This is a genomic window from Pseudomonas fontis (assembly GCF_028656955.1).
Taxonomy (GTDB): Bacteria; Pseudomonadota; Gammaproteobacteria; order Pseudomonadales; family Pseudomonadaceae; genus Aquipseudomonas; species Aquipseudomonas fontis.
On the sequence record NZ_JAMDGY010000024.1, the window covers coordinates 224,425 to 338,195 of the forward strand.

The window sequence follows — 113,771 nt, forward strand, 5'->3', positions numbered from 1 at the left end:
GGCTGTCCACGCCGCCGCAGATCAGCGCGTCGCACACGCCCATGTCCAGTAGCCGGCGAGCGCTCATCAGGGCGCGGGCACTGGAGGTGCAGGCGGTGGAAATCACATAGCTCGGGCCACTCAACGCCAGCCATTGGCTGAGGAAGTTGGCCGGTGCGCTGAGTTCCTGTTCGGCGTAGCGGTAATCGGCAGGGAGCTGCTGCTCGCGCAGGTAATGGGCAATGCCCGCGCTGCCCTCGGCGATGCCCGAGGTACTGGTGCCAAGCACCACGCCCACGCGGTGCCTGCCAAAGCGGGCGATGGCGGCGCGCAGCTGCGGCTCGATCTGCATGGCTGCGGCATACAGCAGCTGGTTGTTGCGGCTCTGGCAGTGCTGCACGGCGGCCGGCAGCGGCGCCAGTGCGCTGCGCACGGCGCCGACCGGCAGCACGCGCTCCGGCACCCAGCCGCTTTCGCCACGCATGCCGCTGTCGTCGCCGGCAAACAGGCGCCGGGCGACGTCGGCCTGGCCTTCGCCCAGGGCGCAGACCAGCCCCAGTGCATTCAGGTAGGCCGTCATGGCGTGCTCTCGATGGGAAGTGGGCTGACTAAATAACGCAGGCCGTGGTCCAGCTTCAAGGTGAACTGGTCGGGTTGCTGGTAGATCACCGTCCAGCGTTGGCCCAGCTTACGCTGATTGGCCTGTTGCTCGGCACCCGGATAGGCAGCCGGCAGGGCTTGCTCGTCGGTCAGGGCGAACAGCAGTGCCGCGAACAATTCGCGCGCAGCCGGGTTGGGCGGCAGCAGGCCTTCGGCCTGCCAGCGCCCGTCATCCAGCAGCTGGCGCGCCAGGGGGATGCCCAGCAGGTCGAGCAGGGTCCAGCGCAGTGCGTGCGGCTCCTGCTGGATCACCAGCAGCCAGTCCTGGTGCTGGCCGGCCTGCTCGCGCTGCACGTGCAGCTGCATCGGCAAGGCCAGTTGCGGCAGCTGCGCCGGCAACGGCGCACGCGCGGCGCAGGCGCTCAGCAGCACGGCGGCGAGCAGCAGGCACAGGCGCTTCATGGCTGCACGAGGTCCGCGCGCAGCGGCTTGCGCGCCACCACATTGACCAGGGTTTCCTCACGCTGGCCCACCGGCGGCGGCTTGCGCAGGCCGAAACGCTCCAGCAGGCCGAAGTCGCTGGAGCGGCTCCACCACAGGTACGGGTACGAGACCTGCTGCGGGCCGAATTCGAAGCCCTGGGCACGCAGCATCTGCAAATAGCCGTCGGCGCTTTTTTGCACCTGCATCGGATGGCGGAACAGCCAGCGGATGACCCAGGTGTCGATATAGGCTTCAGTCGACTCGGCGAACAGCAGGTAGCCGCCCGGTTTGAGTACCCGCCAGAATTCGGCGAGGGCCTGTTCCTGCTCGACCAGGTGATGGAAGGTCTGGTGGCAGAACAGGATGTCGACGCTTTCATCGGCGAATTGCAGCTGCGCGCAGTCGCTGCCGCGCAACTCCACCGACAGCCCCAGGCGCGTTGCCTCGGCCTGGCTCAGGCGCAGGCTGTGCGGGTCGGCATCGGTGCCGAGCAGCTGGCTCGGGGCAAATACTTTGTGCAGGTACTGGAACGATTTGCCCTGGCCGCAGCCGGCATCGAGCACCACCGGCGCCTCGGGCAGCGGGCCGTCGAACAGCTGGCGCAGGTCGTTGATCGCCACGCGCAGCACATGGTGCTGCCAGGTGTGGCTACGCAGGAACCAGAAGCCGAAGCGGGTTTCCTCGACGTAGGTCTTGCTCAGGTAGGCCTGATCATTCATGCCGCTGTCCTTGCGCAGATTTCAGCGAGCATGCGCAGGCGACGCTGCGGCTCACTGACAAACGGGTTGCCGGTGTCCCAGGCGTAACCGGCCAGTATCGAGCTGATCATCGCGCGTATCTGCGGCGAGCTGCCGGGGTGGTAGATGACGTCCTGGAAGCTGCCGTCGTACCAGCCTTCGACATAGGCGCGGAAGGTGTCGACGCCACGCTTGAGCGGGACGGCGAAGTCTTCCTGCCAGTCCACCGCCTCGCCTTGCAGCTGGCGGTGCAGCAGGCCGGCGGCCATGCTCGCCGAGCGCATGGCGATGGTCACGCCGGAGGAGAACACCGGGTCGAGGAACTCGGCCGCATTGCCCAGCAGGGCAAAGCCTGGGCCATGCAGGGTCTTGACGTTGGCCGAGTAGCCGCCGATGGTCCGCGCCGGGGTGTCCCAGACCGCGTTGGCCAGCACCTTGTGCAGGCTTGGCGTTTGCCCGACGAAGTCTTTCAGGCAGGCGTCCAGGTTCGGGCTGGCGGCGGCGAAATGCTCGGCTGCAGCGACCACGCCCAGCGAGCATCGCCCGTTGCTGAACGGGATGGTCCAGAACCAGATGTCGCGGTGCTCGGGGTGGGTGGTGATGAGGATCTTGTCGCGGTCGAAGCCAGGGTGTTCGATGCGGTCTTCGATATGGGTGAACACCGCTTGGCGCACCGGGAAATTGGACGGTGCCTCAAGGTCCAGCAGGCGCGGCAGCACCCGGCCATAGCCGCTGGCATCGAGGACGAAGCCGGCGTCGATGCGGTATTCGCTGCCGTCCAGGCGACGGGCCAGCAACTGCGGGCCCGGGCCGCTGAAATCGGCGCTGATGATTTCTTCTTCGTAGCGGATCTGCACGCCTTGCAGCGCGGCCTGGTCGGCCAGCAACTGGTCGAAGGTGGCGCGTTGCACCTGGAAGGTACTCGGTTTGCCGTTGCTGAAGGTCTCGCCGAAGTCGAACGCGCTGTACTCCTCGCCCCAGGCGAAGGCTGCGCCGTTCTTGTGCTGGAACCCGGCTGCCTGCACGGCGTCGAGCATGCCGGCTTCCTCGATGAAGTCGATGCAGTGCGACAGCAGGCTTTCGCCGATGGAGAAACGCGGGAAGCGCTGGCGCTCGACGATCAGTACCTCATGGCCCTGGCGTTTGAGCAGGGTGGCGGCAATTGCCCCGGACGGGCCGGCGCCGATGACCAGGATCGGGTGGCGTTGGGTTTCAATGTTCGGCATATGGCCTCCTTGCCGGTTGAACGGTATTCGATGGAATGCGGTGCAGGCCGGCCACGGCGGGGAGCAGGGTGGCGACCAGGCTCATCAGCATCAGCGCGAAGTACAGCGCCGGGCTGATCAGCTGTTGTTGTAGCAGCAGGTTGAGAAAGACGATCTCGCTCAAGCCGCGAATGTTCAGCAGCAGGCTTTCCCGCCATTTGCTCGCGCCGGCAAACGACGGCGTCGCCCAGCTCAGGCCGAGCCAGTTGCCCAGCAGCTTGCTGGCAATCGGCAACAGCAGCAGGGCGCCCAGCTGTACGGCATCGAAACCGGCCAGCACATGCTGCAGGTCGATCTGGACGATGCCGAAGGTCAGGATCAGCGGGATGGCCACGCCGTTTTGCAGGCGCTGCAACCAGACTGACGATAACGGCATGCGCAGCGGCAACTTGAGCCAGGCCATGCACGCCAGGTAGCCGATGCCGCAGAGCAGGGCGTTGAGCTGGTAGTGTTCGGCGATGAACAGCACCGCGAGGAACACCAGGCTGTAGACGCCGGGTTTGCGAACCCGCAGCCAGTAGAACAATGCCGGCAGCCCGGCAATCAGCAGCGGCAGCAGCAGGCTCAGCGGGTTCAGGCTGCCCTGGCCGAGGCCGAACAGCAGCCAGCAGGTCACGTCGATGAGGATCGCCGACTGCATCAGCCGGCGCGTAGCGTCGGGCGGGTAGTCGATATGGCGCAGGTACAGGTACAGCACCGGAATCGCGGTAATGGCGAACACCAGCCCCAGGGCCAGGGTGCTCAGCCACGGCTGATCGGCCAGCAGCCACAGCCCGCAGCCGAGGCCGGCGAAGAACGGCACGAGGAAGCTCGGCACGGCGATCTTCAGGCTTTCACGGTCCAGGCGCAGCGCGACCACATCGCCGAGGATATGCCCGAGCAGCAGGGCGAAGCTGGCGCCGTACAGGGTCTGGAGCCAGCCCGGTGCAATCAGCGCGGCGCCGTCCAGATGCCAGTGCGGCTCAACCCAGAACAGCATCAGCAGTGGCAGGCCAAGGCTGGCCAGCAACAGCTGGCTGACGATGGGGATCAGCCCGCAGCGCCGACCCAGTTCGCCAGCCATCAGGAACAGCAACAAGGCCAGCAGCCAGAACAGCAGCACGCTCATGGGCATTCCTTGGCGGGGCGGCTGGCAGCCCAGGGCGCCAGCAGGAAACTGAAGAACAGGCCGAGGCTGACCGCCAGGCCGAAATTGCTCACCGCCGGGGTGCTCGACACCGCCAGCAGGCCGAACGACAGCCAGGTGGTGGTCGCCGCCAGCAAGGTGCCCAGCAGGCTCACGGCGGCGCCGCCGATCTGCTCGTGCATGAGGATCGCGTAGTCAACGCTGATGGCCGTGACCAGCAGCAGGCCGAACAGGCTGAACAGGGTCAGGGGCTGGCCGAGCCAGGCCAGGCTGGCCAGGCTGCACAGCGCCGCGAGCAGCGGCAGGGCGACGATGCGCAGGGCGCCGCCAAGGCCGAAAGGCAGAATCAACAGCAGCACGATCAACACGCAGGACAGCAGCTTGAGTTCGGCGGCGCTGAGCTGGGTGGCGCTGAACACCTGGTTCAGGTCGCCCAGGCGGTCGATCAGTTGCACACCCTCAAGGCCATCGGCCTGGGCGCGCAACAGGCTGGCATCGCTCAAGCCTTGCAGGCTGACGATAGCGGCCACGCCATGCTGATCGGCGCCGAGCCAGAGCGCGCGCCACGGCTCGCTCAGCGGCCCGCTCAAGGCCTGATCGATATCCAGCGGCGGCAGGGCCTGCAACTGGGCGAGTTCGCCAGCCAGTGCCTGGGGCGTCACCCCCAAGGCCAGCAAAGGCTGCCAATGTGCCGGGAGTTGCTTGAGCGATTCGCGCAGGCGCTGTTGCTCGGCCTGGCTGGCTACCAGGCGATCCAGGGCCATGTAGCCCTTGAGCGTGCCTTGGGCGATCAGCGCATCGAGTCGGGTATCCAGCGCCTGCATGCGTTCAAGCAGTTGCGTCTGATCAGCGCCGCGCACCAGGTAGAACTGGCTGGTGGGTTGATAGCCGGTGATCCGCGCCACGGCCTGGGCTTCTTCTTGCAGCTGCGGCGGGCTGGCGACCCATTGGCGGATGTCGTTGCGGCTGTCCAGGCGCCACAGGCCGGCGACACAGAACACCACCAGCAATGCCAGCAGCAGCGGGCTGCCGACCTTGCGCAGCAACCCTTCGCGTCGATCGACCAGCCACTGCGCCACCGCCAGCGGCCACTGCGCCGGTTGCAGGTCGATGCCCTTGAGCAGCGCCGGCAGCAGGCAGGTGGCGCTGAGGTAGGCACCCAGCAGGCCGGCGGCGGAGAAGATCGCGATCTGGGTCAGCGCCGGGAACGGGGTGAACGCCAGCGCCAGGTAGCCGATGCAGCTGGTCGCCAGGCTCAGGCTCAACCCCGGCAAGGTCAGCTTGAGTGCCGGCCAGCTGTGCCAGGGGCGCAGGCTCCAGCTTTTTGACAGGTAGTGCAGCGGGTAGTCGACTGCCACGCCGATCAGGCTGGAGCCCAGTACCAGGGTCATCACGTGCATCTGGCCGAACAACGCCACGCAGGCGGTGGCCCCGAACAGCATGCCGACCAGCACCGGCATGAAGGCCAGCAAGACCCGCAGGCGGCGGAACGCCAGCAGCAACAGCAGCAGGATGCCGACGGTGGCACCGCCGCCGACCCAGGTGATTTCCTGGCTGGCCTGGCGCTGGCCGTTGGCGGCGTAGAGCAGGCCACTGGCGGCCAGCAAGCGCGCACCGCTTTGGTCCGCTTGAAGACGGGCCTGGCTGAGCAGGTCGGCCACCTGCAACGGCAGGTGCATGTCGAAGGCATTGCTGTGGGTGCGGGCCCGCAGCAGCACCCATTGCTGGCCATCAGCTTCGGCGATCAGCGCGCCGCTGGCGGTGTCCAGTTGCACGGCAGCGGGGCGCGGCTGGCTGTTCTGGATCAGCCCGGTCAGGCCCAGCCAATCCTCCTGGCTGGGTACCAGGCTGACCCCGGCGAAGGAGTCGTACAGGCGTTGCACGCGTTGTTCGATGAAGGTGTGCGGCTGCGCAATCAGGGTGTTGCGGTCCGCTTGCGAGAGCATCGCCAGGCGGCCTTGCAGCAGTTGCTGGCGCACGGCATCCAGGTCGGCCTGCACGCTCCACTGGACCTTTTCGAACAGGCCGCTGGCGCTCCAGCTGTCGGCCAGTTGGCGGGCCAGGGCGATGGCCCGGTCCCGCTCGGGGTGGCCGACCAGTACCAGCATCTCGCGGTTCAGCGGTTCCTGCATGCGTTGTTCGGCGCGCTGCACCAACGCGTCTTGGGTTGCGCCGGGTACCAGCGTCATCAGGTCCGCCGACAGCGGCGCAGCACCGCGCCACTGCCAGCCGGCGAGGGCCAGCACGGCCAGCAGCAGGGTCAGGAACAGCCAGGGCAGGCGGCGCTCAGTCGGCAAAGTCGCGTTGCTCCGTCTCGGTCAGGCTGTCGGCCCGGGTGCTCTCGGGCATACGCAGCAAGGTGCTGTCGCCTTGGGTTTCGCGCAGTTCGATGCGCTCGACAAAGCGCCCACCGTCGATGTTGATCTGCGTGAAGATCTGCTTGAGCAGCAGTGAGCGTGGGGTCAGGCGCAACTGCCAGTGCTCGGCGCTGCCTTGCAGGTTCAGCTCGAAATCACGTTGCAGGCCGCTGCTGTCGCCTTGCAGCACGGCAAAGAACAATTTGTTCTGCTGGGTGCCGGCGGCGCTGCCGGGGAGCATTTGCCAGCGGCCGGCGTCACGTCGGGCAATACCGTTGGCGTTCAGGCGCACGTCCTGTTGCACCGGCGTTTGCAGCAGCCAGAGCAAACCATGCTCGCGGGTCAGGACGAAGTGGCCCTTGCTGACCAATGGCTGAGGCAGGGCGCGCAGGTGTTTCTCCTGGATGAACGCGCCCTTGACCACCGGCGCCTCGCCCAGCTGACGGCTGAGATCGGCTAGGCCAAAGGCCTGGGCCAGGCCGCAGGCACTCATCAGGCCCACCAGCAGCAGGCTGCGCCACAGGGTGCTCATGGCAAGGCCTTGCGCACAGCGTCGAGCATCACCTGGGGCGAGGCCAGCAGCATCTCGCGGCTGGCGATGTCCACGGCCACCTGCACGGTGCTGGCGCGGGTCAGGCGCTCGCCGCTGGCGGCGTCGCTGATCAGGTAGTTGATCTTCAGGCGGTTCTCCCACTCCACCAGGCTGGCGCGCACGCTCAGGCGTTGGCCGAAGGTGGCGCCACGCACATAGCGCAGCTGCAGGTCGATCACCGGCCAGGCGTAGCCCGAGGCCTGCATGTCCAGGTAGTTGTGCTGCAAACGGTCGAGCAGTGCGCAACGCGCCACTTCGAGGTATTTGACGTAGTGCCCGTGCCAGACCACCAGCATGCTGTCGACGTCAAAGAAGGGCACGAGGATCTCGGTATCGACATGCAGAATGCCCTGACTACGCATGCAGCCTCCAGTGTTGTGCGCCGATGCGTTGCAGGCACAGGCGCAGTTCGCCTTCCAGGGCGCGGTCTTCGATCACCGGGGCAAAGTCTTCGCCAAGCTCTGCGTGCATGGCCGCCAGGGCTGGCGGCAAGCTGCGCGCGTCAGGCTGACGGCTACGCAGCCAGACCCCTTGGTTGGCGGCGAGCAAGGTGGCGGCGGCAACCTGTTCGGTCAGTTCCAGCACGCGCAGGGCATCGCGGGCGGCGATGGTGCCCATGCTCACCTTGTCCTGGTTGTGGCATTCGGTGGAGCGCGAGAACACGCTGGCCGGCATGGTGTTCTTCAGGGCTTCGGCGGTCCAGGCGCTGGCGCCGATCTGCACGGCCTTGAAACCGTGGTTGAGCATTGCGCGCTCGGCCGGGGCGCCGGACAGGTTGCTCGGCAGGCCATGGTTGTAGCGCTCGTCGACCAGCAAGGCGAGCTGGCGATCGAGCAGGTCGGCGACGTTGGCCACGAGGTTTTTCAGGCTGTCCATGGCGAAGGCGATATGCCCGCCATAGAAGTGCCCGCCGTGCAGCACGCGCTCGGCTTCACCGTCGATGATCGGGTTATCGTTGGCGCTGTTGAGTTCGATCTCGATAAAGCTGCGCAGCCAGCCCAGGCTGTCGGCCAGCACCCCGAGCACGTGCGGCGCGCAACGCAGCGAATAGCGGTCTTGCAGGCGGTGCAGCGGCGCGGTCGGTGCGTCGATGGCCAGGTCCTGGCGCAGCCAGGCAGCCACCTGCATCTGCCCCGGGTGCGGCTTGGCGGCAAACAGGCGCTCGTCAAAGTGCTCGGGGTTGCCTTGCAGGGCCACCACGTTCAGCGCGGTGATGCGCGTGGCGAGCTTGAGCAGGTAGTCGGCGCGGGCAAAGGCCAGGCAGGCCAGGCCGGTCATCACCGCCGTGCCGTTCATCAGTGCCAGGGCTTCCTTGGGGCGCAGCACCAGCGGCTGCCAGCCCAGTTCGCGGTGCACCTCCAGCGCGCTGCGATGCTCACCCTGGTACAGCACCTCGCGCTCGCCCGAGAGCGTGGCGGCGACATACGACAGCGGGGTCAGGTCGCCGCTGGCGCCCACCGAACCTTCCTGCGGGATCAGCGGCAGGATGTCGTGGTGCAGAAACGCCTGCAGGCGTTCCAGCAGTTCCACGCGCACCCCGGACACGCCATGGCTCAGCGACTGCAAGCGCGCCGCCAGCACCGCGCGGGTGGCCGGGGCATCGAGCAACTGGCCCAGGCCGCAACCATGGAAGGTGTACAGGTGACGCGGCAGCGCCTCGACGTGCTCCAGCGGCACGGCCACCACGCAGGAGTCGCCGTAGCCGGTAGTCACGCCGTAGATCACGCCTTCCTTGTCCAGCAGCGACTCGAGGAACTGCGCGCCACGGGCGATGCGTGCGCGATACGCGGCATCGTCCTGCAGGCGGGTGGCCGCCTGGCGGTTGGCTACCGCCAGGACGTCTTCGATCGCCAGTGGCGACTCGCCGAAGGTGATCGGCTCAAGCAGAGGCATCGTCATCGGTCTTCCAGAAAGGGTAGAAATTGAACCATTGGTAGGGCGCTTGCAGGCAGTAGTGGCCCAGGCGCGCGGCATAGCGAGCGGCATGCTCGGCGATGACCTGCTCACGCTGGCTGCGGCGCCATTCGATGGCCTCGGCAAACGGTTCCAGGGTGACCTGGTAACGGCCTTCGCGCTTGAGGCAGAACATCAGGTTGATCGGGCATTTGAGCAGCCCGGCCAGCAACCATGGGCCCTGCGGGAAGGCGGCCGGCTGGCCGAGGAAATCGGCCTGCACGCTGCGCCCGCCATGCAGTGGCACGCGGTCGCCGGCAATCGCCAGCCACTCGCCGCGCTCCAGGCGCTGGCTCAGTTGCAGCATGATCGCCGGGTCCAGCTCGCTGACCTGGATCAGCCGCAGGTGGCTGGCCCCGGACTCGCCCAGCAGGCGGTTGAACTGCTCGGCATGGCGGGTGTGCACCAGCACGTTCATGGTGACTTTTTCGCCCAGCTCCGCCAGTGCCCGGCAGACTTCCAGGTTGCCCAGGTGGGCACCGACCAGCATCTGCCCGCGCTCGCCGCGCAGTTGTGCACGCAGGTTGGCCGGGTCGACGATCTCGATCTGCTCCAGCGGCAGCTTGCCGTTCCACACATCGAGCTTGTCCAGCAGTGCATCGGCAAAGGCCATGAACTGGGCGAACACCCGCCGCTGGTTCGGGCGCAGCTCGGGGCGGCCGCTCCAACTGGCCAGGTGTTGCTGATAGGCCCGGATGCTGTGGCGCGCGCGGCGGCCGAAGAGAAAGAAATACAGCACGATGGCATACAGCAGCGGCGCCAACAGGCGGCGACCGAGCAGGCGCACGGCCAGGGCGGTGAATTTCATCAGCCAGAAGCTGCCGCGTTCCTGGTGATCGGCCCAGTGCTGCTCGCGGGTGCTCATGCCAGCCACCGTCGCCAGAGGATCAGCGGCGCGCGCAGGAGCATGCCGACGAACAGCTTGGCGTGCATCTTGGAGATCAGCGCGTTGTCGTGGAACAGGCGAAAATGCGACAGGCCATCCTGCGGGTAATGCACGCGGGTCGGCAGCCAGTGCATGGGCTGGTTGCGCCAGGCCAGGCGCACGAGGATCTCCGGGTCGAAGTCCATGCGCTTGCCGAGCGCCACCGAGTTGATCAGCGGCAAGGTGCGGGCCAGCGGGTACACGCGAAAGCCGCACATCGAATCGGGAATGCCCAGCGACAGGCTGTTGATCCACACCCAGACGTGGGTGAGGTAGCGGGCATACAGGCGGCCCTTGGGCACGCTCTCGTCGTATTGCGGGTAGCCGCAGACCAGCGCGTCGGGCTGCTGGCGCGAGGCGTCGAGGAAGCGCTCGACATCGCCCAGGTCATGCTGGCCGTCGGCGTCTACCTGCAAGGCGTGGCTGAAACCCAACCGCGCCGCTTCGCGCAGGCCGGCCATGACCGCGCCGCCTTTGCCCTGGTTGACGGGCAGCTGTACCAGAAAGATTTGCGGTTGCCCGGCCAGGTCTTGCAGCACCCGGGCACAGGCCGGGCTGCTGGCGTCGTCGACCAGCACGCAGGGCAGGCCGGCGGCGAGCAGGTCGGCGACCACTGCCGGCACGGCCAGCTCGTGGTTGTACACCGGGATCACTGCACAGGGCTTATGCACCGGCCACCTCCAGCACTATGCGCCCGCTGGAGCATGCAGCGTCGGCATTGAGGTAGGTGAAGTAGAGCTTGCCGCGCTCGGCGTCGAAACGCAGGGTCAACGCCAGGGTGTCGCCGGGGCGGGCCAGTTGCTGGAACTTCAGCACTTCCATGCCGGCAAAGCGTCGCGGCTGGTCGAGCAGCGGCTGGGCGAGGGCGATGGCCCAGTCGATCTGCACTACGCCGGGCAGTACCGGGGTTTGCGGGAAATGCCCGTTGAAGTAGGCCAGGTCCGGGGAAACCAGCAGTTGCAGCTGTAGCTGGTTGTCGACCTGGGTCTGGCTCAGCACCTCGGGCCCTTGCGGGCGCGGTGCGAGCAGCAACGCTTCGACCTCGCTCTGCGGCAGCTTGCCTTGCGCGTTGTAGGGCAGCTGGCGCAGCAGGCGCCAGCGCCGTGGCAGTGCCAGTGCTTCGCAATGCTCGCTCAAGTGGCTGCGCAGGGCCTCGGTCACGGCGCGCCGGCCCTGGTTGCGCAGGGCGTGCAGGCCGGCCGGGCTGAGCACCAGCAGGGCGCCCAGTGAGGCGCGGTTTTCCTGGACCACGCCGAGGCGGGCGTCCTCGACCCAGGCATGTTCGAGCAGCGCTCGCTCCAGCATCGGTAGGGAGATGCGTTTTTCTTCCAGCTTGACGATGCGGTCCAGGCGCCCAAGCAGGCGGAATCGCGTGCCGACGAATTCGACTGCGTCCATGCTCTGCTCGATGTGCCCGGCCGGCAGATACGGCGAGGCGATGCGCAGCGCGCCGTAGGCGTCCTGGCTCAGCTGTACCTCGGCGAACGGCTGCCACAGGCTGCTGCCCTGGCGCCAGGCGATACCGCCGGTTTCCGAGCTGCCGAGGATCTCCACCGGCCATTGCTGCAAGCGCTGTTGCAGGGCGTTGGCCGCGTCTGCCGGCAGCTCGCCGCCGGAGGAGAACACTTTGCGTACCTGGCTCAGCGCCGGCCAGTCGAGGTTGTCGCCCATGCGCTTGAGCAGTGCAGGGCTGGCGACCCAGGCGAAGGCCGGCTGTTCACGGCTGGCGCGTTGCAGGTCCTCGGGGAACGGCAGTTGCTTGCGCACAAAGGTGCGTCCGGCGCACAGCGGCCACAGCACGCGGAACAACAGGCCATAAATGTGTTGGGTGGCAATGCTGCCGATAATGCACGCCGCGCCCAGGTCCTGGCCCCACAGGGCCTCCAGGGCCAGTACTTCATTGGCCAGCTGGCGCAGGGTCTTGTCGATGCGCTTGGGCTCGCCGCTGGAGCCGGAGGTGCACAGGCTCAGGCAGGGCGTGTCCAGCTCAAGGGCGGCAGGCGGCAGTGCGGCTTGGCACAACTCTTCGAGAGTGCAGTCCTGCGCCTGATCGCTCAGCCACAGGTCCACCTCGCCTTGCCAGCGCTGGCGGGTTTGCGCCTGCAGGTCGGCCGGCAGCAGTACATGGGCACCGGCACGCCAGGCGCCGAGCAGGGCCACGGCCAGTTGCCCGGCGTCTTCAAGGTGCACGGCCAGGCGACGGACCTTGCGTTGTTGCAGGCCAGCCGCCAGTTGCAAAGCCTGCGCACACAGCCCGGCATGATCCAGCGCCGGGGCTGCGGTCAGCGCACGCGGCGCGATTGTCGGCAGCAGCAGGTGCTCAAGGTTGATCCATTTCATGAGCGTCCTCTTACGCGTTGTCGTACCAGCCATTCAATGGCAAACAGCAGCCCCATCAGGGCATAGGCGATCAGCCCGTTGTACAGCGTCCACCAGCTCAGCGGTGCCCACAGCGTCAGGGTCGCGGCGATCAGGCCGTTGCCCAGGAAGAACAGGCACCACACCTGGGTCACTTTGCGCGTGTAGGGGATCGCCACGGCGGGCAACTGCGGCTCGCGCAGGCGTGCCAGGCGCTCGACCATCGGCGGGCCGAACTTCAGGCTGCTGGCGAACAGGCCGAGCATGAAGCCGCTGATCAGCACCGGGTACCAGCGCAGCAGCGCCGGGCTGTCGAACACTGCCAGCAGGGCGCAGAAGGTCAGCGCCACCACGGCCATCCAGTGCCCGCCGGGGCGCCGTTCGGTAAGCGCGCGGGCCAGCCACAGGCCGCCGAGCAACAGGCCGAACTGCCAGGGGGCAAAGTGCGCCATGCCGAAATGCACGGCAAAGGGGTACAGCAGACCGGCCAGCAGCAGGCCCAGGCCGATCAGGCGACTCATGCGGCGGGGGCGACCAGGCGATACACCGCCTCGACCACGTCGTTGACAGTACGCACGGCCTTGAAGTCCTCGGCGGCGATCTTTTTGCCGGTCTTGCGCTTGATGTGGTCGATCAGGTCGACGGCATCGATGCTGTCGATTTCCAGGTCCTGGTACAGGTTGGAATCCAGGCTGATGCTGGCCGGGTCCAGTTCGAACAGTTCGACGAGGGCGTCACGCAGGGTGTTGAAGATGTCTTCGCGGTTTTGCATGGTGCGCTCTCAGGCTGCCTGTTTTGCCGTGACGAAAGCCGCAAGGCTGGCCACGCTGGTGAAATGGTTGCGGGTGTCCTTGGCGTCGGCGTCGATCTTGATGCCGAAACGCTTCTGGATCGCCAGGCCCAGTTCCAGGGCGTCTACCGAATCCAGGCCCAGGCCTTCGCCGAACAGGGTCTGCTCGTCGTCGATGTCCTGGGCGCTGATGTCTTCCAGGCCCAGGGCCTCGATGATCAGCTGTTTGATGTCGTGGTTAAGGCTGTGCTGTGGATCGCTCATCTGTGGCGAGCTCCTTGATGAAATGCTGGTGCAGGTGGTCATTGAGCAGGCGCGAGGCACGCGGCGCCAGGCCCTGGCTGGCAAAGGCCTGGGGGTCGATGTCATCGCCCACCTGAAGGCTGAAATGCATGCGCCGCGCCGGGATGCTGTACCACGGCTCGGCCTTGGTCAGGGTGGTGGGGTTCAGGCGCAGGGTGACCGGGGTGATGATCTTCGCACCGCGCAAGGCAATGGCGGCGGCGCCGCGATGAAAGGCGGGCGCCTGGCCGGGCACGGTGCGCGTGCCTTCGGGGAAGATGATCAGGCACTGGCCACCTTGCAGCGCAGCGGCGGCGGCATCGAGCATGTCCATGCTGCCATCGTTGCTGATGTACTGGGTTTCACGCACCGGGCCACGGGTGAAGGGGTTGCGGAACAGGCTCTGCTTGACCACGCAGTTGGCGTCGCGGATCAGCCCGATCAGGAACACCACGTCGATCAGCGACGGGTGGTTGGCAATCACCATCTGCCCCGGGCGGCCGAGTTTTTCGGCGCCGCTGATGCTGTAGGTGAGTACCCCGGTGCGCTGCATGAACTGCACGAACAGCCAGAACAGCCGGCTCACTACCCGGCGCGCACGGCGTCGGTGGGCCAGCGCATCACCGGGCAGGCAGGCGAGCAACGGGAACACCAGCAAACGCAGGCACAGGCCACCCAACCCGAACAGGGCAAAGCTGGTGGCGGTAGCCAGCAGGCGCCGGTAATAGGCGTCGCGTGGCTTGCTCAGTGACGCTGCCAGTTCCATGTGCGTTGGTTCCAGGTGTGGTGGAAAGAGGTGTGCCCCAGCAGCAGGTGACGCAGCCAGTTCAGTGCGTGGGGGTGTGCTGCCGGCTCGGCGGCGGCGTGGCTTTCGCCCAGCGCCAGTTGCCAGTTGTTGCCCGGTTCGAGCAGCAAACCCAGGGCGTAAGGGAAGGGCACGTCGTCGATGGTCGGGCGATAGGCGGCGGGCGGCTGTTCTTCGCTGATGATCAGCAATACCGCAGGCGCGCCTTCATGGAGCAGGGTCGCTGCTTCCAGCAGGCCTTGTTCAAAACCGTCGCCGGCAGCGGCCAGGGCGGTCATCTCGCTGGTTTCGCCGCGCATGATAGACCACATGCCGATCACGGCGTTATGCACCGAGAGGCTGAATTGCGTTGGCGACAACGGTTGTTCAGCTGCCAGGTCGCTGAGGATGTCGAAGGTGCGCGGGGTTTCGCCATGGCGTGAGACGAACACCAGCGGCAGGTCGCCCAGGCCCTCGGCCAATGGCCAGCCGACGCTGAAGGCCATGCGCGCCAGGCGGCTCAGGCGGCGGCGTTGCAGGGCGGGCAGGAACGACACATCCGGGGCCAGATCGCCCTGCGCTGGCAGGCGAGCGTCGGTGCTCCAGCCTTGCCAGTCGGCAGCCGATTCGAGGCCAGGCGCCCATGCGCGCCATTGGCGGATGTTGAATGTGATCACGGTTTATTCTTCCCGCCCTGCTGGACGTCCTTGCCTGGGGAATGACTCGATGCGCCAACCGCGGCGGGTTCGCGCATTGGCCGAGTGGCGCGCATTATCCCGCTCACGTCAGCCTGTAGCAAATGTTGGTTACGACTAAGACCAGAGATTGCGTGCGATGTTGGCACCGTTCGTCAGAGCTTTGGCTTACAGCCCGTAGGAGAGTGCCGACAGTGCGCTGCCCAATGGCGCCACCAATGGTCTGACGGGTGCTGGCTAATCTGGCGCGGCGTCGACATACTCGGTCATTCCCTGACACACGGAGGTCTTTCCATGCGGCGCGTGGTGTTCAATCAGAAAGGTGGCGTGGGCAAGTCGAGCATTGCCTGCAACCTGGCAGCGGTGAGTGCCAATGAAGGCTATCGGACCCTGCTGATCGACCTGGATGCCCAGGCCAATTCGACCCAGTACCTCACCGGCCTGACCGGCGAGGACATTCCCATGGGCATTGCCGATTTCTTCAAGCAAACCCTGTCTTCCGGGCCGTTTGCCAAGAAGAACAAGGTCGATATCTACGAAACCCCGTTCGACAACCTGCATGTGGTCACGGCCACGGCAGAGCTGGCCGACTTGCAGCCCAAGCTTGAGGCCAAGCACAAGATCAACAAGCTGCGCAAGTTGCTCGACGAACTGGCCGAGGACTACGACCGGATCTACCTGGATACCCCGCCTGCACTGAACTTCTATGCGGTTTCTGCGTTGATTGCCGCAGACCGTGTGTTGATCCCCTTCGATTGCGACAGCTTCTCGCGTCAGGCGCTCTATGGGCTGATGCAGGAGATCGAAGACCTCAAGGAGGACCACAACGAAGGCCTTACGGTGGAAGGCATTGTGGTCAACCAGTTCCAGGCGCGCGCCAGCCTGCCGCAGCAGATGCTCGATGAACTGGTGGCCGAGGGCTTGCCGGTGCTGCCGGTGTACCTGGGCAGCTCGGTGAAGATGCGCGAGTCGCACGAGGCCAACCTGCCGTTGATCCACCTGGACCCGCGCCACAAGCTGACCCAGCAATTCGTTGAACTGCACTCGCTGCTGGAAAGCGCCTGAGGTTGTGCTTTAGACGCCCTGGCTGCGCAACCACTCGAGTAACTGCTGGAGTGGGAATGCGCCGCTCTGGCGCGCGACTTCGCGACCATTCTTGAACAGGATCAGGCTGGGGATCGAACGGATGCCCAGTTGCCCGGCGAGCTGCTGGTTCGATTCGCTGTCGAGCTTGGCCAGGCGGCAGCGGCCGGCCAGTTGCAGGGCGGCTTGTTCGAAGACCGGGGCGAAGGATTTGCACGGCCCGCACCAGTCGGCCCAAACGTCTACCAGCAGCGGCAGGTCGCCCTTGATCTGGCTGGGGTAGTCGGCTTGTTTCAGTTCGAAGGGTTTATCCAGCAGCACCGCAGACTTGCAGCGCCCACATTTCGGCGCATCACCCAGGCGTTCGCCGGGGATGCGGTTGAGGCCGTTGCAGTGGGGGCAGGGGATGAGCAGGGGGTCGGTCATTTGGGCTCCGATGTGTTGGTTGATAGGGTCGGGGCTACGGTGTAGCCCATCGCCGGCAAGGCCGGCTCCCACAGGAAAGGCAGGCGCCACATAACCTGTGGGAGCCGGCCTTGCCGGCGATGGGGGCAGCGGGATCTCAAGACGAACAACTGATCTCCAGATGCTTGCCCCACTCCGGTGGCCGCTCGGCATAGGCTTGCATCCCCGGTTGTTCCTCGAACGGTCGGGTCAGCACCTGGTGCAGGCGCCGCACTTCTTCATACTCCCCGCGCTCCGCCGCCTCGATCGCCCGCTGCGCCAGGTAGTTGCGCAGGATGTACAGCGGGTTCACCGCATGCATGCGCTCACGCCGGCCCTCGGCATTGCCTGGCTCGCTCGCCAGCCGCGCCAGGTAATCCACGCCCCAGCGGTCAAACCCGGCCAGGTCGACAAAGTCGTCACGCACCACTTGCAAGGCCTGCTCAGCCGGCTGCTCACCCAGCTTGCGGAAGAACAGCGTGTAATCCACCGCCCCCGGCTGCATCAGTTGCAGCAAGCGCTCGATCAACGCCTTGTCCTGCTCGTCGGCACGGGTCAGGCCCAGGCGGCGACGCATCAGGTCCAGGTAATGCGCCTCGTACAGCGGCAGGAACAACCCCAGCGCCTCCTGCAACGCCTCGACACTGATGAACGGCGTCAATGCCTGGGCCAGCGCGCTGAGGTTCCAGTGGGCAATCGGCACCTGGTTGCTGTAGCTGTAGCGGCCCTGGTCATCGGAATGGTTGCAGATGAAATTCGTATCGAAATCATCCATGAACGCAAACGGCCCGAAATCGAAGGTAATGCCCAGGATCGACATGTTGTCGGTGTTCATCACCCCATGGCAGAACCCATAGGCCTGCCAGCGCGCGGTCAGCTCGGCATTGCGCTCGACGATGCTGCGGAACATCGCCAGGTACGGCTCCGGCGCCTCGCGGCATTCGGCAAAGTGCAGGTTCAGCACATGCTCGGCGAGGATCCGCTGCTGCTCCGGCTGGCGGGTGTAGTAGAAGTATTCGAAGTGCCCGTAGCGGATATGGCTGGGCGACATGCGCAGCAGCATTGCCGCGGTTTCCTGCTTCTCGCGCCACACCGGGGTGCTTGAGCCGATCACGCACAAGGCGCGGCTGCTGGGGATGCCCAGTGCATGCAGGGCCTCGGAGCCAAGGAATTCGCGAATCGACGAGCGCAGCACCGCACGGCCATCGCCCATGCGCGAATACGGCGTCTGGCCGGCGCCCTTGAGGTGCAGGTCCCAATGCTCGCCGGCGTCGTTGTAGACCTCGCCCAGCAGCAAGCCCCGGCCATCGCCCAGGCGCGGCGAGTAGCCGCCGAACTGATGCCCGGAATACACCATCGCCCGTGGCTCGGCCTCGGCCCACAGCTTGTGGCCGCTGAACAGTTCGGCAAATACCGGGGAGTGGGCTTCAGTCGGCTCCAGGTCGAGCAGGGCCATGGCCGCTTCGCTGGCCACGACCAGGCGCGGCTCGGCAATCGGCTCGGGCAGCACCGCAGTGGAGAACGCATCGCCCAGGCGGGCGAAGCGGTTGTCGAAAGTCAGTTCGTCGAGGGCTTTCAACGGCCGTCTCCTGGAGAATGTCCGAGCATTCTGCAAGGGTACGGCCGTTGGCGTCCAGTTACACCGGCTTGGCGGCGTCCGGCGCGTCGTCGTCCTTGGTTGGTGCGGGCAACAGGGTCTTGTCGGTGTTTTCCGCTGGCACCAGCTTGTACTCCTGACCCTGGGTGTTCTTCAGGTAGATCTCCATCTGCCGGAAGGAGATGTTGATGTGCTGTTTCTTGAACTCGCGGTTGATGAACCGGTTGATCTCGTCGAGCGCCGGGTTGCGGTCGCCGAGGTCACGTACGTGCATGCGCAGTTCGTGGTCCAGGGTGCTCTCGCCGAAGTTCAGGAAGTACACGATTGGCGCCGGCTCCTTGAGTACCCGTGGGTTCTCGTTGGCTGCCTGCAACAGCAGGGTGCGCACCAGGTCGAGGTCCGAGCCGTAGTCGACGCCGAGCTTCAGGGTGACCCGGGTAATGGTGTCGGTCAGCGACCAGTTGATCAGTTGCCCGGTGATGAACGTCTTGTTCGGGACAATGATGTCCTTGCGGTCGAAGTCGGTGATGGTGGTCGCGCGGATGCGGATCTTGCTCACCGTGCCCGACAGGTTGCCGATGGTGATGGTGTCGCCAATGCGTACCGGGCGCTCGAACAGGATCATGATGCCGGAGATGAAGTTGGCGAAGATCTCCTGCATGCCGAAGCCCAGGCCCACCGACAGCGCCGCGACCAGCCACTGCAACTTGTCCCAGCTCACGCCCAGGGTCGACAGGGTGGTGACGAAACCGACCCCGGCAATCACGTAGGACAGCAGCGTGGTGGTCGCGTAGGCACTGCCCTGGGCCAGGTTCAGCCGCGATAGCACCAGCACTTCCAGCAAGCCGGGCAGGTTGCCGGCCAGCGCGAAGGTGATACCGACGATCACCAGGGCACCAAGGAAGTCGCCAAGGCTGATCGGCACCATGCTCATGGCCGCGCCGGTGCCGCTGGTGTACTCGTACAGGGTGATGTTGTCGAGGTAGGCGAACACGCTGATCAGGTCAGCCCAGACCCAGTACAGGGCGGCGATGAAGCCGCCGAGCAGGGCCAGGCGGATCAGGCGCAGCGACTGCTGGTTGACCTGTTCGATGTCCAGGGTCGGCTCTTCGACCACGGTTTCGCCATCCGGCCCTTCCTTGGCGGCCTGGCGTTTGCTCAGCGCCCGCGCGTAGGCCAGGCGCCGTGCGGCCACGGCCAGGCCGCGCACGAAGGCGGCCTCGATCACCAGCCAGAACATCAGCAGGTACAGGGTGTTGATCAGCCGGTCGGTGAGCTTCAGGGCGGTGTAGTAGTAGCCGAAGCACACCGCGACGAACAGCGCGATCGGCAGGGCGGTGAAGGCCACCCCCATGGCTTTGCGGAACAGCGAGGTGTTGTGGTGGGTCGGGCTGTTGAGCAGCAGGCGGCTGAGCAGCAAGGCCATCAAGGCATAGCAGGTCAGCACCACGCCGATGCCGAGCACGTCGTCGGCCAGTGCCGACGGCTGATGCTCGGCCACCGCGACCACACCCACCAGGGCCAGGACTACCGCGCCGAGGCGGCGGATCCAGCCACGCAGGAATTCGACCTGGGCTTTCTCCCAGCGAAAATGCAGCTGCGCCACGCCGCCAGGGGCCAGGACCCTATAGGCGGTGTAGAACACCAGCCAGGCCTGGGCGATCTGCCACAGCGCCTCGCCCAGGTTGGCGTTCTGCCCACGGGCGTCAATTTGCAGGGCATAGCCGCACAGCGCCAGGCCCAGGCTGACCGGCAGGGCCAGGAGGATATTGATCAGGATCGCCTGCGGCGTGTGCCACTGGCTGTCGCGGCGGAAGTGCCCGACATCCTGGTGCACCGTGCTCAGGCGCGCATACAGATCCTTGCGCCACCACAGCAGGGCCGCGATCAGCAGCAACAGCGGCAGGAACAGCAACGGGCGCTGCGCCAGGCCGTCGGCCATGGCTTTCACCCCGGCGACCCAGGGCAGGCTGACCACCTGGGCCTGCAGGCGCTCAGGCACGGTGCGCAGCCATTCGAAGTCCAGCGGCTTGTTGCTGGGGATCCAGAACATCTGCTCGTCGAGGGTGTTGCGCAGGCTCTGGGCGGTGCTCACCAGCTGCTTCTGGTTCAGTTGCAGGGTGATCGATTCGTTGAGCAGGGCGCTCAGTTCGCGGTTCAGGCGCTCGAGCAGGTCGCTGCGGGTGTAGGCAACGTCCAGCAATGCCTTGCGCAGGTTCGGCGTGACAGTTTCCTCCGGCTGGCTCTCGAGCAGTTTTTCGACATAACCGCTCGGGTTGCTGATCGCCTCGCGCTGTTGGTTGACCTCGAACTGGTACAGGCGGATATCGGCAATCTGGTCGGCCAGGTCGCGGTCGAGCTTCAGGTGCGGCAGTGCCTGCTTCTGCTTGTAGAGGATCTTCGACAGCAGCAGGCTGCCCTTGAGCACGTTGATCTGCTCATCCAGGGCCTGGTCGCTCTGGGTCACGCTGTCGAGCTGCTGCTTGGTCTTGAGGTTCTGCTGGGTCAGCTCGTTGAGCCGGTCGGTGCTGCGCAGCAGGTAGTCGGACAGCTTCAGGTTGGCCGCGCTTTCATTGGCCAGGATCGAGCTGCCGCCGGCCTTCTGCGCCTCGATGGACTGCTCGGTGACGGTCTGCTGCGACTGCGCCAGGCGCTTCTGGTTGATCAGGGTCTGCAGGTCCTGGATTTCCTGCTCCAGGCGCGCGGCGCGCTCGATCAGCAGGTCATGCTGGGCGCTGCCGAGGTCTTGCAGCAGGCTGTTGCCGGCCAGTTCCTGGCGGCGCAGCAGGGTCATGGCGTTGAGCGAGGCCAGCTCGGCATTGAGCCGGTTGCGCTGCTCGGCCGACAGCGGCTTGCCGGCGTCTTTGCCGGCCTTGAGGGTGCTGTTGATCTGCTGGGCGCGGGTCTGGTTGGCGCTGATTTCGGCCTGCGCGCGTTCCGGACGGGTCTGCGAGTTGATGATCAGGCTGTTGGCGTCGGACAAGGCCTTTTGCAGTTCACCCTGCTGGGTGGTGCGCTCGGACAGCAATTGCTCCAGTTGCGGCACCCCCAGCGCGGCATAGCGTTGGGCCACCGGGACGATCTTGCTTGCCTCCAGCTTGGTCAGCTCGCGCTGGCTGTCGCTGGTCTGGCGGGGGGCGTCGGCCAGCTGCTGCTTGAGCGCGGCGAGGCGTTTTTCCGCATCGTCCTTGCTGGCGAGGAAGCCCAGGGTCTGCTCCAGCACTTGCTGCAAGGCCTTTTGATCGGCCTCCGGCAGCTTGCGCTCGGCGATCTTGTCGAGGCTGTGCTGCACCGATGCGGTGGTGGGGGGCTCCGCGGCGTAGGCGAAGGTGATCGACAGGCACAGCCCCATCAGGGCCGCACAGATTAGCGTGCGCAGAGACATAGGCAGAAGTTCTTACAGACCAGGCAGAAATCGGAGTTTAAAGGAACAGCCCCGGACCGGGTCGAGAACCTTCGGGGAATTTGACGCCCACTTTGAGGATCTTGTTCCCTTCCATCACGGCAACCGTCCACAAGGTGTTGTTCCATTCGATCTGGTCGCCGACGATCGGCGCGCCGCCAACCTTGTGCGCAATGAACTGGGCGAGCGGCATGTGCGCGTCCTGGCCATCGAGCTTGAGGCCGTACAGCGCGGCTACAGCCCCCAGTTCTGCGTCACCTTCGAGCACGAAGTCACCAAAGAAGCGCAAGTCGAGGCCGCGTTGTGGCGCCTGGCTGAACAGCTTGCCGAGGGCCGGCAGATTGTGTTCGTGGCCGATCACGCAGAGCAGATCGCCCACTTCCAGGGTGGTACTTCCCGACGGATGGAGCAGTTGCTGGCCGCGAAACAGGGCCGCGATACGGGTGCCTTCGGGCATTTTCAGCTCGCGCAGCGCGGCGCCGATGCACCATTTTTCCGCACCGAGGCGGTAAACGAACAGTTCCCACTCGCTGGTGATGTGTACTTCCAGGGCCGAACGGGAGATCGGCGCCGGGTCTGGCGGTACGGTCACCTTGAGCAAGCGCGCCACCCACGGCAGGCTGGTGCCTTGCACCAGTAGCGACACCAGCACGATGAAGAAGGCCAGGTTGAAGTACAGCTGGGCATTCGGCAGCCCGGCCATCAGCGGGAACACCGCGAGGATGATCGGCACCGCGCCACGCAGGCCAACCCAGGAAATAAAGGCTTTCTCGCGGCCATGGAAGGCCTTGAACGGCAGCAGGCCGACCATCACCGACAGCGGCCGGGCAATCAGGATCATCCACAGGGCCAGGGCCAGGGCCGGCACGGCGATGGGCAGCAGGTCGTGCGGAGTGACCAGCAGGCCGAGCACCAGGAACATGCCGATCTGGGCCAGCCAGGCCATGCCGTCGAGCATGTGCAGGATGCCGTGGCGACTGCGGATCGGCCGGTTGCCGAGCACCAGGCCGCACAGGTATACGGCGAGGAAGCCGCTGCCATGCAGGGCGTTGGTCAGGGCGAAGATCACCAGGCCGCCGGCCACCACCAGGATCGGGTACAGGCCGCCGGCCAGGTTGATCCGGTTGACCAGTTGCAGCATCAGCCAGCCGCCGCCCAGGCCGATCAGCCCGCCAATGCCGAATTCGCGCAGCAGGTGGGTGAGCAGGCTCCAGTGCAGCCCGGTTTCGCCGCTGGCGAGCATGCCGATCAGGGTGACGGTGAGGAACACCGCCATCGGGTCGTTGCTGCCGGATTCGATTTCAAGGCTGGCCGAGACCCGTTCGTTGAGGCCCTTGCCGCCCAGCAGCGAGAACACTGCGGCGGCGTCGGTGGAGCCGACGATGGCGCCGATCAGCAGGCCCTGGATCAGGTTCAGGTTGAACAGCCAGGCGGCCATCATGCCGGTCAGGCCGGTGGTGATCAGTACCCCGACCGTGGCCAGCGAAAGAGCCGGCCAGAGCGCTACGCGAAAGCTCGCTACCCGGGTGCGCAAGCCGCCGTCGAGGAGGATCACGGCCAGGGCGAGGTTGCCGACCAGGTAGGCGGTGGGGTAGTTGTCGAAGATGATGCCGCCGCCATCGACCCCGGCGATCATGCCGACCGCGAGGATGATCACCAGGATCGGGATGCCCAGGCGTGACGACAGTGAACTGACCAGAATACTTGCCCCTACCAGCAATGCGCCGATCAAGAAAACGCTATTGATGGTGGACGCATCCAAAGGCAGTACTCCGGGGAAAACAAAAGGGGAACAAACCGCTAACAGGCAATTTACTAGCAGGTCGCATGCCAGGGGATTCTAACCTGAGCGCTTGGCGGGCTGTAAAGCGTTGATCACGCAGAGGGCTGTGCGGGTGGGGTGTTGCGGGGGCGGGAGGGATTTTGCGGGGAAGGTGGGGGCCCCATCGCCGGCAAGGCCGGCTCCCACAGTAGGTCTTGTGCAGCTCGAGACCCTGTAAACCCTGTGGGAGCCGGCCTTGCCGGCGATGGAGTCAGCAGGGTTTAAGCCTGCTTGACCTCACGCATGGCCTTGCCTTTTACCGGCGCGCCATTGGCGACGTAGTACTTGGCAGTGCTGCGTGCCAGCGGCTGGCGGCCACGGATCTTGTCGGCGATTTTCTCGGCGATCATGATCGTCGGGGCGTTCAGGTTGCCCGTGGTGATGATCGGCATGATCGAGGCATCGACCACACGCAGGCCCTGCATGCCATGCACGCGACCCTGGCCATCAACCACAGCCATCTCGTCGGTGCCCATCTTGCACGAGCAGGACGGGTGGAACGCGGTCTCGGCGTGTTCACGGATGAACGTGTCCAGCTCTTCGTCGGTCTGCACCGCAGCGCCCGGGCTGATCTCGCGACCACGGTAGGCGTCCAGTGCAGGCTGGGCCATGATTTCACGGGTCAGGCGGATGCCGTCGCGGAATTCCTGCCAGTCCTGCTCGGTGGCCATGTAGTTGAACAGGATGCTCGGGTGCTGGCGCGGGTCTTTCGACTTGGCCTGGATACGGCCACGGCTAGGCGAACGCATCGAACCCATGTGTGCCTGGAAGCCGTGTTCCTGAACACCGTTGCTGCCGTTGTAATTGATCGCGACCGGCAGGAAGTGGTACTGGATGTTCGGCCATTCGAACTCAGCACGGGTACGGATGAAACCACCCGCTTCGAACTGGTTGCTGGCGCCGATGCCGGTGCCGTTGAACAGCCACTCGGCACCAATTGCCGGCTGGTTGTACCAAAGCAGCGACGGGTACAGCGAAACCGGCTGGGTGCACGCGTATTGCAGGTACAGCTCAAGGTGGTCCTGCAGGTTCTCGCCCACGCCTGGCAGGTCGTGAACCACTGGGATATCCAGGCTTTTCAGCAGTTCGGCCGGGCCGACGCCGGAGCGCTGCAGCAGTTGCGGCGAGGCGATGGCGCCGCTGCACACGATGACTTCCTTGCGGGCACGGGCTTCAACGCGCTCTTCGCTGGCGCCGACCAGGTAGGTCACGCCAATGGCACGCTTGCCTTCGAACACGACGCGGTCGGTCAGGGCATGGGTGACGATGGTCAGGGTCGAACGCTTCTTGGCGGTGTCCAGGTAGCCGCGTGCGGTACTGGCACGACGGCCTTTAGGCGTCACGGTACGGTCCATCGGGCCGAAACCTTCCTGCTGGAAGCCGTTCAGGTCTTCGGTGCGCGGGTAACCTGCCTGCACGCCGGCCTCGACCATGGCGTGGAACAGCGGGTTGTTGCCGGCTTTGGGCGTGGTCACGCTGACCGGGCCATCGCCACCGTGCCAGTCGTTCGGGCCGATGTCGCGGGTTTCCGCCTTGCGGAAGTACGGCAGGCAGTCCAGGTAGCTCCAGTCTTCCAGGCCTGGCAGGTTCGCCCAGCCGTCGTAGTCCATGGCGTTGCCGCGGATGTAGCACATGCCGTTGATCAGCGAGGAACCACCCAGACCCTTGCCGCGACCGCATTCCATGCGACGGCCGTCCATGTGCGGCTCGGCATCGGTCTCGTAGGCCCAGTTGTAGCGGCGGCCTTGCAGAGGGAAGGCCAGCGCGGCTGGCATCTGGGTGCGGAAGTCGGCGCGGTAGTCCGGGCCGCCAGCTTCCAGCAGCAGGACGGTAACGCCTTGGTCTTCGGTCAGGCGGGTCGCCAGGGTGTTACCGGCAGAACCGGCACCGACGATGATGTAATCGAATTCATGGGACATGCTAAGTACCCTCAGTGGCAGTGAGCAGGGGAACGGGAAGCGCCTGCCCTTGTGGGGCAGGCGCGGCTACAGGGGTGCTTAGAACACCGAGTTGTAGCTGCCCAGCTCGACTTGTACCGACTTGATGCGGGTGTACTGGGCCAGCGAGCTCACGCCGTTTTCACGGCCGACACCCGATTGCTTGTAGCCGCCAACCGGCATTTCGGCTGGCGATTCGCCCCAGGCGTTGATCCAGCAGATACCGGCTTCCAGCTGGTGGATGATGCGGTGGGCGCGGCTGATGTCGTTGGTGCACACGCCAGCGGCCAGGCCGAAGTCGGTGTCGTTGGCACGACGGATGACTTCTTCTTCGGTCTCGTAGGCCAGGATGCTCATCACTGGGCCGAAGATCTCTTCCTTGACGATGGTCATGTCGTCGCGGCAGTCGGTGAACACGGTCGGTGCAACGTAGGCGCCCTTGGCGAAGTCGCCAGCGCTCAGGCGCTCGCCGCCACACAGTACGCGGGCACCTTCTTCTTTACCCTTGGCGATGTAGCCCAGGACGTTTTCCAGGTGAGCGAAGCTGACCAGTGGGCCGAAGTTGGTGTTCTCGTCTTGCGGGTCGCCAACGCGGATGCGCGCAACGCGCTCGGCGATCTTGGCTTCGAAGGCGGCTTTCATCGAGGACGGGATGAACACGCGGGTGCCGTTGGTGCAGACCTGGCCCGAGCTGTAGAAGTTGGCCATCATGGCGATGTCGGCGGCGCGATCGAGGTCGGCGTCTTCGCAGATGATCAGCGGGGACTTGCCGCCCAGCTCCATGGTGACTTCCTTGAGCGAGGAGCTCGAAGCGCTGGCCATGACTTTCTTGCCGGTGTCGGTGCCGCCGGTGAAGGAGACTTTCTCGATGCGCGGGTGCTCGGTCAGCCAGGTGCCGACTTCACGGCCGCTGCCGGTCAGAACGTTGAACACGCCGTCCGGCAGGCCGGCTTCGGTGTAGATCTCGGCCAGTTTCAGGGTGGTCAGCGAGGTGACTTCACTTGGCTTGAAGATCATCGCGTTGCCAGCTGCCAGGGCAGGGGCGGATTTCCACAGGGCGATCTGGATCGGGTAGTTCCAGGCGCCGATACCGACGGTCACGCCCAGCGGCTCGCGGCGGGTGTAGACGAACGAGCTGTCACGCAGCGGGATCTGCTCGCCTTCGATGGCTGGCACCAGGCCTGCGTAGTATTCCAGCACGTCTGCACCGGTAACGATGTCGACGTAGCGGGTTTCGGAGTAGGACTTGCCGGTGTCCAGGGTTTCCAGGGCGGCCAGCTCATCGTTGCGCTCGCGCAGGATGTCGACGGCGCGGCGCAGGATGCGCGAACGCTGCATGGCGGTCATTGCGGCCCAGATTTTCTGGCCACGTTCGGCGCTTTCTACGGCGCGCTCGACGTCGGCTTGGGTAGCGCGTTGCACCTGGGCGAGGACTTCGCCGTTGGCCGGGTTGATGGCGTCAAAGGTAGCGTCGCTGGAAGCGTCGACATAACCACCATCAATGTAGAGTTTTTGCAGTTCGAAACGGGCCATAGTGTCCTCGCAAGTGCATTTGTGTGTTGGCTATCCGCGCGTCGCTCCTGCCTGTTTGGCAATCGCCGGGCGCGGTGGTTCAGAGGCCTGGTGTTGTTTGTCCGGGCTCGTCTGTTTAGCCAGTTGTAGATCCATGTATTCGAAAGCGATTTGCTGCGCCTGGTCGGTGTCGAACGCGTCTCCGGACAACGCACCGCGCAGCCACAGACCGTCGATCAACGCTGCCAGTCCACGGGCCGCACTGCGTGCCTCGGGCAACGGCAGTACACGGCGGAACTGACAGCACAGGTTGGAATACAAGCGGTGATCGTTGATCCGCTGCAACCTGTGCAAAGACGGCTGGTGCATGCTGGTGGCCCAGAATGCCAACCAGGTTTTCATCGCCGGGCCGTTGACCTGGCTGGCGTCGAAGTTGCCTTCGATGATCACCTTCAGGTGGGCTCGCGGGCTGTCGTCGTTGAGCGCCTGTCGGCGGGCGACGACGTTGTCGATCAGCGCATTCATCAGGTACCGCATGGTCGCTGCGATCAGGCCGTTCTTGTCCTGAAAGTAGTGACTGATGATGCCGTTCGACACGCCGGCCAAACGGGCGATCAGCGCAATGCTGGCGTCACCCATCCCGACCTGGTCGATGGCCACCAGTGTGGCTTCGATCAACTGCTGGCGGCGAATGGGTTGCATACCGACCTTGGGCATCTTGCAAATCTCCTCAGGCCTGCGGGCAGTCGACAAGCGGCTGCCTCGGCGAAGGCCAGTCTATTTTGTTTTGATTGAACGTTCAATCAACAAAGAATAAGCTCTGCGACAATCTGTGCCATTGACAGCTTTTTGAGCCGTTCAGTACGCACGAATTGGCACCCCAGAAAAGCCCGCAGCCCCCGTAATACAGGCGTTGACGGTTTTTATCGAAGCGTTGAACAGATCTGCCGAACGGTGTCGTACCGTGCGGTGAACCCTCGGGAAGGGGATTCGGCCTGTTTTTTTTCAACGCAATCGATTCGGGAACACGGTTTTTTCAAGGTGCTTTTATAACACCTGACGCAGTGGGGCTATTGCACCAATTGCGCAGGTTCAGGTCGTTTTCAGTTTTTCTCCGCACTGCCTGGAGCATCTGTGCAATGAGTTCTGCCTCCCTGATAAAGACCCCTGCCGAGAGGGTCCGGGTCAACAGCGTCGTGTTCTACACCTCCGCGCTGCTGATCCTGTTGTTGACTGCCTTGCTGATCGCGGTCCCGGAAACCGCAGGTCGGGTGCTCGGCGAGGCGCAAGCCTGGCTGTCGCGCAGCTTTGGCTGGTATTACATGCTGGTGATTGGCAGCTACCTGCTGTTCGTCATCGTTCTGGCGTTTTCGAACTTCGGCAAGCTCAAGCTGGGCGGCAAGGACGACACGCCGGACTTCAGCTACGGCGCCTGGGCCGGCATGTTGTTCTCCTCCGGTATCGGTATCTCGCTGCTGTATTTCGGCGCGTCCGAGCCGCTGGACCACTACTTCAACCCGCCAGAAGGCGCACCTGCCACCCTGCAATCGGCGCGTGAAGGCCTGCAACTGACCTTCCTGCACTGGGGCCTGCATGGCTGGGCGATCTATGCGCTGGTCGGTCTGGCCGTGGCGTACTTCGCCTACCGTCACAACCAGCCGCTGGCCTTGCGTTCGGCGCTGTACCCGCTGGTGGGCGAGCGTTGGGTAAAAGGCGCTGCCGGTCACACCGTCGATATCTTCGGCATGTTCGTGACCCTGCTGGGCCTGGTGACCAACCTGGGTATCGGTGCAATGCAAGTGTCGTCGGGGCTTGAGTACCTGTTCGGCATGGAGCACAGCAACACCAACCTGTTGATCGTGATCCTGGTGATGAGCACCGTGGCGACCATTGCTGCGGTGTCGGGTGTGGAGAATGGCATCCGCCGCCTGTCCAACCTGAACATCATCCTGTTCAGCGGCCTGCTGCTGTTCGTGCTGCTCAATGGCCCGACTCTGCACCTGCTCAACAGCTTCGTGCAGAACATCGGTGACTACCTGAACGGTGCGATCCTCAAGACCTTCGACCTGTACGTCTATGAAGGCGACGCCGAGAAGTCGGAGCGCTGGTTGGGCCTGTGGACCGTGTTCTACTGGGCCTGGTGGATTTCCTGGGCCCCATTCGTCGGCATGTTCATTGCCCGTATCTCGCGCGGTCGTACCGTGCGCGAGCTGGTTGCCGGCGTACTGCTGATCCCGTTGGGCTTCACCCTGGCGTGGCTGTCGATCTTCGGCAACACCGCCTTGGACCTGGTGATGAACCATGGTGCGGTGGAGCTGGGACGAACAGCGCTGGAACAACCGTCGATGTCGATCTACCAGCTGCTGGAGCATTACCCAGCGTCGAAGATCGTGGTGGGCGTGGCAATCTTCGTCGGCTTCGTGCTGTTCCTGACCCCGGCGGACTCCGGTGCCGTGATGATGGCCAACCTTTCCTGCAAAGGCGGCGACGTTGACGAGGACGCGCCCAACTGGCTGCGTATCCTCTGGTCGGCAATCATCACCCTGGTGACCATCGGCCTGCTGTTTGCCGGCAACTTCGCGGCGATGCAGACCATGGTGGTGCTGGCGGGCCTGCCGTTCTCGGTGGTGCTGGTGCTGTTCATGTTCGGCCTGTACAAGGCCATGAAGCAGGACAGCCAGGTCGAGCAGGAGCAAGCCGAACTGGCTGCCCGTGGTCGTCGTGGCTTCAGAGAGCGTCTGTCGCAGCTGGACCTGCAGCCTACCCAGGCGATGGTTCAGCGGTTCATGGACAAGCAGGTCAGCCCGGCGTTGAAAGACGCGGCGGCGCAGCTGCAGAACATGGGCTTGCAGGTGCAGACCCGGGTGGGTCAGTCGCGTTCGGCGATGGGCCTGCGCATCGAGATGGAAGAGGGCAATCCTTTCGTCTACGAAGTCAGCCTGGACGGTTACATGGCCGCACCGAGCGAAGCGCCGGTGGAAGGTGAAAGCGATGTGCGTCAGCGCTTCTACCGTGCCGAGGTGTACCTGCACAACGGTAGCCAGGAGTATGACCTGATGGGCTTCAGCGTCGATCAGATCACCCGTGATGTGCTCGACCAGTTCGAAAGCCATCGCCAGCTGCTGGGCCGTGTGTACAGCTGATCGTTGATCGGTGAATAGGAGAGGGCTCTGCCGGTGACGGTGGGGCCTTTTTCGTTTCCGGGGTAACTGTCTTGCACTGATTGTTGAGGGAGCAACTGTCTTGCACTGATCTTGGTGGGAGCTGGCCTTGCCAGCGATCGACCGCAGCGCGGTCGCCGACTGTTCAGGCCTCATCGCCGGCAAGGCCGGCTCCCACGGGGCGTGGGGTGATTCACCAAGGGGGAGAGGAAAACAGGCGGGAATGATACAACCCGCAATCGCGGTCCATCGCGATTGCACAAGGCTAGCGAACCTAACCGAGGTTCTTGCCCAACAACGCGTGATACAGCTCGCTGTCACCGAGAATGCCCACCACCTGGTTGCCTTCCTGCAACACCAGCTTGTTGCCGGTCTGGTAGCGGATCTGCAGGGCATCGCGCATGCCGATGCTCGCACTGACCAACGTCGGCTTGCGCCCCAGGCCTTCCACTGCGTCACCCGGCGCCCAGTTCTGCAAGTCCATGCCGTTGGCGCCCTGGCGTGCACCCTTGATGGTATTGCCCTCCGCCAGGTCCAGCCACGAATCGCCACCCGGGTCGAGACACACCGAGCCGTTGATCCGTTTGCACTTGTCCAGCGTGCGCATCAGGCTGCGCCCGCACAGCACGTTCAACGGGTTGGTATGGGCGACGAAGGTGCGCACATAGTCGTCCGCCGGGTTCAGCACGATCTCCTCGGGCCGGCTGTACTGGATGATCTTGCCGTCCTTCATGATCGCGATCCGGCTGCCCAGCTTCAGCGCTTCATCGAGGTCATGGCTGACGAACACGATGGTCTTGTTGAGCTTGCGTTGCAGCTCCAGCAGCTCGTCCTGCAAGCCCTGGCGAATCAGCGGGTCGAGCGCGGAGAACGGCTCGTCCATCAGCAGGATGTCGGCATCCATCGCCAGCGCCCGGGCCAGGCCGACCCGCTGCTGCATGCCGCCCGACAGCTCGTCGGGCTTCTTGTTGCGCCACTGGGTCAGGCCCACCAGCTCAAGCTTTTCATCCACCAGCTTGCGCCGTTCCTTTTCCGGGCGGCCCTGCATCTCCAGGCCAAAGCTGATGTTCTCGCGCACGGTCAGCCAGGGCATCAGGGCGAACTTCTGGAACACCATGGCGATGCGCTTGGTGCGCATCATCTTCAATTCGACCGGGGTGCAGTGGGCGATGTCGATGTTCGAGCCTTCGTGCTCGACGAACAACTTGCCACGGCTGACGGTATTGAGGCCGTTGATGCAGCGCAGCAGGCTCGACTTGCCCGAGCCGGACAGGCCCATGAGCACGCAGATCTCGCCTTTGTTGATATCCAGGTTGGCCTTTTCGACGCCGACCACCAACCCGGTTTGCTTGAGGATCTGCTCCCGCGAAAGGCCCTGGTCGAGCAGGCTTAAGGCCTCACGCGGTCGCGTGGAGAAGATTACGTCGACATCTTCGAAGCGAATAATGCTCATGCTTCACCTCTTACCGGTAATTCAGGTTGTTTGCAGATGCGGTCGAGCATGATTGCCAGCAACACAATTGCCAGGCCGGCTTCAAAGCCCAGGGCGATATCGGCGGTGTTCAGTGCGTTGACCACCGGCTTGCCGAGGCCGTCGGCCCCCACCAGCGCGGCAATCACCACCATCGACAACGACAGCATGATGCATTGGGTCACGCCGGCGGCAATGCTCGGCATGGCATGGGGTAGTTCAATGCGCGACAACAGCTGACGCTTCGAGCAGCCAAAGGCCTTGCCGGCGTCGAGCAGTTCCTGGGGCACGTCGCAAATGCCCAGGTAGGTCAGGCGGATCGGTGCGGCGATGGCGAACACCACCGTCGAGATCAGCCCCGGGACCACGCCCAGGCCGAACAGGGTCAGGGTCGGGATCAGGTAGACGAAAGTGGGTACGGTCTGCATCAGGTCGAGCACCGGGCGCATCACCGTGTAGAACATCGGCTTGTGCGCCGCGAGGATGCCCAGTGGCACGCCGATGGCCACGCACACCAGGGTGGCGAACAGCACCTGGGCCAGGGTTTCCATGGTTTCCTGCCAGTACCCCAGGTTGAGGATCAGCAGGAACGACAAGACGCAAAACAGCGTCAGGGCCCATTTGCGCTGGATCAAGTGAGCGATCACCGCAATCAGGCCAATCAGGACGAAGGGGTTGAACCAGGTCAGTGCCCCGGTCACGCCGTGGATCATGAATTCCAGCGCTTCGGCGAACGCATCGAAGTAGTTGGCGCCATGTTGGGTCAACCATTCGACAAAGCCCGCGATGTACTGGCCCAAGGGTATTTTGTTATCGATCAGCATGATAGCGAGCATCCACCGGCAAAGGGTTTAAGACAGCCAGCGGCGGGCGAACCCGCCGCCGCGTGTTGCTTACTTCAGCAGGTTGGCTTTGGCCGCCTCCAGGCCAGGTTTGCCGTCTACGGTCGTCACGCCCGCCAGCCAGGTCTCGAGCACCTGCGGGTTCTGCTTGAGCCAGGCCTTGGCGGCGGCATCGGGTTTGACCTTGTCGTCGAGCACCTTGCCCATCAGCGTGCTCTCCATGTCCAGGGTGAAGGACAGGTTCTTCAGCAACTGGCCCACGTTGGCGCATTCCTGGGTGTAGCCCTTGCGGGTGTTGGTGAGCACCGTGGCCTTGCCGTAATCGGGGCCGAAGAAGTCGTCGCCGCCTTCCAGGTACTTCATCTTGAAGCGAGTGTTCATCGGGTGCGGTTCCCAGCCCAGGAACACCACGTCGGTGCCACGGCGGGCAGCGCGATCAACCTGCGAGAGCATCCCCGCTTCACTGGATTCGACCACCTTGAAGCCGGCGTCTTTAAGGCCGAAGGCGTTCTTGTCGATCATGCTCTGGATGGTGCGGTTGCCGTCGTTGCCCGGTTCGATGCCGTAGATCTTGCCGTCCAGCTCCTTCTTGAACTTGGCGATGTCGGCGAAGCTTTTCAGGCCCTTGTCATACAGGGCCTGGGGCACGGCGAGGGTGTACTTGGCGTTCTCCAGGTTGGCCCGCACGGTTTCCACGGTGCCAGCATCGCGGTACTGCTTGATGTCGTTCTCCATGGTCGGCATCCAGTTGCCGAGGAACACGTCCATGTTCTTGCCGTCGGCCAGCGACTTGTAGGTCACGGGTACCGAGATCATGGTGGTGCGGGTCTTGTAACCGAGGGATTCGAGCACCGCACTGGTCACCGCAGTGGTGACGGTGATGTCGGTCCAGCCGACGTCGGAGAAGTTGACGGTGCGACACTGCTCGGGCTCGGCGGCCTGGGCGAGCACCGGCAGACTCATCAGCGCGGCCAGCAACAGCGAGGGTGAAGCTTTCATGGATGGACTCCTTGGTGTTTTTTCGGATGTCCCACGGGACCGCCGTGCTTTATGGAATGCAATCGGTCGGGCCAGGCTGCCGGGCGACAGCGGGACGGGTGCCGTGCAATCGAGTCGATACCGATCATCTAACAGCACCCTGCAAACGCCTACAGGTCGCGTCGTATCCAGTACAGACAGGGTCGCATCCAGTGCCGATGAGGTCGTTTACAGAGTTATCGCCCTCGAATCTGGCTGTTTTGCGGGGTCTGCACCGCTGAAAAACGGCGCAAAAACCCCGTCGGCATGGGGCGGCGTTGCTGGACAAGAGCGCGTCGGTTGCAGACGTAGTGCGTGCTGCCAAAAGCCTGATGATGCGAGAAATCGGCGGATTGCCGCCCATTGAGCGTAGCAGTTCCACCGCCGCCGAAACGGCGCTGGAGCTCAGTCCCCCCAGGAGGTGCATGGCATGGCCATCAGTGTGTTCGACCTGTTCAAGATCGGTGTCGGGCCCTCCAGCTCCCATACCGTCGGGCCCATGCGCGCCGCTGCTTTGTTTGTGCAGGGCCTGCGCGAACGCGAGGAAATGGCGCAGGTGCGGCGGGTCGAGGTGCGCCTGTATGGCTCGCTGTCGGCGACCGGTATCGGCCATGGCAGCGACAACGCGGTGATCATGGGCTTGATGGGCGAATGGCCGGACGCAATCGATCCCGCACACATCGGCCCGCGCATCAGTGCGCTGCGCGACAGCGACACGCTGCTGCTCGACGGTCGCCTGGCGGTGGAGTTCATCTGGCAGCGCGACATGCTGCTGCTTGAGGAGAACCTGCCCTATCACCCCAACGCCATGACCCTGATTGCCGAAGGCGAGCAGGGTGAGCTGCACCGCGACACCTATTACTCGGTGGGCGGCGGCTTTGTGGTGGATGCCGCGCAGGCCGCCAGCGGGGTGCTGGATGCCGACAACACGGTATTGCCGTACGACTTCAACAGCGCCGCAGAACTACTGGAGCTGTGCAAGCAAAACGACCTGCGCGTGTCGCAACTGATGCTGGCAAACGAGAAGGTCTGGCGCAGCGAGGCCGAGATCCGCGCGGGGCTGTTGAAGCTCTGGCAGGCCATGCAGGCGTGCGTGGAAAGCGGCCTCAAGCATGAAGGCATCCTGCCTGGCGGGCTTAATGTGCGGCGCCGCGCGGCCAGGCTGCACCGCAGCTTGCAGGAGCTGGGCAAGCCCAACGTGATCGGCTCGACCTTGAGCGCGATGGAGTGGGTCAACCTGTATGCCCTGGCGGTCAACGAAGAGAACGCGGCGGGTGGGCGGATGGTCACTGCACCCACCAATGGCGCGGCCGGAATCATCCCGGCGGTGTTGCACTACTACATGCGTTTCAGCGACGAAGTCAGTGAGGCGAATGTCGTCGACTTCTTCCTGGGCGCGGCAGCAGTGGGCATCCTGTGCAAGAAAAACGCCTCGATCTCGGGCGCCGAGGTCGGCTGCCAGGGCGAGGTCGGCTCGGCCTGCGCGATGGCCGCGGCGGGGTTGGCGGAAGTGCTCGGGGCAACCCCGGGGCAGTTGGAAAACGCCGCCGAGATCGGCTTGGAGCACAACCTCGGGTTGACCTGCGACCCGGTCGGCGGCCTGGTCCAGGTGCCGTGTATCGAGCGCAACGCGATTGCTGCGGTGAAGGCGATCAACGCCGCGCAAATGGCCCTGCGCGGTGATGGCGAACACTTCATTTCCCTCGACCGGGTAATCCGCACCATGCGCGATACCGGCGCCGACATGCACGACAAATACAAGGAAACCTCGCGCGGCGGCCTGGCCGTCAGCGCCATCGAATGTTGAACCCGTTGCGCCGTTTTCGCCCAGCCTGCCCACCGCGCGCCACCTTTTGGCGCGCACTGTAAACAACCTGCGTTTACCCGGTATTCGGCGGTGGTCACCCTGGCGGTGACACATCGCCGATGTCGTTTCTGAGCATCCTTCCCACAAGTGCTACCGAATTGCTCACTGTTCCTACAGACGCGCTTTGGGCCGGTGCTTTGCGTTTATTACCGGCACATTCCGTAGGGGCTATTTAGACCGCTCGCGAGGTCGCTTTCAGGTTTTGTTGAATGCTCATTCAATTTCAGGCATGGCATTTGCGTTGTGATAGGCAAAGCCCCTGCATTCGAATCGGGGCCATGACAAGAAAAGCCCGTGCCTGAGGCGCAACCTGCATTGTGTGAGGAGAGACCGCGATGACGCCGTACAACTCCGGGACCCAACCCCAAGCCCGCACACCCCAATCCATCGGCTTCCTGCTGCTGGACAGCTTCACCCTGATCTCCCTGGCCTCGGCCGTCGAGCCGCTGCGCATGGCCAACCAGTTGTCCGGCCGTGAGCTGTACCGCTGGCACACCTTGAGCGTGGACGGTGGCCAGGTGTGGGCCAGTGATGGTTTGCAGATCACCCCCGATGCGGCAATGCACCAGGCGCCGGTGATGGACACGGTGATTGTCTGCGGCGGCATTGGCATTCAGCGCACCGTGACCCGCGAGCATGTGACCTGGTTGCAGAGCCAGGCACGCCAGTCGCGGCGCTTGGGCGCGGTGTGTACCGGCAGTTGGGCGCTGGCGTGTGCCGGTTTGCTCGACGGCTTTGATTGCAGCGTGCACTGGGAGTGCCTGGCGTCGATGCAGGAGGCGTTCCCGCGGGTGAGCATGAGCACGCGGCTGTTTACCCTGGACCGCAACCGCTTCACCAGTTCCGGCGGCACGGCGCCGCTGGACATGATGCTGCACCTGATCAGCCGCGATCATGGCCGTGAATTGTCGGCAGCGATTTCCGAGATGTTCGTCTACGAGCGCATTCGCAACGAGCAGGACCACCAGCGCGTACCGCTCAAGCACATGCTTGGTACCAACCAGCCGAAGCTGCAGGAAATCGTCGCGTTGATGGAGGCCAATCTGGAAGAACCGATCGATTTGGATGAGTTGGCGGTGTATGTGGCGGTGTCGCGTCGGCAGCTGGAGCGCTTGTTCCAGAAGTACCTGCATTGTTCGCCGTCGCGGTATTACCTGAAGCTGCGGCTGATCCGTGCGCGGCAGTTGCTCAAGCAGACGCCGATGTCGATCATCGAGGTGGCATCGGTGTGCGGGTTTGTTTCCACGCCGCACTTCTCCAAGTGCTACCGCGAGTACTTCGGCATTCCGCCGCGTGATGAGCGGGTGGGCTCGAACACCGCGCAGCAGATGGCGATGATGCCGATCCCGCAGGCGCTGGTGTTGTCGCCGTTGGCTGGGCCGATGTCGGCGTTGAGCCAGGCGCGCAATGAGTCGACGTTTGCCAGTGTGCGGTTGTAGCTGAAGGCCCGTTGGGCCTTTTTCGCCGGCAAGGCCGGCTCCCACAGGGTCCGGGTTACTGCCGAACCCTGTGGGAGCCGGCCTTGCCGGCGATTGCGGTCACCCGCGCACTGAATTGAACTGCGCCAACGCCGGCAGCAACTGCCGATCAATCGCCTGGCGCACCGCCGGCAGGATGGTCGCGGAGCCGCTGTACATCTGCTCCACCATGCCCCGCAACGCTCTAGCCCGTGGCTCGCTCAAGCCGCGCACTGCGCATTCACAGGCCTGCTCGGCACTGGCACCGGCGGGCATCTCGAACCCCAGGGCGCGCAGTTGGCCCAGCAGGTCGTCCTGATCAATCAAATCCGCATGCATCATGGCTGTTGTCCTTTTGGCAGGAGAGCGCGTGGGTCGATTCTGGAAGGGGCTGGCGGGGAGGGCAAGGGCGGATTGTCGCAATGGCAGGGTTGGCTAAGTGTGGGTCGTTTTTGGAGTGGTCCGGGCTGAGATATGGGTGGTGGACTCATCGCGGGCTAGTCCCGCGATGAGGCACTCATTTTGGCAACCCGATCACCCGGCCAACAAATTCAGCCGCTGGCAAATCCTGCTGCTGCGACACAATCCCCAGCAAGCGCTGCACCACCGCATCCGCAAACGGCGCCGATTTCGGCCCCGCCAGGTCCACATGCAGCAGCATCTGCTCACTCGCCGCCAACACCTCGGCAAACCCTTCGCGGTGCAGGCTGTGATACAGGTGCAGGCGCTTGCGGTCATGGCCGATCACCTGGGTTTGCACCCACACCGGCGTGCCCAGCTTCACCTCATGCAGGTAGTTCAGATGGCACTCCAGGGTAAACAGCGAGTTGCCGCTGGCGCTGCGGTTGTCGCTGTCCAGACCGATGCGGTCCATGAACGCATCGGTGGCATAGCTGAAAATCAGCAGGTAGAAGGCATCGCGCAGATGCCCGTTGTAATCGACCCAGTCGGCCAGCACCGGGGTCTGGTAAGTGATCAACGCAGGCATCGCACACTCCATTCAGTCGCTGAAAGCCATGCCGTGCTTGGCCTTGGTCGCTTTCACCGCGTCCAGCACCGCCAGCAGGCAATCATCACGATAGCGCTCCAGCGCCGCAATGCTGTGGTTGCCCAGTTGTTCAGTGGTGCCATCCACCACCGCATCGACCAGGCCCTCGGTGAGCGCGGGCGCTGGCAGGTAGGTCCAGGGCAGCTGCAAGGCCGGCCCGAACTGGTTCATGAAATGCCGCATGCCGGCATCCCCCCCAGCCAGGGTATAGGTCAGGAAGGTGCCCATGAACGACCAGCGCAAGCCGGCGCCAAAGCGGATCGCATCATCGATCTCGCCAGTGGTTGCCACGCCATCGTTGACCAGGTGCAGCGCCTCACGCCACAACGCTTCGAGCAGGCGGTCGGCAATGAAACCGGGCACCTCCTTGCGCACATGCAGCGGGCGCATGCCCAGTGATTCATACACCTTGATCGCCGCTTGCACCGCCTGTGGCGAGGTCTGCCTGCCACCCACCACTTCCACCAGCGGCAGCAGGTACACCGGGTTGAACGGATGCCCGACCACGCAACGCTCCGGGTGGCTGGCCGACTCGTAGAACTCGCTGGGCAGCAGCCCCGAGGTGCTCGAACCAATCAAGGCATCGGGCTTGGCTGCCGCACTGATCTTGCGGTGCAGTTCAAGTTTCAGGTCGAGCCGTTCCGGCGCGCTTTCCTGGATGAAATCGGCGTCGCGCACGCATTCCTCAATGGTCGCAACGAAGCGCAGGCGGTCTTGCGCCGCGCCGGCTGCCAGGCCTTTTTGCTGCAGCGCCGGCCAGGCATTGGCGACGCGCTGGCGCAGCGCTGCCTCGGCGCCGGGCGCCGGGTCCCAGGCCACCACGTCCAGGCCATGGGCCAGGGCGCGGGCTACCCAGCCGCTGCCGATCACGCCGCTGCCCAGGGCAGCAAAGGTCTTGATCTCGGTGATAAAACTCATCGTATTCTCCAATGCTCAGCGGCGGCTCAGGTTCATTTTCGCGCGACCTTCGGCAGGGCTCAGCACCCGTGCGCCCAGGCGGCTGAGGATCTCGCAGGCACGCTCGACCAGTTGGCCGTTGCTTGCCAGCACGCCCTTGTCCAGCCACAGGTTGTCTTCCAGGCCCACCCGCACATTGCCGCCGAGCAGCACCGCCTGGGCGGCCATCGGCATCTGCATGCGGCCAATGCCGAAGCCGGCCCAGGTCACGTCGGCTGGCAGGTTGTCGACCATGGCTTTCATGGTCGCGGTGTCGGCCGGTGCGCCCCACGGGATGCCCAGGCACAGCTGGAACAGCGGGTCGTCGAGCAGGCCTTCCTTGATCATCTGCTTGGCGAACCACAGGTGGCCGGTGTCGAAGATCTCCAGCTCGGCCTTCACCCCCAGTTCGGTTATGCGCTTGGCCCCGGCGCGCAGTTGGCTCGGGGTGGATACGTAGATGCTGTTGCCATCGCCAAAGTTGAGCGTGCCGCAGTCCAGGGTGCAGATTTCCGGCAGCAGCGCTTCAACGTGGGCCAGACGCTCCAACGGGCCGATCAGGTCGGTGCCGGCGCCGAACTCCATGGGCATTTCGCCGGGGCCGATTTCCAGGTCGCCGCCCATCCCGGCGGTGAGGTTGACGATGATGTCGACGTCCGCCTCGCGGATACGCTCCATCACCTCGCGGTACAGCGCGACATCGCGGCTGAAGCGGCCGGTTTGCGGGTCGCGGACATGGCAGTGGACCACGGTGGCGCCGGCCTTGGCCGCCTCCACCGCCGCCGCCGCGATCTGTTTCGGGGTAACCGGCACCAGGTGGCTCTTGCTGGCGGTGTCGCCCGCGCCCGTCAGGGCACAGGTGATGATGACGTCGTGGTTCATGGGTGGTTTCCTTCAGGCGTCGTCATGCACTTCGCGGCCACGGCAAGCCACGAAGTGCGGGGGCATTGAGGTCAGTTGGCGGTCAGTTGCAGGTTGTCGGCGGCCGGCTTGCCATCGAAGGTGGTCACGCCCTCCAGCCAGCGCTTCTGGTCTTCGGGGTGATCCTTGAGCCATTGCCGTGCCGATTGCAGTGCGTCCTTGTGATCGAGCAGCGGCTGCATCATGCGGCTCTCGTCCTCGGCGGTGAATTTCAGGTTGGTCAGCAGCTTGTTCACGTTCGGGCAGCGTTCGGCGTAGTCCGGCGCGGTCACGGTCCACACCGTGGCGCGGCCTTCATCCGGGCCCAGGGCGTTTTCACTGCCACTGAGGTAGGCCATGTCGACGTTGACGTTCATCGGGTGCGGCGCCCAGCCGAAGAACACCACGGCTTCCTTGCGCCGCACGGCGCGGTCGACGGCGGCGAGCATGCCGGCCTCGCTGGACTCCACCAGCTGGAACTTGCCCAGGCCGAACTGGTTCTTGGCGATCATCGCCTTGATCTGCGTATTGGCACCCGAGCCTGGCTCGATGCCGTAGATCTTGCCGCCCAGTTCCTTCTCGAATTTGGCGATGTCGGCGAAGGTTTTCAGGCCCTTGTCCGCCAGGTATTTCGGCACTGCCAGGGTCGCCCGGGCATCTTCCAGGCTGGGCTGGTCGAGTACCTTGACCTGCTTGCCGTCGACGAACGGGGTGATGGTCTGGGTCATGATCGGGTTCCAGTAGCCGAGGAACATGTCCAGGCGCTGGTCGCGGATGCCGGCGAAGATGATCTGTTGCGAGGCACTGGTCTGCTTGGTCTTGTAGCCCAGGCCGTCGAGCAGCACCTGGGTCATGGCGCTGGTGGCCATCACGTCGGTCCAGTTGACCACGCCCAGGCGCACGTTCTGGCAGGCGGCGGGCTCCGCGGCCATGACCACGTTGGTGCTGAGGATTGCGGTAGCGACGAGCGTCAGCAGGCTACGGCTGATCAATCTGTTCATGGTGGCTCCTCCAACGGCAGTTCTAGTTGTTATGGGGGGCGGCCTCTGCGGACCGTGCTGCTCAAGTTACGCGGGCGGCGCGCGGAACAATCGCACCCTGGCGACCGCCACTTGCACTGCGGCGACACGCGCGGTATTAACCCTAGACCCTGGCCCACGAGTCGCCGCCATGCCCCAGGAATTCGCCTTTTTGCTGCTCCCCGGTTTCTCCGCCATCGGCTTTATTTCGGCCGTCGAGCCGCTGCGGGTGGCCAACCGTTTTCGCGGCGAGCTGTACCGCTGGAAGGTGCTGAGCCTGGACGGCGGGGCGGTGCAGGCGAGCAACGGCATGTCGGTGAATGCTGACGGCGGGCTGGAAGGGCTGGGCAAGGGGGCGACCCTGCTGGTGGTGGCCGGCTTCGAGCCGCTGCGCAGTGTCAGCGCGGCCTTGCAGCAGTGGTTGCGCAAGCTTGATCACGACGGCGTGGTGCTCGGCGGCATCGATACCGGCAGCGTGGTGTTGGCCGAAGCGGGCTTGCTGGAAGGGCACCGGGTAACGCTGCACTGGGAAGCACTGGAGGCGTTCAAGGAGCGCTATCCACGGCTGGACGCCACCCAGGAGTTGTTCGAGGTGGATCGGCGACGCATCACCTCGGCCGGTGGCACGGCGTCCATCGACCTGATGCTCGACCTGATCGGCCAGGCCCATGGTGCGGAGCTGGCGATCCAGGTGTCGGAGCAGTTCGTGCTCGGGCGCATCCGCCCGCGCCAGGACCACCAGCGCATGCAGATCGCCTCGCGCTACGGCATCAGCAACAAGAAACTGGTGCAGGTGATCGGGGCCATGGAGCGCAATACCGAGGCGCCGCTCAACACCCTGGTGCTGGCCGACTCGGTGCAGGTCAGCCGGCGTCAGTTGGAGCGCCTGTTCCGCCTGTACCTGAACGACACGCCGAGCAACTTCTACCTGCGCTTGCGCCTGGACAAGGCCCACCAGCTGCTGCGCCAGACCGACCTCAGTGTGCTGGAGGTCAGCCTGGCCTGCGGCTTCGACTCACCGTCGTATTTCACCCGCAGCTACCGCGCCCGTTTCCAGCGCTGCCCACGGGAAGACCGGCAGGCGCCGGCCAATCAGCTCAGCGGCGCTTGAGCGTTTAGTGCCTGCCGAGCAATGTCAGACCCTTTGGGTTTCCTGGCGTATTGCTTGAGAGCACACGTTGATAGCTCGGCCATAGGTTCTCGGGGTGAGTATGTGTCTGAATAAGTACGTATATATTTCCAATACGTATAGCGCGATGGGACATAACTAGTATTTCTATCAGGTATGTAAGTCATCTGTTAAGGCTACAGTCAAGTTCCCATGAAGTGGCTGGTCGCTTCACTTCAATTTGATCGTGTTGGGGGTATTCATGAAAGTACCGTCACGCCTACCTGCCAAGGGGGAGTACAGTGAAGTCGCCCGGCAGGCGCGATTGGAATTCTTGCGCAGCGAAACTGGCGTAGCACTTGATTGCGTCGGCACGATAAGTTTCGACAGTGAGCGGGTAATTCATAACACCGAGGCATTGATCGGCTCTGTCGAAGTGCCCGTCGGTATTGCCGGGCCACTGAAAATCAATGGGCTTTTCGCCCTTGGCGAATTTTATGCACCGCTGGCGACGACAGAGGGGGCACTGGTCGCCTCGGTATCAAGAGGCGCAGCGGCATTGACGTTGGCGGGTGGGGTCAATGCAGCATTTCTGGGGCAGCGCATGATGCGCGTGCCCTATTTCGAGCTGCAAACCCTGTGTGAGGCCTTGCGCTTTCGTGCCTTCGTCATTGATCAGTTGCCGTCACTGCAAGCTCAAGTCAAACCACTCACCCAACATGGCACCTTAATAGCGGTTGAGCCGCAACTGATCGGCCGCATTGTGCATGTTCACTTTATGTTTGAAACAGGTGATGCGGCGGGCCAGAACATGGTGACCACGATTACCTGGGTTCTTTCGCAATGGCTGCGCGTGCAGTTTCACCTGCACACCGGCCATGTGATCAAGCATTTCATGATCGAGTCCAATCTCTCGAGTGACAAGAAAGCCTCGTTTCAGTCATTCATACAAGGTCGAGGGTGCCGGGTGGTGGCGGATTGTGTTTTATCGGAGGCTGTTGTGCGTCAGGTACTTCGCACTACCCCGCAGGGCATCGTGCGCTGTTATCAGCGTGGCGTCAGTGGTGCCATAGCGGCCGGCATGTTGGGGATCAATTTCAATATAGCCAATGCAATAGCTGCGCTTTTCACGGCCACCGGCCAGGATATTGCCAGTGTCCATGAGTCCGCTATTGGGCATCTCCATCTGGAACTCGATGCTGACGGCAGCCTCTATGCAGCGTTGGTGCTGCCAAGCCTGATTATTGGCACTGTCGGAGGGGGTACCGGCTTGCCGCAGCAACGTGAATGCCTTGATTTGCTGGGCTGCGCCGGAATGGGAGGGAAGTCCAAGCTTGCCGAAATAATCGCCGGCTTCTGCCTGGGCCTTGAGATATCGCTGGGTGCGGCGTTAGCGGCCGACGAATTCGCCAGTGCTCATGAAAAGTTGGGCCGCAACCGCCCTTCATGAAGCAGGCGGTCAATGGCGGCAGATTCTCTCAGCGGCGCTTGAGCAGCAGCGCGCAAGCGCTCTTGTAGGCTTCGTGCTGGTACTTGTTCAGCGACGCGGGCAGCTCAAGATTGTGCTTCTTGGCTTGTGCGGTAGCGGTCTGCGGCGAAACCAGCTCCACCGTGCAGTTGTCCAGCAGTTGCAGGATGCCTTCGATCTTGAAGGTGGTCGGGCCACCGGCGAAGTCACCCTTCTTGCTGCGCTTCTTGATCGCCAGGGTGTCGATGCCGTGCTCACCGACAAAGGCGCGGGCGGCGGCCGCAAAGGCTTTGACCTGGGCGGCATCCTCGTCGTCGTCCAGGGCCAGTTTCTTGGTGCTCAGCGCCAGGTGGGCCGGGGTGCCGGCGTCCAGGGTGACGACGGCGAGCAAGGCTTCGCTGCCTTTGATTTCAATACCGCAGATTTTCATGACGTTCTCATTCTTGTTCAGGTATCTGGTCTTGCGGGCCGAGGTCCTGCAAGTAGGCAGAACGATCGTCGCTGCGTTGTGCCAGGCAGTTGTTCAAGGCGGTTTCGAGCGGCTTGCCCGGCTTTACGTCGAAGGTCTCGACCTTGCAGTCGGCCTCGCGCGACAGCTCCCATTTGGCTTGGGCGTCATTGAGCAATGCGGTGGCCTTGGCAACCTTGGCGCTGTCTCTGCCGAACTGCTCCTTTACTCCGTCCAGGCGCTCGCGGAAGGAGGCCTTTAGCTCGCGCTCGGCGGTGGTGCGGTTGAACAGCGCGCAGTCGTAGTTCTGCTGGTCGGTTTCGACATTGTCACAGGGCGTGGAGTCTTCTTCGGCGGCGTGTGCGCCAAACGCCAGGGTCGCCAATACCAGCCATACCATCGGTTTCATTCAGTCATCCTCCCAGGGGAACATGGGCGCCGATTCTCCCTCAGCGCCACGGCAATGAACAGCATCAGGGCTTGTTAAAAACCGTGTACGGGCGCCGCACACTTATTCACAGACGCTGCCCAACTGTAGACATACACTCGGCGTTCAGCCGTTTTCTATACAGCCACCCCCCTGCCTGCTGGAATTGCCACCTATGGACAGCCCCGGATTGATCAAGGTTCTGCTGGTTGAGGACGACCTCAAGCTCGCCAGTTTAATCGCGCAGTTTCTCAGCCAGCATGGCTTCGAGGTGCACTGCGTGCACCGTGGCGACGAGGCGCTGGCGGCATTCGAACAGGTGCGCCCGACGCTGGTGCTGCTCGACCTGATGCTCCCAGGCCTCAGCGGCCTGCAGATCTGCCGGTCGATTCGCAGCCAGTCGGCCACGCCCATCGTCATTCTCACGGAGCGTGAAGATGACCTGGACCATATCCTGGGCCTGGAGTCGGGCGCCGATGACTACGTGATCAAGCCGATCCAGCCGCCGGTGCTGCTGGCCCGCCTGCGCGCCCTGCAACGCCGCCAGGCCGGTGAGGGGAGCGAGCGTGAAGGCCTGGAGTTCGGGCGCCTGAGCATCGACAAGGCCAGCCGCGTAGTGCGCCTGGGTGATGAAGTGATCGAACTGAGCACCATGGAGTTCGAGATGTTGTGGATGCTGGCCAGTGCGGCGGGGCAGATCCTCTCGCGCGACGACATTCTCAACCGCCTGCGCGGCATCGCCTTTGACGGGCTCAATCGCAGCGTGGACGTGTATGTCAGCAAGTTGCGCAGCAAGCTGCACGACAACCCGCGTGAGCCACTGTGCATCAAGACCATCTGGGGCAAGGGCTACCTGTTCAATCCGTTCGGCTGGGAGGTTTAAATGCTACGGCTGTTCCTGGGGCTCTACCTCACCCTGGCACTGGGGTTTGCGGTGTCGATCACTACCGTCGAGCACGCGTTCACCTGGTGGTTCGGCTGGGCTGGCGAGGAGTATTATCGCGACGCCGTACGCGGCCCGGCCTACAGCCTGGTGGAGCAGGTGCGGCCCTTGTCTACCGAGGCGCGAGTGCAGCGCTTGCACGAGCTTCAACCCCACTATGGCCTGGCCCTGAGCCTGGTGGAAAAAGCGCAACTGGACTTGCAGCCGCACGAAAAGGCGCTGTTGGCGGGTGACAAGTTGGTGGTACGCGAAGAGTTGACTCGGTTCATCGCCCCCATCGACAACGGCTCGCAAGTGCTCCAGATCGATTTGCCCAACGAGCCGAACATCGCCCTGCTCTACAGTGCCGGGGCCTATGCGATGCTCAGTTGCTTGCTGGGGATTGTCCTGTTTTTCTGGGTCCGTCCGCACTGGCGTGACCTGGAGCGGCTGCGCGAGGCGGCGCAACGCTTCGGCGAAAACGACTTCAGTGCGCGCCTGTACCTGTCCCGGCGCTCGAACATTCGCGAACTGGCCGAGCATTTCAACCAGATGGCCGCGCGCATCGAGGGCTTGATCGCCAACCAGCGCGAGCTGACCAATGGTGTCTCCCACGAACTGCGCACGCCCATCGCACGGCTGACCTTCGAGCTCGACCAATTGCGCCGGCTGGCCACCACCCATGAATGTGGCGCGCTGATCGACGACATGCACGCGGACCTGGGCGACCTTGAAGAAATGGTCTCCGAACTGCTCACCTACGCCAGCCTCGAGCGCGGCGCCAGCGAGATCCAGCGCCAGACCATCGAGGCTGCCAGCTGGATCGACAGCGTGCTGGGCAGTGTGGCGCTGGAGGCCGAGGCGGCCGGGGTGCAGCTGTACCTGGACGCCTGCACCGTGCAGGACACCCGGATCGAGCCGCGCTATATGGCGCGGGCGGTGATCAACCTGCTGCGCAATGCCATCCGCTATGCCGACACGCAGGTGCGCGTGCGCCTGGAGTGGGATGACGCGGGCTATGTGCTGCAAGTTGAGGATGACGGCCCGGGTGTACCGTTCGCTGCGCGGGAAAAGATCTTCGAGCCGTTCTCGCGGCTGGATGCCAGCCGTGACCGGCGTACCGGTGGCTTCGGCCTGGGGTTGGCGCTGGTGCGGCGGGTGTCGCAATGGCACGGTGGTCAGGCCGGGGTGTTCGATGCCGTCGGTGGCGGGGCGCGCTTTGTGCTGCGCTGGCCGCACATCGACAACTGAGTCAGAACTGCAGCGTGGCGAGCTCATCGGGCTGGCGTACGAAGCGATAGCCGAGCACCCGCAGGCCATCGTCGCGCCGGCTCAGGGTCGCCCCCAGGCCCTGGCCGTTGCCGGCCAGCACCGCGTGCTCGGCGTCCAGCGGCAGCAGGATGAACTCGCCCTGGTTGTTGCCGCCCAGGCGACTGCGGGCAATCAGCAGGCCTTCTTCCAGGCGGATACTCAGGCTGTCCAGGACCGGGTTGGTCTCGTTGTGGCTGGCCAGCCGGTAGCGCCCGACGCTGCGCAGCCAGTCGTCAGTTAAAGGCTTTGGCGTGACGCGCTCGCCCAGTGGCAGTACCTGGCCGTGGCGCCGGGCGGCGAGCACCTGGCGGTTGGCGACGTCCACCACGTCCAGTTGCAACGGCACCAGATCACCCAGGTCCAGGTCCAGCCAACCCAGCAGTTTCTTCTGTGGGCGCAACCAGCCATCGTCGTCGCGCAGCAGTTCCACGCGTAGCCCGGAGAGTTCGGCGAACAGCCGTTGGCGTTCATCCTTGAGGCGTACCACGCCCAGTGGCGTGGCATACACACCGCTCAAACGCTCGCGGTCGACGCTGCTGGGTACCTGCGCGGCGGCCAGCGGTGGCAGGTTCGGTTCGCAGTCTTCCACGCAGGCCAGTGCGTTGCCACGGGCACGCAGCATCAGGCGCAAGGCCTGGGTGGCGAGGTCGCCGACCAGTACTTCGGCGGTGTCGGCGTTGGCCATGACGATGACCGCCAGTTGCGGCTCGGGCAGCACGCTGACCTGGGCGGCGAAATCACCGATGGTCCCGCCGTGTTGCCACACCCGCAGGTGCGGGGCGACCCGCACATCGCCGCAGGGGCCGAGGAATACGCCCAGGCCGACTGGGCAATCGAAGTCCAGCGGATTGTTGCGGTTCTGTTGCTGGAACATCTCGCTGATCGATTCGCGGCTGAGCAGTTGTTGTTCGTCATAGCGGCCCTGGGCGAACAGCATCTGCACGAAGCGCCCGAGGTCGCTGGGCGTGCTCCACAGGCCGTTGGCCGACAGGTCGCGGATCTCGTGGTCGAGGCTGCGTTTGCCTTGTTGATAGCCGCGAGCGCGGTAGGGTTCGAGGTCGCTGTTGCCGGTGAAACCGGAGTGCTCCATGGCCAGGGGTTGCAGCAGGTGGGTTTGCAGACGGCTTTCCAGCGGTTCACCGGCACTGCGCTCGATGGCGGCGCCGAGCAAGGCGTAGCCGAGGTTCGAGTAGGCGGTCTGGCTGCCGGGCGGGTTGCTCAACCAGAGGCCGGAGGCGTCTTTGGGCAGGTACTTGAGCGGGTCGCTGCTGTACAGGCGCGGCAGGTGTTCGCTGGGTAGGCCGGCCTGGTGGCTGAGCAGGCGGCGCAGGGTCACGGCCTGGTTGGCGCTGCGGGCGTCGGCGTGGAAGCGTGAGCGTACGCGAAACTCTGGCAGGGCCTTGGAGAGTGGTGCGTCCAGGGCCAAGCGGCGTTGTTCGACCAGTTGCAGGGCGGCGCCGGCGATCAGCAGGGTTGAGACGGGGCCGGCACGAAAGGCGGTGTTGGCGGTGACGCGCATGTCCAGCTCGCGGTCGGCCATGCCGAAGCCTTCGGCCCAGATGATCTCCTGGCCGTCGACCAGCGCCACGGACAGGCCGGGCACGTGGTTCTTGCGCATTTGTTCGGGGATCTGCTGGCGCAGATGGTCGATGACGGTTTGATAGTCACCGGGGCGAATCTGCGGCGGCGCGGGCGCGCGCTCGCCGCATCCGGTATTGGCGATCAGGAGGCTGAACAGCAACACGGGGCGTAGCGAGGTAAACATGGTGCACCAGAGGGTAGGGGGGGAGATTGCATGCTGGGGCAGGGGGGTGGGGCAGGTCTTTGAGTGGATTGTCGGGGAATTGTTAAAGACTGTTCGGGCGCACTGTGCACCAGGGTATGTTAGTTTTTTGTTTCCACCACCCGTGTGGCTTCTGTTTCATGGGTGAAGCAAAAACGTGTAGGAACATGCAGGCAAAGGCTAGCCATCCTATAAATGGGTACTTTTTTGTGCGGTCCTGGATAGCAGCCATAGAACAAAAGATACTCTCGTTCAATGATGCCTAAATAGATAACGCCAAGGAACACATTGAACACGCAGCATTGAATATAGCTTTATATGCCCGAGGTTCTCTCCTGAGCAATACCACTTTAGCCAGCAGGCAGAGAAAATGTTGGTGCTTGTCAGTGTTATAAAAATAGTAATGATTATTTCTTGGGTGGCTGCTTTTGGGGGGTTGAATCACAAGATTGGTAATGCGTTCAAGGCTTTTTAGAAAACCATTTTTTTGGTTTCCAACTCATAGGGCTTGCACAGCAGTGTGCTATTACGCATGCAAAAGCAAACCATCCTAAAAGGGGGTGCTGATCAAGGAGGTCTGAAACATTCCCGACAAATAAAAGATAGTCTCTTTTGATGAGTCGTAAGTGATAGGTTGCAAAGAAAAAATTCAAGATCATGCAGGCATAGAACTTCAAATAAGTTAGTTTTTCGCCAGAGAATTTCGCCTTGAGGTAGAAAGACGTCACCATGGCGAGGAGTGAAAATAAAATGTAAGTGAGTACTATCACTTTTTTAGCTCTGCATGGATTTGTTCACCGGTTATCGCGCCCGTCACCGCGTCAAATAATATGGCCGTGGCGCTCATTGTCTTGTAAGCGCGTACATAATCAGATGCGACATATCTAAATAGCCGCCACACGCCTGGCTTCATTACCATTCGTACCATGCCATGTATCGAAAGACCAATATCTGTCACGGCATAAGCAATGTTTCCGTCTCGCGATGGCCTGCCTAGTGCTTTGGCTGCAGCCTGGTAGCCCTTTCTCAGTGGCCCTTCGGTACCGCTGCGGCCCTCCCATAAGTCCCGGCCATTCTCATAAACATTGTTTGTCCCGTGTGCTATCAACGGCACGCCAGGGAAAGCACAAAGAAAACCCCCAGAGGCATAACAAATGGTTGCGCCCGATGTTATCTGGAACACCCCTGCAACAACGCCTGCACCTTGCTTTGTGATCTTCAGGCCTTGGTCAAGCAAGCTCCAATGCTCTCGCTTCATCGCCAACAACGCCTCATCCGGCGTTTTCTTCCCCGTTGCCACTGCATCCACCAGGCTCTTCGCGTAGTAGGCCAGCTCCCGGTTGAACTGCATGCGCAGCATGCCGTCCTGGATATGCCGGCCACTCAGGGTGCAGGCCTGCTTGGTCAGGTCGCTGGCCGCCTGGCAGACCACCCAATAGTCATGGTTGTCGAGCTTGTACGGGGAAGGGCGCTTCATTCGTGCTCACCCCACAGGCTATAGCCGCTGGTGCCCGCCAGGTGGTGAGTCCAGGTGATGCTCTGGTAGCGCATCACGATCTGCTCGGTCGCTTCGGTTTCGTTCTGCAGCACCGCATGCGGCACATCAAACATCAGGTCAGCCAATTGGCCGCCCTTCAGCTTGAGGGTGTAGTACTTCTGCACCCCGCCCTGGGCCGAGGTGCGATAGAGATCAATCACGCACTCGATCTCTTCGCGGTTGGCCAGCGCCTGGCCGAGCAATGGCGAAGCCTTGTCGACGTTCTTGGTGATCAGTACGGGGTAATGGGTGGCATGCATGACATTGCCGCTGTTCATCAGCCGATGGCTGAGCGACAACACCATGATCTCGTCGGTGTGCCCGGCCTGGCACTTGTTGCCGATGGAGTCCTGGGTGGAACAGCCCGCGCTGATCAGGCCTTGCTGCTTGCCGGTGATGGTCATGTAACCGTAAATGGCCATAGGCACTACTCCCTGTAGTCGAGGTGGCCAGCCTAGTGCTGCGGTCCGGGAAGGTATGTAGGACGCTTCCGAAATTTGTTACAGGCCTGCAAAGCTTTATCGCTGTACGGCATGCCCTGTGGGGGCAACGCTCTTGCACCATTTCTGTAGCCGCTGCCGACAGGCTGCGCTGGAGCCCGAGAGGGCTCCCAAAGGCGGCGCGCAGCCTGACGGCAGCGGCTACATGGAGCTGGCCTGGCCAGCGATGCAGATTTCGGCAAAACGCTGATGCCATCGCCGGCAAGGCCGGCTCCCACAAAAAACAGCTGGCCCAAGACCGTTACCCCACAGAACGGCGCCCTTTCTCGCCCTTTGACGCTTTCGGCAATTCCCCTGTCGTTTTTGCATCGGAGCGACATTTCCCCTAGGCATATGCTGGCCCCAAAGCGCCGGCAAACGATTCGGCGCAGCAACGCCAAAAAGGGGACAGCCTGATGAGCCCAGCCGAATTACACGCAGACAGCATCGTTATCGACGGGCTGATCATCGCCAAATGGAACCGCGAGCTGTTCGAGGACATGCGCAAAGGCGGCCTCACCGCCGCCAACTGCACGGTGTCGGTCTGGGAAGGCTTCCAGGCCACGGTCAACAACATCGCCGCCAGCCAGAAGCTGATCCGCGACAACAGCGACCTGGTCATGCCGGTGCGCACCACCTCGGACATCCGCAAAGCCAAGGAGCAGGGCAAGACCGGCATCCTCTTCGGCTTCCAGAACGCCCACGCCTTCGAAGACCAGATCGGCTATGTCGAGGTCTTCAAGCAGCTCGGCGTAGGCATCGTGCAGATGTGCTACAACACCCAGAACCTGGTCGGGACCGGCTGCTACGAGCGCGATGGCGGGGTGTCGGGCTTCGGCCGCGAGATCGTCGCCGAGATGAACCGCGTCGGCGTCATGTGCGACCTCTCGCATGTCGGCTCCAAGACCAGCGAGGAGGTCATCCTCGAATCGAAAAAACCGGTCTGCTACTCGCACTGCCTGCCGTCCGGCCTCAAGGAACACCCGCGCAACAAGTCCGATGAAGAACTGAAGTTCATCGCCGATCACGGCGGCTTCGTCGGCGTGACCATGTTTGCGCCGTTCCTCGCCAAAGGCATCGACTCGACCATCGACGACTACGCCGAAGCGATCGAATACACCATGAACATCGTTGGCGAAGACGCCATCGGTATCGGCACCGACTTCACCCAGGGCCACGGCCAGGACTTCTTCGAGTACCTGACCCACGACAAGGGCTATGCCCGTCGGCTCACCAGCTTCGGCAAGATCATCAACCCGCTGGGCATCCGCACGGTTGGCGAATTCCCCAACCTCACTGAAACGCTGCTCAAGCGCGGCCACCCCGAGCGGGTGGTGCGCAAGATCATGGGTGAGAACTGGGTCAACGTGCTACGCGACGTCTGGGGCGAATAACCCGCCCGCACCCCGCCTTCCAAACCCCTGCAGGACGCAGGGGTCGCCAACCACACTTTTCTGGAGTTCAGTTTCCATGGCCAAGATCGCCCCGCAATTGCCTATCGAAGTCGACAGCGAAACCGGTGTCTGGACCAGCGACGCCCTGCCGATGCTCTACGTGCCGCGGCATTTCTTCGTCAACAACCACATCGGCATCGAGGAAGTGCTGGGCGCCGAGGCCTATGCCGAGATCCTCTACAAGGCTGGCTACAAGTCGGCTTGGCACTGGTGCGAGAAAGAAGCCGAATGCCACGGCCTGGAAGGCGTCGCGGTGTTCGAACATTACATGAAGCGCCTGTCCCAACGCGGCTGGGGGCTGTTCAAGATCGAGGCCATCGACCTCGAGGCCGGCACCGCCAGCGTCAAGCTTGAGCACTCGGCCTTCGTCTACGTCTACGGCAAGGTCGGGCGCAAGGTCGACTACATGTTCACCGGTTGGTTCGCCGGGGCCATGGACCAGATCCTCGCCGCCCGCGGCAGCAGCACCCGCACGGTCGCCGAGCAGGTCTACGGCGGTTCTGAAGAAGGCCACGACGACGGCCTGTTCATCGTCAAGCCGTTGTAAGCCGAGGACCCCGCCATGGCATTCGAAGCTATGTTCCAGCCGATCCAGATCGGCAAACTGACCATTCGCAACCGTGTGCTCAGCACCGCGCACGCCGAGGTCTACGCCACCGATGGCGGCATGACCACCGAGCGCTACGTGCAGTACTACGAAGAGAAAGCCAAGGGCGGGATCGGCCTGGCGATCTGCGGCGGTTCCTCGGTGGTGGCCATCGACAGCCCGCAGGGCTGGTGGAAATCGGTGAACCTGGCCACCGACCGGATCATCCCGCACTTCCAGAACCTCGCCGACGCCATGCACAAGCACGGCGCCAAGATCATGATCCAGATTACCCACATGGGCCGCCGCTCACGTTGGGACGGCGAACACTGGCCAACCCTGATGTCGCCATCGGGCATCCGCGAGCCGGTGCACCGCGCGACCTGCAAGACCATCGAGCCGGAAGAGATCTGGCGAGTCATCGGCAACTACGCCCAAGCCGCGCGCCGGGCGAAGCAAGGCGGCCTGGACGGCGTCGAACTGTCGGCGGTGCACCAGCACATGATCGACCAGTTCTGGAGCCCACGGGTCAACAAACGCACCGACGAGTGGGGTGGCAGCTTCGAGAACCGCATGCGCTTCGGCCTGGAAGTGCTCAAGGCGGTGCGCGCCGAAGTGGGCGACGATTTCTGCGTGGGCATGCGCATCTGCGGCGATGAGTTCCACCCCGACGGCCTCAGCCACGAGGACATGAAGGAGATCGCCAAATACTACGACGCCACCGGCATGCTCGACTTCTTCGGGGTGATCGGCTCGGGCTGTGACACCCACAACACCCTGGCCAACGTCATCCCCAACATGAGCTATCCGCCGGAGCCGTTCCTGCACCTGGCTGCCGGCATCAAGGAAGTGGTCAAGGTCCCGGTGATGCACGCGCAGAACATCAAGGACCCGAACCAGGCCACGCGCATCCTTGAAGGCGGCTATGTCGACATGGTCGGCATGACCCGGGCGCATATCGCCGACCCGCACCTGATCGCCAAGATCAAGATGGGCCAGATCGACCAGATCAAGCAGTGCGTGGGTGCCAACTACTGCATCGACCGCCAGTACCAGGGGCTGGATGTGCTGTGCATCCAGAACGCCGCGACCTCCCGTGAGTACATGGGCGTGCCGCACATCATCGAGAAATCCACCGGGCCCAAGCGCAAGGTGGTGGTGGTTGGTGCCGGGCCTGCCGGCATGGAGGCGGCGCGGGTGGCTGCCGAGCGTGGCCATGAGGTGACCCTGTTCGAGAAGAAGGAGGCCATCGGCGGGCAGATCACCACGGCGTCCAAGGCGCCGCAGCGTGACCAGATCGCCGGCATCACGCGCTGGTTCCAGCTGGAGCTGGCGCGCCTGAAAGTCGACCTGCGCCTGGGCACGGCGGCCGACGTCGCGACCATCCTCGACCTGCGCCCGGACATCGTCGTGCTGGCCGTGGGCGGGCATCCGTTCCTCGAGCAGAACGAGCACTGGGGCGCGGCCGAAGGCCTGGTGGTGAGCAGTTGGGATGTGCTCGACGGCACGGTGGCGCCGGGCAAGACCGCGCTGGTGTACGACACCATTTGCGAGTTCACCGGCATGTCGGTGGCAGACTTTCTGGCCGACAAGGGCAGCCAGGTGGAGATCGTCACCGACGACATCAAGCCGGGCGTGGCGATAGGCGGGACGTCGTTCCCGACCTACTACCGCAGCATGTACCCCAAGGAAGTGATCATGACCGGCGACCTGATGCTGGAGAAGGTCTACCGCGAGGGCGACAAGCTGGTGGCGGTGCTGGAAAACGAATACACCGGGGCCAAGGAGGAGCGGGTGGTGGACCAGGTGGTGATCGAGAACGGCGTGCGGCCGGACGAGACGCTGTATTACGCGCTGAAGGACGGCTCGCGCAACAAGGGCCAGGTCGATATCGAGGCGCTGTTCGCGATCCAGCCGCAGCCGGCGTTGGCGCAGGCTGGCGATGGCTACCTGTTGTACCGCATCGGCGACTGCGTGGCGCAGCGCAACACCCACGCAGCGATCTACGACGCCTTGCGCCTGTGCAAGGACTTTTAACCTGTGGGAGCCGGCCTTGCCGGCGATGGGATCAACGCGGTACCTGTTATTGCGCGGTGTTCCCATCGCTGGCAAGGCCAGCTCCCACAGAGGTCCCCTGGCAAGGCACTGACGTGTCTTTTGGGAGCTCCCCATGTTGAACACCCTGCTTCCCATCCTCCTGTTTGCCGCGCTGGGCCTGGCTGTGCTGGGCGCCGTGCGACGGCTGCGGATGTGGCGCCAAGGTCGCCCGGCTGCGGTCGACCTGCTCGGCGGCCTGCTGGCCATGCCGCGCCGCTACATGGTCGACCTGCACCATGTGGTCGCCCGCGACAAATACATGGCCAACACCCACGTCGCCACCGCAGGCGGCTTCGTCCTGGCGGCCGTGCTGGCGATTCTGGTGCACGGCTTCGGCCTGCATAACCGCATCCTCGGCTACGCGCTGCTGTTCGCCACCGTATTGATGTTCGGCGGCGCGCTGTTCGTCTTCAAGCGCCGCTTAGATCCGCCATCACGCCTGTCCAAAGGGCCGTGGATGCGCCTGCCGAAAAGCCTGCTGGTGTTCGCCGCCACCTTCTTTATCGCCACCTTGCCGGTCGCCGGGCTTCTCCCCGAAGGCTTTGGCGGCTGGCTGCTCGCCGGGCTGCTGGGTCTGGGTGTGCTCTGGGGAGTGTCCGAGCTGTTCTTCGGCATGACCTGGGGCGGCCCGATGAAACACGCCTTTGCCGGCGCCCTGCACCTGGCCTGGCACCGGCGCGCCGAACGCTTTGGCGGCGGCCGCTCCACCGGCCTCAAGGCCCTGGACCTGAACGACCCGCAAGCGCCATTGGGCGTGGAAAAACCCCGGGACTTCACCTGGAACCAGCTGCTGGGCTTCGACGCCTGCGTGCAATGCGGCAAGTGCGAAGCCGCCTGCCCGGCGTTTGCCGCCGGCCAGCCGCTGAACCCGAAAAAGCTCATCCAGGACATGGTCGTCGGCCTCGCCGGTGGCACCGATGCGCGGTTCGCCGGCAGCCCGTATCCGGGCAAGCCCCTCGGCGAACACGGCGGCAACCTGCACCAGCCGATCGTCAATGGCCTGGTCGACGCAGACACGTTGTGGTCGTGCACCACCTGCCGCGCCTGCGTGGAGGAGTGCCCGATGATGATCGAGCACGTCGATGCCATCGTCGACATGCGCCGCCACCTGACCCTGGAAAAAGGCGCGACGCCGAATAAGGGCGCCGAAGTGCTGGACAACCTGATCGCCACCGACAACCCCGGCGGCTTCGCTCCGGGCGGGCGGATGAACTGGGCGGCCGACCTCAACCTCGATGTGCTGGCCGACAAGCAATCCACCGACGTGCTGTTCTGGGTTGGCGACGGTGCGTTCGACATGCGCAACCAGCGCACCTTGCGCGCCTTCGTCAAAGTGCTGAACGCCGCTGGCGTGGACTTCGCCGTGCTGGGCCTGGAGGAGCGTGACAGCGGTGACGTGGCCCGTCGCCTGGGTGATGAAGCCACGTTCCAGCAACTGGCCAAGCGCAATATCCAGATGCTGTCGAAGTACAGCTTCAAGCGCATCGTCACCTGCGACCCGCACAGCTTCCATGTGCTGAAGAACGAGTACGGCGCCTTTGGCGGCGAGTACCCGGTGCAGCACCACAGCAGCTATATCGCTGAACTGATCGCCGCCAACCGGCTCAACCTCGGCGAGCACAAAGGCGCCAGCGTCACCTACCACGACCCGTGCTACCTGGGCCGCTACAACGGCGAGTACGAGGCGCCGCGCCAGGTGCTGCGCGCGCTGGGTATCGAGGTGAAGGAGATGCAGCGTTCGGGCTTGCGTTCACGCTGCTGCGGCGGCGGTGGCGGTGCGCCGATCACCGATATCCCCGGCAAGCAGCGCATCCCCGACATGCGCATGGACGACATCCGCGAAACCGGCGCCGAGCTGGTGGCGGTGGGTTGCCCGCAATGCACGGCGATGCTCGAAGGGGTGGTCGAGCCACGACCGCTGATCAAGGACCTGGCCGAACTGGTGGCCGACGTTCTGCTCGACGCCCCGCTGGCGAGCAAGCCGCTGGCCGACACCCGTGAACCTGCGGAGGTGCACTGATGAGCGACATTATTCGCCGCGACCCGCGTGCCGAGTGGATCGCGCGTAACCGTCTGCACCCGCTGCACGCGGCGATGCAGGTGCAGCAAAGCAGCTGGATGGGCCCCAACGGGGTGATCCGCAAGAACCCCCATGCACTCGGCTTTATCGGCCCCAACGGGGTCAAGCGCATCGACCGCAGCGGCGCCCAGCAGGGTGGCAGCAACAAGCGCAGCGCGACGGTGGAAGTGCTGCTGGCGCTGCACCAGGTGCCAGTGCCGGCGTTCTATATCGCCGTGGCGCCCGACATGGTCGGCGGCCGCCTGAGCAGCCACGACCGCGACCTGCTCGGGCTGGCCCACAGCCTGGCGGGGAGCGACGGCGCAGTGCTGGCGGTGGTGTTCGGCGAGCACAAGGAAAGCAACTTTGCCGGCAATGGCGTTGATCGCCTGCTGGTGCTCGAAGGTGAGGAATTTGCCGGTTATGCACCGGAGCAACTGGTGCAGGGCCTGCGGGCTGTGGATAACCAGTTCAGCCCGCGTCACTGGCTGCTGCCCGACAGCCGCACCGGCGGCGGTGAACTGGGCCGGCGCTTTGCTGCGGCCTTGGGCGAGCGCCCGGCCACGCGGGTCTGGCAGGTCAAGGATGGGTTGTGCAGCGGGCGCGCGGGCGCCGGGCAGCAGGACCTGATCCGCAGCGTGCCACGGCTGATCCTGGGGGCGGCGGAATGTGCCGAGCCGGTCAGCGAAACCCGTCACGAAGCCTTGCCGGTGGTGTTATCCACAGGCGTGGCGCGCCACCTTGCGCGGATCGAGGACCTCGGCCCGGTCGCGGTGGACCCGGCGGCGATCGCCATGGCCGAGGCGGAATTCATCATGTCGGGCGGCAACGGCGTCAAGGACTGGGATCTTTTCCACAGGGCCACCGCTGCGTTGGGCGCCACCGAAGGGGCCTCGCGGGTGGCGGTGGACGACGGCTTCATGCCGCGCAACCGCCAGGTCGGGGCAACCGGCACCTGGGTTACGGCGCGGGTCTACCTGGCGGTCGGCATTTCCGGGGCGATCCAGCACCTGCAGGGCATTGGCGCCTGCGACAAGGTGGTGGCGATCAACCTGGATGCCGGCTGCGACATGATCAAGCGGGCTGACCTGTCGGTGATTGGCGACAGCGCGGAGATCCTCCAGGCGCTGATCGAGGCTGTGGAAAACTATCGCGGCGACGCCAAGCGCGACGCGGCATAAGGGCGGGCAGACGCATGAACACGAAAGTCATCAGCCTGGTTTCCATCGGTGCCCACCCCACCTCCGGGCGCAGCCGGCGTGCCGAACAGGACGCGCGGGCGGTGGAGCTGGGCTTGCAGCTGGCTGGGGATAACTTGCAGGTGCTGCATGCCGGCGACCCGCAGGAGCCGGCGTTGCGCGCCTACCTGGGCATGGGCCTGGCGCAGTTGGATGTGCTGGAGCAACCACCGGGCGCAGATGCGCTCGGGGTGCTGGGCGATTATTTGCGCGAAGCCGGCGCGCAGTTGGTGCTGACCGGCAGCCAGGCGGAAACGGGGGAGGGTTCGGGCATGTTGCCGTTCCTGCTGGCCGAACGCCTGGGTTGGCCTCTGGTGGTGGGGCTGGCCGAGGTGGAATCCATCCACAATGGCGTGGCCCTGGTGCTGCAGGCTTTGCCCCGTGGGCAACGGCGCCGGCTGAAGGTGCGCCTGCCGTTGCTGGCCACTGTGGATAACGCTGCACCCAAGCCACGCCAGAGTGCCTTTGGCCCGGCGCGGCGCGGGGTGTTGGCGGCGCGCACGGTCGAGATTGTTGAAGATGAATTGCTCGAAGGTGCCGAGTTGCAGCCTGCCAAGCCACGGCCCAAACGGTTGAAAGTCATCAAGGCCAAGAGCGGTGCCGACCGCATGAAAGCGGCGACGGCCAAGGCCAGTGGCGGCGGTGGACAAGTGCTCAAGGGCGTATCGCCGGAAGCAGGCGCCCAAGCGATCCTGAAACTGCTGGTGGAAGAAGGCGTGCTGCGCTGAGGGGTTGTGCACAAAGTCTGTTGGCGGATCTGTGGATAAAGTGTTTGCCTATGCCTGCAAGCCACGTGTGGCGTGGCTTGCAGGCTTCTGATCAAATTCTGATCAATCCTTGTCGCGGTGATTGCCTGAGGTTTTCATGGGTGAAGGCTCTGCTTTGCCCACAATTCGTGTTGGCTGCTCTGTGGATAATCTGTTCGCGTATGGCTGGGAGCCACGGCCAGCATGGCCTGCGCCATGTTGATCATTATTTGATCAAATACCGCAAAAGCGCAGCCTGATCAGGCTGAAAGTCCAATAAATTCGCAACCTTGGCGGTTTATCCACAATGGTTTTCCAGGTGTGCAAACTTGCACACAAAGTCTGTTGGCTGCTTTGTGGATAAGGTGTTTGCCTAACGCCAGGAGCCACGGTTTTAGAGGGTTGTAGAGGTTTGATCAAAATTTGATCAGTTGCGCAGGTGGATGTATTGGCGAGGTTGCCCACAATTGCTGTGGGTTGGGCTGTGGATAAAGTGTTTGCTGAATGGGCTGGGGCCAGTGAATGCAGGGGTTTGCTAGGGTTGGTTGAAATTTGATCAGTTGTAGTGGATATGAGGGCCTCATCGCCGGCAAGGCCGGCTCCCACAAAATCTGCAATACCGCCGCCGATCCTTGTGGGAGCCGGCCTTGCCGGCGATGGGCTGCACAGCAGCCCCGGCTACTGCGCTGCCACCCCTTTCAGATACGGCGCCGGCGCCGCCCCCAGGTTGTTCAACATCCGCTCGCTGTACCAATCAATGAAGTTCACCACACCAAACTCATAAGTCTTCGAATACGGCCCCGGCTGATACGCCACCGAGTTGATCCCGCGCTGGTTCTCTTCGGCCAAGCGACGGTCCTGGTCGTTGGTGGCATCCCACACTTCACGCATGCGCTTGGGATCGTAATCCACCCCTTCCACGGCATCCTTGTGCACCAGCCACTTGGTGCTCACCATGGTTTCCTGTGCACTGATCGGCCACACGGTGAACACGATGATGTGATCACCCATGCAGTGGTTCCACGAATGCGGCAAGTGCAAGATGCGCATCGAGCCCAGGTCCGGGTTCTTGATCCGACCCATCAACTTCTGGCAACCCTGCTTGCCGTCCAGGGTCATCGACACCGTGCCCTTGAGCAACGGCATGCGCACCAGGCGGTTGCGCAGGCCAAAGCTGGCATGCGCGTAAGGGATCTTCTCCGCGTCCCACGCCGCCGCACTGGCCGCCACATGGTCCTTGAACGCCTGGTCGGCGCGCGGGTCGGTGACGTCGTCCCACTCCAGCAAGGTCTTCAGCAATTCCGGGTGCGATGCGTTGCAGTGGTAGCACTCGCGGTTGTTCTCCAGCACCAGCTTCCAGTTGGCCTTCTCCATCAAGGTGGTCTGCACCGCCACCTTGGTGTTCTCCATGTCGTACGGTTCCATGTAGTGCGACAGGGTGGAGAGGAAGTCGTCAATCGCCGGGGGATTTTCCGCCAGGCTGATGAAGATGTAGCCGCCCGCAGTCTTCACGTTCACCGGCTTCAAACCGTACTGCTGCATGTCGAAGTCGGCACCCATCTCGGTGCCGGCAAACAGCAGGCGGCCATCGAGCTCGTAGGTCCATTGGTGGTAATGGCACACCAGCTTCGCCACCTTGCCCTTGTCGCTGGTGCACAACCGCGAACCACGGTGCCGGCAGACGTTGTGGAAGGCATGCACCTGGCCCTCGGCGCCGCGCAGCACGATGATCGGGTTCTTGCCGATCTCCAGGGTCAGGTAGTTGCCCTTGGCCGGGATCTCGCAGGTCATGCCGGCAATCAACCATTCCTTGTAGAAGATCTCCTGCAGGTCGATCTGGAACAGACGCTCGTCGGTGTAGAAAGGCTGCGGCAGCGAGAAGGTGCGCTCGCGGGTCTGCAACATGTCGGCGGTGGCCTTGCGTGCAGGTTCCAGTGGATCGCCCAGGCTCAGGGTTGCGGTGACGTCCATCGTGTAGGTCCTCATGGCCTGTCAAGGCCGGCGAAAGTGGCTAATCGTTCTTATGGCGACGCAAGGCGAAAAACAACAGGATCATCTGCGATGGAGTGTGCGATTGCCGGCGTCGCGATCCATATCCATGGGCGACATGATCGGATCCGTTCCCGACGTGCCAGCCCTTGTTACCTGCGGCTGGTCGCGATAAGCACGCCGATGTCGCGGATAGGAATGTGCGCCGCGCGCACCTTGCGCATTATCCGGATCATCAAGCCGCAGTCGGCCGTGGAGACGAGCATGTCCAACCCTTTCCTGAATCCGGTGACCACCCAGACCTGGGCCAACGGCCGGCACATCGTGCGTTGCGTCAAGGTGATCCAGGAAACCTGGGACGTGCGCACCTTCTGCTTCATGGCCGACCAGCCGATCATGTTCTTCTTCAAGCCCGGGCAGTTCGTCACCCTGGAGCTGGAAATCGAAGGCCAGCCGATCATGCGTTCGTACACCATCTCCAGCTCGCCGTCGGTGCCCTACAGCTTCTCGGTGACGATCAAACGGGTGCCGGGCGGGCGGGTCTCCAACTGGCTGCACGACACCCTGCACGAGGGCCAGGAGCTGGCGGTACACGGGCCGGTGGGGCTGTTCAATGCGATCGACTTCCCCAGCCCGAAGATGCTCTACCTGAGCGGTGGCGTGGGCATTACCCCGGTGATGTCGATGGCCCGCTGGTTCTACGACACCAATGCCAATGTCGACATGGTCTTCGTGCACAGTGCGCGTTCGCCCAAGGACATCATTTACCACCGCGAGCTGGAGCACATGGCGTCGCGGATCGACAACTTCAGCCTGCACATCATTTGCGAGAAGCATGGCTTGGGCGAGCCATGGTCGGGGTATCGCGGCTACCTGAACCAGAAGCTGATGGAGTTGATTGCGCCGGATTACCTGGAACGCGAGATTTTCTGCTGCGGGCCGACGCCCTACATGAATGCAGTGAAACGCTTGCTCGAGACCAGCGGCTACGACATGAGCCGCTACCACGAGGAGTCGTTCGGCGCGACGCCGGCCGAGGTCAAGGCGGACGCGGTGGAGCATGCCGAGCAGGCGGCGGAAGCGGCAGAAGTGGATGTGGCCGAGTTGAACGAGGTGGAGTTCGTCAGCAGTGGCAAGAGCATTCGCGTGGCGCCGGGGGAGACTGTGCATGCGGCGGCAGCGAAGGCTGGGTTGATGATCCCCAAGGCGTGCGGCATGGGTATTTGCGGCACTTGCAAGGTGCTCAAGCTGGGCGGCGAGGTCGAGATGGAGCACAACGGCGGGATCACCGATGACGACGTTGCCGATGGCTATATCCTGTCGTGCTGCAGCGTGCCAAAGGGAGATGTGCGGATCGAATACTGAGTACAAAACCTGTTGCTGTGGGCGGCGTCATCGCTGATGTAGCCGCTGCCGTAAGGCTGCGCTCGCCTGCAACGCAGGCGCAGAGCTTGGGAGCCCTTCGGACTCCAGCGCAGCCTCTCGGCAGCGGCTACACATGCTGTGCAAGTCAGTGGCATCCAGGCAAAGCCAGTGGCTAGCAACGCCTGGCGAGCCCTGCATACAACAGCGCCGAAACACCAAAGCCGATCACGAACGCAATATCAGCCCCTTCCAGCACCTCCACCATCCAGCCCTGATAGTGGCCCAGCGAAAGAAACGGCAGCATCGCGACAATCCCCCCCGCATACGCCAACAGCCCCGGCCAGCCCCAGTCGCCGTTGCCACGCTTGCGCTCGCGCAGCAGGTAGAAACCAGTGAGGTTGATCGCGCTCCATGGCATCAGGCAATACAGCATCAACATCAGAAAGCTGGTGAAGCTGTCCTGATACCCCAGCGGCAAGCGCAGCGCGACCAGGTAAACCACCGCCCCGGCCAGCGCCACCCCGACCACGCGCGGGCCAATACCCGCACGCACCGGCCGAAACGTACTGACCACGCCAAGGCCGGTGAGCATGGCGCCGTAGCAATTGATCGCGATGATGCCGATCAGCGCCGGCACCGCGACGATCACCACGAAGGTGCCAAACCCCGGCAGGAAGCGATTGCCCAGTTGCTGCAGGCTGGCGACTGCATCCGGGGCATGCACCGCCGACGCCAGCAACGCCCCCAGCGACATCAGCCATACCGCCGAAACGGCGGCGCCGGCATAGCTCCAGAGCATCACGCTGCGTGCCGGGGTGTTGCGCGGCAGGTAGCGCGAATAATCCGAGCCATACACCGCATAGCTGATCTGGTACCCCGCTGCTGCCGACAACTGCACGAAAAACGCCGGCCAGTAGAAGCTCCGGCTGCGCTGCACGGTGTCCGGTTCCAGCAGCAGCAACGCGGCAATGGTCAGCACGGCGAACACGCCGACCAGCAGGTAGGTCAGCGAACGCTGCACCTTGATCAACAGGTCATGGCCGGCCACGGCCATCAACATCGCCACGCCAATGATCAACGCGAACCATACGGCGTCGGGCCCAGGTAAAACGCGGGTGATGGCATCGGTGGCAAGTACCAGGTTGAACACGTTCAAGCCCAGGTAAACGCAGACCGCCACCAGCATCGGCAACACGGCGCCAAGCTGGCCGAACTGCGCCCGCGACTGGATCATCTGGCTCAGGCCCAGGCGCGGCCCCTGATTGGCATGCAGGGCCATGCAGGCCGAGCCTATCGCGACGCCAACAAGCAGGGCGATGATCGAATGCAACACCCCCAGCCCCAGCGCGGGGCCAATGAACCCGACCGTCAACGTGGTCAGGACGAAATTGCCGGTAAACCAGAACGGCCCCAGGTGCCAGGCCGCGCCGTGGCGTTCGTGGTGCGGCACGGCCTCGATCGAGCGGGTTTCGATGCGCAGGTCGGTGCGCCCGTGCGGTACGGCCATGTCGTTCATGGGGCTCCGGTGCGTTCGAGGAAAAAAGGCCCCAGGCCAGCGCGCTGGCCCGGGGCGGCAAACAGGTGTGGAACGCAGCATTGCGTCTGGCCGAAGCGGATCAGGGCCAGCAAGCTATTGTTCGGCAGGGAGTGTGCGAGGACAACTGGCAGAACTGCTAGTCGTAGAACCGGCGTTTTTATTCCGAAAAGTTATTAAGGCCTGTCAGGCCTTTCCGGCAGCGCGGGTCAAGACAGGGAGAATTCCCACAAGAGGTGACAAGGGAGGCCGCTGGCCGGCCCCCCTCTGGCAGTGCGTCAGACGCGGAAGCGTGCCACCAGGCTGCTCAGGTCTACCGCCAGGCGCGACAGCTCGTTGCTGGCGGCGCTGGTCTGGTGGGCGCCAGTGGCCGACTGCACCGACAGGTCATTGATGTTGACCAGGTTGCGGTCCACTTCACGGGCCACCTGGGCCTGTTCTTCGGCCGCGCTGGCGATCACCAGGTTGCGCTCGTTGATCTCGGCTACCGCGCCGGTGATGGTCTCCAGGGCCAGGCCCGCGCCACGGGCGATGTTCAGGGTCGACTCGGCGCGCTCGGTGCTGTTGCGCATGGAGTTCACCGCCTGCTCGGTACCGCCCTGGATGCTGCCGATCATCCGCTCGATTTCGCTGGTCGATTGCTGGGTGCGGTGGGCCAGGGCCCGCACTTCATCGGCAACCACGGCAAAGCCACGGCCGGCCTCACCGGCACGCGCGGCTTCGATGGCGGCGTTGAGCGCGAGCAGGTTGGTCTGGTCGGCCAGGCCACGGATCACGTCGAGCACCTTGCCGATGTCGCGCGACTCGTTCGCCAGGTTGCTGATCAAGGTGGCGGTGCTTTGCACGTCGGTGCTCATGCGTTCGATGGCAGTGACGGTTTCCATGACCAGGTCACGGCCATCACCGGCCGAGCGGGTGGCTTCCTTCGAGGCTTCGGAGGTACTCACGGCGTTGCGCGCGACTTCTTCCACGGCGCTGGTCATCTCGGTAACGGCAGTGGCGGCCTGTTCGATCTCGTTGTTCTGCTGTTGCAGGCCACGGGCGCTTTCGTCGGTGACACTGTTGAGCTCTTCCGCTGCCGAGGCCAGCTGGGTGGCGGAGCCGGAGATCAGTTGCAGGGTGTCACGCAGCTTGTCCTGCATCTTGGCCATGGCCTTGAGCAGGCGGGCGGCTTCATCGGTGCCCTCGGCGCGGATCGGCTGGGTCAGGTTGCCTTCGGCGATCTGCTCGGCAGCGTGCAACGCCTCGTCGATCGGCTTGACGATACTGCGGGTCAGCAGCAGGGCGCAGACAAAGGTCAGCACGGTGGCGGTCAGCAGCAGGCCGATGACCAGGGCAAAGGCATTGCTGTATTGCTCAGCCGCCGCCTTGTTGGTCTTGCTGGTCTGGTTGGTGTTGAACTTGACCAGCGCTTCCATCACCGCGTTGATCTGCTCGGAGTTGTCCAGCAGGTCGCGGTTGAGCATGTTGCGCAGACCTTCCAGGTCGTTGCTCTGGGACAGGCTCTTCATCCGTGCTTCAAGCTGGCGGTATTGATTGAGCAATTGCAGGTACTGGTTGTAGCTGGCGCGCTCTTCGGCGTTCTCGATCAGCGGCTCATAGGCCCGGCGCGCCTCGTCTATCTGCGCGTTGCGCTGTTCGAGCAAGCGCAGGGTGTCTTGTTGGGTGCTGGCTTCGCGGTTGAGCAGCAGGCGGTAGGACAGGGTGCGCAGGCGCAGGGTGAGTTGGGTCAGCTGGTCGAGGTTGCTGATGCTGGGCAGGCTGACCTGCTCGATGGCAACACCGGCCTGGCGGATCTTGCCCATCTGGTTCAGGGCAAAGATACCCAGGGCCAGCATCAGGGCGCCAATCAGGGCAAAACCCAGCAGCGCACGCGGGGCAATGTTCATGTTGCGTAGGGACATGGTTCGAATCCAGTAGGGAGATGACGGGACGCGATCCATGCGTTACAGAGAAGACTGCACTGCCTATCGGACGCCGCTGGCAGTACTTGAGTGCATTGCTGCGTTTTTGTGAGCGAGCTAAGGTTTTTCCGCCCAGCGGTCATCAAATACCGGAACCGGATGCCCATCGGTGGGTCAATCTGCACCAGGCCGAGGCCTCTAAACCCGATATCCCTGGCGAGCACGGCGAGTTTTCTTTATCGTGTGCGCCCCCTGAAATACCCGAGAAGGCAATCATGTTGGAAACTTCCCTGAGTCAATTGGAACAGCTGGTCGGCGACCTGGTGCAGAAGAACCTGGAACTGACCGAGCGCAACGCACACCTGGACGGCGCTCTGGCCCAGGCCAAGGACGAGAACGAAAGCCTGCAACTGAGCCTGATGGAACAGGAAGAGAAGCACGGCGCCACCGCAGCGCGCATCCAGGCGCTGGTCGAACGTGCAGGCGGCACCGTTAACGCATGAACACCACTGCGCAGTCGATAAACGTTGTCTCGATCCTGGGCAATGATTACTCGATCAAGGCACCCGAAGGTCAGGAACAGACCCTGGCGCAAGCGGTGCAGATGCTCAAGGCCTCCTTGGCCGACACCAAGCGCAAGTACCCGTCGCTGATTGGCGACAAGTTGCTGGTGCTGGCTGCCCTGAACCTGTGTTCGCAGCAGATCGAGCTGCAACAGGCCCATCAGGAAGCCCTCGACCGTTATCAAGAGCAAGTCAGCGCCACGGTCGATGTGATTGCCCGGACCATCAGCAACAGCTGATCCGCGCCGCGCAATCGTTTTCCCCTCACAAGCCTGCTCGCCGACCTTCGGGACGGTGGGCGGCATTGGCGTGCGCCACTGGAATTATTGTATTTCTAACTGTATACAATTGGCTCGACAGTTGCAGTACAGGCTTTATTTCTCAGGGGAAGATCCATGCAATTCTGGCGGCGCAGTATCCAGTGGCAATTGATCACCAGCATGGGCGCAGCGCTCTTGGTGAGCATCTTGATCGTGGTCGGGATCTACACGGTGGCGGTCAATCGGCTGACCGAGCGTTACCTGGTGGAGTCGGCGCTGCCGGCGAGCATTGAGGCAATTCGTAACGATATCGAGCGGATGATGGTGCGCCCGCTCACGGCGGCGGCGGACATTGCCAACAATACCTTGCTGCGCGACTGGCTGGCGGCCGGTGAAGACAGCGCCCAGGCGCCGAAATTCGTCGAGTACCTGGAGGCGTTGCGCGCGCACAACCACGCCTTTACCGCGTTGTTTGCCAGCACCGAAAGCAACCAGTACTACAACGAGAAAGGCCTGGACCGGACCCTGAGCCGCAGCAACCCGAAAGACAGCTGGTTCTACGGCTTCATCGACAGCGGCAACCCGCGCCTGCTGAACATCGACATCGATGGCAGCACCGGCGAGCTGGCGCTGTTCATCGACTACCGGGTGGAGAAGGCCGGCAAGCTGGTCGGTATCGCCGGGCTCGGGCTGCGCATGACCGAGCTGTCGCAGCTGATCCACGATTTCAGTTTCGGCGAGCATGGCCGGGTGTTCCTGGTGCGCGGCGATGGCCTGATCCAGGTGCATCCGCAGGGTGAGTTCAGCGGCAAGCGGCAGTTGGCCGAGCAGATCGGCGAGGCGGCGGCCACGGCGGCGCTGGCCAGCAAAGGCACCCTGCAAACCAGCCGCTTCCAGCGCGACGGCGAAGCCTACCTGGCCTTGAGCCTGCCCCTGCGTGACCTCAACTGGACGCTGGTGGCCGAGGTGCCGGAATCGCAGATCTACGCCGAGGTGCGCGGGGCCGTGTGGCTGACCAGCCTGATCGGCGGGGCGGTGGCGCTGGTGTCGTTGTTGCTGGTGGTGTTGCTGGCGCGCGGGATCGTGCGGCCGATCCGCCGGGTGACCGAGGCGCTGGTGGCCATCGGCAGCGGCGGCGGTGACCTGACCCGGCGCCTGGACGATTCGCGGGCGGACGAACTGGGCGATCTGGCGCGCGGTTTCAACCGCTTCCTCGACAGCCAGCGAGACCTGATTGGCGAGGTGCTGCGCACCACCGAGGACCTGCGCCAGTCGGTGACCCAGGTAACCCAGGTGGTGGAAAACACCGCAGATCGTTCGGTGCGTCAGCAGGAAATGACCGAGATGGTGGCCACTGCCGTGCACCAGATGGGCCTCACCGTGCAGGACATTGCGCAGAATGCGGGCAGCGCGGCGCAGGCCTCGCAGACGGCACGCGACGAAGCCTTGCAGGCGCGCGGTGTGGTGCAGCGTTCGATTGCGCATATCGAGGGGATGTCGGGCGAGATCGGCTTGGCGGCGACGGCGGTCAGCGAGCTGGCTGAGGAAGTGGCGTCGATTGATGAAGTGCTGGCAGTGATCCGCAGCATTTCCGAGCAGACCAACCTGCTGGCGTTGAATGCGGCCATTGAAGCGGCGCGGGCCGGGGACATGGGCCGGGGCTTTGCGGTGGTGGCCGATGAGGTGCGTACGCTGGCCAAGCGTACCCAGGTGTCTACCGATGAAATCCAGCAGATGATCCAGCGCTTGAAGCAGGGTACCGGCAATGCCGTGGCGTCGATGCATGCGGGGCAGGCGGCGACCGGCACCGGGGTGGAATCGAGCCAGCGTACCGGAGCGTCGTTGACCACCATTACCGGGCAGGTGGAGCGCATCAGCGACATGAACCTGCAGGTGGCGACGGCGACCGAGGAGCAGTCGGCGGTGACCGATGAGATCAACCGCAATGTGCAGGGGATTTCCGATTTGGCGCGGCAGACGGCGGGGGAGGTGGAAGCCTGTCGCGAGGATTGCCAGGCCCTGAAAGGGCTGGCTGATGATCTGGCGCGGCAGATGGGTGGGTTCAGGCTCTAACTCGGGGTGAATTCATCGCCGGCCTTGCCGGCGATGGGGCCTTCAGAGCCCCATCACCAGGCGGATATCCGCAGCCAGTTCACGCACCCGCGCTTCCTCGGTATCCCACGAACACATGAAGCGTGCGCCGCCGCTGCCGATGAAGGTGTAGAAGCGCCAGCCCTTGTCACGCAGCTTGTCCAGCGCCGGTTCCGGCATTTGCAGGAACACGCCGTTGGCTTCCACCGGGAACATCAGGCTCACCCCCGGAATATCCGCCACCAGCCCGCTCAGCAATTGCGCGCAATGGTTGGCATGCTGGCCATGGCGCAACCAGGCGCCGTTCTCCAGCAGCCCGACCCAGGGCGCCGAAAGGAAACGCATCTTCGACGCCAACTGACCCGCCTGCTTGCAGCGGTAGTCGAAGTCTTCGGCCAGCTTGCGGTTGAAGAACAGGATCGCCTCGCCCACCGCCATGCCGTTCTTGGTGCCGCCAAAGCACAGCACATCGACGCCGGCTTTCCAGGTCAGCTCGGCCGGGGTGCAGCCCAGGAACGCGCAGGCATTGGTGAAGCGCGCGCCGTCCATGTGCAGGTTCAGGCCCAGTTCCTTGCAGGTGGCGCTGATCGCTTTCAACTCTTCCGGGCGATACACGCTACCGACTTCAGTGGCCTGGGTGATGGTGACCACGCGCGGCTTGGGGTAGTGGATGTCCTGGCGCTTGAGGGCGACTTCGCGGATCGAGTCCGGGGTCAGCTTGCCGTTCTCGCTGCGCGCGGTGAGCAGCTTGGAGCCGTTGGAGAAGAACTCCGGCGCGCCGCATTCGTCGGTCTCGACGTGGGCGGTCTCCGAGCAGATCACGCTGTGGTAGCTCTGGCATAGCGACGACAGGGCCAGGGAGTTGGCCGCCGTACCGTTGAAGGCGAAGAACACCTCGCAGTCGGTCTCGAACAGTTTGCGGAAGTGGTCGGAGGCCAGGGCCGTCCATTTGTCGTCGCCGTAGGCACGCTCGTGGCCGTGGTTGGCCTTCTCCATGGCGGCCCAGGCTTCTGGGCAGATACCGGAATAGTTGTCGCTGGCGAATTGTTGGCTTTGCTCTGTCATGACACTGTCCTGTGAACGACGCAGGGGAGCACTGTAAACAAGATTGCAGTGGCCGCCTATACACCTGTGGACAACATCTCGCGGTGGCAACCATGCCCTTGCACTGATCTCTGTGGGAGCTGGCCTTGCCAGCGAATGGGCGCGTAGCGGCCACCGAGGCCTCATCGCCGGCAAGGCCGGCTCCCACAGCTCCGGGTTTGCAAACCCGCATGTCGTAAACGCACCTTTGCGTGGCGTCTATAGGCATTTGACCGGTCTGGTCCGGCCCTACCATCGAATCCATAAGGCACCTGCGCGTGCCCCCACAACAAAGCCGCTGCCGGGAGAGATGCGATGTTCAGCAAGCAAGACCAGATCCAGGGTTACGACGATGCACTGCTGGCGGCCATGAATGCCGAAGAACAACGCCAGGAAGACCACATCGAGCTGATCGCCTCGGAAAACTACACCAGCAAACGCGTCATGCAGGCCCAGGGCAGCGGCCTCACCAACAAGTACGCCGAAGGCTATCCCGGCAAGCGCTACTACGGCGGCTGCGAGCACGTCGACAAGGTCGAGCAATTGGCCATCGACCGCGCCAAGCAACTGTTCGGCGCCGACTACGCCAACGTCCAGCCACACTCCGGCAGCCAGGCCAATGCCGCCGTCTACCTCGCCCTGCTGCAAGCCGGCGATACCGTGCTGGGCATGAGCCTGGCCCACGGCGGCCACCTCACCCACGGTGCCAAGGTCAGCTTCTCGGGCAAGCTCTACAACGCGGTGCAGTACGGCATCGACACCGACAGCGGGCTGATCGACTACGACGAGGTCGAGCGCCTGGCCGTCGAGCACCAGCCAAAGATGATCATCGCCGGCTTCTCGGCCTACTCGAAAACCCTCGACTTCCCACGCTTCCGGCAAATTGCCGACAAGGTCGGCGCCTACCTGTTCGTCGACATGGCCCACGTCGCCGGCCTGGTCGCGGCCGGCCTGTACCCGAACCCGCTGCCCTACGCCGACGTGGTCACCACCACCACCCACAAGACCCTGCGCGGTCCGCGTGGCGGGCTGATCCTGGCCAAGGCCAATGAGGAACTGGAGAAGAAATTCAACGCGGCGGTGTTCCCCGGCGGCCAGGGCGGCCCGCTGATGCACGTGATCGCGGCCAAGGCCGTGTGCTTCAAGGAAGCCCTTGAACCCGGCTTCAAGACCTACCAGCAACAAGTGATCGACAACGCCCAGGCCATGGCTGGCGTGTTTATCGAGCGGGGCTACGATGTAGTGTCCGGTGGCACCGACAACCACCTGTTCCTGGTCAGCCTGATCCGTCAGGGCCTGACCGGCAAGGAGGCCGATGCCGCGCTGGGCCGCGCGCATATCACCGTGAACAAGAACGCCGTGCCGAACGACCCGCAATCGCCGTTCGTGACCTCGGGCCTGCGCATCGGCACCCCGGCGGTCACCAGCCGTGGTTTCAAGGTTGCCCAGTGCACGGCGCTGGCCGGCTGGATCTGCGACATCCTCGACAACCTCGGCGATGCCGATGTCGAGGCCAATGTGGCGCGCAACGTGTCGGCACTCTGTGCAGATTTCCCGGTTTACCGCTGAGTGGTTGAGGAGTACTGACTATGCAACGCTACTCGGGCTTCGGCCTTTTCAAGCACTCGTTGAGCCACCACGAAAACTGGCAGCGCATGTGGCGCACGCCAACCCCGAAGAAGGTCTACGACGTGGTTATCGTCGGCGGTGGCGGGCATGGCCTGGCCACCGCCTACTACCTGGCCAAGGAGCACGGCATCACCAATGTCGCGGTGGTCGAGAAGGGCTGGCTGGGCGGTGGCAACACCGCGCGCAACACCACCATCGTGCGTTCCAACTACCTCTGGGACGAGTCGGCGCACCTCTACGAGCATGCCATGAAGCTCTGGGAAGGCTTGTCCCAGGACATCAACTACAACGTGATGTTCTCCCAGCGTGGCGTCTACAACCTGTGCCACACCCTGCAGGACATGCGCGACTCGGAACGCCGGGTGAGCGCCAACCGCCTTAATGGCGTGGACGGTGAACTGCTCAACGCCCAGCAGGTGGCGGACGAAATCCCCTACCTGGACTGCTCGAAGAACACCCGCTACCCGATCCTCGGCGCCACCGTGCAGCGGCGCGGCGGCGTGGCCCGTCACGATGCCGTGGCCTGGGGCTTCGCCCGCGCGGCCGACGCCCTCGGTGTGGACCTGATCCAGCAGACCGAAGTGATCGGTTTCCGTAAGGAAAACGGCGTGGTGATCGGCGTGGAAACCAACAAGGGCTTCATCGGCGCCAAGCGCGTCGGCGTGGTCACCGCCGGCAACTCGGGGCACATGGCCAAGCTCGCCGGCTTTCGCTTGCCGATCGAGTCACACCCGTTGCAGGCGCTGGTGTCAGAGCCGCTCAAGCCGATCATCGACAGCGTGATCATGTCCAACGCCGTACACGGCTACATCAGCCAGTCGGACAAGGGCGACCTGGTCATCGGCGCCGGTATCGACGGCTGGGTCGGCTACGGCCAGCGCGGCTCGTACCCGGTCATCGAGCACACCTTGCAGGCCATCGTGGAGATGTTCCCGATCCTCTCGCGGGTGCGCATGAACCGCCAATGGGGCGGCATCGTCGACACCACCCCGGACGCCTGCCCGATCATCTCCAAGACCCCGGTAGAGAACATGTTCTTCAACTGCGGCTGGGGCACCGGTGGCTTCAAGGCCACGCCGGGTTCGGGCAACGTGTTTGCCGCGAGCCTCGCCAAAGGCGAAATGCACCCGTTGGCCAAGCCGTTTTCCATCGACCGTTTCCACAACGGCGCCCTGATCGACGAACACGGCGCTGCCGCTGTCGCCCACTAACAGGAGAAATCCCCATGTTGCATATCTTCTGTCCCCACTGCGGCGAGCTGCGCTCCGAAGAGGAATTCCACGCCGCCGGCCAGGCGCATATCCCGCGCCCGCTGGAGCCGAACGCCTGCTCTGACGAGGAGTGGGGCGACTACATGTTCTTTCGCGACAACCCGCGTGGCCTGCACCACGAGCTGTGGATTCACGCCGCCGGTTGCCGCCAGTATTTCAACGCCACGCGTGACACTGTGACCTACGAGATCCTGGAAACCTATCCGATTGGCGCCAAGCCACAGGTCACCGGCAAAGGCGCGTCGCCGCAGTTGGCTGTCAGTGGTCAGGGAGAAAAGGTATGAGCCAGGTCTATCGCCTGTCCAATGGTGGTCGTATCGACCGCAGCAGCGTCTTGAACTTCACCTTCAACGGCCAGAGCTACCAGGGCTATGCCGGTGACACCCTGGCCGCCGCCTTGCTGGCCAACGGCGTCGACATCGTCGGGCGCAGCTTCAAGTACTCGCGCCCGCGCGGGATCATCGCCGCCGGCTGCGAAGAGCCGAACGCCATCCTGCAGATCGGCGCCAGTGAAGCCACCCAGGTGCCCAACGTGCGCGCCACGCAGCAGGCGCTGTATGCCGGCCTGGTCGCCACCAGCACCAACGGCTGGCCGAGCGTGAACACCGACGTGATGGGCATCCTCGGCAAGGTCGGCGGCAAGCTGATGCCGCCGGGGTTCTACTACAAGACGTTCATGTACCCGCAGTCGTTCTGGATGACCTACGAGAAGTACATCCGCAAGGCCGCAGGCCTGGGCCGTGCGCCACTGGAAAACGACCCCGACAGCTACGACTACATGAGCCACCACTGCGACGTGCTGATCGTCGGCGCCGGCCCGGCCGGGCTTGCTGCCGCGCTGGCGGCCGGGCGCAGCGGCGCCCGGGTGATCCTGGCCGATGAGCAGGAAGAGTTCGGCGGCAGCCTGCTCGACAGCCGCGAAAGCCTCGATGGCAAACCGGCCGCTGACTGGGTGGCGGCAGTGGTTGCCGAACTCAAGGGCATGCCGGAGGTGCTGCTGTTGCCGCGCGCCACGGTGAACGGCTATCACGACCACAATTTCCTGACCATTCACGAGCGCCTGGCCGACCACCTCGGCGACCGTGCACCGATCGGCCAGGTACGTCAGCGCATGCACCGGGTGCGCGCCAAGCGCGTGGTGCTGGCCACCGGCACCCACGAGCGGCCGCTGGTGTATGGCAACAACGACGTGCCGGGCAACATGCTCGCCGGTGCAGTGTCCACCTATGTGCGCCGCTACGGTGTCGCACCGGGGCGCAAGCTGGTGCTGTCGACCAACAACGACCACGCCTACCGCGTCGCCCTGGACTGGCACGATGCCGGGCTCAAGGTGGTCGCCGTCGCCGATGCGCGGCACAACCCACGCGGTTCGCTGGTGGAAGAGGCGCGGGCCAAGGGCATCCGTATCCTCACCTCAAGCGCGGTAATCGAAAGCCGTGGCAGCAAGCACGTGACGGCGGCGCGGGTTGCCGCCATCGATGTGCAGGCACACGCCGTCACCAGCCCCGGCGAGTGGCTGGACTGCGACCTGGTGGCGACCTCCGGCGGCTACAGCCCGGTGGTTCACCTGGCCTCGCACCTGGGCGGCAAGCCGATCTGGCGTGACGACATCCTCGGCTTTGTGCCGGGCGAGGCCCCGCAAAAACGCGTGTGCGTCGGTGGCATCAATGGAGTATTCGGCCTGGCCGATGCGCTGGCCGATGGTTTCGAAGGCGGCGTGCGCGCGGCCAGCGAAGCCGGTTTCAAGGCTGTCGAAGGGCTGCTGCCCAAAGTACTGGCGCGCCAGGAGGAGGCCACCCTGGGCCTGTTCCAGGTGCCGCACGACCGCAACACTGCACGGGCGCCGAAGCAGTTCGTCGACCAGCAGAACGACGTCACCGCCGCCGCCATCGAACTGGCGACCCGCGAGGGCTTCGAGTCGGTCGAGCACGTCAAGCGCTACACCGCGCTGGGTTTCGGCACCGACCAGGGCAAGCTGGGCAACATCAACGGGCTGGCGATTGCCGCGCGTTCGATGGGCATCACCATCCCGGAAATGGGCACCACCATGTTCCGCCCCAACTACACCCCGGTGACCTTTGGTGCGGTGGCGGGGCGGCACTGCGGGCACCTGTTCGAGCCGGTGCGCTTCACCGCGCTGCATGCCTGGCATGTGAAAAATGGCGCGCAGTTCGAAGACGTCGGCCAGTGGAAGCGGCCGTGGTACTTCCCCAAGGGCGCTGAAGACATTCATGCCGCCGTGGCCCGTGAGTGCCAGGCGGTGCGTGACAGCGTCGGCCTGCTGGACGCCTCGACCCTGGGCAAGATCGATATCCAGGGCCCGGATGCACGGGAATTCCTCAACCGCATCTACACCAACGCCTGGACCAAGCTGGACGTGGGCAAGGCCCGTTACGGGCTGATGTGTAAGGAAGACGGCATGGTCTTCGACGATGGCGTCACCGCATGCCTGGCCGACAACCATTTCCTCATGACCACCACCACCGGGGGCGCGGCGCGGGTGCTGCAATGGCTGGAGATCTACCAGCAGACCGAGTGGCCTGACTTGAAGGTGTACTTCACCTCGGTCACCGACCACTGGGCGACCCTTACCCTGTCCGGGCCGAACAGCCGCAAGCTGCTCGGTGAAGTGACCGATATCGACCTGGACAAGGACGCCTTCCCGTTCATGAGCTGGAAGGAAGGGCTGGTCGGCGGTGTGCCGGCGCGGGTGTTCCGGATTTCGTTCACTGGCGAGCTGTCGTACGAGGTGAACATCCAGGCCAACTACGCGATGGGTGTGCTGGAGAAGATTGCCGAGGTCGGCAAGCAGTACAACCTGACGCCCTACGGCACCGAGACCATGCACGTGCTGCGGGCGGAGAAGGGTTTCATCATCGTCGGGCAGGACACCGATGGCTCGATGACCCCGGATGACTTGAACATGGGCTGGTGTGTGGGGCGGACCAAGCCGTTCTCGTGGATCGGCTGGCGCGGGATGAACCGTGAGGACTGCGTGCGAGACAACCGCAAGCAACTGGTGGGCTTGAAGCCGGTTGACCCGAGCAAGTGGCTGCCGGAGGGCGCGCAACTGGTGTTCGACCCCAAGCAGCCGATCCCGATGGACATGGTCGGGCATGTGACGTCGAGCTATGCCGCCAACTCGCTGGGTTATTCGTTTGCCCTGGCGGTGGTCAAGGGTGGGCTCAAGCGCATGGGTGAGCGGGTGTTCTCGCCGCAGGCCGATGGCAGCGTGATCGAGGCGGAGATTTGCGCATCGGTGTTCTTCGATCCGAAGGGGGATCGGCAGAACATCTGACACCGCTACTGCATTGCACTACCTGTGGGAGCCGGCCTTGCCGGCGATGGGCGCAACGCGGCGCCGATTGGCAAGGCCAGCTCCCACACAGCAGATTCAAGACAGTTGCTTCCACAGGATGCTTTCGAACTTTCAGATGGGTGCCCCATGAGCGCTATCAACGTCTACCAGCAACGCCCCGGCAACGACGCCCACGCCGAGTCGCCACTGCACCACGCCGACCTGCCCAGCCTGGTCGGCAAGGGCCGCAAGAACGCCGGGGTCACCCTGCGTGAAAAAGCCTTCCTCGGCCACCTCACCCTGCGTGGCGACGGCCGTGATCCAGCCTTCGCCGGCGCAGTGTTCAAGGCCCTGGGCCTGGAGCTGCCCGTGGCCCTGACCGTGGTCGCCAACGACGAAATGTCGCTGCAATGGCTCGGCCCGGACGAATGGCTGCTGATCGTCCCTGGCGGCCAGGAACTGAGCGTCGAGCAAAAATTGCGTGAAGCGCTGGGCGACCTGCATATCCAGATCGTCAACGTCAGTGGCGGGCAAACCCTGCTGCAACTGACCGGCCCGAACGTGCGCGAGGTGCTGATGAAGTCCACCAGCTACGACGTGCACCCGAACAACTTCCCGGTCGGCAAGGCTGTCGGCACGGTGTTCGCCAAGTCGCAGCTGGTGATCCGCCGTACCGGCGAAGACACCTGGGAGCTGCTGATCCGGCGCAGCTTCTCTGACTACTGGTGGCTGTGGCTGCAGGACGCCTCGGCGGAATTCGGTTTGAGCATCGAGGCCTAGGAGTGTTGCCATGAGTCGTGCCCCGGACACCTGGATTCTCACCGCCGACTGCCCGAGCCTGCTTGGCACGGTCGATGTGGTGACGCGTTATCTCTACGAGCAGCATTGCTACGTCACCGAGCACCATTCGTTCGATGATCGGTTGTCGGGGCGCTTCTTCATTCGCGTCGAGTTCCGCCCGCAGGACGGCTTTGCCGAAGACAGCTTTCGCGCTGGCCTGGTCGAGCGTGGCGAGGCCTTCGGCATGCGCTTTGAACTGACCGCGCCGAACCATCGGCCGAAAGTGGTGATCATGGTGTCCAAGGCCGATCACTGCCTGAACGACCTGCTCTATCGCCAGCGCATCGGCCAGCTGGGCATGGATGTGGTGGCGGTGATCTCCAACCACCCGGACCTGGAACCGCTGGCGCACTGGCATCGGATTCCCTACTACCACTTCGCCCTCGACCCGCACGACAAGCCGGCGCAGGAGCGCAAGGTGCTGCAGGTGATCGAGGAGGCGGGGGCGGAGCTGGTGATTCTTGCGCGGTACATGCAGGTGCTGTCGCCGGAGCTGTGCCGGCGCCTGGATGGCTGGGCGATCAATATTCATCACTCGTTGCTGCCCGGCTTCAAGGGCGCCAAGCCGTATCACCAGGCGTACAACAAGGGCGTGAAACTGGTGGGGGCGACGGCGCACTACATCAACAACGACCTCGATGAAGGGCCGATCATTGCCCAGGGCGTCGAGGCGGTGGACCACAGCCACTACCCTGAAGACCTGATTGCACGGGGGCGCGACATCGAGTGCCTGACCCTGGCCAGGGCGGTGGGGTATCACATTGAGCGACGGGTGTTCCTTAACGCCAATCGGACGGTGGTGCTCTAGCGGGCCTCATCGCCGGCAAGGCCGGCTCCCACAGGGCATGGTGTGCACCGGGCCATTGTGGGAGCCGGCCTTGCCGGCGAAGAGGCCTTCAGCCTTACAACAAGATTCCAGTAACAACCGCGCTGCTTCAGCGCAGCGCATCTTTACACCGCTGCATAAAAACAACTTTAGCGAGGTGAAAGCATGTCTGGTAATCGTGGTGTGGTGTATCTCGGTGGTGGCAAGGTCGAGGTGCAGAAGATCGACTATCCGAAACTGCAGGACCCGCGCGGTCGCAAGATCGAGCACGGGGTGATCCTCAAGGTGGTCTCCACCAACATCTGCGGCTCCGACCAGCACATGGTCCGCGGTCGCACCACCGCCCAGGTCGGCCTGGTGCTGGGCCACGAGATCACCGGCGAGGTGATCGAGAAAGGCCGCGACGTCGAGAACCTGCAAATCGGCGACCTGGTTTCCGTACCCTTCAACGTCGCCTGCGGCCGCTGCCGCTCCTGCAAGGAACAACACACCGGCGTCTGCCTGACGGTCAACCCGGCCCGTGCCGGCGGTGCCTACGGTTACGTCGACATGGGCGACTGGACCGGCGGCCAGGCCGAATACGTGCTGGTGCCTTACGCCGATTTCAACCTGCTGAAACTGCCCGACCGCGACCGGGCGATGGAGAAGATCCGCGACCTGACCTGCCTGTCCGACATCCTGCCCACCGGCTACCACGGTGCGGTGACTGCGGGCGTCGGCCCAGGCAGCTCGGTGTACATCGCCGGGGCTGGCCCGGTGGGCCTGGCTGCTGCCGCATCAGCCCGTCTGCTCGGCGCTGCGGTGGTGATCGTCGGCGACGTCAACCCGGTGCGCCTGGCCCACGCCAAGGCCCAGGGCTTCGAGATTGCCGACCTGTCCCAGGACACCCCGCTGCACGAACAGATCGCCAACCTGCTCGGTGAGCCGGAGGTGGACTGCGCGGTGGATGCGGTGGGCTTCGAAGCACGCGGGCATGGCCATGCTGGCGCCAAGCATGAAGCGCCGGCCACGGTGCTCAACTCGTTGATGGGCGTGGTGCGGGTGGCCGGCAAAATCGGCATCCCTGGCCTGTATGTCACCGAGGACCCGGGCGCGGTGGACGCGGCGGCGAAGATCGGCAGCCTGAGCATTCGCTTTGGCCTGGGCTGGGCCAAGTCGCACAGCTTCCACACCGGCCAGACCCCAGTGATGAAGTACAACCGCCAGCTGATGCAGGCGATCATGTGGGACCGGATCAACATTGCCGAAGTGGTGGGGGTGCAGGTGATCAGCCTTGACCAGGCGCCGGAAGGCTATGGCGAGTTCGATGCCGGGGTGCCGAAGAAGTTCGTGATCGACCCGCACAAGATCTTTAGTGCGGGCTAAGTAACCAGCAGGCTTGGCCCCATCGCCGGCAAGGCCGGCTCCCACAGTATTGGCAGCATTGCAGATACCTGTGGGAGCCGGCCTTGCCGGCGATGACGCCGGAACTAACACCCTCAATCACCAGTCCAACCCTCGTTTTCCCTAGCCGTTCCGGCTGACGAGGTTCTTTGATGAAACGTTTCGCACTGCTCTCCCTGATGGCCCTGGCCAGCACTTCGGCCTTGGCCTTCAACCTCAACGACGCGGCCAATGCCGTCTCCGCCATGCAGGGCAACAAGCAGGGCGCCGCCGTCGAGGCCCCCGCCGCATCGGCCAACCTGCTCAATACCCTCGGCAGCGAACTCAAGGTCACCCCGGAACAAGCCATCGGCGGTACCGGCGCCTTGCTCGGCCTGGCCAAGAACCAGCTCAGCAGCACCGACTACGCGCAATTGAGCAAGGCCGTCCCAGGCCTGGACCTGCTCTCCGGCGAAAAAGCCCTGGGCGGTTTGAGCGGTCTGGGCGAGCTGCTCGGCAAAAGCGGCGAGTCCTCGGCCCTGAGCAACGCCCTGGGCAATGTCAAAGACAGCAACGACCTGAACAACGCCTTCAGCGCCCTGGGCATGAACACCGGGATGATCGGCCAGTTCGCCCCGCTGATCCTGCAATACCTGGGGCAGCAAGGCGTCGCCGGCTCGCTGCTGCAAAGCCTGGGCGGGATCTGGGGCACAGGCGCTGCAGCCGTTCCTGCAGTCTGAGCCTCAGCGCAACTCGGCGCGCAAGCGCTCGATGCGTTCGTCCTTGTCGTGCCACAGCTGGTTGACCCAGTCCTGCACGGTCTGGCGCAAGACCGGGTCGTTCTCGTAGTCGCCGCTCCACAGGGCCGGGTCCAGCTCGCGTAGCTGGATATCGACGATCACCCTGGGGATCTGGCCGCTGACCAGCGCCCAGAACCCCGGCGCACGCTCGCCGGGGTAGACCAGGGTGACATCGAGCAGCGCGTCGAGTTGTTGACCCAATGCCGCCAGCACAAAAGCCACACCGCCCGCCTTGGGCTTGAGCAGGTGGCGATAGGGCGAGCCCTGCGCCGCACGCTTGGCTTCGGTGAAGCGCGTGCCCTCCAGGTAATTGACCACCGTCACCGGCTGGCGCTTGAACAACTCGCAAGCGGCCTTGGTGATTTCCAGGTCCTGGCCCTTGAGGTGCGGGTGCTTGTCGAGGAAGGCCTTGCTGTAGCGCTTCATGAACGGGTAATCCAGCGCCCACCAGGCCAGGCCCAGCAACGGCACCCAGATCAGCTCCTTTTTCAGGAAGAACTTGAAGAACGGCACACGGCGGTTCAATACCTGGATCAGCGCCGGGATGTCGACCCAGGTCTGGTGGTTGCTGATGGCCAGGTAGGAGGTGTCGATACGCAGGCCGGCGGCACCGCGAATGTCCCATTGCGTGGGGATGCACAGGGCGAAGATCAGCTTGTCGATCTCGGCCCAGGTCTCGGCGATCCCCATCACCGCCCACGAGGCGTAGTCGCGGTAACGGCCGGGCAGCACCAGCTTGAGCAGGGCGAAGACCATCAGCGGGCCAATCAGCAGCAGGGTGTTGAGCAGAAGCAGCACAGTGACAAATATGCCGGTCAGCAGGCGTCGCATAGTAAAACTCGTAATCTCGGATAGACGGCCGGTAATGATAAGCAGCCTGTAGGATTAGTCCAATTTCTGGCAGGCCAGGGCGCGGACAAATGTTTCACATCGTGTGAGATAGCCTCTTGTGCCGAACCTATCCTGCTCTGGCAGTCTAAGCACTGTCTTATCTCAAGGAAGCTGACCCGGTGAAATCCGTATTTGCATTGCTTTCCCTGCTCGCGCTGCCGGTTATGGCCGCCGAGCCCACCCTGTATGGCCGCTATGAATACATCGGCTTGCCGGAAATCGGCGAGACCCTCAAGGCCAAGATGGACACGGGCGCGCTGACCGCCTCGCTGTCGGCCACCGACATCAAGCGCTTTACCCGTGACGGCGAAGACTGGGTGCGCTTCCGCCTGGCGACCAAGGACGCCGATGGCAAGGTGTATGAACACAAGGTCGCGCGCATCAGCAAGATCAAGACCCGCGCCGATGAAGACGATGAAGGCGAAAGCGTCGAGTCGGCCAAGCGGCCGGTCATCGACCTGGAGCTGTGCCTGGGCGATGTGAAGCGCACGGTGGAGGTGAACCTCACCGACCGCAGCAGCTTCAACTACCCGTTGCTGATCGGGGCCAAGGCCTTGCGCGAATTTGGCGCGGCGGTGAACCCGGCGCGGCGGTTTACCGCTGGCAAGCCCGACTGCTGATCGATACCCTGTGGGGGCCGGCCTTGCCGGCGATCGCCGGCAAGGCCGGCCCCCACAAGAAGTTACAGCGCCCATGCCCCATATTCTGATCGTCGAAGACGAAGCGGCCATCGCCGACACCCTGGTCTTCGCCCTGCAAGGCGACGGCCACAGCACTGCATGGGTAACCCTGGGCAGCGCCGCGCTGGACCAGCAGCGTCAGCATCCCGCCGACCTGATCATCCTCGACATCGGCCTGCCCGATATCAGCGGCTTTGAAACCTGCCGCCAGCTGCGTCGCTTCAGCGACGTGCCGGTGATGTTCCTAAGTGCCCGCGATGGCGAGATCGACCGTATCGTCGGCCTGGAAATCGGCGCCGACGACTACGTCGTCAAACCCTTCAGCCCCCGTGAAGTGGCCGCGCGGGTGCGGGCCATCCTCAAGCGCATGGCCCCGCGTGCCGAAGCGCCTGCCAGCAGCGAGACCTTCGTCATCGACACCCTGCGCATGCAGATCAGCTACCGCGCCCAGCCGCTGGTGCTGACCCGCCATGAATTTCGCCTGCTGCAATGCCTGCTCGAACAGCCCGAGCGGGTGTTCAGCCGCGAGCAACTGCTCGACGCCGTAGGCGTGGCCAGCGATGCCGGCTACGAGCGCAGCATCGACAGCCACATCAAGAGCCTGCGCGCCAAGCTGCGCCTGGTCGCCCCCGCTGGCGAACCGATCCAGACCCACCGTGGCCTGGGTTACAGCTACAGCCCGGGCAACAGCTGATGCGCCTGGGTATCCGCATCTTCCTGGTGTACTTCCTGTTCGTCGGGCTGACCGGCTACTTCATCCTCAGCACCGTGCGCGAACAGGTGCGCCCTGGCGTGCGCCAGTCCACCGAGGAAACCCTGGTGGACACCGCCAACCTGCTGGCGGAGATCCTGCGCGATGAGGTCAAGGCCGGCACCCTGGGCCAGAGCCGCCTGCCCGAACTGCTCAAGGCCTACGGCCAGCGCCAGCCGAACGCCGAGATCTGGGGCCTGGCCAAGACCCAGGTCAACCATCGCATCTACGTCACCGACGCCAAGGGCGTGGTCCTGCTCGACTCCAGCGGTGAGGCGGTGGGCCAGGACTACTCGCGCTGGAACGACGTCTACCTGACCTTGCAGGGCCGGTACGGTGCGCGTTCCACCCGCAGCATCGCGGATGATCCGGATTCCTCGGTGATGCACGTGGCGGCGCCGATTCTGGACGGCGGCAAGATCATTGGCGTGGTCACCGTGGCCAAGCCCAACAGCTCGCTGCAACCCTATGTTGATCGTTCCGAAAAGCGTCTGGTCAACCTGGGCCTGGGCTTGATCGTGCTCGGCCTGTTGCTGGGCGCTGGGCTGTCGTGGTGGCTGGCGCGCTCGCTGCGCCGCCTGACCCACTACGCCCAGGCCGTCAGCGAAGGCGAGCGGGTGGCATTGCCGCATTATCGCGGCGGCGAACTGGCGACCCTGGCGGGCGCGGTGGAACGCATGCGCACCCAGCTTGAGGGCAAAGCCTATGTGGAGCGCTACGTGCACACCCTGACCCACGAGCTGAAAAGCCCGTTGGCGGCGATTCGCGGTGCCAGCGAGCTGCTTCAGGGGCCGATGCCGGAAGAGCAGCGCCAACGCTTCGCCAGCAATATCGAAAGCGAAAGCGCGCGCATGCAGCAGTTGATCGAGCGGCTGCTGCACCTGGCGCAGGTCGAGCAGCGTCATGGCCTGGAGGATCAACGCCAGGTTGAACTGGCGGCGATGGTCGATGAGTTGCTGGTTGCCCAGACCGCCCGGATCGAAAGCGCCGGCTTGCAGGTGCGCCAGCGCGTGCCGGCGCCGGTGCGCTTGCTGTGCGAGCCGTTCCTGATGCGCCAGGCCATCGCCAACCTGCTGGAAAACGCCCTGGACTTCACCCCGCCTGGCGGGCTGCTGGTGTTTGAACTGGAGCAGCTCGAAGGCCGCGTGGCGCTGAGCCTGTACAACCAGGGCGAGGCGATCCCCGACTATGCCTTGGGCCGGCTCAGCGAGCGTTTCTATTCCCTGCCGCGTCCGGGCAGCGGGCGCAAGAGCACCGGCCTTGGGCTGAACTTCGTCGAAGAGGTGATGCAGTTGCATGGCGGCTCACTGGCGGTGGCCAACGTCGAGGACGGCGTGCGCGTGCGCCTGTGGCTGCCGGTCAACCGTGTGAGCTGAGTCTCCACACAAACTCCACAATCGCTCCCCGCAGGCTCCATATCGGTTGCGCAGACTCTGCCCATCGAAACCGGAGCCTTGCACATGAACCGAACCCTCAGCTTCAAACTGGGCGCGATTGCCTTCCTGATCATCCTCTTGCTGATCCCGCTGCTGATGATTGGCGGCCTGATCAGCGAGCGCCAGGCACTGCGCGACAGCGTGGTGCAGGAAATCGCCCAGAGCTCCAGCCTGAGCCAGCAGATCAGCGGGCCGTTGCTGGTGGTGCCGTACCGCAAGACCGTGAAGACCTGGCTGACCCAGGACGGCCATACCTTCCAGGAAGACCGCCAGAACAGCGGCTTCCTGTACTTCCTGCCGGAGACTTTCGAACTCAACGGCACGGCCCAGACCACCCTGCGATCACGGGGTATCTACGAGGCGCGGCTGTTCCAGGCGAACAACCAGATCAGCGGCCAGTTCAAGGTGCCGGCGAACTGGGGCATCACTGATGAATTGCAGAGCTACCGCTTCGACACACCGTTCATTGCGGTGGGTATCAGCGATATTCGTGGCATCCAGAAGGGCCTGAACCTCACGCTCAACGGCGAGGCCCTGGCATTCGAGGCGGGCACCGGGCTGGGTTGGTTGGGCGGTGGGGTGCATGTGCCGCTGGGCAACCTCGACGGCAAGAGCGAAGCGCGCCTGGACTATGCCTTCGACCTGGCCTTGCAGGGCACTGGCCAGTTGCACGTGGTGCCAGTCGGGCGAACCAGCACGGTCAGCCTCAAGGCCAACTGGCCGCACCCAAGCTTTGTCGGCAGCTACCTGCCGGCGGAGCGCGAGATTACCGCCGAGGGCTTCAGTGCCCAGTGGCAGGCGTCGTTCTTCTCCACCAACCTTGAGGATGTGCTGAGTGAGTGCGTGAACAAGGATGCGTGTGATGACTTTCGTGGTCGCACCTTTGGCGTGAGCTTTGTCGACCCGGTGGACCAGTACCTCAAGAGCGACCGGGCGATCAAATATGCACTGCTGTTCATTGCCCTGACGTTTGCCGGCTTCTTCCTGTTCGAGGTGTTGAAGGGGCTGAGCGTGCACCCGATCCAGTACGCGTTGGTGGGCGCTGCGCTGGCGTTCTTCTACCTGCTGTTGCTGTCGTTGTCGGAGCACCTGGGGTTTGGCTTGGCTTATGCGCTGTCGGCCAGTGGCTGTGTGCTGCTGATCGGTTTCTATCTGTGCCATGTGCTGCACAGTGCGGCGCGCGGGCTGGGGTTCGCGGCGGGGTTGGCGGTGCTGTACGCAATGCTCTACGGCTTGCTGAGCGCTGAGGACTATGCGCTGCTGATGGGCTCGTTGCTGCTGTTTGCGCTGCTGGGCGCGTTCATGGTGCTGACCCGTCGGCTGGACTGGTACGGCGTGGGGAGGGGGCAATGAGCGGCTTGCGCGAGGAGCGGCGGGGGGGGGCGGGGCTGGTCAAGCGGATTGAGCGGTGGCTGTGCCATGGCGTTGCCAAGCCTGGGCCGCTTCACGGCCCATTGCCGGCAAGGCCGGCTTCCACAAAGTGAGGCATGCACTGAATTGCTGTTGTAGCCGCTGCCGACAGGCTGCGCTGGAGCCCGTGAGGGCTCCCAAGGATGCCAGCATCAGGTCAGCGCCGGGTCCGTTGCCTTCATCGAGGCGCGCTGGTTTACCTGGGCATACCAGGCCGCCAGCTTCGGCTGGCGCTCGCGCCAACCAAACTCGGGCATACGAAAATCCAGATAGCCCAGCGCACACGCCACGCCAATCGCCGCCACATCAAACACCGAACTCAGCTCGGCCACATGTTCCTGTTCCAGGTGTGCCAACCCACGGCGTACCTTGTCCAGCTGCGCCTCGACCCAGGCATCCCAACGCTTCTCTTCAGGGCGCAGGAAGGTCTCGTAGCGGGTCAGCACCGCCGCATCCATGATCGCATCGCCCAGCGCCGCCAGGGTCAGGCGCCGCCAGCGGGCCGGGCCCTCACGCGGGATCAGCGGGTTGCCGACATGCTGATCGTCGAGGTACTCGACAATCACCCGGCTATCAAACAGCACCGTGCCGTCGGCCAGGCGCAAGGCCGGGATCTTCCCGGCCGGGTTGCCTTCGTTCAACTCGGCCACCGGGTTCACCGGGGTCAGGTTGATGGTCTTCAAGGCCACCCGGTCGGTCTGCCCGGTTTCATGCAGCAACACCAGCACCTTGCGCACGAACGGCGAGGCCGGCGAATGGAACAGCGTCATGGTTGCGACAGACATGGCCAGCCCTCAGTTGCCTTGCAGGCTAGGCGGCATGCACACACCGGTACCACCGATGCCGCAATAGCCTTCAGGGTTCTTGGCCAGGTACTGCTGGTGGTAGGCCTCGGCGAAGAACACGGTTGGCGCCTGCTCGACCTCGGTGGTGATCTCGCCGAAGCCGGCCTTGCTCAGCTCAGCCTGGAACGCCGCTTTGCTGGCCAGTGCCTGGTCGAGGTGCTGTGGGCTGGTGCAGTAGATCACCGAGCGGTACTGGGTGCCGATGTCGTTGCCCTGGCGCATGCCCTGGGTCGGGTTGTGCAGTTCCCAGAACATGGTCAGCAGCTCTTCATAGCTGAGCTTGTCCTTGTCGAACACCACCAGCACCACTTCGGTGTGGCCGGTCAGGCCCGAGCAGACTTCTTCATAGGTCGGGTTGGGGGTGAAGCCGCCGGCATAACCCACCACGGTGCTGACCACGCCGTCGCGCTGCCAGAAGCGGCGCTCGGCGCCCCAGAAGCAGCCCAGGCCGAAAATCGCGAAGTCGACGTTTTCGAAGAACGGGCCCAGCAGCGGGGTTTCTTTGAAGACGAAGTGTTTTTCAGGCAGGGCCATCGGTGTTTCGCGGCCAGGCAGCGCCTGTTCCGCAGTAGGCAGGACGTTTTTGTGCACGAGAATCTCCGAACGCAGGACCATGACCCATTCCTCTTCAAGGCAGGATGTTTAGGGATAGACCGATAGTGTGCCCGAGTGTTACAGCGCTGTCAGGCGATTGGGCCACGAGGATAGCGCCGCAGCTTCTCGACCAGTTCGGCGCCGGGAATCGGCCGGTCGAACAGGTAGCCCTGGCCGACGTCGCAACGGTGGCGGCGCAGGAAGGCCAGCTGCTCGGCGGTTTCGATGCCTTCGGCGACCACCTTGAGCTTGAGGTTGTGGGCCATGGCCACCACCGCCGAGGTGATTTCCATGTCGTCCTGGTTGTCCGGGATCTCGTGGATGAAGCTGCGATCGATCTTGATGATGTCGATCGGGAATTTCTTCAGGTAGCTGAGCGAGGAATAGCCGGTGCCGAAATCGTCCATGGCCAGGGTCAGGCCCAGTTGCTTGAGCTGGTCGAGCTGGCGGTGGGTGTCTTCGGTGGCTTCCAGCAGCAGGCCTTCGGTCAGCTCCAGCTCCAGCAGGTGCGGGGGCAGGGCTTCTTCCTTGAGGATGTTGGCAATCGAGGCCACCAGGTCAGGGTCGGAGAACTGCTTGGGCGACAAGTTGATCGCCACCTGCAGGTTGCCCAGCCCCTCGGCGCTCAGTTGCATGCTCATGCGGCAGGCCTGGCGGGCGATCCACTTGCCGATGGGGATGATCAGGCCGGTTTCTTCGGCCACGCTGATGAACTGGTCCGGGCGGATCATGCCCTTTTCCGGGTGGTTCCAGCGCAGCAGCGCCTCCAGCCCGAGCAGGCGCCCGCTGCGCAGGCACAGCTTGGGCTGGTAGAAGACATCCAGCTCGTTCTGGGTCAGGGCGCGGCGCAGGTTGTTCTCGACGAACAGCTTGTAGCTGGCCTCGGCGTTCAGTGCCTCGGTGAAGACCTGCACCTGGTGTTTGCCGTTGGCCTTGGCCTTGTGCAGCGCCAGGCCTGCGTTCTTCATCAGGGTTTGCGGGTCGCGCCCGTGCAGCGGCGCGCAGGCCAGGCCTACGGAGCCGGTGACGTTGATCAGCTGGTTGTCGACGAACATCGGCTTGTCGAGGGTGCGCAGCAGTAGCAGGGCGGTTTGCTGGCCGCTCTCCAGGGTGGTGTCTTCGAGCAGCACGGCAAATTCGTTGCTGGCAAAGCGCGCCAGGCTGCCGCCGGGGCTCAGGCTGTTGCGCAGGCGCCGGGCCAGGCTGATCAGCAGCTTGTCGCCGGTGTGGTGGCCGAGGCTGTCGTTGATCCGCTTGAAGTTGTCGATGTCTACCAGCAGCAGGCAGATCGGGCTGTCGCTGTCGCGCTCGAAGCGTTCATCGAGGCTGCGGATGAACGCCGGGCGGTTGCCCAGGCTGGTCAGGTTGTCGGTGTAAGCCAGGCGCTCGATGCGCTGCTGGGCCAACTTGGACTGGGTGATGTCTTCGTAGATGCCGATGTAGTGGGTCAGTTCGCGGTTGTCCCCGTAGACCTTGGAGATCGACAGCTGGCCCCAGTAGGGTTCGAGGTTCTTGCGTCGGCTTTTGAATTCGCCTTGCCAGCTGTTGCCCATGGCCAGGCTCGACGGTGAGTCGAACAGCAGCTCGCTGAGGTTTTCCAGGGCCGAGAGCTCCGACAGGCGATGGCCGTGGACTTCCTCGGTGCTGTACTGGGTGATGGCGGTGAAGCTTGGGTTGACGTACTCGACCACGCCGTCGCGGTTGACCAGCAGGAAGGCGTTGGCGCTTTGCTCGACGGCGCGCTGGAACAGGTGCAGGGCGCTGGTGGCGGTGCGGCGGTTGTGGTTGTTGATGACCTGGGCGAACTGGTCGGCCAGTTCGCCGGCGAAGGCGATTTCGTCGGTTTGCCAGGCGCGCGGGCTGCCGGTCTGTTCCAGGCAGAGCACGCCAACCACCTGGCCGTCGATGCGGATGCTGGCGTCGAGCATGGCATTGATGTCGCGCGGGCGCAGGCTTTCGGCCATGTCGCGGGTGCGTGGGTCGTGGTTGGCGTTGTGCGCGTCGATGGCCCGGCTGGTGTGCAGGGCTTCGAGGTAGTCGGGGAAGCGGCTGGCGTCGATCGGCTCGGGCAGGAAGTGTTCCTGGTTTTCGCGGTAGAACGCCGAGATCGGCTCCAGGCGTTGGTCTTCCAGGTACCAGATGCTGGCGCAGTCGATCTTGTAGATTTCGCTGGCGCTGCGGGTGATCAGCTCGGCGGCTTCCTGCAGGGAGTTCTCGGCGCTGTAGCGTTGGCGGGCCAGGCGCAGGATCAGGTCCTGCTGGGCGCGTACGCGTTCCAGGTGTTCGAGTTGTTCCTGCTGGGCTTGCTGGTTCAGTTGCAGGGCGATTTGCAGGCGGTTGTTGCGGGTTTCCAGCTCGCTGGGCGAGAGGTCGGCGGCGTCGCCTGGTTGGCTGTCGAGCACCAGCAGGTAGCCGCGCAGGAGCTGGCGGTTGTGCTGTTTGTAGGCTTCGCCCAGCTCCAGCAGGCTCATCGGGCCCTGGGCGGTGTGCAGGGTGTAGCGTGCCAGGTAATGCGGGCGCTGGGCGAGTTGTGCCTGGATGGTGTCGTGTAGCCGGTAGCGGGCTTCGGGTTCCATCAGGCTGGCGTAGGGGGAGCCGACCAGTGCGCAGAGGTCGACGGCGGCCATGCCGAAATGCCGTTCGCAGCTGGGGTCGAGGAACAGCATGGCCCAGCTGGCCTCATTCAGCCGCTCGAAACGCAGCATGCCGAGCCGCGAGGGCACCGGCAACTGCGTCACTACCTCGGCCGCCATACGGCTGGCGGCATCAGGTTGGCTTTTCATTGAGAGCTCGCTTCAAGAGGGCTGTTTGCGCGGGCTGGGCACTGTGCTGCTACGCGATTGGGCAAGGTTGCATCATGCGCTTGAGGCTGACAAGCGATACAGCAGGGTACCTGTGGACATTGTGTCGGCAGGGTGGGGGAAATCTTCAGTGCGCCGGGCAATTTCGTAGCCGCTGCCGTGAGGCTGCGCTGGAGCCCCGCAGGGCTCCCAAAGGCGGCGCCTGCGGTGCAGGCGAGCGCAGCCTGACGGCAGCGGCTACAACGGCGTTATTGCGGGGCGTTGAGGGTTACGCCGTCGAGCAGGGCATTGATCAGGCCGTAGGCCAGTTCCACGGATTGTTGCGTGCACTGCATGAAGCCCAGGGACGGGTCCTGGCCCAGCTCGATGGCCTGGGTGCAGGTGATGTTGGCGCATTTGAGCAGCATCGCGACATGGGTGGGGGCGTCTTCGGCACCGATGCCGGGGGCTACGCAGAAGATGTCATCGTGTTCGCTGCAATGGCCGATGGAGTGTTGGGTTGTTTGGCAGCCGGCTAGCGGGGGATCTGGGACGATTTTTTTCATGGCAAATCACTTCATCTAGGTGAAATTGACACTGCCAATAGTCGTCGCCAAACGAAAGGGTGGCAGCCACGTACGGGTTGGCGAACCGGCGATGAAGGAACCGGCAGGGCCTAGGCCCTCCCGTACGCAGACCGCCATAAACTGGAAGTCTCGATTCATCAAAGCCGAGTCGCCAAACCCGGTCACTGGTTTTTCAGTGACCAACCGAGCCTAGTGGCAGGGCTCTAAGGCGGCAATCTGGACTTTTCAGAAGATCGAGTAGGATACGTCGTAGGACCTAGGGTGACTATGTAGGCTGTTTCTGTTTCTTCAGTAGGAACATTGATGGTTTTTGTGGGAGCTGGCTTTGCCAGCGATGCTTTTGATGGGTTTTTTGTGAGCTTATCCATTGAATTTATTGGGCTTTTTGGCCCCTTCCGCCCACGCTCCGTGGGGCCGGAAGACCGAGTCGTATGCAGAATGTGTGTACGCCACGCAAAGCAAGAGCGAAGCGAATTGTGCGTGTGACCTTGATCTGTTTTTGACTTTGATTTTGATCTGAGCGCCCCGTCTTCCAGAGGCTGAGCGGAGGTGTCGTTAAACGGGCGGGGGCGTAGCCCCCTTCGGCGTAAGCCGAAGACGCGAGGCGTGCAAGTTGCGCAGCAACTTGTGTCCGCGGGCCCGTTTAACGGCACCGGAGTGAAGGGGCCCGGAGCGCAGCGTAGGGCCGAATGGTGGGGCGAGCCTTTTGGTTACTTTGGGGCTTTTCCAAAGTGACCCGCCGTAAGGGCGGAAGGGGCCCTCAGGGCCAGTAAATAAAAGGGATAAGTTCACCAAATGCCCATCAAGAGCATCGCCGGCAAGGCCGGCTCCCACAGTGTCAAACTCCCAAGTGACTAACTCCACAGTAGCCAGCCCCACAAAAGACCATCTCAACTTTCTACCAGACAAAAAAAAGCCCCGCCAAAACTGACGGGGTTGAGGTACGAGCGTGGCAGCTCGAAAGGGATACCCTGCCTTCCCCGGGAGGAAGGCAGGTAAAGCAAATTACAGCAGCATGGTGCGGATGTCGGTCAGCAGGTCGCCCAGGCGCTTGGTGAAGCGCGCGGCTGCGGCACCGTTGATCACCCGGTGATCGTACGACAGCGACAGCGGCAGCATCAGCTTAGGCTGGAAGGCTTTGCCGTCCCACACAGGCTGAATGGTCGCCTTCGACACACCGAGGATCGCCACTTCTGGCGCATTGACGATCGGCGTAAAGCCGGTGCCGCCGATGTGCCCGAGGCTGGAGATGGTGAAGCAGGCGCCTTGCATGTCGTCTGCCGAAAGCTTCTTGGTCCGGGCTTTTTCAGCCAGGGCCGCCGCTTCAGCAGCCAGTTGCAGCAGGCTCTTCTGATCAACGTTCTTGATCACAGGCACCAGCAGGCCATCCGGGGTGTCCACGGCAAAGCCGATGTTCACGTACTTCTTGCGGATGATCGCCTTGCCGCTAGGGGCCAGCGACGCGTTGAAGTCCGGCAGTTCCTTGAGCAGGTGGGCACAGGCCTTGAGCAGCAGCGGCAGAACGGTCAGCTTGACGCCAGCCTTCTCTGCAACGGCTTTCTGCGCAACGCGGAAGGCTTCCAGCTCGGTGATGTCGGCGCTGTCGAACTGGGTAACGTGAGGCACGTTCAGCCAGCTGCGATGCAGGTTGGTAGCACCCACTTGCATCAGACGGGTCATCGCGACTTCTTCGATCTCGCCGAAACGGCTGAAATCGACTTCCGGAATCGGCGGGATGCCAGCACCACCGGTTGCGCCGGCAGCAGGGGCAGCCTTGGCCTTCTGCATCATGGCCTTGACGTAAGCCTGCACGTCTTCTTTCAGCACACGACCATGCGGGCCAGTCGAAGCAACCGCATTCAGCTCGACGCCGAATTCACGGGCCAGCTGACGCACGGCTGGGCCGGCGTGAACCTTGGCACCGCTGGCAGCCGCAGGGGCGGCAACCGGAGCAGCCTCAACCTTGGCAGCAGGGGCTGGAGCAGCAGCGGCAGGCGCTGCGGCAGCAGCAGGTGCAGCCGCCGGAGCTGGCGCAGCGGCAGGTGCAGCACCGGCCACTTTCAGCTTGATGATCAGGTCGCCGGTACCGACTTCGTCGTCCAGCTTGGCAATCACGGCTTCGACAACGCCAGCAGCAGGAGATGGGATCTCCATCGAGGCCTTGTCGGATTCCAGGGTGATCAGCGACTGGTCAGCTTCGACGCTGTCGCCGACCTTGACCAGCACTTCAATGATCTTGGCCTTGCCCGACGAGCCGATGTCCGGAACATGAATGTCCTGGACAGTGGCTGCAGCAGGCGCAGCAGCCGGGGCTGGTGCAGCTTCTGCCACTGGTGCGGCAGCAGGTGCAGCGGCAGCAGCCGGGGCCGCAGCGGCCGGAGCCTCAGGCGCGGCAGCGGCGCCCTCGACTTCCAGTTCCAGCAACTCGTCGCCTTCTTTCAGGCGGTCGCCCAGCTTGACCTTCAGCGACTTGATCACACCGGCCTTTGGCGCAGGGATCTCCATGGAGGCCTTGTCGGACTCCAGGGTCAGCAGGCTTTGGTCAGCCTCGATGCGGTCGCCGACTTTGACGAACAGCTCAATGATTTCACCTTCACCGCTGCCGATGTCAGGTACGCGAATGAGTTCGCTCACTTAAAAATACTCCTCAGCAGTCCAGTGGGTTGCGTTTGTCCGGGTTGATACCGAACTTGGTGATGGCATCGGCCACGACCTTAGGTTCGATCTCACCACGGTCAGCCAAGGCTTCCAGGGCAGCCAGCACGACAAAGTGACGGTCAACTTCGAAGAAGTGACGCAGCTTCTTGCGGCTGTCGCTGCGACCGTAGCCATCGGTACCCAGGACTTTGAACTCTTTGCTCGGCACCCACTGACGAATCTGTTCGGCGAACAGCTTCATGTAGTCGGTAGAGGCAATGACCGGGCCCTTACGGCCAGCCAGGCACTCTTCAACGTAGGTCAGTTGCGGTTTCTGACCCGGCTTCAGGCGGTTGCTGCGCTCTACGGCCAGGCCGTTGCGACGCAGTTCGTTGAAGCTGGTAACGCTCCAGACGTCAGCACCGATGTTGAAGTCGTCACGCAGGATTTTCGCTGCTTCACGCACTTCACGCAGGATGGTGCCCGAACCCATCAGCTGCACGTGGTGTGCGGCGTCGCGGGTGTCTTCTTCAAGCAGGTACATGCCCTTGATGATGCCTTCCTCGACACCAACCGGCATGGCTGGCTGGGTGTAGGCTTCGTTCATCACGGTGATGTAGTAGAAGACGTCCTGTTGCTCTTCGGTCATCTTCTTCATGCCGTCCTGAATGATCACCGCCAGCTCGTAGCCGTAGGTCGGATCATAGGTGCGGCAGTTCGGGATGGTGCCAGCCAGCATGTGGCTGTGACCGTCTTCGTGCTGCAGGCCTTCACCGTTCAGGGTGGTACGCCCGGCGGTGCCGCCGATCAGGAAGCCACGGGTACGGCTGTCGCCAGCGGCCCAGGCCAGGTCACCGATACGCTGGAAGCCGAACATCGAGTAGAAGATGTAGAACGGCAGCATCGGCTGGTTGTGGTTCGAGTACGCGGTACCGGCAGCGATGAACGACGACATGGCGCCGGCTTCGTTGATGCCTTCTTCGAGGATCTGGCCCTTCTTGTCCTCGCGGTAGAACATCACCTGGTCTTTATCGACTGGCTCGTAGAGCTGGCCGACGGAGGAGTAGATGCCCAACTGGCGGAACATGCCTTCCATACCGAAGGTACGGGCTTCGTCCGGGATGATCGGAACGATGCGCTGACCGATCTCCTTGTCCTTGACCAGCTGCGCGAGGATCCGCACGAAGGCCATGGTGGTGGAGATTTCACGGTCGCCCGAGCCGTCCAGGATAGCCTTGAGGGTTTCCAGTGGCGGCGTCGGGATGCTGAAGCTCTTGGCGCGACGCTGTGGCACGAAACCACCCAGGGCGGTACGGCGCTCGCTCAGGTAACGGGCTTCGGCGCTGCCTTCTTCCGGTTTGAAGAACGGCAGGTTTTCCAGCTCGTCGTCCTTGACCGGGATGTCGAAACGATCACGGAACTGACGCAGGCTGTCGACGTCGACCTTCTTGGTGTTGTGCGCGGTGTTCTTGGCTTCGCCAGCACCGGTACCGTAACCCTTGATGGTCTTGGCCAGGATGACGGTAGGCTGGTCTTTGTGGTTGACCGCCTGGTGGTACGCCGCGTAGACCTTGTACGGGTCGTGGCCGCCACGGTTGAGCTTCCAGATCTCGTCGTCGGACAGGTCGGCGACCATGGCCTTGAGCTCTGGGGTGTTGAAGAAGTGCTCACGGACGAACGCGCCGTCCTTGGCCTTGTAGTTCTGGTACTCGCCGTCGATGACTTCGTCCATGCGACGTTGCAGGATACCGTCGACGTCCTTGGCCAGCAGTGGGTCCCAGAAGCGGCCCCAAACGACCTTGTTGACGTTCCAGCCACCGCCACGGAACACGCCTTCGAGTTCCTGGATGATCTTGCCGTTGCCGCGAACCGGGCCGTCGAGGCGCTGCAGGTTGCAGTTGATGACGAAGATCAGGTTGTCCAGCTTCTCGCGGCCAGCCAGGGAGATCGCGCCCAGGGATTCCGGCTCGTCGCACTCGCCGTCGCCCATGAAGCACCAGATCTTCTGCTTGCCGGCAGGGATGTAGCCACGGCTCTCCATGTACTTCATGAAGCGCGCCTGGTAGATCGCCTGGATCGGGCCCAGACCCATGGAAACGGTCGGGAACTGCCAGAAGTCAGGCATCAGCCATGGGTGCGGGTAGCTCGACAGGCCCTGGCCATCGACTTCCTGACGGAAGTTGTTCATCTGGTCTTCGGTGATGCGTCCTTCCATGAAGGCACGGGCGTAGACGCCTGGGGATGCGTGGCCCTGGAAGTAGATCAGGTCGCCGCCGTGTTCGTCGGTCGGGGCCTGGAAGAAGTAGTTGAAGCCGATGTCATACAGGGTGGCGCTGGAGGCGAAGCTGGAGATGTGGCCGCCCAGGTCCGAGTCTTTCAGGTTGGTGCGCATGACCATGGCCAACGCGTTCCAGCGAACCAGCGAGCGAATGCGGCGTTCCATGAACAGGTCGCCAGGCATGCGTGCTTCGTGGGTGACAGGAATCGTGTTGCGGTATGGCGTGGTGATGGCGTACGGCAGCTGGGAGCCACTACGGGTGGCCAGCTCGCCCATACGGGTCATCAGGTAGTGAGCGCGGTCTTCGCCTTCTTTGTCGAGAACCGACTCCAAGGCGTCCAGCCATTCCTGGGTTTCGACGGGATCGAGGTCTTGCATGGCTTGCTCCAGGGCGGAAAGGCTTCCAGAATCGGTTGCCTGAGTTTGCGACTGGCCTTTTGGGCAGACGACATGAAATTCTTGGATTACCGGAGGGTTGTCCCGGCGGCGTGTAGTTTTACTACAAATCAAACCGTATTACATGCGTTGACAGTAAAAAAGCAGTAGTAAAACTACACAAAAAAGGCTCGTGGCCACAGTTCGGGTTGTGGGATAAAACGATACCGGTGGTGAAAACCCGGTACTGAAAAGGTTTGCTGCGATGTTTCCTGCCAGAAAATCAGAATATTCAGCTATTTCTAACTTTTGTACGACAGTCCAACCGCTCGCCGGGTTCCCGGACGCCGTCGCTGCCTTCCTTTTCCCGCCGATCAAGGATAGACCATGAGCCTGCCTTTGCTGGCCGATCTGCCAGACACCCTGCAACCCTTGGTCGGACGCAACGAGCAGTCGTTGCGTGCAGCGGTGGCCGCCGCTGAAAACCTTTCCATTGATCACTGGACGACAGAGCGCTGGAGCCATTTTGCTCGCGTAGCGGCGGCCAGTGAGTTCGTGCTGGAACAAAGCCTGCGCGACCCGGCCATGCTCCTCGGCCTGGTGGCTGCTGGCGAGCTGGATCGGCCCTTTGCACGCGGTGAGCTGTGTGGCCAGGTGGCTGCTGCGGCGCTGGCCGCCAATACGGAAGACGAACTGGCGCGCAACCTGCGTCGCCAGCGCACTCGCCAGCAGGTGCGGATCATCTGGCGTGACCTGACCCGCCAGGCGGACCTGGTCCAGACCTGCCGCGACTTGTCCGACCTGGCCGACGCGTCTATCGACGAAGCCTATAAATGGCTGTACCCACGGCTGTGCGAACAGTTCGGCACGCCTACCGGCCACCGCAGCGGCGAGCCGCAGCACATGGTGGTGCTGGGCATGGGCAAGCTGGGCGCGGTGGAACTGAACCTGTCCTCGGACATCGACCTGATCTTCGCCTACCCCGAAGGCGGCGAAACCCAGGGCGTGAAGCGCTCGCTGGACAATCAGGAGTTCTTCACCCGGCTCGGCCAGCGGCTGATCAAGGCGCTGGACCCGATCACCGTCGACGGCTTCGTGTTCCGCGTTGATATGCGCCTGCGCCCCTACGGCTCGGCCGGCGCGCTGGTGCTGAGCTTCAATGCACTGGAGCAGTACTACCAGGACCAGGGCCGCGACTGGGAACGCTACGCGATGATCAAGGCGCGGGTGGTGGCCGGTGACCAGGTGGCCGGCGCGCAGTTGCAGGACATGCTGCGCCCGTTCGTCTACCGGCGTTACCTGGACTTCTCGGCCATCGAGGCGCTGCGCACCATGAAGCAGCTGATCCAGCAGGAAGTGCGGCGCAAGGGCATGGCCGACAACATCAAGCTGGGCGCCGGCGGCATCCGCGAGGTCGAGTTCATCGCCCAGGCGTTCCAGCTGATTCACGGCGGGCGCGACCTGAGCCTGCAACAGCGGCCGTTGCTCAAGGTCCTGGCAACGCTGGAAGGGCAGGGCTACCTGCCGCCGGCAGTGATCACCGAGATGCGCGAAGGTTATGAGTTCCTGCGCTACACCGAGCACGCCATCCAGGCCATCGCCGACCGCCAGACCCAGATGCTCCCGGAAGACGAGCTGAACCGTGCGCGCATCGCCTTCATGATGGGCTTCAAGGACTGGGGCAGCTTCCATGAACAACTGATGCACTGGCGTGGGCGTATCGACTGGCACTTCCGCCAGGTTATCGCCGACCCCGATGAGGACGAGGGCGAGGACGGTGAAGTGGTTGTGGGCGGCGAATGGCTGCCCCTGTGGGAAGAGGCCCAGGATGAAGAGGCTGCGTGTCGCCAGTTGAGCGACGCCGGTTTTGCCGATGCCGCCAAGGCGCTCAAGCAGCTCGCCGGCCTGCGTGCCAGCCCGCAGCTGCGCGCCATGCAGCGTCTCGGTCGCGAGCGGCTCGATGCCTTTATTCCGCGCTTGCTGGCCCAGGCGGTGGAGCACGATGACCCGGACCTGGTGCTGGAGCGCGTGTTGCCGCTGGTGGAAGCCGTGGCCCGGCGTTCGGCTTATCTGGTACTGCTCACGGAAAACCCCGGTGCCCTGCGCCGGCTGCTGACCCTGTGCGCCGCCAGCCCGTGGATCGCCGAACAGATCACCCGCTTCCCGCTGCTGCTCGATGAGTTGCTCAACGAAGGCCGGCTGTTCAGCCCGCCGCTGGCACCGGAGTTGGCGGCCGAGCTGCGCGAGCGCCTGACGCGCATCCCCGAAGACGACCTCGAACAGCAAATGGAGGCCCTGCGCCATTTCAAACTGGCGCACAGCCTGCGCGTGGCGGCCTCGGAAATCGCCGGCAGCCTGCCGCTGATGAAAGTCAGCGACTACCTGACCTGGCTGGCCGAGGCCATTCTCGACCAGGTGCTGGCCCTGGCCTGGCGCCAGAGTGTGGCGCGCCATGGCCAGCCCAAGCGCAGCGACGGCAGCCTGTGCGACCCGGGCTTCATTATCGTGGGCTACGGCAAAGTCGGCGGGATCGAACTCGGGCATGGCTCGGACCTGGACCTGGTGTTCATCCATGACGGCGACCCGCAGGCGGAAACCGACGGCGCCAAGCCAATCGACAGCGCGCAGTTCTTCACTCGCCTGGGCCAGCGGATCATCCACCTGCTGACCACCCAGACCAACTCCGGCCAGCTCTACGACGTGGACATGCGCCTGCGCCCCTCCGGTGCCTCGGGCTTGCTGGTCAGCTCGCTCGGCGCCTTCGAGCGCTACCAGCAGAACGAAGCCTGGACCTGGGAGCATCAAGCCCTGGTGCGCGCGCGGGTGCTGGTCGGCTGCAAGCAGGTGGGCGCAGCCTTCGAGGACGTGCGTGCGCGCATTCTCGGCCAGCCGCGCGACCTGCCCAAGCTGCAGGCCGAAGTCAGCGAGATGCGCGCCAAGATGCGTGACAACCTCGGCACCAAGGCCACGGCGGCGGGCACGGCGGCGAACGCCTTCGACCCCGGTGTTCCCTTCGATATCAAGCAGGATGCCGGTGGTATCGTCGATATTGAATTTATGGTGCAATACGCGGCCCTGGCCTGGTCCCACACGCACCCGGCGCTGTTGCGCTACACCGACAACATTCGCATCCTCGAGGGGCTTGAGGAGGTCGGGCTGATGCCCGCCAGCGATGCGGTGCTGCTGCGTGAGGTGTACAAGGCGTTCCGCTCGGCCGCGCACCGTCAGGCCTTGCAGAAACAGGCCGGGGTGATCGACGCCGGGCAGTTCGCCAACGAACGCCGAGATGTACGGCGGATCTGGGCTGAACTAGGGTTGAGCTGAATTCACGCAGGCGGTTCAGGCGGCAGGAAGCTGGCCACGACCACAGCCCTCACTGAGTGGCGTACACTGGTCGCATCAAGCCTGATTATAAAGAGGGGAGGCCAGGCTGTTGGCAAACAGGCTGCAGCCTCCCTGATCGTTTCTGGATAAAGCATGAGAATTTTGATCATTGGGCCCAGCTGGGTGGGCGACATGGTAATGGCCCAGACGCTGTTCCAGGTCCTGAAGCAGCGTCACCCCGAGTGCGTGATCGATGTGCTGGCGCCCGAATGGAGCCGGCCTATCCTCGAGCGCATGCCTGAAGTGCGCCAGGCCTTGAGCTTCCCGCTCGGCCACGGCGCGCTGGAACTGGCTACGCGGCGCACCCTCGGCAAGTCCCTGGCCGGCCAGTACGACCAGGCGATCCTGCTGCCCAACTCGCTCAAGTCGGCGCTGGTGCCGTTCTTTGCCGGCATCAAGCAGCGCACCGGCTGGCGCGGCGAGTTCCGCTACGGTTTGCTCAATGATGTGCGCAAGCTGGATAAAGCCCGTTATCCGCTGATGATCGAGCGCTTCATGGCCCTGGCCTACCCGCCAGGTACCGACCTGCCCAAGCCGTACCCACGCCCGAGCCTGCAGATCGAAGCGGCCAGCCGAGATGCCGCGCTGGCCAAGTTCGGCTTGGCCCTGGACCGCCCGGTATTGGCCCTGTGCCCCGGCGCCGAGTTCGGCGAAGCCAAGCGCTGGCCGTCCGAGCACTACGCCAAGGTCGCCGAGATCAAGATCCGCGAAGGCTGGCAGGTGTGGCTGTTCGGCTCGAAGAATGACCACGCGGTGGGTGAGTCGATCCGTGAGCGGCTGATCCCGGGCCTGCGCGAAGAGTCGATGAACCTCAGCGGTGAAACCTCGCTGGCCGAGGCCATCGACCTGCTGTCGTGCAGCGATGCCGTGGTGTCCAACGACTCCGGCCTGATGCACGTGGCCGCCGCGCTGAACCGCCCGCTGGTGGCTGTCTACGGCTCGACCTCGCCAGGCTTCACCCCGCCGCTGGCCGACCAGGTCGAAGTCGTGCGCCTGGGCCTGGAATGCAGCCCGTGCTTTGAGCGTACTTGCCGTTTCGGCCACTACAACTGCCTGCGCCAGCTGGAACCCGAGGCGGTCGCCGCGGCGTTGCAGCGGCTCGATGGCCCGTCGCTGGTCGATGTCATGGCCGAGGTCGATTAAGTTGCGGGTACTGCTGATCAAGACCACTTCCCTGGGCGATGTGATCCATGCGCTTCCGGCGCTGACCGACGCTGCCCGGATGATCCCCGGCATCCGCTTCGACTGGGTTGTCGAAGAAGGCTTTGCCGAGATCCCCAGCTGGCACCCTGCGGTCGACCGGGTCATCCCGGTGGCCATCCGGCGCTGGCGCAAGAACCTCTGGCAGACCTTCAAGAGCGGCGAATGGCGCCAGTTCAAGCAGCGTGTGCGCGAGCAGAAGTACGACCTGGTGATCGATGCCCAGGGCCTGGTGAAAAGTGCCTGGCTGACCCGTTACGTCAAGGCGCCGGTCGCCGGCCTGGACCGTTACTCGGCCCGTGAAGGGCTGTCCAGCCGCTTCTACGACCGCCGTCTGTCGGTTGCCCGTGGCCAGCATGCCGTGGAGCGGGTACGCCAGCTGTTCGGTTTGGCGCTGGGTTATGACCTGCCCTCGGGCGTGGGCGATTACGGCCTGGACCGCAGCCGCCTGGAAACCATCGGCGCCGCGCCGTACGTGGTGTTCCTGCATGGCACCACCTGGGACACCAAGCACTGGCCGGAAGCCTATTGGCGCCAATTGGCCGAACGGCTGGGCCGCGCCGGGCTGAATATCTGCCTGCCGTGGGGCAACCCGGTCGAGAAGGCCCGCGCCGAACGCATTGCCGAGGGCTTGAAGAACGCCACGGTACTGCCCAAGTTGAACCTGGCGGGGGTCGCCCGCGTGCTGGCCTCGGCCAAGGCCTGCGTGGCGGTCGATACCGGCCTTGGGCATTTGGCGGCGGCACTGGATGTGCCGACCCTGTCACTGTTCGGCCCCACCAACCCGGGCCTGACCGGTGCCTACGGCAAGTCGCAGGTGCACCTGGCCAGCGATTTCGCCTGCGCCCCGTGCCTGCAAAAGAAATGTACCTATAAACCGAGTGCCGAGGATCAGCGCCGGTTCGATCTCAAACGTGAGTGGCCGTTGTGCTTCACTCGCCTGAATCCCGAGCGTGTAGCGAGCCAGTTGAGCGCGTTGCTGCGGGCTGAGGATGTTCATTGATGCAACTGGCCTTTGTGCTCTACAAGTATTTCCCCTTCGGCGGCCTGCAGCGCGACTTCATGCGCATTGCCCTGGAGTGCCAGGCGCGTGGGCATCAGATCCGTGTCTACACGCTGATCTGGGAAGGCGACGTGCCGCCCGGCTTCGAAGTGCTGGTGGCACCGGTCAAGGCGCTGTTCAACCATCGGCGCAACGAGAAACTCAGCGCCTGGATGGAAGCGGACCTGGCCAAGCGCCCGGTCGACCGCCTGATCGGCTTCAACAAGATGCCCGGGCTGGACGTGTACTACGCCGCCGACGGTTGCTTTGAAGACAAGGCGCAGAACCTGCGCCATTCGCTGTACCGGCGCTGGGGCCGTTACCGGCATTTTGCCGAGTACGAGCGGGCGGTGTTCGCCAAGGACGCCAAGACCGAGATCCTGATGATCTCCGAAGTCCAGCAGCCGCTGTTCATCAAGCACTACGACACCCCGGCGGAACGCTTCCACCTGTTGCCGCCGGGCATTTCGCAAGACCGCCGGGCGCCGGCCAATGCCGCCGAGATTCGCGCCGAGTTCCGCCGCGAGTTCAAGCTGGCAGACGATGAGCTGCTGCTGGTGCAGATCGGTTCGGGCTTCAAGACCAAGGGCGTGGACCGCAGCCTCAAGGCCCTGGCGGCCTTGCCGTCGGCCCTGCGCAAGCGCACCCGGTTGATGGTCATCGGCCAGGACGACCCCAAGGTCTTCCAGCTGCAGAGCGCGGCCCTGGGCCTGGGTGAGCAGGTGCAGTTCCTCAAGGGGCGCAGCGATATCCCGCGCTTCCTGCTCGGTGCTGATTTGCTGATCCACCCGGCCTACAACGAGAACACCGGTACGGTGTTGCTCGAAGCGCTGGTGGCCGGCCTGCCGGTGCTGGTTTCGGCGGTCTGCGGTTACGCCCATTACATTGCCGAGGCCGACAGCGGCCTGGTGCTCGACGAGCCGTTCGAGCAGGAGCAGCTCAATCGCTACCTGCAACGGATGCTCGAAGACGACGGCGCGCGTGCCAATTGGGCGCGCAATGGCCTGGCCTTCGCTGACAGCGCCGATCTGTACAGCATGCCGCAGCACGCTGCGGACGTGATCCTGGCACAGGAGCCTGCATGAAACTGATATTGGCTGAACCGTTCAAACAGCTGTGGGCCCAGCGTGACGCCTTCGAGGCCGTGGAGGCCCTGCAAGGCGAGGTCTACCGCGAGCTGGAAGGCCGCCGCACGCTGCGCACCGAAGTCGACGGGCGTGGCTACTTCGTCAAGATCCACCGTGGCATTGGCTGGGGCGAGATCTTCAAGAACCTGTTCACCGCCAAGTTGCCGGTACTCGGTGCCCGCCAGGAATGGCAGGCCATCCAGCGCCTGCACCAGGTCGGCGTGCCGACCATGACCGCGGTCGCCTATGGCGAGCGCGGCAGCAACCCGGCGCAGCAGCATTCGTTCATCGTCACCGAAGAGCTGGCGCCGACCGTCAGCCTCGAAGACTTCAGCATCGATTGGGTCAAGCAGCCGCCGCAGCCCCGCCTCAAGCGGGCGCTGATCGGCGAAGTGGCACGCATGACCGGCATGATGCACCGCGCCGGCGTGAACCACCGCGACTGCTACATCTGCCACTTCCTGCTGCACACCGACAAGCCGGTGACGGCGGAAGATTTCAAGCTGTCGGTGATTGACCTGCACCGCGCCCAGACCCGCGCGAGCATCTCCCGCCGCTGGCGTGACAAGGACCTGGCCGCGCTGTATTTCTCGGCGCTGGACATCGGCCTGACCCGACGCGACAAGCTGCGCTTCCTGCGTGGTTACTTCCAGCAGCCGCTGCGCCAGATCCTCGCCGAGGAAGCTGCACTGCTGCGCTGGCTGGAGGGTAAGGCACAGAAGCTCTACGAGCGTAAACAACGGTATGGGGATGCGCTCTGATGGCGGGTTGGACACTGGAGCCTGCGTACGCGGCCCTGGCGAAGGATTTTGGCAGTATCGAAGCGGTGTTCGCCCTTGAGGGCGAGCGCCTGACCCGTGACCCGCTGAGCGAAGTGATTCGCGTCGAGCGCGATGGGGTCAACTATTACGTCAAGCGCTACACCGGGGCGGGCAAGGGCCTGCGCCGCTACGTCGGGCGGCCGCGCATCAAGGCCGAGTGGCAGAACCTCAAGCAGTTCGCCAAGTGGGGCATCCCCACCGCTGAAGTGGTGGCCTGTGGCCTGGAGCGCAACGGTGTCGCGTTCGGTCGCGGGGCGATGATCACCCGTGAGCTGCCGCGTACCGAAGACCTCTCGGCGCTGGCCGAGCGCAATGATGCGCGGCTGTCCGACCCACGCTGGGTCGATCACGTCAGCCAGCAGATCGCCCGGCACACGCGGATGATGCACGATCACCGGTTCACCCATAACGACCTGAAATGGCGCAACCTGCTGGTCGATGATCAGGGGACCATATTCTTCATCGACTGCCCGACCGGGGATTTCTGGATCGGCTTCATGCTGCGCTACCGGATCACCAAGGACCTGGCGTGCCTGGACAAGGTGGCCAAGTATCACCTGTCGGCCACCCAGCGCCTGCGCTTCTACCTGCAATACCGGCGCCGTGAGCGCCTGAATGCGGCAGACAAGCGACGTGTGCGGCACATCGTGACGTTTTTCGAGGGACGCGAATGACTGATTTCCTGGCCAGCGCCGAGACGGCGCTGCTTGAGCGCCATGGCCTGAACGGCTTCGATCAGCTGTGGACACTGCAACTGGACGCGGTGGACGAGCCCAATACCGGTCGGGGCGGCTGGAGCAGCGTGTTCCGCCTTGAGCTGGAGGGCAAGGGCTACTACCTCAAGCGCCAGAGCGACTACCTGACGCGCACCTTGCACCGCCCATTCGGCGAGCCGACCTTCGCCCGCGAATTCCGCAATATCAGCCGTTACGAAAAGCTGCAGATTCCCGCCTTGCAGGCGGTGTACTACGGCGAGCGCAAGGTGGCCGGCGAGTACCGGGCGATCCTCATGACCCGGGCGCTGGACGAGTGGAGTGACCTCGACCATCTGCTCGGCGAATGGCCGCAGCTGAGCCTTGAGCAGCGCCAGGGCATCCTGCGGGCCAGTGGCAAGCTGGCGCGCACCGTGCACGCGGCTGGCCAGGTGCATGGCTGTTTCTACCCCAAGCATATTTTCCTGCGTGAGCGCGGCGATGGCTGGCAGGCGCAACTGATCGACCTGGAGAAAACCCGCCCGCTGATTTTCGGCATGCGTGATCGCCTGAAGGACCTGGAGCCGTTGCTGCGTCGCGCGCCGATGTGGAGCGAAAGCGAGGTGCGCCTGATGCTCTCGGCGTACCTGGAGCAGCCGGCGGACAGCACCTTGGTCGACACCTGGTTGCAGCGCCTGCTGCGTCGCCGTCGTGAAAAAGAGGCTCGTTGATGCGTTTGTCTGAACTCAAGGACGCCGGGCGCAGCCCGGACCTGCCGTTGAGCATTGCCCTGGCCGATGCGGCCGGCCCGGCTGACCTGCAACTGCTCAGCCTGCTGCGGGTGTTGCCCGGCCAGCGGTATGTGGGCGCGGGCGTCTGGCGCGGCAAGCCGGTGCTGGCCAAGCTGTTGGTCGGTGGTAGCGCCGCGAAGCATTTCCAGCGTGAGCTGGAAGGCGTGCGCTTGCTGGCGAAGCAAGGCCTGACCACGCCGCTGTTGCTGGCCGATGGCTTGCGTGAAGGCGAGGGCGGCTGGTTGCTGTTCGAGTTTCTCGAAGGCGCGGTCAGCCTGGCTGATGCCTGGGCTGAAGTGGAGCAGTTGCCGCCGCTGGCGGACGAGCAGCATGCAGTGCTCGGCGAGGCCTTGGCCGCAGTGGGGCAGATGCACGCCCAGGGCCTGTGGCAGGCGGACCTGCACCTGGACAACCTGCTGCGCCACAACGGCCAGCTGTACCTGATCGACGGCGCTGGTATCAAGGCTGAAACACCGGGCCAGCCGCTGTCGCGCCAGCAGGTATTGCAGAACCTGGGGGTGTTTTTCGCCCAGTTGCCCAAGCGTCTGGAACCGTTCGTTGAAGAGCTGCTGGTGCATTACCTGCTGGCCAACGCCGAACATGCGTTGCCGCTGGAAGCCTTGCAGAAGCAGATCGACAAGGTGCGCAGTTGGCGCTTGAAGGATTACCTGGAGAAGGCTGGGCGCGAGTGCACGCTGTTCAGTGTCGAGCGCGGGGCGTCGGGTTTGCGTTCGATTCGCCGCAACGAGGTGGCGGCGATGTTGCCGGTGCTGGCGCAGGCTGATTCATTGGTCGACCAGGGGCACCTGTTCAAGACCGGTGGTGCGGCGAGTGTGGCGAAGGTCGAGGTAGCGGGGCGCCCGTTGGTGCTCAAGCGCTACAACATCAAGAACACTGCGCACTGGCTCAAGCGTTTCTGGCGTCCGAGCCGGGCCTGGCATTCGTGGATTGAAGGGCATCGCCTGGAGTTTCTCGGGATTGCCACGCCCAAGGCGCTGGCGGTGCAGGAACTGCGTTTCATGGGGCTGCGCAGTCGCGCGTACCTGGTGACCGAGTATGCCGATGGGCCGGACCTGATTGCCTGTTTTGCGCCCTATGTGGACAGTGCCGAGGTGCCTGAGGTGCAGTTGCAGGCTTTGCAGCAATTGTTGGGGCAGCTGATTCACGAACGTATCAGCCATGGCGACATGAAGGGCCACAACCTGTTCTGGCAGGACGGGCAATGGTCGCTGATTGACCTGGATGCGATGTGTCAGCATGCCACGCAGATGAGCTTTGCCCAGGCTTTTGCCCGCGACCGGGCGCGTTTGCTGCGTAACTGGCCGACGGGCAGTGCGTTGTACCAGCGTCTGGATGAGTGTCTGCCGAAGCTGGCTGACTGATATGTAGCCGCTGCCGTGAGGCTGCGCTCGCCTGCAGAGCAGGCGCCGCCTTTGGGAGCCCTGCGGGACTCCAGCGCAGCCTGACGGCAGCGGCTACAAAAGCTGTGCAAGGCAATTGCCCCACAGAGAGGGAGATCCTTGTGGGAGCTGGCCTTGCCAGCGATTGCTATCTGGAGGTTGGCCAGAAACCCCGCAGGCTGAACCACACCGGCAAGGCCAGCCCCAGCCAGGCCAGCGAATCCCACCAGCCATCCCCCAGCAACGCGGCAAACAGCCCCACCGCCCCGAGCACGCCAATCACGCAGGGCACGCCAAACACCTTCCACAACGACGACGTGCGTTTCATCGCGCTACCTCCCGCCGCCGCACCCACCACAGGTACACCCCGCTGCACAGCACGATGATCGTCAGCACATCGAGCAGCGCCCAGAGGATCTGCATCGGCCGGCCGCCGTAGTCACCAAAGTGCAGCGGCTGCGACAGCCCCATGGCATCCATGTACCACGGCCGATCACCCACCGCCGTCACCCCCAGCGTGCTCGCATCGATCAGCACCGGCGTCAGCAGGTGCGCAGTCAGGTGCGTCCCGCCCTTCATGAACACCGAGTAGTGGTGCTCACTGGAAAAACGCGTCCCCGGGAAGGCGATGAAGTCCGGCACCATCCCCGGCGCCGCCTCGCTGGCGATGTCCAGCACCCGGCTGACCGGGGCCAGCTCGGTCAATGGCGGGGCATCGCGATACGGCGCGACCATTGCCGTCAGGCTGTCGTTGCGCCAGGCGGCAATCACCAGGTCCGACAGGGCACTGATCACCCCGGTCACCCCGACGACCAGCGCCCAGGTCAGGGTGACGACGCCGATCAGGTTGTGCAGGTCCAGCCAGCGCAAGCGCCGCGACTTGTCGTGGCGCACCGCGGCGAACTCCAGCCGGCGCATGAACGGCGCATACAGCACCACCCCGGAAATGATCGCCACCACGAACAACAGGCCCATGAACGCCAGCCACAATTTGCCCGGCAAGCCGGCAAACATGTCCACGTGCAGGCGCAGCATGGTCATCATGAAGCCGCCATTGGCCGCCGGCATTTCCACCACCTCGCCAGTGCGCGCATCGAGCATGAAGGTGTGCGAGGAGTTCGGCTCGGTGCCGGCGCTGGCGGCCATGATCGCGACCACGCCGTTGCTGTCGTCCTCATCCCAGCCAAAGTACTGCATGACTTCGCCCGGGCGATGCGCCTGGGCCTTGAGCACCAGTTGCTGGAGGTCCAGCTTCGGTGTGTCGGCCGGCATGACCTTGAGCTCGGGCGCATCGCCCAGCAGGTGTTCGATTTCATGGTGGAAGATCAGCGGCAACCCGGTCACCGCCAGCAACAGCAGGAACAGGGTGCAGATCAGGCTGGTCCAGGTATGCACGAAGGACCAGCGGCGAATGGTTCGGCTTTTCATCAGGGCTCCAAGGCAAAAGGCCGCCTATGCAGGCGGCCCCTTACGCACGGTTTTACGTCTTAGAATTTGTAATTGACGCTGGCGACCACGTTGCGTTCGTCGCCGTAGTAGCACCAGTAGCCATCGCAGTTGGCCAGGTAGTCCTTGTTGAACAGGTTCTTCGCTTCCACCGCGACCGTCATGCCCTTGAGGGTGTTGATCTTGCGGCCCAGGTCGTAATGCACCGAGGCGTCGTAGACGGTGTAGGAGCCGACGTGGGCGACTTCGGTGTTGGCTGTGTTGCCGTAGGTGTCGCTGACATAGCGCGCGCCGCCACCGATGCCGAAGCCGTCGAGCACACCGCTGTTCCAGGTGTAGTCGGCCCACAGGGTCGCCTGGTTGCGCGGGATCAGTGCCATGCGGTTGCCTTTCTCGTTGGCTGCGCCCTTGAGGATCTCGGTATCGGTGTAGGTGTAGGAACCGATCACCTTGAGGTTGTCGGTGACCTGGGTGGTGGCTTCCAGCTCAAGGCCGCGCACCTGCAACTGGCCGACCTGACGGGTGAGGTTGCCCTCGGTCACTTTCACGTTGTCCTGGCGCAGGTCATAGACCGCAGCGGTGTAGAGGTTCTTGCTGCCCACCGGCTGGTACTTCACGCCGACTTCGTACTGGCGGCCTTCGGTCGGTTTGAACGACTGGGCGGCCGAGGCGGCGGCACCGCTGGTCGGCTGGAACGACTCGGTGTACGAGACGTAAGGCGTCACGCCGTTGTCGAACACATAGCTCAGGCCGGCGTTGCCGGTGAAGGCCTTGTCACGCTCGGTGCTGGTGGCATCACCGGCGTTGTGGAAGGTGGTGCCGGTGTGTACCCAGTCTTCACGCCCGCCGAGGGTCAGGCGCCAGTTGTCCAGGGCGATCTGGTCCTGGACATAGAGGCCGGTCTGGCGGGTTTTCTGGCTGAAGTCCTGCAACGCGAAGTAGCTCACGTTGGACATGTCCTGGCCATAGACCGGGCGGATGACGTTGATCGGCGGAACGTTGTTGCCGGTGATGTTGCCGTTGCTGTCGTAGTTGTACGAGCCGCCGTACATCCACTGGTAGTTGGTGTTCGAGCGCTGGTGGTCGAGGCCGATCAGCAGCGTGTGGCTCAGGGCACCGGTCTGGAAGTCGGCCTGGAAGTTGTTGTCCACGGCGAACTGGCTGATGTCTTCGTTGACGATGCCGGCTTCACGGTTGACGTTGCCGTCGGCGTCCACGCTGTTGAACGTGGCCACGTTGACGGCGCGGAACGACAGGTCGCTTTTGGTATAGCGCAGGTTCTGGCGGAACTGCCAGACGTCATTCAAGCGATGCTCGAAGGCATAGCCCAGTGCGTAGTAGGTGCGGTCGTAGAAGTCCCAGCCCGGCTCGCCGAGGTTCTTGTGGTGGGAAATCTCGGCGCCGGCAGGCGATCCCAGCTTGGTGCCCTGCAGCGGCAGGAACTGGCCGGTGATGCCGGTATCGTCGCGGGTGAACTGAGAGATGAAGGTCAGGCTGGTGTCTTCATCCATGTTCCAAGTCAGGCTGGGCGCGATGTTGTAGCGCTTGTCCGGGATGTGGTCGACCGGGGCGTTGCTGTCGCGCACCACGCCGCTGACGCGGTAGAGGAAGCGACCTTCATCATCGATCTTGCCGGTGCTGTCGAAGTTGATCTGGCGGTGCTCGTTGCTGCCGACCTGGACTTCAACCTGGTGGGCACTTTCGGCTTGCGGGCGACGGCTGACCATGTCGAGCATGCCGCCCGGTGGCGTCTGGCCGTAGACCGACGAGGCCGGGCCGCGCAGGACGGCGATGCGTTCCAGGTTCCACGGCTCGACTTTCGGGTTGGAGAACGAACCTTTGGGCAGCGGCAGGCCGTCGAGGAACTGCGTCGGGTCGAAGCCGCGCACGCGCAGCCAGTCGGCGCGGGAGTCCGAGCCATAGCCGCTGCTCTGCACGCCAGCGGTGTAGCGCAGGGCGTCGTTGAGGTTGAGTACCTGGCGGTCGTCCAGTTGCTCGCGGGTGATGACGCTCATCGAGCGTGGCACTTCGACGATCGGGGTGTCGGTCTTGGTGCCGGCGGCGGTGCGGGTGGCGGTGAAGCCGGTGGCCGGGCCCCAGGCGCTTTCATAGTCGCCACGGGCGTTGACGCTGGTTTCCGGCAGGGCCAGGGTGCCCTCCGGGGTCGCGATCAGGCTGTAAGTGCCGGCGCTGCTCTGTTGCAGTTGCAGGCCGGTGCCACGCAGGGCGGCTTGCAGGGCGCTGACGCCGTCGAGTTGGCCGCTGACTGGTGCCGAGGTACGGCCACTGGCCAGGCTCGGGTCCAGGGCCAGGGCAATGCCGGCCTGGCTGGCGATCTGGTTCAGGGTCGTGGCCAGGGGCGCGGCTGGGAGGTTGTAGCTGCGCAGGTTGCCGGCCTGTTCGGCGGCGATGAGCGGGCTGCTCGCCAGGGGCGCGGCAATGGCAATGGCCATGGCCAGCAGGCTGGGACGCAGGAAGCTTTCGATTGAGCGGGTCATGCGATTCCTCGACGGATATGTGCTTACTAGCCTCCTTGCCGAGCGAGATTGAAAAAGTGATAGGGGCGACTGAAAATTATTTCCATTCAGATTCGTTGCAGCCCAATCGCCGGCAAGGCCGGCTCCCACAGGGGGCTGCTCCAATACTGTGGGAGCCGGCCTTGCCGGCGATCAGGGGCTAAGGGGTCTCGCGCCGAGCCACCAGCGTCACCCACCACGGCGTGCGCTGCTCAACCTGCACCGGCAGGGTCGGCAGCAGCGACTTCAGCGCCAGGTCGGTATTGTTCAGCGGGAAGCTGCCGGTGATGCGCAAACCCGCCACCTCCGGCGCCACGCCCAGGTAACCGCTGCGATAGCGGCCCAGTTCCTCGACCAGTTGGTCCAGGCGCACGTTGTCTACTACCAACATGCCGCGCGTCCACGCGTCGGCACCGGCCGCCACAGTGTCGACATGCCCCAGCTGATCATGGGTCATCAACACCTGCTGGCCTTCGCGCAGGATCTGTTCGTTGCCACTGTCTTGCGGCTTGGCCGCCACGGCCGACTGCAACACGCTCAGGCGCGTGCCGTCGTCTTCCAGGCGCACCAGGAAGCGCGTACCCAGTGCCCGCATGCGCCCATCGCCGGTAGCAACGACAAACGGCCGGTCATCCTTGTGCCCGGTCTCGATGGAAATCTCGCCTTCGTGCAGCACGATCAGGCGTTCGTGCTCGGTGAAGCGCACGTCCACGGCGGAATGGGTGTTCAGGCTGATCAGCGTGCCATCGGCCAGGCGCAGGCTGCGCTGCTCGCCGGTGGCGGTGCGCTGGTCGGCCAACCAGTAGCCCAGCGACTGGTGTGCACCCAGCCAGCTCAGCAGGCCACCGACCAGCAGCACACTGGCCACGCCGCTGCCCAGCTTGCGCACCCGTCGGCGGATCCCCGCACGCGATTGCAGGAAGGCCTGGCGCGCCGGCCCGGCGGCTGCGGCAAAGCGCTGGTCGAGCATGCCCAGTTGCATCCAGGCGCGCGCATGTTCTTCATCGGCAGCATGCCAGCGGGCGAACTCGTCGCGCTCGGCACCGCCACCGTCACCCGAGTCCAGGCACAGCTGCCAGGCAATCGCGGCATCCAGCACCCGCGCCGAAACCGGTTTGGCGTTGAAGGCGCTCACGTCGGCTCCCCATACAGCGCGACATAGCACTGACGCATGCCCTGGGCCAGGTACTGGCGCACGCGCGGCACCGACACGCCCAGGCGCTCGGCGATCTCGGCGTGGCCCAGGCCATCCAGGCGGTTATAAAGGAAGGCCGCCCGGGCCTTGCTCGACAGCTTGCCAAGCAAGCGATCGATGGCCTTGAGGTCTTCGAGGATCAGGTGCTGGGCTTCCGGCGAGGGCTGTTCGGCCTCGGGCACCTGCATCAACTCGGCGAGGTACGCCTGTTCCAGTGCACTGCGGCGGAAATGGTCGAACAGCAGGCCCTTGGCAATGGACACCAGGAAGGCCCGCGGCTCGCGCGGGGTCGTCAGCTCATCACGCCCGAGCAGGCGCACGAAGGTGTCCTGGCTCAGGTCTTCGGCGCGGTGCGTGCAGGCGATATTGCGCCGCAGCCAGGCGAGCAGCCAGCTGCGATGGTCACGGTACAGCGCACCGACCAGCTCACTGTGTGGGCTTTGCACAGACGACAAGGCGTTCCCCGAAAAAGATGTGTTAACTAACGAGAATTATTCGCGATTGTCGCAGAGCGCGACAAACTGTGCAATTAACGCTCATCGGATGACTTCGGGGGGTACGTCTAGAAACTGTGGCTCATCTGTCGCCTTCTACGCCAATTACCCAGGCGTTGCTCCAATTGCAACGGGCTGTCCAGCCCCTGGCGGCGGGCCTGGCTGAACAGGATCAGCGCCAGTTCTGCCGTGACCAGGGCGTCAGCGCTGGCATGATGCCGTTCGGCGGCTTGCAGGCCGAAACAGGCGGTCCAGTCGTCCAGGCCGGCATCGCGCAGGACCACGGCCGGGTTGAGCAGTGGTGCGAGCTCGGCGACATCGAGGAAGCCGTGCTGCAGCTTGTAGCCCAGGTTGTCCTTGAGGGCCCTGGCCAGCATGCGCTGGTCGAAGCTGGCGTGGAACGCCAGCAACGGGCTGTCGCCGACGAAGTCCATGAAGTCCAGCAGGGCATCCACCGGGTCGCAGCCGGCGGCGATGGCGCTGGGGCCCAGGCCATGCAAAAGGACGCTGGGGCTGGTCTTGTGGTCGGGTTGGTGCAGGGTGCGCTCGAACTGCTGGGCGAAGTCGATGGCGCCGTCCTCGATCACCACCGCGCCAATCGACAGCACCTGGTCGCGGTTGAGGTTCAGGCCGCTGGTTTCCAGGTCCAGCACCACCCAGCGTTGCGCACGCAGGTTGTGGTCGTGCCAGTCGACCGGGGCGGCCAGCTGGGCCAGGCGCTGGCGCTGGATGTCGGTCAATGGCGAATGGTTGGGGCGCAGCCAGGCAAACAGGCTCATAGCTGGTACCGCAGGGCCAGGCTGCTTTGCAGGCGCTGGGCCTGGCGCAGGGATTCACGCAGGATGCGCCGGTCCAGGTTGTTCAGGCTGTCCGGGTCGACGCGGTTGGAATAGGGCTGGTTCTGCCGGGTTTGCGCCTGATGCTGCTGCATGCGGGTCTGCTGGATGAACTGGTAGGCCTCTTCATAGGCGCCGCCGTCGAGCGGGTCGATCACCTCGCGGGTGACCAGCTGGCGCAGCCGCTCCAGGGTGTTGTTGGCGCTGATGCCATTGGCCAGGGCCAGCAGCCGTGCACCATCGACAAAGGGCGTCAGGCCCTGCACCTTGAGGTCCAGGGTGGCGGCCTTGTCGTTGCCCTGGCGGGTCAGCACGAACTCGCGCAAGCGGCCCACCGGTGGGCGCTGGCGCAGGGCGTTGCCGGCCATCATGCGCTGGAACAGGCGGTTGTCGCCGACTTGTTCAAGAATGCTCTGGCGCAGTTGCTCGCAGGGCTGTTCATCGCCCCACACCACGCGCAGGTCGAAATAGATGCTCGAGGCCAGCAGGTTCTCCGGCGTCGCCTCGCGGATGAACGCGGCAAAGCGCCGTGCCCATTCGGCCCGCGACAGGCACAGCTCGGGGTTGCCGGCCATGATGTTGCCCTTGCACAGGCTGAAGCCGCACTGCGCCAGACCCTGGTTGATGTGCTGGGCCAATGGCAGCAGCACGCCGCGAATCTCGGCTGCGTGCGCGGCGTCGCGGGCTTCGAAGAGGATGCCGTTGTCCTGGTCGGTGTGCAGGGTCTGCTCGCGGCGGCCTTCGCTGCCAAAGCACAGCCAGCTGAAGGCGACACCGGGGTCGCCCTTGTCCTGGATCGCCAGCTCGATCACCCGGCACCCGGTGTGGTCGTTGAGCAGGGTGATGATATGGGTGATCTGCGTCGAGGACGCGCCATGGGCCAGCATGCGTTCGACCAGTTGGCCGATTTCACCGCGCAGCGAGACCAGTTGCTCGATGCGTGGCGCGTGGCGAATGGTCCGCGCCAGGTGCACCAGGTCGATGCGTTGCAGGGAGAACAGGTCGCGCTCGGAGACCACGCCGCACAGGCGCTGGTCTTCCACCAGGCAGACGTGGGCGATATGCCGCTCGGTCATCGCGATGGCCGCATCGAAGGCGCTGTGCTGGGGTGTCAGGGCAAATGGCGCAGCGGTCATGTGCGTAGCGATGGGGGCGGCAAAGTCGGTGCTCGCTTCGGCCACCACCTGGCGCAGGTCGCGCAGGGTGAAGATGCCGATGGGCGCGCGCTGCGGGTCGACAATCACGATGCTGCCCACCTGCTGGTCGTGCATCAGGCGCACGGCTTCCCGCAATGGGGTGTCCGGATCGCAGACCACTGGGTGACGCATGGCCAGCTCGCCCAGGCGGGTGTTCAGCGAATACTGGTTGCCCAGGGTTTCCACGGCGCGGCGCTGGACCTGCTGGTTGACCTGGTCGAGCAGGCTGCTGACGCCGCGCAGGGCGAAGTCGCGAAACACGTCGGACAAGGCGAACAGGCGAATGAACGCGGCCTTGTTCAGTTGCAGGCAGAAGGTGTCTTCAGCCGCCAGGTGTTCGGTGCGGGTGGCCCGCTCGCCGAGCAGGGCGGCGAGCGGGAAGCACTCGCCACTGGTGATTTCGAAGGTGGTCTCGGTACTGCCCTTGACCCCATGGGTGCGCTCGCCGACCACCCGGCCCTGCTTGACGATATGGAAGTGTTCGACCGGGCCGTCGGCCGGTTTGATGATGCTTTCACCGGCCGCGTAGAAACGCAGCTGGCATTGTTCCACCAGGTAGGCGAGGTGGGCGTTTTCCATCTGGTTGAAGGGTGGAAAGCGTTGCAGGAACTGCATGGTCCCATGGATGTTCTGCATCACTGCAGTTTTCCCGGCCTGGGCGAAGGCGTCCATCTTGCTCATGAGCATTACCGCGTCTTTGTTGTCGGCGTCTGTCGGCCAACGATGTTGTTATCGGCCTTCATGGTCGGTTGCGCAGCGGGCAGTGCCCATTGGACGTAAGTCTAAACGCCGGGTCAGGTAGATGAGCTATGGGCTCGGCTGGAGGGTCGTGGGCAACTGTCCGACGAAAGGCAGTTTGCGTGAGCGGCAAATGCGGTCTGAACTTGATGAAAGGACATTCGCAGGTCATAGACGGTGAGACAGCCATGTCCGATCACGAAGACATTTTGAGCGAGGCGGAGCGTGAAGCGTTGGCAGCCGCCACGGCCCCGGCGGCTGCGCCGCAGAAAATCCTGATCGTCGACGATGACCCGTATGCCAGCGAGCTGCTGGCCGAAACCCTGGAGTTGTATGGGTTCGAGTGCCTGGCGCGCAACAGTGCCGAGGCGGCGCTGGACCTGCTGGACAAGAATCGCGGTATTGGCCTGCTGATCACCGATCTGCGCATGGAGCCGTTTGATGGTCTGGTGCTGATCAAGCGGATTCGCGAGTCGGACAAGGCGGCATTGCCGATCATCATCGTCTCGGGGGATGCGGAGGTGGCGGATGCCATTGCGGCGATGCATTTGAGCGTGGTGGACTTTCTGCTCAAACCGATCGATGTGGACAAGTTGGTGAGGTTGGTGCGTCAGGAGCTGGGTATTCGATAGCTCGCGGCGCCAGCATCGCCGGCAAGGCCGGCTCCCACAGGGATCAATAGCAGTCAGGATTCCTGTGGGAGCCGGCC

At 63.9% G+C, this 113,771-nt stretch carries 94 protein-coding genes and 2 pseudogenes (1 of these 96 running past the window's edge); 40 read left to right on the plus strand and 56 right to left on the minus strand.

From position 1 onward, the window contains the following. The 17 genes in view from M5G11_RS10470 to M5G11_RS10550 are tightly spaced (at most 9 nt apart) and all read right to left on the minus strand, a layout consistent with a single transcriptional unit that may run on beyond the window. Positions 1-559, minus strand: partial view of a beta-ketoacyl-[acyl-carrier-protein] synthase family protein gene (locus M5G11_RS10470; RefSeq protein WP_273909980.1) — the beginning only. It extends 635 nt beyond the left edge of the window; only the first 559 of its 1,194 coding nucleotides appear in the window; its start codon is at positions 557-559; its stop codon lies beyond the left edge, outside the window. Further along, positions 556-1,041 (minus strand): DUF3261 domain-containing protein, encoded by a 486-nt coding sequence (locus M5G11_RS10475; RefSeq protein WP_273909981.1) that lies wholly within the window; start codon positions 1,039-1,041, stop codon positions 556-558. Before M5G11_RS10475 ends, M5G11_RS10470 begins: the two co-directional genes overlap by 4 nt. Continuing rightward, entirely contained in the window at positions 1,038-1,781 is a 744-nt protein-coding gene (locus tag M5G11_RS10480; RefSeq protein ID WP_273909982.1) for a class I SAM-dependent methyltransferase, read from the minus strand. The genes M5G11_RS10475 and M5G11_RS10480 overlap by 4 nt, the downstream gene beginning before the upstream one ends. After that, the gene (locus M5G11_RS10485; protein ID WP_273909983.1) at positions 1,778-3,025 is read right to left on the minus strand and encodes an NAD(P)/FAD-dependent oxidoreductase; all 1,248 of its coding nucleotides are present in this window, start codon (positions 3,023-3,025) and stop codon (positions 1,778-1,780) included. The genes M5G11_RS10480 and M5G11_RS10485 overlap by 4 nt, the downstream gene beginning before the upstream one ends. Further along, positions 3,012-4,172 carry a cation:proton antiporter gene (locus tag M5G11_RS10490; RefSeq protein WP_273909984.1) on the minus strand — a complete coding sequence of 387 codons (1,161 nt, stop codon included), beginning with the start codon at positions 4,170-4,172 and terminating at the stop codon, positions 3,012-3,014. Before M5G11_RS10490 ends, M5G11_RS10485 begins: the two co-directional genes overlap by 14 nt. Then, positions 4,169-6,487: an MMPL family transporter gene (locus M5G11_RS10495; protein ID WP_273909985.1), complete on the minus strand. Its 2,319-nt coding sequence runs from the start codon at positions 6,485-6,487 to the stop codon at positions 4,169-4,171. The genes M5G11_RS10490 and M5G11_RS10495 overlap by 4 nt, the downstream gene beginning before the upstream one ends. Continuing rightward, positions 6,477-7,079 carry an outer membrane lipoprotein carrier protein LolA gene (locus tag M5G11_RS10500; RefSeq protein ID WP_273909986.1) on the minus strand — a complete coding sequence of 201 codons (603 nt, stop codon included), beginning with the start codon at positions 7,077-7,079 and terminating at the stop codon, positions 6,477-6,479. Before M5G11_RS10500 ends, M5G11_RS10495 begins: the two co-directional genes overlap by 11 nt. Further along, positions 7,076-7,501, minus strand: coding sequence for an acyl-CoA thioesterase (locus M5G11_RS10505; protein WP_273909987.1), 426 nt, complete (start codon positions 7,499-7,501; stop codon positions 7,076-7,078). The genes M5G11_RS10500 and M5G11_RS10505 overlap by 4 nt, the downstream gene beginning before the upstream one ends. Then, positions 7,494-9,038 carry an HAL/PAL/TAL family ammonia-lyase gene (locus M5G11_RS10510; protein WP_273909988.1) on the minus strand — a complete coding sequence of 515 codons (1,545 nt, stop codon included), beginning with the start codon at positions 9,036-9,038 and terminating at the stop codon, positions 7,494-7,496. The genes M5G11_RS10505 and M5G11_RS10510 overlap by 8 nt, the downstream gene beginning before the upstream one ends. Next, complete coding sequence (locus tag M5G11_RS10515) at positions 9,019-9,957, minus strand: LpxL/LpxP family acyltransferase (protein ID WP_273909989.1); 939 nt, start codon at positions 9,955-9,957, stop codon at positions 9,019-9,021. Before M5G11_RS10515 ends, M5G11_RS10510 begins: the two co-directional genes overlap by 20 nt. Beyond that, a complete protein-coding gene (locus tag M5G11_RS10520; RefSeq protein WP_273909990.1) occupies positions 9,954-10,688 on the minus strand; it encodes a glycosyltransferase family 2 protein in 735 nt (244 codons plus the stop codon). Before M5G11_RS10520 ends, M5G11_RS10515 begins: the two co-directional genes overlap by 4 nt. After that, complete coding sequence (locus M5G11_RS10525) at positions 10,681-12,357, minus strand: acyl-CoA synthetase family protein (RefSeq protein ID WP_273909991.1); 1,677 nt, start codon at positions 12,355-12,357, stop codon at positions 10,681-10,683. The genes M5G11_RS10520 and M5G11_RS10525 overlap by 8 nt, the downstream gene beginning before the upstream one ends. Continuing rightward, entirely contained in the window at positions 12,354-12,896 is a 543-nt protein-coding gene (locus tag M5G11_RS10530) for a COG4648 family protein (protein ID WP_273909992.1), read from the minus strand. Before M5G11_RS10530 ends, M5G11_RS10525 begins: the two co-directional genes overlap by 4 nt. Continuing rightward, positions 12,893-13,147: an acyl carrier protein gene (locus M5G11_RS10535; RefSeq protein ID WP_273909993.1), complete on the minus strand. Its 255-nt coding sequence runs from the start codon at positions 13,145-13,147 to the stop codon at positions 12,893-12,895. Before M5G11_RS10535 ends, M5G11_RS10530 begins: the two co-directional genes overlap by 4 nt. A gap of 9 nt (positions 13,148-13,156) precedes the next feature. After that, on the minus strand, positions 13,157-13,429 hold the full coding sequence (locus M5G11_RS10540) for a phosphopantetheine-binding protein (protein ID WP_273909994.1): 273 nt from the start codon (positions 13,427-13,429) through the stop codon (positions 13,157-13,159). Next, entirely contained in the window at positions 13,404-14,213 is an 810-nt protein-coding gene (locus M5G11_RS10545; RefSeq protein WP_273909995.1) for a lysophospholipid acyltransferase family protein, read from the minus strand. The genes M5G11_RS10540 and M5G11_RS10545 overlap by 26 nt, the downstream gene beginning before the upstream one ends. Beyond that, positions 14,192-14,908 (minus strand): beta-ketoacyl synthase chain length factor, encoded by a 717-nt coding sequence (locus M5G11_RS10550; RefSeq protein ID WP_273909996.1) that lies wholly within the window; start codon positions 14,906-14,908, stop codon positions 14,192-14,194. The genes M5G11_RS10545 and M5G11_RS10550 overlap by 22 nt, the downstream gene beginning before the upstream one ends. 312 nt (positions 14,909-15,220) lie before the next feature. Here M5G11_RS10550 and M5G11_RS10555 point away from each other — a divergent pair, with 312 nt between their 5' ends. Next, entirely contained in the window at positions 15,221-15,991 is a 771-nt protein-coding gene (locus M5G11_RS10555) for a ParA family protein (RefSeq protein ID WP_273909997.1), read from the plus strand. Positions 15,992-16,000: 9 nt separating this feature from the next. Here M5G11_RS10555 and trxC read toward each other — a convergent pair whose 3' ends face one another. The 7 genes from trxC to betI all read right to left on the minus strand — a co-directional run bounded on the left by trxC (position 16,001) and on the right by betI (position 27,441). Then, on the minus strand, positions 16,001-16,435 hold the full coding sequence (trxC, locus tag M5G11_RS10560; RefSeq protein ID WP_273909998.1) for a thioredoxin TrxC: 435 nt from the start codon (positions 16,433-16,435) through the stop codon (positions 16,001-16,003). Between the two features lie 136 nt (positions 16,436-16,571). Further along, positions 16,572-18,032, minus strand: coding sequence for a protein adenylyltransferase SelO (gene selO / locus M5G11_RS10565; protein ID WP_273909999.1), 1,461 nt, complete (start codon positions 18,030-18,032; stop codon positions 16,572-16,574). Positions 18,033-18,090: 58 nt separating this feature from the next. Beyond that, on the minus strand, positions 18,091-21,435 hold the full coding sequence (gene mscK / locus M5G11_RS10570; RefSeq protein ID WP_273910000.1) for a mechanosensitive channel MscK: 3,345 nt from the start codon (positions 21,433-21,435) through the stop codon (positions 18,091-18,093). Positions 21,436-21,472: 37 nt separating this feature from the next. Further along, positions 21,473-23,215, minus strand: coding sequence for a potassium/proton antiporter (locus tag M5G11_RS10575; protein ID WP_273910001.1), 1,743 nt, complete (start codon positions 23,213-23,215; stop codon positions 21,473-21,475). 281 nt (positions 23,216-23,496) lie between these two features. Then, positions 23,497-25,194 carry a choline dehydrogenase gene (gene betA, locus M5G11_RS10580; RefSeq protein WP_273910002.1) on the minus strand — a complete coding sequence of 566 codons (1,698 nt, stop codon included), beginning with the start codon at positions 25,192-25,194 and terminating at the stop codon, positions 23,497-23,499. Positions 25,195-25,272: 78 nt separating this feature from the next. Continuing rightward, complete coding sequence (betB, locus tag M5G11_RS10585) at positions 25,273-26,745, minus strand: betaine-aldehyde dehydrogenase (RefSeq protein ID WP_273910003.1); 1,473 nt, start codon at positions 26,743-26,745, stop codon at positions 25,273-25,275. A gap of 30 nt (positions 26,746-26,775) precedes the next feature. Continuing rightward, positions 26,776-27,441, minus strand: coding sequence for a transcriptional regulator BetI (betI, locus tag M5G11_RS10590; RefSeq protein WP_273910004.1), 666 nt, complete (start codon positions 27,439-27,441; stop codon positions 26,776-26,778). Between the two features lie 422 nt (positions 27,442-27,863). Between betI and betT the strand changes: the two genes are divergently transcribed. Beyond that, entirely contained in the window at positions 27,864-29,867 is a 2,004-nt protein-coding gene (gene betT, locus M5G11_RS10595; RefSeq protein WP_273910005.1) for a choline BCCT transporter BetT, read from the plus strand. A gap of 292 nt (positions 29,868-30,159) precedes the next feature. Here betT and choV read toward each other — a convergent pair whose 3' ends face one another. The 3 genes from choV to M5G11_RS10610 all read right to left on the minus strand — a co-directional run bounded on the left by choV (position 30,160) and on the right by M5G11_RS10610 (position 33,197). Further along, complete coding sequence (choV, locus tag M5G11_RS10600; protein ID WP_273910006.1) at positions 30,160-31,338, minus strand: choline ABC transporter ATP-binding protein; 1,179 nt, start codon at positions 31,336-31,338, stop codon at positions 30,160-30,162. Next, positions 31,335-32,183, minus strand: coding sequence for a choline ABC transporter permease subunit (gene choW, locus M5G11_RS10605; RefSeq protein ID WP_273910055.1), 849 nt, complete (start codon positions 32,181-32,183; stop codon positions 31,335-31,337). Before choW ends, choV begins: the two co-directional genes overlap by 4 nt. A 66-nt stretch (positions 32,184-32,249) precedes the next feature. Further along, complete coding sequence (locus tag M5G11_RS10610; protein ID WP_273910007.1) at positions 32,250-33,197, minus strand: choline ABC transporter substrate-binding protein; 948 nt, start codon at positions 33,195-33,197, stop codon at positions 32,250-32,252. Positions 33,198-33,645: 448 nt separating this feature from the next. Between M5G11_RS10610 and M5G11_RS10615 the strand changes: the two genes are divergently transcribed. Both M5G11_RS10615 and gbdR read left to right on the plus strand, forming a co-directional pair. Continuing rightward, on the plus strand, positions 33,646-35,022 hold the full coding sequence (locus tag M5G11_RS10615) for an L-serine ammonia-lyase (RefSeq protein WP_273910008.1): 1,377 nt from the start codon (positions 33,646-33,648) through the stop codon (positions 35,020-35,022). 395 nt (positions 35,023-35,417) lie between these two features. Then, a complete protein-coding gene (gene gbdR, locus M5G11_RS10620) occupies positions 35,418-36,521 on the plus strand; it encodes a choline metabolism transcriptional regulator GbdR (RefSeq protein ID WP_273910009.1) in 1,104 nt (367 codons plus the stop codon). 99 nt (positions 36,522-36,620) lie between these two features. On the opposite strand, the gene M5G11_RS10625 is transcribed toward gbdR, so the two are convergent. The 5 genes from M5G11_RS10625 to choX form a co-directional block, all read right to left on the minus strand. Further along, a complete protein-coding gene (locus tag M5G11_RS10625) occupies positions 36,621-36,881 on the minus strand; it encodes a hypothetical protein (protein ID WP_273910010.1) in 261 nt (86 codons plus the stop codon). A 175-nt stretch (positions 36,882-37,056) separates the two neighbouring features. Continuing rightward, positions 37,057-37,527 (minus strand): thioesterase family protein, encoded by a 471-nt coding sequence (locus M5G11_RS10630; RefSeq protein WP_273910011.1) that lies wholly within the window; start codon positions 37,525-37,527, stop codon positions 37,057-37,059. A 12-nt stretch (positions 37,528-37,539) separates the two neighbouring features. Then, a complete protein-coding gene (locus M5G11_RS10635; RefSeq protein WP_273910012.1) occupies positions 37,540-38,505 on the minus strand; it encodes an L-carnitine dehydrogenase in 966 nt (321 codons plus the stop codon). Between the two features lie 15 nt (positions 38,506-38,520). Further along, positions 38,521-39,405: a 3-dehydrocarnitine:acetyl-CoA trimethylamine transferase CdhC gene (gene cdhC, locus M5G11_RS10640; protein WP_273910013.1), complete on the minus strand. Its 885-nt coding sequence runs from the start codon at positions 39,403-39,405 to the stop codon at positions 38,521-38,523. Between the two features lie 71 nt (positions 39,406-39,476). Beyond that, complete coding sequence (gene choX, locus M5G11_RS10645) at positions 39,477-40,424, minus strand: choline ABC transporter substrate-binding protein (RefSeq protein ID WP_273910014.1); 948 nt, start codon at positions 40,422-40,424, stop codon at positions 39,477-39,479. 169 nt (positions 40,425-40,593) lie between these two features. On the opposite strand from choX, the gene M5G11_RS10650 reads away from it, so the two are divergent. Together M5G11_RS10650 and M5G11_RS10655 are read left to right on the plus strand one after the other, a co-directional pair. Then, positions 40,594-41,553, plus strand: a complete 960-nt coding sequence (locus tag M5G11_RS10650; protein ID WP_273910015.1) for a GlxA family transcriptional regulator — start codon at positions 40,594-40,596, stop codon at positions 41,551-41,553. Positions 41,554-41,812: 259 nt separating this feature from the next. Further along, entirely contained in the window at positions 41,813-43,000 is a 1,188-nt protein-coding gene (locus M5G11_RS10655) for a hydroxymethylglutaryl-CoA reductase (RefSeq protein WP_273910016.1), read from the plus strand. Between the two features lie 28 nt (positions 43,001-43,028). Here M5G11_RS10655 and M5G11_RS10660 read toward each other — a convergent pair whose 3' ends face one another. Both M5G11_RS10660 and M5G11_RS10665 read right to left on the minus strand, forming a co-directional pair. After that, complete coding sequence (locus M5G11_RS10660; protein ID WP_273910017.1) at positions 43,029-43,448, minus strand: DUF3010 family protein; 420 nt, start codon at positions 43,446-43,448, stop codon at positions 43,029-43,031. Between the two features lie 7 nt (positions 43,449-43,455). Then, a complete protein-coding gene (locus M5G11_RS10665; protein ID WP_273910018.1) occupies positions 43,456-43,875 on the minus strand; it encodes a lysozyme inhibitor LprI family protein in 420 nt (139 codons plus the stop codon). A 193-nt stretch (positions 43,876-44,068) separates the two neighbouring features. On the opposite strand from M5G11_RS10665, the gene M5G11_RS10670 reads away from it, so the two are divergent. Together M5G11_RS10670 and M5G11_RS10675 are read left to right on the plus strand one after the other, a co-directional pair. Continuing rightward, positions 44,069-44,776, plus strand: coding sequence for a response regulator (locus M5G11_RS10670; RefSeq protein WP_273910019.1), 708 nt, complete (start codon positions 44,069-44,071; stop codon positions 44,774-44,776). Next, positions 44,777-46,066, plus strand: a complete 1,290-nt coding sequence (locus tag M5G11_RS10675; RefSeq protein ID WP_273910020.1) for an ATP-binding protein — start codon at positions 44,777-44,779, stop codon at positions 46,064-46,066. A 1-nt stretch (position 46,067) separates the two neighbouring features. On the opposite strand, the gene M5G11_RS10680 is transcribed toward M5G11_RS10675, so the two are convergent. The 3 genes from M5G11_RS10680 to M5G11_RS10690 form a co-directional block, all read right to left on the minus strand. Beyond that, positions 46,068-47,891: a serine hydrolase domain-containing protein gene (locus tag M5G11_RS10680; protein ID WP_273910021.1), complete on the minus strand. Its 1,824-nt coding sequence runs from the start codon at positions 47,889-47,891 to the stop codon at positions 46,068-46,070. A gap of 784 nt (positions 47,892-48,675) precedes the next feature. After that, positions 48,676-49,386, minus strand: coding sequence for a DUF4225 domain-containing protein (locus M5G11_RS10685; RefSeq protein ID WP_273910022.1), 711 nt, complete (start codon positions 49,384-49,386; stop codon positions 48,676-48,678). Further along, complete coding sequence (locus M5G11_RS10690) at positions 49,383-49,868, minus strand: Hcp family type VI secretion system effector (protein ID WP_273910023.1); 486 nt, start codon at positions 49,866-49,868, stop codon at positions 49,383-49,385. Before M5G11_RS10690 ends, M5G11_RS10685 begins: the two co-directional genes overlap by 4 nt. A gap of 473 nt (positions 49,869-50,341) precedes the next feature. Between M5G11_RS10690 and M5G11_RS10695 the strand changes: the two genes are divergently transcribed. The 6 genes from M5G11_RS10695 to etfB all read left to right on the plus strand — a co-directional run bounded on the left by M5G11_RS10695 (position 50,342) and on the right by etfB (position 58,087). Further along, a complete protein-coding gene (locus tag M5G11_RS10695; RefSeq protein WP_273910024.1) occupies positions 50,342-51,319 on the plus strand; it encodes a dipeptidase in 978 nt (325 codons plus the stop codon). Between the two features lie 76 nt (positions 51,320-51,395). Then, on the plus strand, positions 51,396-51,926 hold the full coding sequence (locus tag M5G11_RS10700) for a DUF5943 domain-containing protein (RefSeq protein ID WP_273910025.1): 531 nt from the start codon (positions 51,396-51,398) through the stop codon (positions 51,924-51,926). A gap of 15 nt (positions 51,927-51,941) precedes the next feature. After that, the gene (dgcA, locus tag M5G11_RS10705) at positions 51,942-54,002 is read left to right on the plus strand and encodes a dimethylglycine demethylation protein DgcA (RefSeq protein ID WP_273910026.1); all 2,061 of its coding nucleotides are present in this window, start codon (positions 51,942-51,944) and stop codon (positions 54,000-54,002) included. Between the two features lie 133 nt (positions 54,003-54,135). Continuing rightward, positions 54,136-56,082 carry a dimethylglycine demethylation protein DgcB gene (gene dgcB, locus M5G11_RS10710; protein ID WP_273910027.1) on the plus strand — a complete coding sequence of 649 codons (1,947 nt, stop codon included), beginning with the start codon at positions 54,136-54,138 and terminating at the stop codon, positions 56,080-56,082. Further along, positions 56,082-57,302 carry an electron transfer flavoprotein subunit alpha gene (gene etfA / locus M5G11_RS10715; protein ID WP_273910028.1) on the plus strand — a complete coding sequence of 407 codons (1,221 nt, stop codon included), beginning with the start codon at positions 56,082-56,084 and terminating at the stop codon, positions 57,300-57,302. Before dgcB ends, etfA begins: the two co-directional genes overlap by 1 nt. A 14-nt stretch (positions 57,303-57,316) precedes the next feature. After that, complete coding sequence (gene etfB / locus M5G11_RS10720) at positions 57,317-58,087, plus strand: electron transfer flavoprotein subunit beta (protein WP_273910029.1); 771 nt, start codon at positions 57,317-57,319, stop codon at positions 58,085-58,087. A 696-nt stretch (positions 58,088-58,783) separates the two neighbouring features. Here the strand turns inward: etfB and gbcA are convergent. Further along, complete coding sequence (gene gbcA, locus M5G11_RS10725) at positions 58,784-60,076, minus strand: glycine-betaine demethylase subunit GbcA (RefSeq protein WP_273910030.1); 1,293 nt, start codon at positions 60,074-60,076, stop codon at positions 58,784-58,786. Between the two features lie 282 nt (positions 60,077-60,358). Between gbcA and gbcB the strand changes: the two genes are divergently transcribed. Further along, positions 60,359-61,459 carry a glycine-betaine demethylase subunit GbcB gene (gene gbcB / locus M5G11_RS10730; protein ID WP_273910031.1) on the plus strand — a complete coding sequence of 367 codons (1,101 nt, stop codon included), beginning with the start codon at positions 60,359-60,361 and terminating at the stop codon, positions 61,457-61,459. 172 nt (positions 61,460-61,631) lie between these two features. On the opposite strand, the gene M5G11_RS10735 is transcribed toward gbcB, so the two are convergent. From M5G11_RS10735 to M5G11_RS27560, 3 genes and pseudogenes are all read right to left on the minus strand, one after another. Further along, a complete protein-coding gene (locus M5G11_RS10735; RefSeq protein WP_273910032.1) occupies positions 61,632-62,975 on the minus strand; it encodes a purine-cytosine permease family protein in 1,344 nt (447 codons plus the stop codon). Positions 62,976-63,271: 296 nt separating this feature from the next. Continuing rightward, on the minus strand, positions 63,272-64,144 hold the full coding sequence (locus M5G11_RS27555; RefSeq protein WP_420793799.1) for a methyl-accepting chemotaxis protein: 873 nt from the start codon (positions 64,142-64,144) through the stop codon (positions 63,272-63,274). Further along, positions 64,127-64,936, minus strand: a pseudogene (locus tag M5G11_RS27560) (MCP four helix bundle domain-containing protein); the annotation flags it as partial. The gene M5G11_RS27555 and the pseudogene M5G11_RS27560, both read right to left, overlap by 18 nt. A gap of 236 nt (positions 64,937-65,172) precedes the next feature. Between M5G11_RS27560 and M5G11_RS10745 the strand changes: the two are divergent. From M5G11_RS10745 to M5G11_RS10760, 4 genes and pseudogenes are all read left to right on the plus strand, one after another. Continuing rightward, a complete protein-coding gene (locus tag M5G11_RS10745; RefSeq protein ID WP_273910034.1) occupies positions 65,173-65,400 on the plus strand; it encodes a hypothetical protein in 228 nt (75 codons plus the stop codon). Further along, the gene (locus tag M5G11_RS10750; RefSeq protein ID WP_273910035.1) at positions 65,397-65,699 is read left to right on the plus strand and encodes a cell division protein ZapA; all 303 of its coding nucleotides are present in this window, start codon (positions 65,397-65,399) and stop codon (positions 65,697-65,699) included. The genes M5G11_RS10745 and M5G11_RS10750 overlap by 4 nt, the downstream gene beginning before the upstream one ends. 201 nt (positions 65,700-65,900) lie before the next feature. After that, positions 65,901-66,932 (plus strand): annotated as a pseudogene (locus M5G11_RS10755) (HAMP domain-containing protein); the annotation flags it as partial. Between the two features lie 132 nt (positions 66,933-67,064). Continuing rightward, positions 67,065-67,793, plus strand: a complete 729-nt coding sequence (locus M5G11_RS10760) for a methyl-accepting chemotaxis protein (protein ID WP_420793800.1) — start codon at positions 67,065-67,067, stop codon at positions 67,791-67,793. A 42-nt stretch (positions 67,794-67,835) separates the two neighbouring features. Here M5G11_RS10760 and M5G11_RS10765 read toward each other — a convergent pair whose 3' ends face one another. Continuing rightward, positions 67,836-68,876, minus strand: a complete 1,041-nt coding sequence (locus M5G11_RS10765) for a threonine aldolase family protein (RefSeq protein ID WP_273910036.1) — start codon at positions 68,874-68,876, stop codon at positions 67,836-67,838. Positions 68,877-69,209: 333 nt separating this feature from the next. Between M5G11_RS10765 and glyA the strand changes: the two genes are divergently transcribed. The 8 genes from glyA (at position 69,210) to M5G11_RS10805 (ending at position 78,860) form a co-directional block, all read left to right on the plus strand. Further along, complete coding sequence (gene glyA, locus M5G11_RS10770) at positions 69,210-70,463, plus strand: serine hydroxymethyltransferase (protein ID WP_273910037.1); 1,254 nt, start codon at positions 69,210-69,212, stop codon at positions 70,461-70,463. Between the two features lie 20 nt (positions 70,464-70,483). After that, positions 70,484-71,734, plus strand: coding sequence for a sarcosine oxidase subunit beta family protein (locus M5G11_RS10775; RefSeq protein WP_273910038.1), 1,251 nt, complete (start codon positions 70,484-70,486; stop codon positions 71,732-71,734). A 14-nt stretch (positions 71,735-71,748) separates the two neighbouring features. Further along, positions 71,749-72,078, plus strand: a complete 330-nt coding sequence (locus M5G11_RS10780) for a sarcosine oxidase subunit delta (RefSeq protein WP_273910039.1) — start codon at positions 71,749-71,751, stop codon at positions 72,076-72,078. After that, entirely contained in the window at positions 72,075-75,092 is a 3,018-nt protein-coding gene (locus M5G11_RS10785) for a sarcosine oxidase subunit alpha (protein WP_273910040.1), read from the plus strand. Before M5G11_RS10780 ends, M5G11_RS10785 begins: the two co-directional genes overlap by 4 nt. 147 nt (positions 75,093-75,239) lie before the next feature. Next, positions 75,240-75,872 (plus strand): sarcosine oxidase subunit gamma, encoded by a 633-nt coding sequence (locus M5G11_RS10790; RefSeq protein ID WP_273910041.1) that lies wholly within the window; start codon positions 75,240-75,242, stop codon positions 75,870-75,872. A 10-nt stretch (positions 75,873-75,882) separates the two neighbouring features. After that, positions 75,883-76,740 (plus strand): formyltetrahydrofolate deformylase, encoded by an 858-nt coding sequence (gene purU, locus M5G11_RS10795; RefSeq protein ID WP_273910042.1) that lies wholly within the window; start codon positions 75,883-75,885, stop codon positions 76,738-76,740. A gap of 183 nt (positions 76,741-76,923) precedes the next feature. Continuing rightward, positions 76,924-78,123 carry a formaldehyde dehydrogenase, glutathione-independent gene (fdhA, locus tag M5G11_RS10800; RefSeq protein WP_273910043.1) on the plus strand — a complete coding sequence of 400 codons (1,200 nt, stop codon included), beginning with the start codon at positions 76,924-76,926 and terminating at the stop codon, positions 78,121-78,123. A 170-nt stretch (positions 78,124-78,293) separates the two neighbouring features. Then, positions 78,294-78,860, plus strand: a complete 567-nt coding sequence (locus tag M5G11_RS10805) for a DUF2780 domain-containing protein (protein WP_273910044.1) — start codon at positions 78,294-78,296, stop codon at positions 78,858-78,860. Between the two features lie 3 nt (positions 78,861-78,863). Here the strand turns inward: M5G11_RS10805 and M5G11_RS10810 are convergent, their stop codons facing one another. Beyond that, positions 78,864-79,751: an acyltransferase gene (locus M5G11_RS10810; RefSeq protein ID WP_273910045.1), complete on the minus strand. Its 888-nt coding sequence runs from the start codon at positions 79,749-79,751 to the stop codon at positions 78,864-78,866. A gap of 179 nt (positions 79,752-79,930) precedes the next feature. Here M5G11_RS10810 and rloA2 point away from each other — a divergent pair, with 179 nt between their 5' ends. The 4 genes from rloA2 (at position 79,931) to creD (ending at position 84,031) form a co-directional block, all read left to right on the plus strand. Then, positions 79,931-80,431, plus strand: coding sequence for a retropepsin-like aspartic peptidase RloA2 (rloA2, locus tag M5G11_RS10815; RefSeq protein ID WP_273910046.1), 501 nt, complete (start codon positions 79,931-79,933; stop codon positions 80,429-80,431). 73 nt (positions 80,432-80,504) lie between these two features. Next, a complete protein-coding gene (creB, locus tag M5G11_RS10820; RefSeq protein WP_273925275.1) occupies positions 80,505-81,185 on the plus strand; it encodes a two-component system response regulator CreB in 681 nt (226 codons plus the stop codon). Then, the gene (creC, locus tag M5G11_RS10825) at positions 81,185-82,618 is read left to right on the plus strand and encodes a two-component system sensor histidine kinase CreC (protein WP_273914122.1); all 1,434 of its coding nucleotides are present in this window, start codon (positions 81,185-81,187) and stop codon (positions 82,616-82,618) included. The genes creB and creC overlap by 1 nt, the downstream gene beginning before the upstream one ends. Positions 82,619-82,702: 84 nt before the next feature. Continuing rightward, entirely contained in the window at positions 82,703-84,031 is a 1,329-nt protein-coding gene (creD, locus tag M5G11_RS10830) for a cell envelope integrity protein CreD (protein WP_273925277.1), read from the plus strand. Between the two features lie 209 nt (positions 84,032-84,240). On the opposite strand, the gene M5G11_RS10835 is transcribed toward creD, so the two are convergent. The 6 genes from M5G11_RS10835 to aceE all read right to left on the minus strand — a co-directional run bounded on the left by M5G11_RS10835 (position 84,241) and on the right by aceE (position 94,187). Further along, positions 84,241-84,873 (minus strand): glutathione S-transferase, encoded by a 633-nt coding sequence (locus tag M5G11_RS10835; RefSeq protein ID WP_273914021.1) that lies wholly within the window; start codon positions 84,871-84,873, stop codon positions 84,241-84,243. A 9-nt stretch (positions 84,874-84,882) separates the two neighbouring features. Then, positions 84,883-85,548, minus strand: a complete 666-nt coding sequence (msrA, locus tag M5G11_RS10840) for a peptide-methionine (S)-S-oxide reductase MsrA (RefSeq protein WP_273914020.1) — start codon at positions 85,546-85,548, stop codon at positions 84,883-84,885. Positions 85,549-85,616: 68 nt separating this feature from the next. Further along, the gene (locus M5G11_RS10845; protein ID WP_273925278.1) at positions 85,617-88,310 is read right to left on the minus strand and encodes a putative bifunctional diguanylate cyclase/phosphodiesterase; all 2,694 of its coding nucleotides are present in this window, start codon (positions 88,308-88,310) and stop codon (positions 85,617-85,619) included. Between the two features lie 266 nt (positions 88,311-88,576). Next, on the minus strand, positions 88,577-88,873 hold the full coding sequence (locus tag M5G11_RS10850; RefSeq protein ID WP_273914096.1) for a hypothetical protein: 297 nt from the start codon (positions 88,871-88,873) through the stop codon (positions 88,577-88,579). Between the two features lie 1,026 nt (positions 88,874-89,899). Next, positions 89,900-91,528, minus strand: a complete 1,629-nt coding sequence (aceF, locus tag M5G11_RS10855; protein WP_273913575.1) for a dihydrolipoyllysine-residue acetyltransferase — start codon at positions 91,526-91,528, stop codon at positions 89,900-89,902. A 13-nt stretch (positions 91,529-91,541) separates the two neighbouring features. After that, entirely contained in the window at positions 91,542-94,187 is a 2,646-nt protein-coding gene (gene aceE, locus M5G11_RS10860; protein ID WP_273913574.1) for a pyruvate dehydrogenase (acetyl-transferring), homodimeric type, read from the minus strand. A gap of 384 nt (positions 94,188-94,571) precedes the next feature. Here aceE and glnE point away from each other — a divergent pair, with 384 nt between their 5' ends. The 8 genes from glnE (at position 94,572) to M5G11_RS10900 (ending at position 104,623) form a co-directional block, all read left to right on the plus strand. After that, positions 94,572-97,508 carry a bifunctional [glutamate--ammonia ligase]-adenylyl-L-tyrosine phosphorylase/[glutamate--ammonia-ligase] adenylyltransferase gene (gene glnE, locus M5G11_RS10865; RefSeq protein WP_273913573.1) on the plus strand — a complete coding sequence of 979 codons (2,937 nt, stop codon included), beginning with the start codon at positions 94,572-94,574 and terminating at the stop codon, positions 97,506-97,508. A 153-nt stretch (positions 97,509-97,661) separates the two neighbouring features. Next, positions 97,662-98,711 (plus strand): lipopolysaccharide heptosyltransferase II, encoded by a 1,050-nt coding sequence (gene waaF, locus M5G11_RS10870; RefSeq protein ID WP_273913572.1) that lies wholly within the window; start codon positions 97,662-97,664, stop codon positions 98,709-98,711. Between the two features lies 1 nt (position 98,712). Continuing rightward, the gene (waaC, locus tag M5G11_RS10875) at positions 98,713-99,771 is read left to right on the plus strand and encodes a lipopolysaccharide heptosyltransferase I (protein WP_273913571.1); all 1,059 of its coding nucleotides are present in this window, start codon (positions 98,713-98,715) and stop codon (positions 99,769-99,771) included. Beyond that, positions 99,771-100,895, plus strand: a complete 1,125-nt coding sequence (locus M5G11_RS10880) for a glycosyltransferase family 4 protein (protein ID WP_273913570.1) — start codon at positions 99,771-99,773, stop codon at positions 100,893-100,895. The genes waaC and M5G11_RS10880 overlap by 1 nt, the downstream gene beginning before the upstream one ends. Then, positions 100,892-101,698 carry a lipopolysaccharide core heptose(I) kinase RfaP gene (gene rfaP / locus M5G11_RS10885; RefSeq protein ID WP_273913569.1) on the plus strand — a complete coding sequence of 269 codons (807 nt, stop codon included), beginning with the start codon at positions 100,892-100,894 and terminating at the stop codon, positions 101,696-101,698. Before M5G11_RS10880 ends, rfaP begins: the two co-directional genes overlap by 4 nt. Next, the gene (locus M5G11_RS10890; RefSeq protein WP_273913568.1) at positions 101,698-102,432 is read left to right on the plus strand and encodes a lipopolysaccharide kinase InaA family protein; all 735 of its coding nucleotides are present in this window, start codon (positions 101,698-101,700) and stop codon (positions 102,430-102,432) included. Before rfaP ends, M5G11_RS10890 begins: the two co-directional genes overlap by 1 nt. Beyond that, positions 102,429-103,181, plus strand: a complete 753-nt coding sequence (locus tag M5G11_RS10895; protein WP_273913567.1) for a lipopolysaccharide kinase InaA family protein — start codon at positions 102,429-102,431, stop codon at positions 103,179-103,181. The genes M5G11_RS10890 and M5G11_RS10895 overlap by 4 nt, the downstream gene beginning before the upstream one ends. After that, positions 103,181-104,623, plus strand: a complete 1,443-nt coding sequence (locus M5G11_RS10900; protein ID WP_273913566.1) for a lipopolysaccharide kinase InaA family protein — start codon at positions 103,181-103,183, stop codon at positions 104,621-104,623. Before M5G11_RS10895 ends, M5G11_RS10900 begins: the two co-directional genes overlap by 1 nt. Positions 104,624-104,789: 166 nt before the next feature. On the opposite strand, the gene M5G11_RS10905 is transcribed toward M5G11_RS10900, so the two are convergent. The 7 genes from M5G11_RS10905 to M5G11_RS10935 all read right to left on the minus strand — a co-directional run bounded on the left by M5G11_RS10905 (position 104,790) and on the right by M5G11_RS10935 (position 113,005). Beyond that, positions 104,790-104,969 (minus strand): hypothetical protein, encoded by a 180-nt coding sequence (locus M5G11_RS10905; RefSeq protein WP_273913565.1) that lies wholly within the window; start codon positions 104,967-104,969, stop codon positions 104,790-104,792. Next, positions 104,966-106,069, minus strand: a complete 1,104-nt coding sequence (locus tag M5G11_RS10910) for a PepSY-associated TM helix domain-containing protein (RefSeq protein ID WP_273913564.1) — start codon at positions 106,067-106,069, stop codon at positions 104,966-104,968. The genes M5G11_RS10905 and M5G11_RS10910 overlap by 4 nt, the downstream gene beginning before the upstream one ends. Positions 106,070-106,128: 59 nt before the next feature. Further along, on the minus strand, positions 106,129-108,585 hold the full coding sequence (locus M5G11_RS10915) for a TonB-dependent siderophore receptor (protein ID WP_273913563.1): 2,457 nt from the start codon (positions 108,583-108,585) through the stop codon (positions 106,129-106,131). 178 nt (positions 108,586-108,763) lie between these two features. Beyond that, the gene (locus M5G11_RS10920) at positions 108,764-109,738 is read right to left on the minus strand and encodes a FecR domain-containing protein (RefSeq protein ID WP_273913562.1); all 975 of its coding nucleotides are present in this window, start codon (positions 109,736-109,738) and stop codon (positions 108,764-108,766) included. Then, positions 109,735-110,253, minus strand: a complete 519-nt coding sequence (locus tag M5G11_RS10925; protein WP_273913561.1) for an RNA polymerase sigma factor — start codon at positions 110,251-110,253, stop codon at positions 109,735-109,737. The genes M5G11_RS10920 and M5G11_RS10925 overlap by 4 nt, the downstream gene beginning before the upstream one ends. A 107-nt stretch (positions 110,254-110,360) precedes the next feature. Next, positions 110,361-111,071, minus strand: coding sequence for a 3'-5' exonuclease (locus M5G11_RS10930; protein ID WP_273913560.1), 711 nt, complete (start codon positions 111,069-111,071; stop codon positions 110,361-110,363). Next, entirely contained in the window at positions 111,068-113,005 is a 1,938-nt protein-coding gene (locus M5G11_RS10935; RefSeq protein ID WP_273913559.1) for a putative nucleotidyltransferase substrate binding domain-containing protein, read from the minus strand. The genes M5G11_RS10930 and M5G11_RS10935 overlap by 4 nt, the downstream gene beginning before the upstream one ends. A 245-nt stretch (positions 113,006-113,250) precedes the next feature. On the opposite strand from M5G11_RS10935, the gene M5G11_RS10940 reads away from it, so the two are divergent. After that, positions 113,251-113,694, plus strand: coding sequence for a response regulator (locus tag M5G11_RS10940; RefSeq protein ID WP_273913558.1), 444 nt, complete (start codon positions 113,251-113,253; stop codon positions 113,692-113,694). Positions 113,695-113,771: the final 77 nt, after the last annotated feature.

Bases quoted from the DNA above. Each gene is read 5' to 3' on its own strand.
- M5G11_RS10475 (WP_273909981.1), bottom strand. From the start codon at position 1,041: ATGAAGCGCCTGTGCCTGCTGCTCGCCGCCGTGCTGCTGAGCGCCTGC.
- M5G11_RS10480 (WP_273909982.1), bottom strand. From the start codon at position 1,781: ATGAATGATCAGGCCTACCTGAGCAAGACCTACGTCGAGGAAACCCGC.
- M5G11_RS10485 (WP_273909983.1), bottom strand. From the start codon at position 3,025: ATGCCGAACATTGAAACCCAACGCCACCCGATCCTGGTCATCGGCGCC.
- M5G11_RS10490 (WP_273909984.1), bottom strand. From the start codon at position 4,172: ATGAGCGTGCTGCTGTTCTGGCTGCTGGCCTTGTTGCTGTTCCTGATG.
- M5G11_RS10500 (WP_273909986.1), bottom strand. From the start codon at position 7,079: ATGAGCACCCTGTGGCGCAGCCTGCTGCTGGTGGGCCTGATGAGTGCC.
- M5G11_RS10505 (WP_273909987.1), bottom strand. From the start codon at position 7,501: ATGCGTAGTCAGGGCATTCTGCATGTCGATACCGAGATCCTCGTGCCC.
- M5G11_RS10510 (WP_273909988.1), bottom strand. From the start codon at position 9,038: ATGACGATGCCTCTGCTTGAGCCGATCACCTTCGGCGAGTCGCCACTG.
- M5G11_RS10515 (WP_273909989.1), bottom strand. From the start codon at position 9,957: ATGAGCACCCGCGAGCAGCACTGGGCCGATCACCAGGAACGCGGCAGC.
- M5G11_RS10525 (WP_273909991.1), bottom strand. From the start codon at position 12,357: ATGAAATGGATCAACCTTGAGCACCTGCTGCTGCCGACAATCGCGCCG.
- M5G11_RS10530 (WP_273909992.1), bottom strand. From the start codon at position 12,896: ATGAGTCGCCTGATCGGCCTGGGCCTGCTGCTGGCCGGTCTGCTGTAC.
- M5G11_RS10535 (WP_273909993.1), bottom strand. From the start codon at position 13,147: ATGCAAAACCGCGAAGACATCTTCAACACCCTGCGTGACGCCCTCGTC.
- M5G11_RS10540 (WP_273909994.1), bottom strand. From the start codon at position 13,429: ATGAGCGATCCACAGCACAGCCTTAACCACGACATCAAACAGCTGATC.
- M5G11_RS10545 (WP_273909995.1), bottom strand. From the start codon at position 14,213: ATGGAACTGGCAGCGTCACTGAGCAAGCCACGCGACGCCTATTACCGG.
- M5G11_RS10555 (WP_273909997.1), top strand. From the start codon at position 15,221: ATGCGGCGCGTGGTGTTCAATCAGAAAGGTGGCGTGGGCAAGTCGAGC.
- trxC (WP_273909998.1), bottom strand. From the start codon at position 16,435: ATGACCGACCCCCTGCTCATCCCCTGCCCCCACTGCAACGGCCTCAAC.
- mscK (WP_273910000.1), bottom strand. From the start codon at position 21,435: ATGTCTCTGCGCACGCTAATCTGTGCGGCCCTGATGGGGCTGTGCCTG.
- betA (WP_273910002.1), bottom strand. From the start codon at position 25,194: ATGTCCCATGAATTCGATTACATCATCGTCGGTGCCGGTTCTGCCGGT.
- betB (WP_273910003.1), bottom strand. From the start codon at position 26,745: ATGGCCCGTTTCGAACTGCAAAAACTCTACATTGATGGTGGTTATGTC.
- betI (WP_273910004.1), bottom strand. From the start codon at position 27,441: ATGCCCAAGGTCGGTATGCAACCCATTCGCCGCCAGCAGTTGATCGAA.
- betT (WP_273910005.1), top strand. From the start codon at position 27,864: ATGAGTTCTGCCTCCCTGATAAAGACCCCTGCCGAGAGGGTCCGGGTC.
- choV (WP_273910006.1), bottom strand. From the start codon at position 31,338: ATGAGCATTATTCGCTTCGAAGATGTCGACGTAATCTTCTCCACGCGA.
- M5G11_RS10610 (WP_273910007.1), bottom strand. From the start codon at position 33,197: ATGAAAGCTTCACCCTCGCTGTTGCTGGCCGCGCTGATGAGTCTGCCG.
- M5G11_RS10615 (WP_273910008.1), top strand. From the start codon at position 33,646: ATGGCCATCAGTGTGTTCGACCTGTTCAAGATCGGTGTCGGGCCCTCC.
- gbdR (WP_273910009.1), top strand. From the start codon at position 35,418: ATGACGCCGTACAACTCCGGGACCCAACCCCAAGCCCGCACACCCCAA.
- M5G11_RS10625 (WP_273910010.1), bottom strand. From the start codon at position 36,881: ATGATGCATGCGGATTTGATTGATCAGGACGACCTGCTGGGCCAACTG.
- M5G11_RS10630 (WP_273910011.1), bottom strand. From the start codon at position 37,527: ATGCCTGCGTTGATCACTTACCAGACCCCGGTGCTGGCCGACTGGGTC.
- M5G11_RS10635 (WP_273910012.1), bottom strand. From the start codon at position 38,505: ATGAGTTTTATCACCGAGATCAAGACCTTTGCTGCCCTGGGCAGCGGC.
- cdhC (WP_273910013.1), bottom strand. From the start codon at position 39,405: ATGAACCACGACGTCATCATCACCTGTGCCCTGACGGGCGCGGGCGAC.
- choX (WP_273910014.1), bottom strand. From the start codon at position 40,424: ATGAACAGATTGATCAGCCGTAGCCTGCTGACGCTCGTCGCTACCGCA.
- M5G11_RS10650 (WP_273910015.1), top strand. From the start codon at position 40,594: ATGCCCCAGGAATTCGCCTTTTTGCTGCTCCCCGGTTTCTCCGCCATC.
- M5G11_RS10655 (WP_273910016.1), top strand. From the start codon at position 41,813: ATGAAAGTACCGTCACGCCTACCTGCCAAGGGGGAGTACAGTGAAGTC.
- M5G11_RS10660 (WP_273910017.1), bottom strand. From the start codon at position 43,448: ATGAAAATCTGCGGTATTGAAATCAAAGGCAGCGAAGCCTTGCTCGCC.
- M5G11_RS10665 (WP_273910018.1), bottom strand. From the start codon at position 43,875: ATGAAACCGATGGTATGGCTGGTATTGGCGACCCTGGCGTTTGGCGCA.
- M5G11_RS10670 (WP_273910019.1), top strand. From the start codon at position 44,069: ATGGACAGCCCCGGATTGATCAAGGTTCTGCTGGTTGAGGACGACCTC.
- M5G11_RS10675 (WP_273910020.1), top strand. From the start codon at position 44,777: ATGCTACGGCTGTTCCTGGGGCTCTACCTCACCCTGGCACTGGGGTTT.
- M5G11_RS10680 (WP_273910021.1), bottom strand. From the start codon at position 47,891: ATGTTTACCTCGCTACGCCCCGTGTTGCTGTTCAGCCTCCTGATCGCC.
- M5G11_RS10685 (WP_273910022.1), bottom strand. From the start codon at position 49,386: ATGAAGCGCCCTTCCCCGTACAAGCTCGACAACCATGACTATTGGGTG.
- M5G11_RS10690 (WP_273910023.1), bottom strand. From the start codon at position 49,868: ATGGCCATTTACGGTTACATGACCATCACCGGCAAGCAGCAAGGCCTG.
- M5G11_RS10695 (WP_273910024.1), top strand. From the start codon at position 50,342: ATGAGCCCAGCCGAATTACACGCAGACAGCATCGTTATCGACGGGCTG.
- M5G11_RS10700 (WP_273910025.1), top strand. From the start codon at position 51,396: ATGGCCAAGATCGCCCCGCAATTGCCTATCGAAGTCGACAGCGAAACC.
- dgcA (WP_273910026.1), top strand. From the start codon at position 51,942: ATGGCATTCGAAGCTATGTTCCAGCCGATCCAGATCGGCAAACTGACC.
- dgcB (WP_273910027.1), top strand. From the start codon at position 54,136: ATGTTGAACACCCTGCTTCCCATCCTCCTGTTTGCCGCGCTGGGCCTG.
- etfA (WP_273910028.1), top strand. From the start codon at position 56,082: ATGAGCGACATTATTCGCCGCGACCCGCGTGCCGAGTGGATCGCGCGT.
- etfB (WP_273910029.1), top strand. From the start codon at position 57,317: ATGAACACGAAAGTCATCAGCCTGGTTTCCATCGGTGCCCACCCCACC.
- gbcA (WP_273910030.1), bottom strand. From the start codon at position 60,076: ATGGACGTCACCGCAACCCTGAGCCTGGGCGATCCACTGGAACCTGCA.
- gbcB (WP_273910031.1), top strand. From the start codon at position 60,359: ATGTCCAACCCTTTCCTGAATCCGGTGACCACCCAGACCTGGGCCAAC.
- M5G11_RS10735 (WP_273910032.1), bottom strand. From the start codon at position 62,975: ATGAACGACATGGCCGTACCGCACGGGCGCACCGACCTGCGCATCGAA.
- M5G11_RS27555 (WP_420793799.1), bottom strand. From the start codon at position 64,144: ATGGCCAAGATGCAGGACAAGCTGCGTGACACCCTGCAACTGATCTCC.
- M5G11_RS10745 (WP_273910034.1), top strand. From the start codon at position 65,173: ATGTTGGAAACTTCCCTGAGTCAATTGGAACAGCTGGTCGGCGACCTG.
- M5G11_RS10750 (WP_273910035.1), top strand. From the start codon at position 65,397: ATGAACACCACTGCGCAGTCGATAAACGTTGTCTCGATCCTGGGCAAT.
- M5G11_RS10760 (WP_420793800.1), top strand. From the start codon at position 67,065: ATGGTGGCCACTGCCGTGCACCAGATGGGCCTCACCGTGCAGGACATT.
- M5G11_RS10765 (WP_273910036.1), bottom strand. From the start codon at position 68,876: ATGACAGAGCAAAGCCAACAATTCGCCAGCGACAACTATTCCGGTATC.
- glyA (WP_273910037.1), top strand. From the start codon at position 69,210: ATGTTCAGCAAGCAAGACCAGATCCAGGGTTACGACGATGCACTGCTG.
- M5G11_RS10775 (WP_273910038.1), top strand. From the start codon at position 70,484: ATGCAACGCTACTCGGGCTTCGGCCTTTTCAAGCACTCGTTGAGCCAC.
- M5G11_RS10780 (WP_273910039.1), top strand. From the start codon at position 71,749: ATGTTGCATATCTTCTGTCCCCACTGCGGCGAGCTGCGCTCCGAAGAG.
- M5G11_RS10785 (WP_273910040.1), top strand. From the start codon at position 72,075: ATGAGCCAGGTCTATCGCCTGTCCAATGGTGGTCGTATCGACCGCAGC.
- M5G11_RS10790 (WP_273910041.1), top strand. From the start codon at position 75,240: ATGAGCGCTATCAACGTCTACCAGCAACGCCCCGGCAACGACGCCCAC.
- purU (WP_273910042.1), top strand. From the start codon at position 75,883: ATGAGTCGTGCCCCGGACACCTGGATTCTCACCGCCGACTGCCCGAGC.
- fdhA (WP_273910043.1), top strand. From the start codon at position 76,924: ATGTCTGGTAATCGTGGTGTGGTGTATCTCGGTGGTGGCAAGGTCGAG.
- M5G11_RS10805 (WP_273910044.1), top strand. From the start codon at position 78,294: ATGAAACGTTTCGCACTGCTCTCCCTGATGGCCCTGGCCAGCACTTCG.
- M5G11_RS10810 (WP_273910045.1), bottom strand. From the start codon at position 79,751: ATGCGACGCCTGCTGACCGGCATATTTGTCACTGTGCTGCTTCTGCTC.
- creB (WP_273925275.1), top strand. From the start codon at position 80,505: ATGCCCCATATTCTGATCGTCGAAGACGAAGCGGCCATCGCCGACACC.
- creC (WP_273914122.1), top strand. From the start codon at position 81,185: ATGCGCCTGGGTATCCGCATCTTCCTGGTGTACTTCCTGTTCGTCGGG.
- creD (WP_273925277.1), top strand. From the start codon at position 82,703: ATGAACCGAACCCTCAGCTTCAAACTGGGCGCGATTGCCTTCCTGATC.
- M5G11_RS10835 (WP_273914021.1), bottom strand. From the start codon at position 84,873: ATGTCTGTCGCAACCATGACGCTGTTCCATTCGCCGGCCTCGCCGTTC.
- msrA (WP_273914020.1), bottom strand. From the start codon at position 85,548: ATGGTCCTGCGTTCGGAGATTCTCGTGCACAAAAACGTCCTGCCTACT.
- M5G11_RS10845 (WP_273925278.1), bottom strand. From the start codon at position 88,310: ATGAAAAGCCAACCTGATGCCGCCAGCCGTATGGCGGCCGAGGTAGTG.
- M5G11_RS10850 (WP_273914096.1), bottom strand. From the start codon at position 88,873: ATGAAAAAAATCGTCCCAGATCCCCCGCTAGCCGGCTGCCAAACAACC.
- aceE (WP_273913574.1), bottom strand. From the start codon at position 94,187: ATGCAAGACCTCGATCCCGTCGAAACCCAGGAATGGCTGGACGCCTTG.
- glnE (WP_273913573.1), top strand. From the start codon at position 94,572: ATGAGCCTGCCTTTGCTGGCCGATCTGCCAGACACCCTGCAACCCTTG.
- waaF (WP_273913572.1), top strand. From the start codon at position 97,662: ATGAGAATTTTGATCATTGGGCCCAGCTGGGTGGGCGACATGGTAATG.
- M5G11_RS10880 (WP_273913570.1), top strand. From the start codon at position 99,771: ATGCAACTGGCCTTTGTGCTCTACAAGTATTTCCCCTTCGGCGGCCTG.
- rfaP (WP_273913569.1), top strand. From the start codon at position 100,892: ATGAAACTGATATTGGCTGAACCGTTCAAACAGCTGTGGGCCCAGCGT.
- M5G11_RS10890 (WP_273913568.1), top strand. From the start codon at position 101,698: ATGGCGGGTTGGACACTGGAGCCTGCGTACGCGGCCCTGGCGAAGGAT.
- M5G11_RS10895 (WP_273913567.1), top strand. From the start codon at position 102,429: ATGACTGATTTCCTGGCCAGCGCCGAGACGGCGCTGCTTGAGCGCCAT.
- M5G11_RS10900 (WP_273913566.1), top strand. From the start codon at position 103,181: ATGCGTTTGTCTGAACTCAAGGACGCCGGGCGCAGCCCGGACCTGCCG.
- M5G11_RS10905 (WP_273913565.1), bottom strand. From the start codon at position 104,969: ATGAAACGCACGTCGTCGTTGTGGAAGGTGTTTGGCGTGCCCTGCGTG.
- M5G11_RS10910 (WP_273913564.1), bottom strand. From the start codon at position 106,069: ATGAAAAGCCGAACCATTCGCCGCTGGTCCTTCGTGCATACCTGGACC.
- M5G11_RS10915 (WP_273913563.1), bottom strand. From the start codon at position 108,585: ATGACCCGCTCAATCGAAAGCTTCCTGCGTCCCAGCCTGCTGGCCATG.
- M5G11_RS10930 (WP_273913560.1), bottom strand. From the start codon at position 111,071: ATGAGCCTGTTTGCCTGGCTGCGCCCCAACCATTCGCCATTGACCGAC.
- M5G11_RS10935 (WP_273913559.1), bottom strand. From the start codon at position 113,005: ATGAGCAAGATGGACGCCTTCGCCCAGGCCGGGAAAACTGCAGTGATG.
- M5G11_RS10940 (WP_273913558.1), top strand. From the start codon at position 113,251: ATGTCCGATCACGAAGACATTTTGAGCGAGGCGGAGCGTGAAGCGTTG.